Here is a 112,856-nt window from a genome sequence, read left to right as displayed (position 1 = left end):
TTGTACTGCGGATGAAGGCAGCAAAGCCTTCCTGCATCGCTTTGCCGCCGCCGGGGCCGCCATTCGCTACCACGCTGTGCATGCGGATGAGGTGGAAGATATTCTGGCGCTGGATATCGCGCTGCGCCGCAACGACGAAGACTGGTTCGAAGAGCTGCCGCCGGAGATCGGCGATAAGCTGATCCATCGCCTCTATTACGGCCATTTTATGTGCCATGTCTTCCACCAGGATTACATCGTCAAAAAAGGCGTGGACGTGCACGAGCTGAAAGGGCAGATGCTGGCGCTGTTGCACGAACGCGGAGCGCAGTACCCCGCCGAGCATAACGTCGGCCATCTCTACAAAGCACCGGAAACGCTGAAGCAGTTCTACAAGGCCAACGACCCGACCAACAGCATGAACCCAGGAATTGGCAAAACGACCCGGCGTAAAGGCTGGGCTGAGGACCACAGCGAGCAGGAGCACGGCTGACGGAGATAAGTTTCTCCTATGACGGGCAAACTATGTTTCACGCTTTTTTGGGCATAGATTAATAAAGCAGGGTGAAGGCTATCTTCACCCTTTTTCTGCCCAAGGAGTGAAAGATGTCCGCAGTAGAAACGTTGCCTTTCCCTGCCGTATTCATCAGGGAAGCCACCCCCGACGATATCCCCGCTATGACAACGATTTATGCTTGGCACGTGCTGCACGGCAAAGGATCGTTTGAAGAGATCCCGCCTGATGGAAAACAGATGACCGAGCGGCTGGCGGCGGTTCGCGCTCATGGCCTGCCGTGGCTGGTCGCGGTGATTGATAATCAAGTGGTGGGCTACTGCTACGCTACGGTGTACCGCCCTCGCCCCGGCTACCGCTACACGGTAGAAGATTCGGTGTATATCGACGCTGCTATGACCGGACGCGGCATTGGAAAAGCCCTGTTGAGCCAGCTCATCGTACTGTGTGAAAAAGGGCCGTGGCGGCAAATGATTGCGGTGATTGGCGACGGGGAAAATAATACCGGATCGTGCAAATTACACAGTCAGCACGGGTTTGAAACCGTCGGATGTTTGCGAAGCGTTGGCTTTAAACTGGGTGACTGGCGGGACACACTCATGATGCAGCGCCCCCTCAACGGTGGAGACGGGACGCTGCCGGACTGATTACTCTTCTTCCGAACCTGCGGCGGTGTTGTTCGCCATTTGCGCCGCTTTAGAGCGCTTGTAGCTTAACGCTGCCGCCGGAACCGGGGTCACTTTGCCGGTTTCCATCCAGTTTCGCAGGCGGTTAGCATCCGCGAAGTGGGTGTATTTCCCGAACGCGTCCAGCACCACCAGCGCCACAGGGCGGCCGTTGATGACCGTGCGCATTACAAGGCAGTGGCCCGCGTTATTGGTAAAACCGGTCTTCGTCAGCTGGATATTCCAGTTTTCGCGATACACCAGATGGTTGGTGTTGCGGAACGGCAGCGTGTAAGCCGGGTTGCGGAAGGTGGCCATATCTTCATGCGTGGTGCTGAGCTGGCCCAGCAGCGGGTATTTCTGCGTCGCCACCAGCAGTTTGGTCAGGTCGCTCGCGGTTGAGACGTTTTCAATCGACAGGCCGGTCGGCTCCACATAGCGGGTGTGGGTCATGCCTAGGGACTTCGCCTTCGCATTCATCGCACGAATAAACGCGTCGTAGCCACCAGGATAGTGGTGCGCCAGGCTTGCCGCCGCGCGGTTTTCTGACGACATCAGCGCCAGCAGCATCATGTTTTTGCGGCTGATTTCGCTGTTCAGGCGAACGCGAGAGTAAACGCCCTTCATTTCAGGCGTGTGGCTGATGTCCACTTTCAGCATTTCATCCATCGGCAGATGGGCGTCCAGCACCACCATCGCGGTCATCAGTTTGGTGATGGAGGCAATAGGACGAACCAGATCCGGATGGCTGGAATAGAGAATCTTGTTGGTTTGCAGATCGACAATCATGGCGCTGCCGGAGGCAATCTCCTGACCGGCGCTGGCCGCGTGGGTGGCGACCTTACTGGCCTCTGCCTGCGGGGCAAAAGGCACAGTCATCATCAGCGCAAGGCTGAACAACGATAAACGGATTTTTGTCGGCATGGTGACACTTCTGTAATGATTCCGGAAAAGTAGAGGCTCACCGCTAAGCGTCATCGGGATGACATAAACATGCGGGGCGCCGGAATCATACTCCGCCGCCCCGCTTGACTGCCAGTTAAGAATCGTAACGTTATATCAAAACTTTCTGTTAATTCGCCCCGTCAGAACAAACGGTAGCCATAACCCCACAGAATCACCGCGACGGCCAGCAACACTTCCAGTACCAGCACGCCAATGGCCAGGGTTGAGCTGGAAAAACTCATCCCCTCTTCTTTGTCGATACCGAGGAAGTCCGGCACGCCGACGTAGAGCAGATAGCCGGTGTAGACCAGCGCCAGAGCGCCCACCGCCACGCACAGCCAGACCAGCGGATAAAGCGCCACAATCCCACTTAAGAACAGCGGCGTGGCCACGTAGCCTGCGAAGACCATACAGCGGGCAAGCGACGGACGCTGCGGATAGTTACGCGCCATCCACCAGATAACCCGCCCCATCACCGCGACGCCGCCAAGCATCAGGGCGTAGAAAAGAATGCCCAGATACAGGCCGGTAAACATAGAGAGCTGAACGTAAGTGCCGTCCCCGAAGTTCCAGCCAATTTGCGTGGTGCCGATAAACGCGCAGATGACGGGAATGGCCGCCATCAACAGCACATGGTGAGTGTAGTGATGCGAGACGGACTCGTTCTCGCGCTTAATTTCCTGCATTTCCCGATTAGGATGGGAAAACAATCCCCAGACATGGCTCATACAACCTCCGGACCTGCGGCGCAAATGCTTGCGATACTCCAAGTATAATTCACCTTCAGGTTATTATTTAACCAGGTGAAAAATATCTCCGATTCTGTACAGGCCTGGCGGCGATGAGTTGTATGCTTTAGGAAAGATTTCATACCCTAAATAATTCGAGTTGCAGAAGACGGGTATACATGGAGGAGAGTCCAGCTTAATGGATATCAATGGCTTAATAGAACAGTATGGCTACGCCGCGCTGATTATCGGCAGTATGGCAGAGGGGGAAACCATTACCCTGTTAGGCGGCGTGGCCGCGCATCAGGGGCTTTTAACCTTCCCGCTGGTGGTGCTGTCTGTCGCGCTCGGCGGTATGATTGGCGATCAGGTGCTGTTCCTGGTCGGCAGGCACTTCGGCAGCGCCCTGCTGGCTCGCTTTAAGAAGCATCAAAAGAAAGTGGCCAAGGCTCAGGCGCTGATCAACCGCCACCCGTATTTGTTTGTGATTGGCAGCCGCTTTATGTACGGGTTTCGCATCGTCGGGCCGATTATCATCGGCGCCAGCAAGCTGCCGCCAAAGCTGTTTATTCCGCTGAATATCTGTGGAGCCATTTTGTGGGCCACGCTGTTTACGACGCTTGGCTATCTTGGCGGCGAAGTCGTCGGCCCGTGGCTGCACAGCCTGGATGCGCACCTGCGCCACTGGATTTGGCTTATTGTTGCCGTGGTGCTGGTCGTGGCCGTCCGCTTGTGGTTTAAGCACCGGCAAAAAGAGGATTAATCCTCGGCTGCGGGCAGCAACGCCAGCCACGCCCGCAGCAGCAGAAGCGTCTCTTCGCCGCTGCCATCGCGCTGGGCTTTAACTATCGCGCCGTCAATCACCAGCGCCAGCATTTCTGCCTGCTGCCTGCCACCTGCATTATCGGGCAAATAACCGGCCAGACATTCCACCATCGCCTGCTTGTGAGCGCGGGCAATCGGCAGCGTGTCCGGCAGCGCCTCGGCCATTTCTACCGCCGAATTAATAAACGCACAGCCGCGAAACGCCTCATCGTCAAACCAGTTTTGCAAGGTAGCCATTAACGCTTCCGCCAGCCCTTTCCCTTCGCCGGTTTGCGCTTCCAGCATGCGGCTAAACCACACCATCCAGCGCTGATGGCGATAATCCAGAAAAGCACGGATCAGGTCGTCTTTGGCCGGAAAATGCCGGTAGAAGGTCACTTTGGTGACGCTGGCTTCTTTGATGATTCTGTCTATGCCGGTGGCACGAATGCCGTCACGGTAAAACAAATCGTGCGCGGTGTGCAGAATACGATCGCGGGCGCCGGGGGTCGCAGCAGTAGGCATGATTTCTCCTGTTAAAAATCTATCATGACGCATGTAGACAAATCTGTCTACTCAGGCTAGCTTAGAGAAGTAGACAGACCTGTCTACACATTCACAGGAGCAGACCATGACAGTAAAACCCCCGGTTCCCCCATTTACGCTCAAGACGGCAAAACAAAAAGTTCGCCTGGCGGAAGACGCCTGGAACAGCCGCGATCCCGAACGCGTCTCGCAAGTTTACGCCCTGAATACCCACTGGCGTAACCGGGCTGAGTTTGTTGATGGCCGCGAAGCCGTCGTCGGCTTTTTAACCCGAAAGTGGCAGCGTGAGCTGGACTACCGGCTGATCAAAGAGATCTGGGCGCACGACGGGAACCGTATTGCGGTACGCTTCGCCTATGAATGGCACGATGATTCCGGCAACTGGTTTCGCAGCTTCGGCAACGAAAACTGGGAGTTTGACGAGCAGGGCCTGATGATTAACCGCCACGCCTGTATCAACGACACGCCGATCAAAGAGAGCGAGCGAGCCTTCTTCTGGCCGCTGGGCCGCCGCCCGGACGATCATCCTGAGCTGAGTCATTTCGGTTTTTAACGGTTTTGCCGTCGGAGCCGGTTTTCTTTCCGGCGGCGTCGCGTCTAAAATTCCTGCTGGCCAATGATGGCCACATAAACGCGGAGGATTTATGACGCAAAATATCTATGACGATCCGGCCTTTTTTGCCAGTTATGCCACGCTGGACCGCTCTGTAAAAGGTCTGGACGGCGCGCCTGAATGGGCAAAAGTTCAGGCGATGCTGCCGCCGCTGGCTGGCAAGCAGGTGCTGGATTTAGGCTGCGGCTACGGCTGGTTTTGCCGCTACGCAAGAGAAGCAGGTGCGGCAAAAACGGTCGGGCTGGATGTATCGACGCGCATGCTCGCCAAAGCCCGTGAAATGACCGAAGGTCCAGGCATCGACTACCGCCAGGAAGATCTTTCCACTCTGCAACTGCCAGCGAACAGTATCGATCTGGCCTACAGCTCTCTGGCGCTTCATTACCTGGATGACATTCGCCCGCTGTTTGCCACGCTTGAACAGGCCCTGGTGCCGGGAGGCAAGCTGGTCTTTACCGCCGAGCACCCGATCTACACCGCGCCCGCAACGCAGACGTGGCTGCAGGATCAGACCGGGCAACGCAGCTGGCCGGTGAATCATTATCAGCAGGAAGGTGAGCGCCTCAGTAACTGGTTTGCCGAAGGCGTGAAGAAACAGCATCGCAAGCTGGCCACCTGGATTAACGCCCTGATTGAAAGCGGCTTTGTGATTGAAAAGCTCGACGAATGGGGCCCGGAGGCCGAACAAATTGCCCTCAACCCCGCACTAGCAGAAGAGGCCGAACGGCCAATGATCTTCCTGCTCGCAGCAGCTAAACCCCAGCGTTAAATCTAAGTAGCATTCTTTTTCTCAATTATTCCGTCTACGGGGAGGCAACTCCCCCGTCCACTGATCCTTGCCTATACTCAACAAGAGCCAACCAAAAGGTAAGGAGCGCTAATGAAAATTATTTTATGGGCCATTCTGATTATCTTTCTCATCGGGCTGCTGGTGGTGACCGGCGTATTCAAAATGATCTTTTAAAAACGCCTGGCGCCACGTTTATGTGGCGCCTTTCGCTCTCAATCCGATCGGCTACTGTAGTTTACCGGCACCCAGCGCCAGGCTTTGCCTTCTTCTTTTACATAACCAATCCCCGGGAAAGCAATGTGCGCCGCCGCAACCCAGTCGCCTTCCTGAGCCGCCAGTTTTAACACCTTCTCACGCGTGGCAACCGCCTGCTGCTGGTTAACATCGAAATGAATCGCCACTTCCGGATCGGGCATCTGCACCGCTTTAGCATGAATAATATCGCCCCACATCAGCATATTTTGGCCGCCCCGGCTAACGCGATAAATCACGCTGCCCGGCGTGTGCCCTGCGGCAGGAATGGCTTCTATGCCAGGCAGAATTTCTGCCGGAGCATGAAAAGTGGTGAGCTTACCGGCGTCAATCACCGGGCGCAGCGAACGTTCAGATTCAGCAAAGGTATGCCGCTGCCCAGGCTCAACGTCGCTGAGGTGAGCGGGGTTGAGCCAGAAATCGACATCTTTCTGTTCCACGCGAACCGTCGCGTTGGGGAAAGCGGGCTTGCTACGATATTCCACCCCGCCGGAATGATCGGCATGAATATGAGTTAGCAGCACCAGAGAAATATCTTCAGGGGCAATACCTGCCGCCCGTAGATTCTCCAGCAGGTGCCCACCGGCAGAGCCAAATAATTCCCCGGCGCCTGTATCAACCAGAATCAATTCGCGCCCCGTATTGATAACAAAGGCATTGATCGACGTTTCTGCGGCGGGCGTCATTGCGTCCGCCGCCATACGCTGGCGCAGTTTCTGCGGCGTAATGTGCGTCAGCAATTTATCCAGCGGTACCACTACGGTGCCGTCCGACACCGCCGTAATTTGCCAGTCCCCCAGCATCATGCGGTAATATCCAGGCGATTGCTGCTGAGTTATAGCCTGCGGCGTGGCCAGGACAGAAACGGATATTGTGCCGCCTAAAAGCGTTAGCAGCATGAGCAAAGTTTTCATTTTATTCTCCAGGCAGGTGTTCAACTTGCCGCCAGTATCCCGTCGGGCGTATCATCACGCCAATTGATTGGAGAAATAATGACTATCAAAGAAAATGATTTCCGCAAAATCGATCTCAACCTGCTGATCGCTTTTGCCGTGCTGTTCCGCGAGCAAAGCGTCTCGCTGGCGGCCGACAAACTGCACCTCGGGCAGCCTGCGGTCAGCGGCGCGCTGGCAAGATTGCGGGATATGTTCGACGACCCGCTGTTTATTCGCAGCGGCCACCGCATGCAGCCTACCGCGCGCGCAAGTGAACTGCACACCGAGCTGATGCCTCTGCTGGAGCAGCTGCAAAGCGCGCTTTTCCAGCAGGCTGAGTTTTGCCCGGCCAGCGCCAAAGCGACCGTGACCATCGGCATGACCGATTGGGTGGAAATGTGGCTGATGCCAAAACTCATCCCCGCGCTGAAGCAGGACGCACCGGGGATGCGCATTAACGTTGTCGCCAGCGACCCGTTTACCGACGCCCAAAGGCTGGAAGGCGGCGAGCTGGATATGGCGATCAGCGTGGCGAACCAAAGCGCCCGCTGGCTGGAGCGTGAAGTATTGACCAGCATGAATTTTATGACGCTCTGGCACCCGCAGCACATTGAGGCCAGCGTCCCGCTGTCGCTGGAAGAGTATGTCGCCCACCAGCACGTGCTGGTCAGCTATCGCGAAGCCAACAGCAGCCAGATAGACACTCTCCTGGCGAAACTCGGGCAAACGCGCCACATTAGCTACACAACACCGCATTTTGCGGCACTACCGGGTCTGCTGATGCAGATGCCGACACTGGCTACCGTCCCGGCAGGACTGTCAGCCGGCTGGCAGAAAACCTGGGGTTTGACCGCAAGCCCGGTTCCGGTTGACGTTCCGCCGTTTGAGGTCGCTTTATTGTGGCATCAGCGCCATAACAGCGACGCCGCGCTGATGTGGCTGCGCGGGTTTATTCAGCGGCTGGTGAATGTGGTTTAACGGTGCAGAAAAGAAAGAGGGAAATGTGTTTTCCCTCTTTAGACTGATGGCAAACTGACTTTATTTCCGCGGCTTAGCGCTTCAGGCTACCGCCGTGAGTGGCAATCACCTCTTTATACCAGTGGAAGCTTTTCTTTCTTGAACGTTCCAGCGTCCCGTTCCCCTGATCATCGCGGTCAACGTAGATAAACCCGTAGCGCTTCGACAGTTCGGCTTTCGACGCACTAACCAGATCGATTGGCCCCCAACTGGTGTAGCCCATTACGTCTACGCCGTCCTCAATCGCCTCGCCCACCTGCACCAGATGATCGTTCAGGTAGCTGATGCGATAATCGTCGTTAATCGTGCCGTCAGCTTCAGGCTTATCTTTCGCTCCCAGGCCGTTTTCGACAATAAACAGCGGTTTCTGGTAGCGATCCCACAGCATATTGAGCAGGATGCGCATGCCGGTTGGGTCAATTTGCCAGCCCCACTCAGAACTTGGCAGATGCGGGTTTGGCACCATGCTGAGAATATTACTGCGCAGCTTCGCATTAAGCTGTTCATCTGCCGTCACGCAGCCGGTCATGTAACGATGTTGTCCCGACAGACTCGCAGCCATCATCATTGACGATCAAAATACGCATGGGGCGCTCGGCGGCAAAAGCGGAGCCCGCAATGAGTGTGAGCACCAGCCCGGCGATGATATTCTTTTTCATGTTCACTCCTTATTTATGACGGAATTAAAATAAATTAAACCGATATTCAACGCGTACGCTTCCCCCCACGCCTTTCGCGCGACGGAAAATATGATTTTTTTCATCAAGAGAAGGCATTCTGGCAGGTGTTAACTTCCAGCTATAACTCGGGCCAAAGCCAGCAAAGACATTCAGGCCTTTAACCTGCGGACTATGCCAGAGAAAATAGCCCCCGTACTCCCACTCTTTTAAATCCACGCCTTTATATTGCATGCCAAAACCGTAATTGCCGTATATGCCAACCAGTAATTCAGGCAAGATCTGATACTGGCTGTATAAATACAACATTTGTTCGCCGTCGTTGATGTAGTCATTACCTTCGCCATCGGCTTTGCTATTAAAGGCACCTCGTGTGTTTTTACCAAAGTGCCAATAAAAGTGGCCTAAACCGTTATCTAAAGGCGCCCGAGTGTGCGACCAGCCGAGGCCGGATTCCGCTCGCCCGTATTGATAGCCGACAAGGGCAAAAAGGTGCTGTGCTGTGCGGCTGAATCCTCGAGCCCCCTCCCAATCGCTGAGGCCACGGGCGTAGTAGTACGTGCCTCTTGCCAGGAGATTAAAATCTTTGCCAAGCGGCACCACGGTATTCGCTTCAAGCCCGTGGCGGAGAAGATAGCTATCACTCTCGGCGGCAATGTAGCTAATTTTACTGCCCTTTGCCGGTGACCAGCTCAGTTCACTGGTCGCAATGTAGTCAATTTGCATATTTGTTTTTAAGGTTCGGAATCGGCGTTTTTCCGGTTCATCGCGCTCAGAAAAGCGGTTCACGACGGCGGCCTTTGCGCCAAAGTCATCCCACGTAAATTCGGCGCTAACGCCTTCCCAGGTACTGGGGGCGGCTCGGCTGCGGGTAACGTTTAACGCGCCGAATTTATAGAGCTGACGCCAGCCGCCCCAAAGATTGAGATGCCGCCCGGCATCCCCCCATCGTGCTTTGGCGTACAGTTGCCCAAGTTTATTGAAGCCCTGTGCTTTGCCGTTTTTGTCCCTCAATAAGTCCCTGCCGTAGAAGGCATCGTTAGCGTACAGCTTCGCTACGCCATACCACGAGGCATCAACCCCCACGTGATCCCACAGCCAGCCGCTTTGCCAGTCCAGATGCAACGCCTGAGCCCAGGCATTTTGATCACCAATGCCCTGATCCGCCATTGCGTCGGTGGTATTCAGCATCCAGACATTTTTTAAGGTGGCATCGAGATGGCTGTCTGTTAGCAGGCCGCCATCAGAGTGAGAATAGCTGGCCAAAGCTTCGGGCATACCTCCCAGAGCAAATAGCAGCATCATGCCACCGGTTATTTTCGTGCGTGAGTACATGATAAACGTCCCTTGTTTTAATAAAAAAAAGCAAAAAAAAACCTAAATTCATTTCCCGGAAACCGGAGAATGAATTTAGGTTTTGCCTGTTAGACAGTAACAATCCTTTGGAATAATTTACGCAGCTATGATGTCATCATGCTGAAACCAGCTCCAGCACAAAATAAAAGAAAGATAAAAATTTGTGAACCGCATTCAGGAAAGAATGAAAGAAAAGAAATTCTTTAACAGAAAATGCCCGTTAATTAAAAGTTTAATTAACGGGTTTTAAGAAAACTATTTTAACGCACCAATAACATTAGCAATTTCACTGGACGTTTTTAATGTACGAATAACGGTAAACAGTTCCGTTGCTTCAACGTATTCTTTACGCAAATAACCAAGCCACTGTTTAATCCTTGCTACGTGATACAGCCCGGTATCACCCTGTTTTTCGAGACGGCTGTATTTTTGCAACAGCGTAACGACATCAGCCCACGGCATCCTCGCTTCATTGTATTTGATGACCCGGCTCAGGTTCGGCACATTCAGCGCCCCACGCCCAATCATCACCGAATCACATCCCGTAGTGGCCAGGCAATCCTGCGCGCTTTGCCAGTCCCAGATTTCGCCGTTAGCGATGACCGGGATCGACAGCCGCTGGCGAATTTCCCCGATAGCGCCCCAGTTGATCAGTTCGGCTTTATAGCCATCTTCTTTAGTGCGTCCGTGAACCACCAGCTCTGTCGCCCCCGCCTGCTGCACGGCATCAGCAATTTCAAACTGACGTGCACCGCTGTCCCAGCCGAGGCGAATCTTTACCGTGACAGGCAAATGCGCGGGCACAGCCTCACGCATAGCTTTCGCGCCGCGATAAATGAGTTCGGGATCTTTGAGCAAAGTCGCACCGCCGCCGCTGCCGTTGACCAGCTTTGACGGGCAGCCGCAGTTTAAGTCCACGCCCCAGGAACCGAGTTCGACCGCGCGAGCTGCGTTCTCAGCCAGCCACTGCGGGTATTGCCCAAGAAGCTGGACGCGAACCAGCGTACCGGATGGCGTGCGGCTGGCATGATCGAGTTCGGGGCAAAGTTTGAGGAAAGATTTAACCGGCAACAGCTGATCAACCACGCGAAGAAATTCGGTGATACAGAGATCGTAGTCGTTAACCTCGGTAAGAAGTTCGCGGACTAAAGAGTCGAGAACCCCTTCCATCGGGGCAAGAAGAACACGCATGACGCATCCGATAATATGTATGGTGTTGTCCCCTCACCCCGACCCTCTCCCCAGAGGGGAGAGGGGGGAACACAGAGCGTCTTTAATCCCCTCTCCCTGAAAGGGAGGGGGTTAGGGTGAGGGTATGAAACTTACTGCGCAGCCGCTGGTTTACGGGGTGGACGACGACGACGGGCATTATCCCCAGCCGGCTTCGCGGCACCTTCGCCCTGCGGTTTACCGCTGCGGCGCGGGCCATTGTTACGCTCACCGGAAGCATTTGCGTTCCCGCCGTTGCCACCGCGACGCTGGCCCTGCCCCTGGCTTTGGCCACCGCGACCACCCTGGCCGCCACGACCACCGCCGCCACCACGCTGCTGACGACCGTTGACGATTGGCTCAGCCGGAATCGACGGATCCACATCAAAGCCTGGCAATGCGATACGTGGGATCTCGCGCTTCAGCAGACGCTCGATGTCGCGCAGCAGCTTATGCTCGTCCACGCAAACCAGAGACAACGCTTCGCCGGTGGCCGCCGCACGGCCGGTACGGCCAATACGGTGCACGTAGTCTTCCGGCACGTTCGGCAACTCATAGTTAACGACGTGCGGCAGTTCTTCAATGTCCAGGCCGCGAGCCGCGATATCGGTCGCCACCAGCACACGAATGCCGCCGCTTTTGAAGTCAGCCAGCGCGCGTGTACGAGCCCCCTGGCTCTTGTTGCCGTGGATTGCCGCCGCGGTGATACCGTCTTTTTGCAGCTGCTCTGCCAGATGGTTAGCGCCGTGTTTGGTGCGGGTGAACACCAGCACCTGCTGCCAGTTGCCTTCACCAATCATTTGCGACAGCAGTTCCCGCTTGCGCTTTTTGTCCACGAAGTGAACGTGCTGCGTGACCTGTTCAGACGCCGTGTTGCGACGAGCCACTTCCACTTCTTCCGGGTTGTGCAGCAGCTTCTCAGCCAGCGCTTTAATGTCATCGGAGAAGGTAGCGGAGAACAGCAGGTTCTGGCGACGCGCAGGTAGTTTAGCCAGCACACGACGAATGTCATGAATGAAGCCCATATCCAGCATACGGTCGGCTTCGTCCAGCACCAGGATCTCGATTTGATCGAGTTTCACGGCGTTCTGATGCTCAAGATCTAGCAGACGGCCCGGCGTTGCCACCAGCACGTCCACACCGCCGCGCAGCTTCATCATCTGCGGGTTAATGCTCACGCCGCCGAAGACAACCAGCGAGCGGATATTTAAATATTTGCTGTAGTCGCGGACGTTCTCACCAATCTGCGCCGCCAGTTCACGGGTTGGGGTGAGGATCAGCGCACGCACCGGGCGACGGCCCTTCAGGTGAGGCGCGCTGTCAGTCAGACGCTGTAACAGTGGCAGGGTAAAGCCTGCGGTTTTGCCGGTGCCGGTTTGGGCACTGGCCATCAGGTCACGGCCTGATAAGACTACCGGGATTGCCTGGCGCTGGATTGGGGTAGGCTCACGATAGCCCTGCTCTTCCACCGCACGCAAAATATCGGCATTCAGGCCGAGAGAATCAAAAGACATAGGAACTCCAGAACCGCCCTGACCGCAGAAATGTGCGGTGTAGTTTCCAGGGGGAACATCACGCGCCAGCGCTAAGCTGGCGAAGAGAGGAGGCGCAAACCACGGCGCCGTTCGCGTGCAGTGTAGCAGTTTTTGTGATCTTCCGCATAAATTCTCACTTTCCGCCTCATCAGCAGAATAAAGCCTTGTGCTGGACAGGGTTGATAACTTTGCTTACTCTTAATCAATCGATTGATTAACATTTTAAGAGGTCGGTATGGCACCTTCGCCGACGCCCGTCACCAGCCGCGGAGAGCAGGCTAAAAACACGCTAATCACCGCCGCCATCGCGCAATTCGCAGAATATGGCATGCATGCCACGACGCGAGATATCGCCGCTCAAGCCGGGCAAAATATTGCCGCGATCACCTACTATTTTGGCTCCAAAGAAGCGCTGTATATGGCTTCCGCCCAGTGGATTGCCGACTTCATTAGCGGTAACTTTCACGAGCATGTTGCCCGCGCAGAAGCCCTGCTGTGCCAGCCCGAACCGGACAAAGAGAAAATACGGCATCTTATTCATACCGCCCTCGGGCAAATGATCGCCCTGCTGACCGCCGACGACACGCTCAACCTGAGCAAATTTATCTCCCGCGAACAGCTTTCCCCGACCGCCGCTTATCAGCTTATTCACCAGCAGGTTATCGACCCGATGCACACCCTGCTCACCACGCTGGTGGCGCATTACACCGGGCGAGATCACTTTGATACCGACACTATTTTGCATACCCACACGCTGCTCGGCCAGGTGCTGGCCTTCCGGCTTGGACGAGAAACGATTCTGTTGCGCACCGGCTGGCCTCAGTTTGACCAGGCCAAGGTGCAACAAATAAGCCGCGTGGTGCTGAGCCACGTTGATTTCATCCTGCAGGGATTATCTTTAAACAGAGGAAACGCTAGTGATGAACAATAAGAAGCCGGTGATTGCCGTGATTGTGATTGTAGCGCTCGTGGCTGCGGCATTTGGCGGCTGGAAATGGTATCAGAGCCGGCAAAACAGCGAGCTAACGCTCTACGGCAACGTGGATATCCGCACCGTTAATTTGAGTTTCCGCGTGGGAGGACGACTCGCGGCGCTTGAGGTTGATGAAGGTGATGCGATCAAAACCGGTGAACCGCTGGGGCTGATAGATAAAGCGCCCTTTGAAAACGCGTTGCGCCAGGCTGAAGCCAACGTTGCGGCCGCCCAGGCCAAATACGATTTGATTATTGCTGGCTACCGCGATGAAGAAATAGCCCAGGCGGCGGCACAGGTAAACCAGGCGCAGGCAGCCTATGATTACGCGCAAAACTTCTACCAGCGCCAACAAGGTCTGTGGGCAACCAAAACCATCTCAGCGAATGATTTAGCCAACGCCCGCTCATCCAGCGACCAGGCAAAAGCCACGCTGAAAGCCGCCCAGGATAAGCTCAGCCAGTACCGCAGCGGCAACCGCCCTCAGGAAATCGCTCAGGCGCAGGCCAGCCTTCAGCAAGCCAAAGCGCAGCTGGCTCAGTCGCAGCTAGATCTGCAGGATACCACGCTGATTGCGCCTTCTGACGGTACGCTGCTGACCCGTGCGGTTGAGCCAGGCAGCATGCTAAACGCGGGCAGCACGGTTCTCACCCTGTCGCTCACTCGCCCGGTATGGGTTCGCGCCTATATCGACGAAACTAATCTCGGGCAGGCCAAACCCGGCAGCGAGCTGCTGATTTATACCGATGGCCGCCCGGACAAGCCTTACCATGGCAAAGTGGGATTTGTATCTCCGACGGCGGAGTTCACCCCGAAAACCGTTGAAACCCCGGATTTGCGCACGGATTTAGTCTACCGCTTACGCATTATCGTGACCGATGCAGATGACGCGCTGCGTCAGGGCATGCCCGTTACGGTGAAATTCAACGGTGGAACTCAGCATGAGCAGCAATGACGCGGTCATTCGCCTGCAGGGGCTGGTGAAGCGTTTCCCTGGCCTTGAAAAACCGGCCGTCGCCAGCCTGGATTGCGAAATTCATGCGGGGGCTGTAACCGGCCTGGTCGGCCCGGACGGCGCGGGGAAAACCACGTTAATGAGGATGCTGGCAGGGCTACTGCAACCGAGCGAAGGCAGTGCCTCAGTGATCGGCCTGAACCCGATTAAAGACGACCGCGCTTTGCACGCAGAACTGGGCTACATGCCGCAGAAATTTGGCCTGTACGAAGATTTAACGGTAATGGAAAACCTGACGCTCTATGCCGACCTGCGCGGCGTGACCGGGGAGCAGCGTAAAAGCACCTTTGCCCGGCTGCTGGAATTCACCTCTCTCGGGCCGTTTACCGAACGGCTGGCGGGCAAACTCTCAGGTGGGATGAAGCAAAAACTTGGCCTCGCCTGCACGCTCGTCGGCCAGCCAAAAGTCCTTTTGCTGGATGAACCTGGCGTAGGCGTTGACCCCATATCCCGGCGTGAACTGTGGCAAATGGTGCACGAGCTGGCGGGCGAAGGCATGCTGATCCTCTGGAGCACATCGTATCTCGATGAGGCCGAGCAGTGCCGGGAAATTCTGCTGATGAACGAAGGCGAGCTGCTCTATCACGGCGCGCCGAAAGCGCTGACGCAGAAGATGGCCGGACGTTCACTGCTGGTCAGCCACGAGCAAGAGAATAATCGCCAGCTACTTCAGCGCGCGCTGAAGCTGCCGCAGGTCAGCGACGGCGTGATTCAAGGGCGCTCGGTGCGGCTGATCCTTGCCAAAGAGGCGAAAGTGAACGAGCTGGCAAATGCTCTGAACGTGCCCGAATCCAGCCTAAAAGAAACCGACCCGCGCTTTGAAGACGCGTTTATTGATTTACTGGGTGGCGCCGCCGCGAACGAATCTCCGCTGGGCAATATTCTTCATACCGTTGACGGCGAGTCCGGCGAGACGGTGATTCAGGCCGAAGAGTTAACCAAAAAGTTCGGCGACTTTGCCGCCACCGACCACGTTAACTTTGCCGTTAAACGCGGTGAAATCTTCGGACTGCTTGGCCCCAACGGCGCCGGCAAGTCCACCACCTTCAAGATGATGTGCGGTTTGTTAGTCCCCACTTCGGGCAAAGCGCTGGTGCTGGATATGGATTTGAAAACCAGCTCCGGCAAAGCACGTCAGCACCTGGGCTACATGGCGCAAAAATTCTCCCTCTACGGCAACCTGACGGTGGCACAAAACCTCCGTTTCTTCTCCGGCGTTTATGGCCTTCGTGGCCGAGCCCAGCAGGACAAAATTGCCCGCATGAGCGAGGCGTTTGCGCTGCAGCCTATCGCCAATAGCACGACAGATTCTCTGCCGCTGGGCTTTAAGCAGCGGCTGGCGCTTGCCTGCTCGTTGATGCACGAACCGGATATTCTGTTTCTCGACGAACCGACATCCGGCGTGGATCCCATTACCCGCCGCGAGTTCTGGCTGCATATCAACAGCATGGTAGAGAAAGGTGTGACGGTGATGGTGACCACTCACTTTATGGATGAGGCCGAATACTGCGACCGCATCGGGCTGGTATACCGGGGCAAGCTGATTGCCAGCGGCACGCCGGACGACCTGAAGCAGCAGATAGCGGATGACAACACGCCCGACCCCACCATGGAGCAGGCGTTTATCGGGCTGATTCACGAATGGGATAAGGAGCACAGCGATGAGCGAACATAGCCAAAGGATATCGTGGCGCCGCGTCCGCGCCCTGTGCGTGAAAGAAACCCGGCAAATTGTACGCGACCCCAGCAGCTGGTTAATCGCCGTAGTTATCCCACTTCTGCTGCTGTTTATCTTCGGCTACGGCATTAACCTGGACTCCAGCCGCCTTCACGTCGGCGTGCTGATTGAGCAGCAAAGCGAAGACGCGCTGGGTTTCACCCATGCCATCAGCGCCTCGCCGTTTATTGAGCCCACCATCAGCGATAACCGCGAGCAGCTGATTCAGCTGATGCAGGCCGGGAAAATTCGCGGCATGGTGACTATTCCTCCTGACTTTGCCCAGAACATGGCCCGCCCCGGCGCGACGGCCCCGATTCAGGTGATCACCGACGGCAGCGAGCCCAATACGGCTAACTTTGTTCAGGGCTATATGCAGGGGATCTGGCAGCTTTGGCAACAGCAGCGGGCGGAAGATCGCGGGGAGCATTTTGAGCCCCTAATCGACGTGCAGTTGCGCTATTGGTTTAACCCCGCGGCCATCAGCCAGCACTTTATTATTCCCGGCGCGGTGACCATCATCATGACGGTCATTGGCGCGATCCTGACCTCTCTGGTCGTGGCGCGGGAGTGGGAGCGCGGCACCATGGAGGCCCTGCTTTCCACACAGGTGACAAAGACCGAACTGCTGCTCTGCAAGCTGGTGCCCTATTATGTTTTAGGGATGTTAGCCATGCTGCTTTGTATGTTGGTGACGGTGTTTATTCTCGGCGTTCCGTGGCGCGGCTCGCTGGTGCTGCTGTTTCTGATCACCAGCCTGTTTTTACTCAGCACGCTGGGCATGGGGCTGCTGATCTCCACCATTACGCGTAACCAGTTTAACGCCGCGCAGGTCGCGCTGAACGCCGCATTTTTACCGTCCATCATGCTGTCGGGCTTTATTTTCCAGATAGACAGCATGCCAGCGATTATCCGGGCGGTGACTTACGTCATCCCGGCGCGCTACTTCGTCAGCACCCTGCAAAGCCTGTTCCTGGCGGGGAACATCACCTCGGTGTTGATCGTCAACACGCTGTTTTTGATTGCCTCGGCGGTGATGTTTATCGGCCTGACGGCGCTGAAAACCAAACGTCGGCTCGATTAAGGGAGAAAGCATGTTTTATCGTTTATGGACGTTGATTCGCAAAGAGCTGCAGTCGCTGCTGCGCGAACCGCAGACCCGCGCCATCCTGATTTTGCCGGTGCTGCTGCAGGTGCTTTTGTTCCCGTTTGCCGCCACGCTCGAGGTCACCAATGCCACCATCGCTATCTATAACGAAGACAACGGCAGCCACTCGATTGAGCTAACCCAGCGCTTTGCCCGCGCCAGCGCCTTCAGTCACGTGCTGCTGCTGAAAAGCCCGCAGGAGGTACAGCCGACAATAGACAACCAAAAAGCGCTGCTGCTGATTCGCTTCCCGGCGAATTTCTCGCGTGATATTGCCAGTCAGAATCCGGCGAAGCTGCAAATTCTGCTCGACGGGCGTAACTCAAACAGCGCGCAGATTGCGGCGAATTATCTCCAGCAAATCGTCAATAACTATCAGCAAGAGCTGATGACCGGCCAGCCCAAACCCAACAACAGCGAGCTGACTATTCGCAACTGGTATAACCCTAACCTCGATTACAAATGGTTTGTGGTACCGTCGCTGATTGCGATGATTACCACCATCGGCGTGATGATTGTGACTTCCCTTTCGGTTGCCCGCGAACGCGAGCAAGGCACGCTCGATCAGCTGTTGGTTTCTCCCCTGGCCACCTGGCAAATTTTTATTGGCAAAGCGGTTCCCGCGCAGATTGTCGCGCTGGTGCAGGCCACCATTGTGCTGGCGGTAGGGATTTGGGGGTATCACATCCCCTTCTCCGGCTCGCTGCTGCTGTTCTACTTCACGATGATTATCTACGGACTGTCGCTGGTGGGGTTCGGGCTGCTGATTTCCGCCCTTTGCTCAACCCAGCAGCAGGCGTTTATTGGCGTATTTGTCTTTATGATGCCGGCGATCCTGCTCTCTGGCTATGTCTCGCCGGTAGAAAACATGCCGGTGTGGCTGCAGGATTTAACGTGGATAAACCCGATTCGCCATTTTACCGACATTACGAAACAGATTTACCTGAAGGATGCGAGCTTTGGGATTGTCTGGCAGAGTTTGTGGCCGCTGCTGGTAATTGCGGCCACAACGGGTTCAGCGGCGTACTGGATGTTTAGGCGTAAGATTGCGTGATTTGTCTTTCGCGAGCAGAGAGAAGATAGCTGGCCCGGCGAGCATTGCCAGGCCGGCGAGCGCCAGAATCAGGTGACTCTGCACCACGCGCGACAGCAACCACAGCGCAATCATAGCGTTACCGAAATACCAGGTAGTGGTGAGCTCTTCAAGGAAGTCACCGATATCACGCAGCAGGCCAGTGTGAAAACGCTGGAAGATAAACATCATCACCACGGTGGCGACATAAAGCAGGCACAGCCCTACGCCCACGGGGATCAGGGTCGCGGTTTTCCAGCCAACGAGCAGCGCAGCGACCACCGCAAGATGCAGCATAATCTGCCAGCAACCCAGTCCGGTTCTCACTCTTACACGTTGTTGCCACTTCATGTTTTATCTCCTGGAGTATTTCTTCCTGTTAATCAGAGTACGCAAGTGTACGGAAATTTCCTCAATACGCCCCCTTTTTGTGACAGATATTGCAATATATTTCCGTTCAGGCAGGTAAAAGTCGCGCGAGGAAAAGCAAAACTGCGGGGAAACTCCCTCCCCCCGAAGGAGAGGGAATGCGAAGATTAGCGGCGGTTGCCGAAGATACGCAGCAGCATCAGGAACAGGTTGATGAAGTCCAGATACAGCGTCAGAGCACCCAGAATTGAGTACTTACGCAGCATTTGCGCGTCGCGGGTATCAATTTGTTCGCCGATATTTTTCAGTTTCTGCGTGTCGTACGCGGTCAGGCCCACAAACACCACCACGCCGATGTAGGTGATGGCCCACATGAGCGCATCGCTTTTCAGCCAGAAGTTAACCAGCGAAGCCAGCACAATCCCGATCAGCGCCATAAACAGCATGTTGCCGAAGCCGCTCAGGTCACGTTTGGTGGTATAGCCATAGAGGCTCATGGCGCCAAACATCCCGCCCGCCACTACAAACGTGCTGGCGATAGACGAATAGGTATAAACCAGGAAAATGCTCGCCATGGTCAACCCGGTCAGCGCCGAGTAAAGCATAAACAGCGAGGTTGCCACGCCGGCGCTCAGCTTGTGCACCATGCCGGAGAGCACAAATACCAGCCCCAGTTGAACGATGATCAGACCAAAGAAAGTGATTTTACTGGAGAAGACAAACTCCATCACCGCCGGGGTATTCGCCGCATACCACGCGATAAAGGCGGTTAAAAGCAGACCGCAGGTCATCCAGCCGTAAACTTGCGCCATAAAGGTCTGAAGGCCCGTATTGGCACGCTGCACGATAGTCTCATTGGGACGCGGGAATCGGTCCATGATGCTTCCTCTGTGTTGTGAATTAAGCTTCTGACGCGAGCTGTTTGGCTCACCCGCTTTAAGATTAACACATCCCGCAGACCGCGTAGCCTACCAGCGTTTAGCCGCCTGTTTATCGCTGTCCCGGGCTTCAACCCAGCGGTCGCCTTCGGCGGTCGCTTCACGTTTCCAGAACGGGGCGCGTGTTTTCAGGTAATCCATGATGAACTGGGCGGCTTCAAACGCCGAACTGCGGTGCGCGCCCGTCACGCCGACAAAGACAATTTCATCGCCTGGCCACAGTTCGCCGATGCGGTGGATCACCGTCACTCGCTGCAACGGCCAACGGCTTCTGGCCTCGGCGACAATCTCAGCCAGCGCTTTTTCGGTCATGCCCGGATAATGTTCAAGCGTCAGGGCACTCACGCTGTCACCAAGGTTATGATTGCGTACTTTGCCGGTGAAGGTCACGACTGCGCCGTCTTCATCGCACTGAGAAAGCCACTGATACTCTTCGCCGACGTTAAAATTCTCACGGCCAACAATGATACGGGTGCTGTCCATTTAACCTCCGGTCACCGGTGGGAAAAAGGCCACTTCATCACCCTTCGCCAGCGGATGATCAAAGCTCACCAGCGTTTGATTGACCGCGGCCAGCAGCTTGCCGGACTCCAGCGCCAGCGCCCAGCGGCTGCCTCTGTCGGCCAAAGCCGCACGCAGTTGCTCCACATCGCCGTAAGCTTCATCCAACGTCAGGCTATCGCAGCCGACCAGTTCGCGTACCTGGGCAAAAAACAGAACATTAAGCATCGTTTTCCACCTTAAAATCGCCGGATTTTCCGCCGCTTTTTTCCAGCAAACGTACAGGGCCGATAACCATGTCTTTTTGTACGGCCTTGCACATATCATAAATGGTCAACGCGGCGACGGAGGCCGCAGTCAATGCCTCCATTTCTACGCCGGTTTTTCCCGTAAGGCGGCACACGGACTCGATGCGGACGCGGTTTTGCTCGGTCTGAGCCTCAAGCTGCACTTCTACTTTGCTCAATAAAAGCGGATGGCAAAGCGGGATCAATTCCCAGGTGCGTTTAGCCGCCTGGATCCCCGCGATACGCGCGGTGGCAAAAACGTCACCTTTGTGGTGACTGCCGTCGACAATCATCGCCAGCGTTGCCGGCTGCATGGTAACAAACGCCTCTGCGCGGGCCTCACGACCCGTCTCAGCCTTGGCGGACACGTCCACCATATGTGCTTCCCCGGCGGCGTTAATATGGGTCAAATGCGACATAACTTACTTCTTAATATGTGGGTGGAAATTGCACGGGCGCTGACGGGCATCCAGTTGAGGCTGAATGATATTTTCCCAGGCGGTGCGGCAGGCCTTCGTTGAGCCAGGCATGGCGAAAATCAGCGTTTTGTTCGCCATGCCCGCAACGGCACGTGACTGCAGCGTAGAGGTGCCAATCTCTTCAAACGAGAGCATGCGAAACAGCTCGCCAAAGCCTTCAACTTCCCGGTCAAACAGCGGGAGAAGCGCCTCCGGCGTCTGGTCTCCGTCGGTAAACCCGGTGCCGCCGTTGATCAACACCACCTGAACCTGCTCATCGGCAATCCACTGCGAAACTGCGGCCCGGATGGCATAACGGTTTTCTTTGACGATGGCTTTGTCTACCACCTGATGCCCCGATTCCGTGGCGACCTCACTCAGATAGTGACCAGAAGTGTCGTCATCTTCACCACGACGGCTGGACACCGTCAAAATAGCAATACGTGCCGGGATAAACTCTGCGCTTACCTGACTCATCGATATTCTCCTTGTGGGCAGGCTCTAGCCGCCGATATACGACAGATTTTGGGTGATGCCGGTATTACCGTCATGCAGGAAATGCGTTTGTTTTTTTTGTGCCAGCGCGGAAGAGATACGCCCTTCCAGTTCATTTTGCTGGGCGTCATCCGCTAACAGATCGCGCAGCGCAATCCCCTGTTCGCCAAACAGGCAAAGGTGAAGATTACCGATGGACGAAACCCTCAGCCGGTTGCAGCTGGCACAGAAATCTTTCTCATACGGCATGATGAGCCCGATTTCACCTTCATAGTCGGGATGGCAGAAGACCTGAGCGGGGCCGTCGCTGCGCTGACGCAATTGGTGAACCCAGCCACGCTCAAGCAACTGGTCACGAATGGTCTGGCCGGAAATATGGTGTTTGCGGAAAAGCGTGCCGCCGTCGCCGGTTTCCATCAGCTCAATAAAGCGGAGCTGGATGGGGCGCGGTTTGATCCAGGCCAGGAAGGTCTCGAGCTGATTGTGGTTTACGTCGCGCATCAGCACGGTGTTCACTTTTACTCGCTCAAAACCCGCGCTGAAAGCCGCGTCAATGCCTTCCATCACCTGGCGAAATTTATCCTGGCCGGTAATGGCATGAAACTGACGAGCGTCCAGGCTGTCGACGCTCACGTTCAGGGCGGTCAGCCCCGCATCACGCCAGGCGTTAACATCCCGGGCCAGCCGATAGCCGTTGGTCGTCACCGCAAGCTGGCGAATAGATGCGTTTTCACGCACCGCGGCGATGATTTCGGTAAAGTCGCGGCGCAAAGAAGGTTCCCCGCCTGTCAGGCGCACCTTTTCGGTACCCAGAGCAGCGAAAGCTCGGGTAACGCGGCGGATTTCATCGACGTTGAGGAAGCTTTTATTGGCTACACCGTGCGGCTTATAGCCATCAGGCAGGCAATAGCTGCAGCGAAAGTTGCAGACGTCGGTAATTGATAAGCGCAAGTAATAGAACTTACGCGCAAAAGCATCGGTAAGCTGGGACACTGAATACACCTTTCCAAATACGGGAGATGCAGTCATTTCTTCCTGCACCCTGGCAACCTCAGGGGCTGCGGCCAGGGCACCTTATCTTGTGACTTAGGTACCAGGGCTTGAGTGTGTGTTACTGCGATAGTAGCGCGACATCTGGCTTCGCGCTATATCAGTTTTCGCTATATAAATCCATACATAACGAGATGATTGCTTAATTTCGCTACAGAGTACTTAAAAAGCTAACTTTTACTTTGATATGCATCATTATCCACAGAGCAAGAATCGTCTTTTTAGCGCTTTTACGCTACCTTAAGCGCCTGTATGCCTCTTAAGGATTATCTTTTCTATGCGTAATCGCACGCTTGCAGATCTTGATCGGGTTGTCGCGCTCGGCGGTGGACACGGCCTGGGTCGCGTCATGTCATCCCTTTCCACTCTTGGCTCACGTTTAACCGGCATCGTCACCACGACCGACAACGGCGGCTCAACCGGACGCATTCGACGCTCTGAAGGTGGAATTGCCTGGGGAGATATGCGCAACTGCCTGAACCAGCTGATCACCGAACCAAGCGTGGCATCGACAATGTTTGAGTACCGTTTTGGCGGTAACGGTGAACTTTCAGGCCATAACCTCGGAAACCTGATGTTAAAGGCCCTGGATCACCTCAGCGTGCGCCCTCTGGAGGCAATCAATTTAATTCGTAATCTGCTGAAGGTTGATGCGCAGCTGATTCCGATGTCGGAACATCCGGTTGATTTAATGGCTACCGACGACCAGGGCAACGCCGTGTATGGCGAAGTGAGTATCGACCAGCTGCTTAATCCACCGCAGGATCTGGCGGTCTACCCGAAAGTCCCGGCCACCCGAGAAGCCATAGAGAGCATCGCTGAGGCCGATTTAATTCTGATTGGCCCCGGCAGTTTTTACACCAGTCTAATGCCAATTCTGCTGCTTGAAGAGATGGATCAGGCGCTGCGCCGCACGCCAGCGCCAATGGTGTATATCGGTAATCTGGGCAAAGAGCTAAGCCCCGCTGCGGCCAGCCTTTCCCTGCGCCAAAAACTTGAGCTGATGGAGCAGCATATCGGAAAACGCGTTATTGATGCCGTGTTGGTGGGCCCGCATGTCGACGTCAGCGAAGTGGCCGACAGGTTGGTGATTCAACAGCCGCTGGAAGCGAGCGATATAAGGTATCGCCACGACCGCCAGCTGCTGCGAGCTGCCCTCGAGCAGGCCGTGCAGCAGCTCGGATAAACTTTGCTACTTATGAGGCGGCGATAAACAGTTCGCGCAGCTTGTGAAGCTGGTCGCGAATCTGCGCCGCCTCTTCAAACTCAAGATTCTGCGCGTGCTCCAGCATTTTGCTTTCAAGCTGGTGAATTTTCTGCTGCAGCGCTTTCGGCGTCAGCACAACTTCATCTTCTTCAATCACGCTGCGCGCTTTGGTTTTAACCCGTCCTTTGGTCTTCGCCATGCCTTCGCCAAGCTGCAGAACATCTACCACACGCTTGTTCAGACCCTGCGGCGTAATGCCATTCTCTTCGTTGTAGCGCTGCTGCTTCTCACGGCGGCGTTCGGTTTCACCAATCGCTTTCGCCATCGACGGCGTAATTTTATCGCCATAGAGAATCGCCTTGCCGTTAACGTTACGCGCCGCACGGCCAATGGTCTGAATCAGCGAGCGCTCAGAACGCAGGAAACCTTCTTTATCCGCATCCAGAATAGCGACCAGCGACACTTCCGGCATATCAAGGCCTTCTCGCAGTAGGTTTATCCCCACCAGCACGTCAAACTCACCGAGACGCAAATCGCGGATAATCTCCATGCGCTCTACGGTATCGATATCTGAGTGCAGGTAGCGCACGCGTTCACCGTGCTCCTCTAAATATTCAGTCAGGTCTTCCGCCATCCGCTTGGTTAACGTCGTCACCAGTACACGCTCGTTGATTGCCACCCGCTTACGAATTTCAGAGAGCAAATCGTCTACCTGCGTGGCCACCGGACGCACTTCAATCACCGGATCGAGCAGCCCCGTAGGACGAACAACCTGGTCAACGATGTCATCGCCGGATTTCTCCAGCTCGTAGTTGCCCGGCGTCGCTGAAACATAAATGGTCTGCGGGGCCAACGCTTCAAACTCTTCAAATTTTAACGGGCGGTTATCCAGCGCTGACGGCAGTCGGAAACCGTATTCCACCAGCGTTTCTTTACGGGCACGGTCACCGCGATACATGCCGCCAATTTGCGGAATGGTGACGTGGGATTCATCCACCACCAGCAGGCCATCCGCCGGTAGATAGTCAAAAAGCGTCGGAGGCGGTTCGCCAGGCCCCCGCCCGGACAGGAAGCGAGAGTAGTTTTCAATGCCCGAGCAGTAACCCAGTTCGTTCATCATTTCGAGATCAAACTGAGTACGCTGGGCAATGCGCTGCTCTTCCAGCAGTTTATTATTTTCCAGCAGGAATTTTCGGCGCTCGGCCAGTTCAACTTTGATGTCTTCCATCGCCTGCACGATACGCTCGCGTGGCGTCACGTAGTGCGATTTAGGGTAGATGGTAAAACGCTGAATAGTTTGATCGATTTGCCCGGTCAATGGATCAAACAGCGACAGCCTTTCAACTTCTTCGTCAAACAGCTCCACGCGTAGCGCAAGATCGTCTGATTCCGCCGGGAAGATATCAACCACTTCCCCTCTAACCCGGAACGTTCCACGCTGGAAAGCCTGATCGTTACGCGTATATTGCAGCTCCGTGAGACGGCGGAGGATCGCCCGCTGATCGATGATCATTCCCTTCGTCAGGTGCAGCATCATCTTCAGGTAGAGGTCCGGATCGCCCAGACCGTAGATTGCCGACACGGATGCCACCACGATAACGTCCCGGCGCTCAAGCAACGCTTTGGTCGCCGACAGACGCATCTGCTCAATGTGCTCGTTCACCGATGCATCTTTTTCAATGAAGGTGTCCGAGCTCGGCACATAGGCTTCAGGCTGGTAGTAATCGTAGTAAGAGACAAAAAACTCAACCGCATTGTCCGGAAAGAACTCTTTCATTTCACCGTACAGCTGCGCCGCCAGCGTCTTGTTTGGCGCCAGCACCATCGTTGGGCGCTGAAGGTCAGCAATCACGTTTGCTACGGTGAAGGTTTTGCCCGACCCCGTCACGCCCAGCAGCGTCTGGTGTGCCAGTCCGTTTTCAAGCCCGTCTTTCAGGCGAAGGATAGCTTCAGGCTGGTCGCCAGAAGGTTTAAATGCGGAATTCAGTTTGAACGCTTTACTCATGAACGGGCTACCTGATGAAGAAACGAGCGGGCCGGAGAGTAATTTTACCCGGCAGCGGGATTTTTGCCAGTAGAAAACTGTATAAAACACCAGTTCTCATTTTTACTAAGCCTGCTAACGGCTGCTTTGTGCCACTTTGTTTGCCCATAATTTGCCCCTTCGCCAGATAAATCTCCAGCCGCTGCCGGTTATCCCCAAATTTTTTCACCTTTTAACATTTGTCAAGGGAGGTAAGGAAACCTCTGGCCGAATGTTTGACAGTTTTATTGCAGTAGTTGATTTTATTTAACAACTTGAATTCAAATGAATATTTCACAAAGACCGGTTTCGCGACAATTTGGCCGCAGGCCGCGCCCGCTCTCGCTTTCGCCAAGTTTTCTAACTCTAATACACAAGGTTATCCACAGGAATGGTGGATAACTGCATCCAGCCCTTTTGCTTAGCCACTCGGAAAAATCCCTGATCTTTCTGTGCCAGAGGCGAAAAAAAAATTTCGCTAAATTTTTTGCTTTTATTCATTCGATTTCGCTATACCCGGCCATATTGAGCAAGATCCCGAAATTGAGATATATCCTGAGGTTAAAAGGCGTTTTCTTGCACCAAATTCGTTCTTTTTAGCACCTGTCAGGTGCAGCTAAGTTCAATCTTGCATACCGGCTCCACCCTTTCAGGGAGCCAATGCTCAGTTTTATCCTGAAGAGCACGATGCTTTCAGGCGTTATCACCAAGCTGGCAAGCTAATTGCAGCATATCCAGGGGGAAACGACTCCCCAACCAAGGAGATGAGCCATGCTTAGCTTACGCGCTGTTAATCAGTTCTACGGTGACCATCACATACTGTGGAACCTGGATCTCGAACTGACCCCGGGAGAATGCACCTGCGTGATTGGTGCTCCAGGCCAGGGAAAAACCACGCTCGTAAACTGCATTACTGGCTATTTACCAGTACAAAGCGGCAGTATGTTGTGGCAACAGGCGGGACAACCACCTGAGGATCTGGTCAATAAACCCGTTGAGCGGCGAGCTGCGCTTGGAATCGGCTATGTTCCCCAGGACAGACGCATTTTCTCTCAGCTTAGCGTTGAGGAAAACCTTCAGATAGCGATGATGGCAGGCCATCAGGCCCCCCGGGCCATTCCTGCGCTGATTGATGACCTGTTTCCCGAGCTCTATAGCCTACGGCAGGTAAAAAGCGGCGAACTTAGTGGAGATATGCAGCAACAGTTAGCGCTTGCCCGGGCACTGGTTTTAGAACCTAAGCTGCTGATACTGGATGAGCCAACTTTCGGTAGAGGCCAGAGATTCATCACGGAAATGGGCAATCTCATTCGGCGCTTAAACCACGATTTCGGCCTGACCATTTTGCTGGTCGAGCAGCGGCTGTCTTTTATTCGCCGGGTAGCAGACAAGTTTTGCCTGTTGCATAAAGGCCGGAATGTCGCACAAGGGAATGTCGCTCAGTTGGACGACAAGCTCGTTGCGGGCTGGCTAGAAACCTGAACGGAGTCTCTGCTATAAGTTTTTCAGCTTTGCCTGAAAGACTGGGTTGAGATCCGTCATCGCCCGATGCAGGTTGCACTGCCGTGTCACTTTTGCAATATCCAGCAAAGGGGAAGGTATGGACTTCACGCCAGCGCTGTTCATCCAGCACAACACCGCTTCGAGATTCCACAAAGCGGTCTTGCCATCGTGTACCGGGGCTGGAAATGCCTCCCGGGAAACCATGACCTTACGAATATATTGCCGGGACACGCCTAACAGTTCCGCGATGTCACTCAAGCCCACTAAATCAGGGGCAGCTTCAACCAATAACGCGCCAGGAATAATGCCTGAAACGTCCGTCAGCGCACTCAGCAAAGCGTCTTCTGCAGTGTCAGCCTCGCGGATGAAGTTCAAGGCGATGCGCCCCGTCACACCGATGCCAACAAGGGCATCATCACACCCTCCTGCGCCCAGCGCAGCAACCCACTTCTCTGGATCTTTTTTTCCTTCAGGTAAGGTAAAAACAAGCGTGAATGTGAATCCCGCCATGGTGCCTTCTCCTTGTTAATGCAGAACGCTGTGTGATGCCCTGTTAGCGCATCCATCCACAAGCCTGCGAATTTGTCTGGCATGGTTCTCAGCGTTACGAGGCGTGCTCCAGACGCAGCTGATGCAAAACTCCCCGCATCGACATGTTTTATCGTTCCATGGGCAATAAATCTTTCCCCAACAGTGCGAACCGCCCTCTTTTACCCGCCATCCCTGAAATTCGGCATAGCTTAAAGCTGCTTCAATTTCTTTTTGCGGGTGCCGTTTTCTGGCCATATCTCCTCCGGCTAAAAAAGCATCTCATAAAGGTTGTCTGATGACAACCAAAAGTAGGAAGTACTTTATAGAAGGTCCCGGCTGGAATGAATCTTTGTCTGTGGGGGAAATGCTAAAGCGGGAACCACCCCGAGGCTTTGCTGCGGGTGTGGCTTTTGTTACCGTCACCTTACGGCTTAGATCGTAATAACGGAGAGATCGAGGTAGTGACCAAGCGCGGTTTGATCGCTGAGATCCTCAAGCCTGGGGATCTCTCCCAGCAGCGGGGCCGGCAGCCGTTGTTTGAGCGTGGCGAGATATTCCGCGTGCCTTTTTCCTGCGGGTTGAACACCGTTTGCAATCCAGCCAGCTAACGGTAAACCGGCAGCCAGTACCGCCTGCGCCGTGAGCATCGCATGATTAATGCAGCCAAGCTTCACACCCACCACCAAAATGACAGGCAGTTGCTCACTGATGGCCCATTCGGCAAATGTCGTGGTGTCTGATAGCGGCGTGAACCAGCCTCCCGCGCCTTCAACCTGGATCCAGTCGGCTTTTCCGGTAAGATTTTCCAGGCCTGCAGACATTACGGAAAAGGTGATTGGACGCTGCTCCTCAGCACTAATGATGTGTGGAGAGGTTGGCTCAAGAAAAGCCAGCGGATTGATCTCCTCATAGGACACGTTGACCGAACTGTTGCGCTGCAGCGCTAACGCGTCGCTGTTACGAATGCCTTCAGGCGTCATTTCACTGCCAGAAGCCACAGGCTTATAGCCCACGGAGCGATACCCGGCAGTATTCGCCGCCTGGAGCAGCGCGCAGCTGGCGACTGTTTTCCCGACTTCGGTGTCGGTCCCGGTCACGAACCATTTTTTAATCACGTTCAATTACTCCAAAAATTATCTGCCAGCTAAGGGAGAACTGCCCATCTTGCCGGGGCCACGCTTCGCTCAGCCGCTGCAGTTGACCACGCGTCAGCAGAGTGTTTTTGCGACCATCGTGCAGGTGTGTTGCCCCAACGCCTTTTAGCGAACGCATGGCGCTCATGACGTCAGGAAAGCGCTGGCTTACGGTGCGGCTGGTTAATACGTAACGCCATGGCTGACACGCTTGTTCTATTTCGGCCACGGCTAAAAACTGGTTGGCATGCGCCCGTTCGTCAATCCCGCGCCAGGCCTCGTGCAGTTCAGGCAGTGAACCTGCCGCAAGCGTAGTAAATGCTACGCAGCCACCCGGTTTTGTCACGCGGTAAAGCTCGGATAAGCCTTGCTGCAGATCGCTGCACCATTGGACGGCAAGGTTGCTCCACGCCAGATCGACCTGTTCATTCGCTAACGGAACAGACTCGATATCCCCCTCAAGAAAACGATGCGCCGACTGGGTTTTCTGGCACTGCTCCAGCATCGCTTTCGAGATGTCCAACGCCAGCACTTCGCTTCCTCTTTCCTGCCAAATTCGGCTGTACCAGCCGGTGCCGCAGCCAGCATCCAGCACGCTTACGGTGCGGCGGTTTTCCAGCTCGGCCAGCAGATTATCACCACAGATACGCTGCAACTCGGCGAAACGCTCGTAGCTGCCTGCAGCCCGACTAAACGCTGCGGCGACGGCGGCTTTATCAACAAGCTGCGTCATAAAGTGCCTCCAGCAATGCGTCTATATCATCAGATGTATGGGCTGCCGTGAGGGTGATGCGCAGGCGGGCGCTGCCGGGGGGAACTGTAGGTGGGCGAATGGCGGTTAACCAGAAGCCCCGCTCTTTCAGGCGGGAGGCGAGATCCAGCGTGCGCTGATTCTCACCCACTATCAGCGGTTGTATAGCGCTGCCAGAATCCGCCAGATTCAGCGAGAGCCGGGTGGCTCCCTGACGAAAATGCTGAATATTTTCAGCCAGCCTTGCTCTGTACTCGTCGCCCTGCTGAACCACCTTTAACGCAGCCTGAAGCGAGACGGCCTGCGCCGGCGGCATAGCGGTGCTGTATATCAAGTGGCGGGCAAACTGCAGTAGGTAAGTTGCAACGTCTTCGTCGCACAATACCGCCGCGCCGCTGCCGCCAAACGCTTTGCCAAAGGTGACGACAAGAATATCCGGTTTGATTTTTTGCAGATGACAGCTGCCACGCCCTTCTTCGCCGAGGACACCAATACCGTGCGCATCGTCGACCATCAACCAGCCGCCAGCCTGTCTTGTTACCTGCGCAATTTCTGCCAGCGGCGCGCTGTCCCCGTCCATGCTGAAGATACCTTCAGTCAGGACAAGCTGTTCACCTTCATGCGGTTTACCCAGTTGCGTGGCAAGGGCCTGAACGTCGTTGTGATGAAATCGACGTAGCTGAGCCGGGCTTTGCATCGCCGCTTCCATCATTGAGGCATGGCAAAGTTTATCGGCGATAAGCGTGTCCGTTTTTTGCGCCAACGCGGAGATCACCGCCTGGTTCGCGCTGTAGCCGGAAATAAACAACAGCGCTCGCTCAAAGCCGAGCCAATCCGCCAGTTGTTCCTCAAACGCCTGATGTGCACGGCTATACCCCGTGACGTGGCCAGAGCCGCCGCTGCCAACGCCGAACTGCGTCGCGCCTTTTTGCCAGGCCTCCACAATCTGAGGGTGATGACTCAACCCCAGATAATCGTTACTGGAAAAATTTAAATATTCCCGACCGTTGGCCGAGAAGATACGCCCGTTACCGAGCGTATTGGCCTGCCGGGTGCGAAGGCTGGCGCTGGCCCGCCGTTCGCTTAAAGCCGCGGATATTCGCTGTGACCAGCTCATACCGCCGCCGCGTTGTAATAATTGTCGGTATCAGCGTTGAGAATCTGCCCGGCGAGCTGCTCCTGCTGTTCGTTGTCGCCCATTTCGGTGGTGGTTTGCTGCGGATTGAGCCCCAGCTTGCGGAACAGCTGCAGATCTTTGTCCTCTTCCGGGTTCGGCGTCGTCAGCAGTTTACAGCCGTAGAAAATGGAGTTTGCCCCGGCCATAAAGCACATCGCCTGCGTCTGCTCGCTCATCTGTTCACGGCCTGCGGAAAGGCGCACGTAGGAGGTTGGCATCATGATGCGTGCCACCGCGATGGTACGAATAAAATCAAAAGCATCCACGTCTTCGTTATCCGCCAGCGGCGTGCCTTTAACTTTCACCAGCATATTGATAGGTACGCTTTCTGGTGGCGTTGGCAAATTCGCTAATTGCAGCAGCAACCCGGCGCGGTCGGTGACGGTTTCACCCAGGCCGACAATTCCACCGGAGCAAACTTTTATGCCCGCATCACGGACTTTATCCAGCGTGTCCAGACGTTCCTGATAGGTTCGGGTCGTGATGATGTTGCCGTAGAATTCCGGGGAGGTGTCCAGATTGTGGTTGTAATAGTCCAGCCCTGCGGAGGCCAGACGCTGCGCCTGTTCATTGGTCAGCGTACCCAGCGTCATACAGGTTTCCAGTCCCATAGCGCGAACGCCCTGCACCATCTGCTCAAGGTAAGGCATATCGCGTTCATGCGGGTTCTTCCAGGCGGCCCCCATACAAAAACGGGTCGAACCCGCGTTTTTAGCCTTGCGGGCGGAGTCCAGTACCTGCTCAACTTCCATCAGGCGTTCAGCCTCCAGGCCAGTTTTATAGCGGGCGCTTTGGGGACAATACTTACAATCTTCCGGGCATGCGCCGGTTTTGATCGACAGCAAGGTACTGACCTGTACCTGACGGGGATCGAAATGCTGGCGATGTGTCTGCTGCGCTTCAAACAACAGATCCAACAAAGGTTTTTGAAATAAAGCAGTGACCTGCGACATTGTCCAGCGTGCGTGGTGAGCCATGGGGCCTCTCCAAAAGGGGTGTTATGAGAAATCGATTGACGTTATACTCGTAAACCTAAATGTTTTTCAAATGGTTTACAAGTCACCCTATGACCCCTGATGATTTAGCGTTCGACCAGCGACATATCTGGCACCCGTACACCTCTATGAGCCAGCCGCTCCCGGTTTATCCCGTTGTTGCCGGATCGGGCTGCGAGCTGCAACTGGATGACGGGCGAATGCTTGTCGACGGTATGTCTTCCTGGTGGGCGGCTATCCATGGCTACAATCACCCGCGGCTGAATCAGGCAATGAAGGCCCAGATTGATAGCATGTCGCACGTGATGTTCGGCGGGATCACTCATCCACCGGCCGTTGAGCTGTGCCGCAAGCTGGTCGCGATGACGCCTGCCCCGCTGGAATGTGTGTTTCTGGCGGACTCCGGTTCGGTCGCGGTTGAGGTCGCCATGAAAATGGCGCTGCAGTACTGGCACGCCAAGGGCCAGCCTCGTCAACGTTTTCTGACCTTCCGTAACGGCTATCACGGCGATACCTTTGGCGCGATGTCGGTCTGCGACCCCGATAACTCGATGCACAGCCTGTGGCAGGGCTATTTGCCTGAACATCTCTTTGCCCCGGCGCCGAAGTGCGGCTTTGGTGATGAGTGGGACGAGATGGATATAGTGCCGTTTGCACGCCTGATGGCCGCACATCGCGAAGAAATTGCCGCCGTTATTCTGGAGCCTGTCGTCCAGGGCGCGGGCGGAATGCGTTTTTACCACCCAGAATGGCTGCGCCGCCTCCGCCGCATGTGCGACCGGGAGGGAATTCTTCTGATTGCCGACGAGATCGCGACGGGCTTTGGCCGCACCGGGAAACTGTTTGCCTGCGACCACGCGGGTATTTCACCGGACATCATGTGTCTCGGCAAAGCCTTGACCGGGGGCACGATGACGCTCTCCGCGACGCTGGCCACCCGCCACGTTGCGGAAACCATCAGCGACGGTGAAGCCGGGTGCTTTATGCACGGCCCAACCTTTATGGGTAACCCCCTGGCCTGCGCAGTTGCCAGTGAAAGCCTGGCGCTCCTGGCGGAAGGTGACTGGCAGCAACAGGTCCCTGCGATTGAACATCAGCTTCGGGAAGGTTTGCTGCCGCTCACGGCGAACGAAAACGTAGCCGACGTGCGTGTGCTGGGGGCTATTGGCGTGGTAGAAACACGCAGGCCAGTGGATATGGCCGCTTTGCAGCGTTTCTTTGTCGAACAGGGTGTGTGGATCCGGCCGTTCGGCCGTCTGATTTACCTGATGCCGCCTTACATCATCAGCCCTGAGCAGCTGGAAAAATTAATTTTGGCCGTCACACAGGCGGTAAAAAATCCTGAGTTTTTCCGCTAGTTTCCGACTCAACCGGGCCGGTATCGCTCGCCGGCCTGGTCTCCCCTTCTCTAATCGTTTTCTGGAATGAATTTACACAAATAAATCCAGTTAAGTTATTAATCCCTTCCCGTCTCGCTGCCGATTAACCTTTCACCAGATTCACATCACAGAGAGACAGAAATGAAGAGAACCGTTGTACTCAGCTTCTGCCTGATAGCAGGCAACGCCCTGGCCGATACCGGCTCGCCCCAGCTAAAAGCGGAGTCGCAGTCAGTGATTCGCCAGGCGGGGTATCAGTGCGATACCGTGAACAGCGTGTACCCCGCCGCATTCGGGGGTTCACTTACCGTCTCCTGCGACAGTGACCACAAATATATTATTCGCAAGAAAGACGGCCAGTACACCGTAGAAAAAGATTAACCCCTCTCTTTTCATCCTCGGATAATGCCCTCTTCCCTCTTTCTGAAGCCGATTTGCACAAATCGGCTTCCCGTTTCGCTCAACTTAGTATAAAAAGCAGGTTTTGAAATAACCCTCTATTCCACCGTACAGCAAGGAGCAACCTTGAACACATTATCGGTTTCTCGTCGCGCCGCAGCCCTGGCTTTCGCCGTGGCGCTGAGTGCATGTAGCTCAACCCCACCCCAGGACAAACCGTCTACTCAGGTGGCGCCGGGAACCCAGTCCCGCCCGATCCTGGCGGCTGACGAAGCGCAGAATTTTGTGGCTGCACGCTACTTCACGTCAATGAACCCAAATGAAGCCGCGTGGACGCCGTCCTCGATTCGTACGCCTCAGCAGCCTGATTTCGTGGTTGGCCCTGCCGGTACGGCTGGCGTCACCCATACGTCAGTCCAGGCCGCGGTGGACGCTGCCATCATCAAGCACAGCAGCTCTCGCCTTTATATCGCCATTATGCCGGGTCAATATGAAGGTACGGTGTATATTCCTGCGGCTTCTGGCAGCGTGACGCTGTACGGCACCTCTGGCAACGCGGACGATGTCAAAATCGGCCTGACGCTGGACTCTGAAACCGACCCGACAACCTGGCGTCGCACCGTTAACCCAGGCGGGAAATACATGCCTGGAAAACCTGCCTGGTACATGTTTGATAACTGCCAGAGCCGCCGTGGCGCGACCGTGGGCGTGATGTGTTCCGCTGCCGTTTGGTCGCAGAATAATGGCCTGCAGCTCCAGAACCTGACCATCCAGAACACCCTGGGTGACAGCGTGGATGCCGGCAATCATCAGGCCGTGGCGCTGCGTAGCGATGGCGATAAAGTGCAGCTGAATAACGTTCACCTGCTGGGCCGCCAGAACACTTTCTTCGTCACCAACAGCGACGTTCAGAACCGCATGTTGACTAACCGTCAGCCGCGCACGCAGGTCACCAACAGCTACATTGAAGGTGATGTGGATGTGGTCGCAGGCCGCGGTGCGGTAGTGTTTGATAACACCGATTTCCGCCTGGTGAACAGCCGCACCAAAGAAGGTTACGTCTTCGCACCAGCTACTCTGCCGAACATCTACTACGGCTTCCTGGCCATCAACAGCCGCTTTACCGCAGCTGGTGACGCTCAGTTGGGCCGCTCATGGGACTTAGCCGGTGAAAACGGCCAGGCCGCGAATGGCCAGGTTGTGATCCGCGACAGCGTGATCAACGAAGGTTTCAACACGGCTAAGCCGTGGGGCGATGCGCTGGAGTCTAAGCGTCCGTTCGCTGGCAACGTTGGCACCAAAGACGATAAAGGCACGATCAAACGCGATCTGAATGACCCGAACTTCAACCGCATGTGGGAGTTCAATAACCGCGGCGTAGGCAGCCCGGTCGTCGAAGAGAAGTAATTTTTAACTCAGTAAGAAAAAACCTCGCCGCGGCGAGGTTTTTTTATGGCTGACAATCAGTGCGCGTTAATCACCACCCACATTGGGCCCTGCCCGACGGCGTAGCGGCCTTTTTCTTCCAGTAGCCCCTGTTCGCCATTAATTTTGTACACGGCGGCATGATGGGATTTCTGCCCGACGGCAACCAGGTATTTACCGCTGTGGTCAACGTTGAAACCGCGAGGCTGCTCTTCCGTCGGCTGGTAGCCTTCAATGTTCAACACGCTGCCATCTTCAGACACGCTGAAGACGGTAATAATGCTGGCGGTGCGGTCACAGGCATAAAGATGACGACCGTCCGGCGTGATATGAATATCGGCAGCCCAGCGGGTACCAGTGAAACCTGGCGGCATAAAGTCCAGCGTCTGCACACATTCAATTTTGCCGTGCGGGTCGCGCAGTTCCCAGACATCAACGCTGCTATTCAGCTCGTTCACGCAGTATGCATACTGCTGGTTCGGGTGAAACGCCATATGGCGCGGGCCTGCGCCCTCAACCGTCGTGACCTCAGCAGGCGTTTGCGCCACCAGCTTGCCGTCATCGGACAGCGTGAACAGGCAAATACGATCCTGCTTCAGCGCTGGCGTCCAGAGCGTGCGGTTATCCGGGGAGATGTTCGCCGAGTGGCAGCCGTCCAGCCCCTCAACCACATCCACGGTTTCGCCCGGCAGGCCATCGTTTTCAAGGCTAATCACCGCCACGTTTGCCGCGTTGTATGACGCGCTGAACAGGAAGCGACCTTTGCGATCGGTAGAAATATGGGTTGGGCTGCCCGGCAGAGGCGCCACGCCAGCTTCGGTCAGAGAGCCATCATCCGGCGTAATGCGGTAAGCCACTACGCGAAACTCAGGACGCACGCCAACGTACAGGAAGCGTTTATCCGGGCTGATAACCATCGGCTGAACTTGCCCTGGGGCATCAACCACCTGCACAAGGGTCATTTCACCGCTGGCGTGCAGCGTCCAGACGTGGATCTGCTGGCTTTCCGGGCTGGCGGTATAGACTGTCTGTTTCATGACTTTACTTTCCTCCTGACGTCGTAAGTAAGCATCATAAGGCCAGCTCACGGCGCGAGCGATTTTGCGCTACAGCATGAGCGGTGTACCATCGGAACGAACCTTATGAATAATGACTGGAACCCTAAATGAGTTATCGCGTAATTGCTCTCGATCTCGATGGCACCCTACTGACCCCGCAAAAAACAATTCTTCCGGAGTCCATTACGGCCCTTCAGCAAGCTCGCGAAGCGGGCGTGAAAGTGGTTATCGTAACGGGTCGCCATCATGTCGCCATACATCCTTTTTATCAGGCACTGGCTCTGGATACACCTGCAATTTGCTGCAATGGCACTTATTTGTATGATTATCATGCAAATAAGGTTCTGGCGTCCGATCCCCTTCGCCCGGAGCAGGCCACGAAAATGGTAGATTTACTGACGGCTCATCGGGTGCATGGCCTGATGTACGTCGACGATGCAATGCTCTATCTCGAAAGCTCAGAACACGTCAAAGCCCACGTCACCCGCACCCAAACCTGGGCGCAATCATTACCTGAACACCAGCGCCCGGTTTTCCGCAGCGTGCCTTCACTCAAAGAGGCTGCTCAGGACGTGGAGGCTATCTGGAAATTCGCCCTGACGGATTCAGACATTCCTAAGCTCAAGCAGTTTACCGTTGAGGTAGAGCGCGAACTGGATCTCTCCTGCGAGTGGTCATGGCACGATCAGGTTGATGTCGCCCAGCGTGGCAACAGTAAAGGGGCTCGCCTGGCTCAGTGGGTAGCGTCTCAGGGTCTGGCCATGGATCAGGTGATTGCATTCGGTGACAACTACAACGATCTGAGTATGCTGGAAACTGCCGGGATGGGCGTGGCCATGGGCAATGCCGACGACGCGATAAAATCCCGCGCGAATATGACTATCGGCACGAATCTGGAAACCGGGATCGCCGAAACGCTTTATAAGTACGTGCTGTAATCAGGTTGCGATCGACACGCTTTTCACTTGCGCATACAGCCACTGGCCAGGTTTTACCGCCAGTTCGTCCCGGGCCCAGGGGCTGATACGCGCCCACAGCGTGCGGGAACCCACTTCGAGCTGCACCTCCACCTGCCCTTCATCATCAAAGCACTGAGCCACCCTCGCCCGCAGCACATTACGAATGCTGCTGTTAACCGGCGGCTGAAGCACCAGCGAGACGTCAGAAGCCTGGATGCGAATGCGCAGTGGAGCCTGCACCGGTTTGTCGATTTTGTTCACCCACAAATGCTGATCACCAAGCGCCAGCGCCGTCATAGCGTAATGCGGATGGTGCTCCAGCACGGTAACTTTCAGCACGCTGCTTTGCTGTTCCTTAGGCAACCACGGATGCATCACGCTGCTGCCCCAAACCTCTTCAAGATTGCCAAATGCTTTAACATTTCCGGCATCCAGCACCAGCACTTTGTCCGCCAGATGTAAGATTTCCTCCAGCGAGTGGCTCACGTACAGCATGGGAATGTTGATCTCGCGGGCGAGCCGCTGGAGATAAGGCAACAATTCACGTTTACGGGGGATATCCAGCGAGGCAAGCGGCTCGTCCAGCAGCAGCAGCTCCGGCGCGGTCAGAAGAGCTCGCCCGATAGCAACGCGCTGCTTTTCACCACCGGAAAGGCTCCAGGGGAAACGCTCCAGCAACTCTTCAATGCCGAGCAATGTCACCAGCTTGTCGAACTGGCCGGCCATGCTTTTTGCCATACCGTATTTTAAATTGCCGCGCACACGGTAGTGCGGGAACAGGCGCGCATCCTGGAACACATAGCCAACCCGGCGCTTTTCCGGCGGCAGATAAAGTTGCTTTTCGGCATCGCTCAGGACGCGATCGTTCAACACGATTCGCCCCTGTTCGGGTTTAGTCAGGCCGCTTATAGCGTTGATTAAGGAAGTTTTTCCTGCACCGGAGACACCAAAAACAGCCGTAATGCCCTGGCCCGGCAGGATTTCATTGATTTCCAGCCGATGCGTACCCAGAGTTTGAACGAAGTTAAGTTCCAGCATCAGTTTGCCCCCATACGTTTACGGCTGACTCTCGCCAGCCATTCGGCCACCAGCAGTGAGGCCATCGCCAGCGCGATAGCGATCAGGCATAAACGTGCGGCGGCGCTTTCTCCGCCGGGGGTTTGAATCAGGGTATACATGGCCGAAGGCAGCGTTCGAGTTTCACCGGGAATGTTGGACACAAAAGTAATTGTTGCGCCGAACTCGCCCAGCGAGCGGGCAAAGGCCAGCACGGTACCGGCAATAATACCTGGCAGCGTTAAGGGCAAAGTAATGGTGCAAAAGACACGCCAGCGCCCTGCGCCCAGCGTTCTGGCCGCCTGTTCAAGACGGAGATCAACCCCTTCCAGCGCCAGGCGGATTGCCCTGACCATCAGCGGGAAAGACATCACCGCCGCCGCCAGCACCGCCCCTCGCCAGCTAAAGGCGAAGGTAATGCCAAACCAGTCATACAGCCAGGCACCGATAAAACCGCGGCGGCCAAAAGCCACCAAAAGCAGATAGCCCACCACCACCGGCGGCAGGACCAGGGGAAGATGAATCAGGCTGTCGAGCAAGGCTTTGCCCGGGAAACGGCAGCGAACCAGCACCCAGGCAAAGAAGATCCCGATAGGAAGACTGAACAGTACCGCAATAGATGAAACTTTTAGGCTTAGCAGTACTGCCTGCCACTCGGGATCGCTCAATATCATTGTTTCGTCGTAAATCCGTATTTTTGGAAGACTTTCGCCGCTTCCGGTCCTTTCAGATAGCTATAGAACGCGGTCACTGACGAGTTATCGTGGCCTTTCACAATCGCAATCGGGTATTCCACTTTCTTGTGAGAATCTTCCGGGAAGGTCCCCACGACTTTTACGCCTTTTCCAGCGACGGCGTCAGAACCGTAAACGATGCCCAGCGGCGCTTCGTCACGCTCAACCAATGCCAGCGCACCACGGACGTCTTCGGCCGGAGCAAGTTTACTGGATAAGCTGTCCCATGCGCCCAGCTTTTGCAGCGCCTCTTTGGCGTAAATCCCCGCAGGAACATGATCGGGATCGCCTACGGCCAGACGACCACCTTTTAGCAGCGATGCCCAGTCGGTTTTCGCATCAATGGTGATGTCGCCCTGCTTGCTGGCAGTCGGTGCAACAACGACCAGACTGTTACCTAGCAGCGTTTCGCGAGTGTCCGTTTTGATGGTGTCTTTCTCAACAGCATAATCCATCCATTTCTGATCGGCAGAAATAAACAGATCGGCTGGCGCCCCCGCTTCAATCTGGCGAGCAAGCGTGGAAGAAGAGGCAAAAGAAGAAGCGATCTCAACTTTCTTCTCTTTCTGATATTGCGTGGCAATATCCTGCATCGCATTGGTTAACGATGCCGCCGCAAAGACGGTAATTTTGCTACTTTCAGCCAGTGCCTGGCCTGCCAGAGAAACAGATAATGCCGCCCCCAGGGCGAGGCGAACCCAACGTTTATTCATGTTTTCACTCCGTTTGTTTCGTTATGTAACGTGAAATATAACGATTGCAATGCGGAAGATACAGAATTTATCGGCAGAAAGACGAAGGCCTTTAAAGTTCTTGACGGAGATCAACGGAATGACTGCGTGTGGGGCGCTAAGGCGGCAGAAAGAGAAAACCCGGCAAATGCCGGGCTTTCAGGGAATCAGTGATGCTGTTTCGGCTGTTGGTCGCGATGACCGACTTTTGAAAAGACGTTAAACACTTCACCCAATCCATAGATGAGACCGAGGATGACTGCCATCACAACCGGCACCATGACCACGGCAAACACCAGGCTTTTCAATAACTCGAACATAGTTGCCTCCGGCAAAAGCGAGAGTGATTATTCTAGCGGCAGTTGAGAAAAACGCACTCTCCTTTTGTGCCATTTGCCTGCCCAGTGTGGCTTATCCAGCTGACCAGGTATAAGGTGCCGCAACGCCAAGCGGCATTTCCAGCCCCCACCACACCAGCAGGAAGAGGCTCCAGCTCACCAAGAAGGCGATAGAATAAGGCATCATCATTGATACCAGCGTGCCCACGCCAGCGCCTTTCACATAGCGCTGGCAGTAAATCACGATCAGCGGGAAGAACACCATCATCGGCGTGATAATGTTTGTGGAAGAATCACCGATGCGGAACGCCGCCTGAGTAAGCTCTGGCGATATCCCCACGGCCATAAGCATCGGCACCATAATAGGTGACAGCAGCGCCCATTTTGCCGAAGCCGAACCAATCAGCAGATTAACCAGCGCCGTCAGCAGCACCATACCGATGATTGTCGCCTCTCCCGGCAGCGCCATGGCTTTAAGGCCGTCCGCCCCCGCCAGCGCCACCAGTGTACCAATATTCGAATCGCTGAAGGCCTTAATGAACAGCGCACAGAAAAACGCCATCACCATATAAGAGCCCATTTTGCTCATTGAGTCGTTCATCGCCCCAATGACGTCTTTCCCCGATTTAAAGGTGCCTGCCGCAAAACCATAGACAATGCCCGGCAGAATAAAAATCAGGAAGATGAGCGGGACGATAGACTTCATGACAGGCGCGCCGAAGTCGGTTAACGCGCCTGCCGGGCTGCGCAGCGTTGAGCTTTCAGGCCAGGCGGCAGCGGCAAGCCCCAGCAAACTAAGGAGCATCACCAGGCCCGCACGACGGAATGCCCGACTCTCTTCTGGCGTGACGCTGGACATATCTTCATCGTGCTTAAAGTCGCCATCAACCGCCATTTTACTGACCCGAGGCTCGACGATTTTCTCCGTCACCCACCAGCCAACGAGGGTGATCAATAGTGTTGAGCCTATCCCGAAGAACAGATTACACAGCGTGTTCACGGTATACGTTGAGTCGAGCAGCTGAGCCGCGGCCTGGGTGAAACCTTGCAGCAGCGCGTCGTTGCCGGTTGGCACCATATTGGCCGCAAAGCCACCGGATACGCCGGAGAATGCCGCCGCGATCCCCACCAAAGGATGGCGCCCGGCGGACATAAAAATAATGGCACCGAGAGGGATCACCAGCACATATCCCGCATCTGCCGCGACGTGACTAAACATTGCGACAAAAATCAGCATCGGCGTCAGCAGTTTTTTCGGCGTAACACGGAGCATTTTTTTCAGTGCAACGTTAATAAAGCCGGAGCTTTCGGCAACGCCAACGCCCAGCATAGCCACCAGAACGATGCCTAAAGGAGCAAAACTGGTAAAGGTGGTCACCATCGTAGAAAGCGTATGTGTTAACGCCTCGGCAGAAAGCAGGTTGTTGACCTGCACGGCTTGCTGAGTCACCGGGTTAACGATATCAAACTCTAACTGTGACAGCGCGGCGGATAGCCCCATCACAACCAGTAAAAAATAGAAGAAAATCAGCGCGGGTTCCGGCAGTCGGTTACCTGCTTTCTCAATGGCATTAAGAAAACCGTTCAGCAAGCGATTCTCTTTTGCCTCATTTCCTTTTGTTGTCAGCGTACTCATAGTTGCCCCTAATCCCGAGATATGTGTGTTCTGTCATCCAATGTACGGCAGGGATAATAGGGGTAATCACAAGACGAAACTATTCTTTTAATGAAATTAATCTCTGAACAAGAGCTGGTTAATAAAAATTAAAATCCAATAAAAAGACAAAATCTGGTTATTAATTCGATATAACCGAGCAGTAACCATAGTTTTAGTTCGCGTAATCAGGACGATTTGTCCCCTGGCGGCAAACTGATATAATTTTCCCCCATGATTACAAAGGGAAACGCTGAGCCGATTTGCGGCGCGGAGAAACTATGCAGGCTGAAATTTTATTAACGCTGAAACTCCAGCAACGGCTGTTCGCCGACCCGCGACGCATTGCGCTGCTTAAACAAATTCGCCACACGGGATCGATTAGCCAGGGCGCAAAACTGGCGGGCATCAGTTACAAAAGCGCATGGGATGCGATTAACGAAATGAATCAGCTGGCAGAATCAAGCCTGGTTGATCGCGCCACTGGCGGCAAAGGCGGCGGCGGTGCCGTCCTGACCCGGTACGGTGAGCGCCTGATTCAGCTCTACGATCTGCTCGCGCAAATTCAACAAAAGGCCTTTGATGTTTTGCAGGATGATGCCCTGCCCCTGGACAGCCTGCTCGCCGCCATCTCCCGTTTTTCACTGCAAACCAGCGCCCGCAATCAGCTGTTTGGTACGGTACTTAAACGCGATGACGAACAGGTTCAGCAGCACGTCGATATTCTGCTGGCTGACGGTGAATCGCGTCTGAAAGCGGCGATTACCCGTCAAAGCGCAGAGCGGCTGGGGCTGGATGAAGGCAAAGAAGTATTGGTGCTTATCAAAGCACCGTGGATAGACGTCACAACGGATGCTAATGCGGCGCGCAATGCCGATAACCAGCTGCCGGGCAAAATCAGCAGCATTGAGCAGGGTAAAGAGCAAAGTGAAGTGCTGATTCAGCTGACGGATGGACAAACGCTGTGCGCCACCCTGCCGAATATCCACGTAGAACAGCAGGCGCTGGCAGAAGGTGCTAAGGTCACAGCATATTTCAATGCAGACAGGGTCATTGTCGCCACACTCTGCTAAAAGTCCGCTTCTCATTGACATCAACGCAGACACGCCGTAAATCTGTAGCTTCATCGCTGCAAAAAATGGGATAAAACATGTCTGCGTTGCAAATTTCGCAAGGTACGTTTCACCTTAGCGACATAAAAACCCTTACCCTGAACGATCTTACCCTTCACGCCGGAGAAAGCTGGGCGTTTGTTGGGGCGAACGGCAGCGGTAAATCCGCTCTTGCCCGCGCGCTGGCCGGTAGCCTGCCTATCATGAAGGGCGAACGCCACTGCGACTTCACCCGCATTGCTCATCTCTCTTTTGAACAGTTGCAAAAGCTGGTCAGCGACGAGTGGCAGCGCAATAACACCGATATGCTAAGCGCCGACGAAGACGATACCGGCCGCACCACAGCAGAAATTATCCAGGAAGAGGTGGTCAATGAGGCCCGTTGCCGCGATCTGGCCGCGCTGTTTGGCATTGAACATCTGCTCACCCGCCGCTTTAAATATCTGTCGACGGGAGAAACACGCAAAACGCTGCTTTGCCAGGCGCTAATGTCGGAGCCAGAACTGCTGATCCTGGATGAACCGTTCGACGGGCTGGACGTGAAATCTCGCCAGCAGTTGGCAAGCCTTCTCGAACAGCTTAGCGCCCAGGGCTACACCCTGGTTCTGGTCCTGAACCGATTCGATGAAATCCCGGATTTTGTGAAGTTTGCCGGCGTGCTGGCGGACTGTACGTTGACAGAAAGCGGTAAAAAGCAGGCACTGCTTGAGCAGGCGCTCATCGCTCAGTTAGCCCACAGCGAGAAGCTGGCGGGCGTGGCGCTCCCGGAAGCCGACGATCCGTCTGCCCGCTATACGCTGCCGGAAAACCAGCCTCGTATTGTGCTTAACGATGGCGTGGTGGAATACAACGATCGCCCTATCCTGCACAAACTTAGCTGGTCAGTGAATCCCGGCGAGCACTGGCAAATTGTCGGCCCTAACGGCGCAGGAAAATCCACGTTACTCAGCCTGATCACTGGCGATCACCCCCAGGGTTATAGCAACGATCTGACGCTGTTTGGGCGCCGCCGGGGCAGCGGCGAGACAATTTGGGATATCAAAAAGCACATTGGGTACGTCAGCAGCAGCCTGCATCTGGATTACCGCGTGAGCACCACCGTGCGAAACGTTATTCTGTCAGGCTATTTCGACTCGATTGGGATCTACCAGGCCGTTTCAGATCGTCAACAGAAGCTGACCCGCGAATGGCTGAATATGCTGGGCATGGATAATGCCACCGCCGATGCGCCTTTCCACAGCCTTTCATGGGGGCAGCAGCGCCTGGCATTGATTGCCCGTGCGCTGGTTAAGCACCCAACATTGCTGATCCTGGATGAACCTTTGCAAGGGCTGGATCCGCTCAACCGCCAGCTGATACGTCGCTTTGTCGATATTTTGATTGGCGAGGGAGAAACACAGCTGCTGTTTGTGTCCCACCATGCCGAAGATGCGCCCCAGTGCATTACCCATCGGCTGACGTTTGTCCCGGACGGCGACAAATATGGCTATCAAATAGAAAATATTCTTCCCGCATAATCCTTCAAGGCGCTGCGGCGCCTTTTTCATATACAGCCGCAGTCAGACTTTCGGAATAGACGCACCCTTTCATGTTTACGCATTTGTTTTACAATGCGTTATATCCTTTTTATTCACGAGAAATAACGCAGTGTAAACGATACCACTAATCTGGTGCATATCACATTTTTCAGCCATCTGTTATGCTATGGTTATCTTAACCCATAGGCTATATGGAGCGAAAAATGAGAGTTTTGGTTACGGGTGGTAGCGGTTACATTGGAAGTCATACCTGCGTACAGTTGCTGCAAAGCGGCCACGATGTGGTGATCCTCGATAACCTGTGCAATAGCAAGCGCAGCGTATTGCCGGAAATTGAACGCCTGGGTGGCAAGCATCCGCTGTTTATCAACGGTGATATTCGCGACGAAGCCCTGCTGGCAGAAATTTTCCACGACCATCGTATCGATGCCGTAATTCATTTTGCCGGCCTGAAAGCCGTCGGTGAATCGGTGAATAAGCCGCTGGAGTATTACGACAACAACGTGACCGGCACTCTGAAGCTTATCGCCGCCATGCGAGCGGCAAACGTCACTAACTTCATCTTCAGCTCTTCCGCCACCGTTTACGGCGACCAGCCTCAAATTCCTTATGTAGAAAGTTTCCCTACCGGTAAACCCGCCAGCCCTTACGGCCAAAGCAAGCTGATGGTTGAGCAAATCCTTACCGACCTGCAAAAAGCCCAGCCAAACTGGAGCGTTGCGCTGCTGCGCTACTTTAATCCGGTCGGCGCCCATCCGTCAGGCGATATGGGCGAAGACCCTCAGGGCATCCCGAATAACCTGATGCCTTACATTGCGCAGGTTGCCGTAGGCCGCCGCGACTCGCTGGCTATCTTTGGTAACGATTACCCAACCGAAGACGGTACCGGCGTGCGTGATTACATCCACGTGATGGATCTCGCCGACGGCCACGTCGCCGCGATGCAGGCGCTGAACGGTAAACCAGGCGTTCATATTTACAACCTGGGCGCAGGTGTCGGCAGCAGCGTGCTCGACGTGGTAAACGCCTTCAGCAAAGCCTGCGGTAAACCGGTGAACTACCACTTTGCCCCTCGTCGTGATGGCGATCTGCCCGCCTACTGGGCCGACGCCACCAAAGCCGACAAAGAACTCAACTGGCGTGTCAGCCGGTCGCTGCAGGAAATGGCAGACGATACATGGCGCTGGCAGTCACGCCACCCCCAAGGTTATGAAGATTAAGGATATGTAATGGAGCAGTTTAACCCGGTCGATCATCCGCATCGCCGCTATAACCCGCTAACGGGTCAATGGATTTTGGTTTCGCCACATCGGGCGAAGCGCCCCTGGCAGGGCGCGCAGGAAACCCCTGCGCAAGAAAAACTTCCGGCACACGATCCGGACTGTTTTCTTTGCCCTGGGAATACGCGCGTTACCGGGGATAAAAACCCCGAGTACACCGGCACTTTCGTTTTTACCAACGATTTTGCGGCGCTGATGACGGACACGCCCGATGCCCCGGCAAGCCAGGATCCCTTGATGCGTTGCGAAAGCGCGCGCGGTACCAGCCGGGTTATCTGCTTCTCTCCCGACCACAGTAAAACATTACCAGAGCTCACGCTTCCCGCTCTGGAAGAAGTTGTACAAACCTGGCAACAGCAGACCGCTGAGCTGGGGCAGACATACCCGTGGGTTCAGGTATTTGAAAACAAAGGCGCAGCTATGGGCTGCTCCAACCCACATCCTCACGGACAGGTTTGGGCAAACAGTTTTTTGCCTAACGAGGTCGCCCGTGAAGATACCCTACAACGTGAATATTTCGCCCACCAGGGCACCCCAATGCTGCTGGACTACGTGCAGCGTGAGCAGGCGGACGGTAGCCGCACCGTAGTTGAAACCGAACACTGGCTGGCCGTCGTCCCTTACTGGGCAGCCTGGCCATTCGAAACGCTGCTGCTGCCCAAGGCCCACGTCCTGCGTATCACCGACCTCAGCGCAGAACAAAGTGCTGACCTGGCATTAGCGCTGAAAAAACTCACCAGCCGCTATGACAACCTCTTCCAGTGCTCCTTCCCCTACTCAATGGGCTGGCACGGCGCGCCGTTCAACGGTGAAAGCAATCAGCACTGGCAGCTTCACGCGCATTTCTACCCGCCGCTGCTGCGCAGCGCCACGGTTCGTAAGTTTATGGTTGGCTATGAAATGCTGGCCGAAACCCAGCGAGATTTAACCGCAGAGCAAGCCGCAGAACGCTTGCGTGCCGTCAGTGATATCCATTTCCGCCAGTCAGGAGCGTCATTATGAGTCTGAAAGAGAAAACCCAGCGTCTGTTCGCTGAGCAATTTGGTTACCCGGCAACACACGCTATTCAGGCCCCGGGCCGCGTAAACCTGATTGGTGAGCACACCGATTACAACGATGGTTTCGTGCTGCCGTGCGCCATTGATTATCAGACGGTGATTAGCTGTGCCAAACGTGATGACCGCATTGTCCGGGTTGTTGCCGCCGATTATGACAATCAGCAGGACAGCTTCTCCCTCGATGCCCCTATTGTCTCGCACGATACACAACAGTGGGCTAACTACGTTCGCGGCGTGGTGAAGCATCTGCAAAAGCGCGATAACAACTTTTCCGGCGTGGATATGGTGATCAGCGGCAATGTGCCGCAGGGCGCCGGGTTAAGCTCGTCCGCCTCGCTGGAAGTCGCGGTAGGCAAAGTCTTCCAGCATCTCTACCACCTGCCTCTGGATGGCGCTCAGCTGGCGCTCAATGGTCAGGAAGCGGAGAACCAGTTTGTCGGCTGCAACTGCGGCATTATGGATCAGCTGATTTCCGCCCTTGGCAAGAAAGACCACGCCCTGCTGATTGATTGCCGCTCGCTGGGAACGAAAGCCGTCTCCATGCCAAAAGGCGTTGCGGTGGTGATCATTAACAGCAATTTCAAACGCACGCTGGTGGGTAGCGAATACAACACCCGTCGCGAACAGTGTGAAACCGGCGCTCGTTTCTTTAGCCAGAAAGCCCTGCGAGATGTTGATCTGGCAAAATTCAATGCCGTCGCGCACGAGCTGGATCCGATCGTTGCCAAACGCGTTCGTCACGTGCTGACAGAAAATATCCGCACCGTGGAAGCGGCGGATGCACTTGCCAAAGGTGACCTGGTCCGTATGGGCCAGTTAATGGCCGAATCTCACGCCTCCATGCGCGATGATTTCGAAATCACCGTGCCGCAAATCGATACCCTCGTAGAGATCGTCAAAGCGACTATTGGCGAGAAAGGTGGCGTACGTATGACCGGCGGTGGTTTTGGGGGCTGTATTGTCGCGCTGGTGCCCGAAGATCTCGTCCCGGCCGTGAAACTGGCAGTGGAAGAACAGTACGAGAGCAAAACAGGAATTAAAGAAACCTTCTACGTTTGCAAAGCCTCCGAAGGAGCGGGCCAATGCTAAAAGAGACGCCGCATCTGGCGCCGGACGGCCAGCCGTTTCGCCTTACCACCCTGCGCAACAGCGCGGGGATGGTCGTCACGCTGATGGACTGGGGCGCGACCTTGCTTTCCTGTCGGGTGCCGCTAAAAGACGGCGGCGTGCGGGAGACGTTGCTGGGCTGCGCTTCGCCTGAGCATTATTTGCAGCAAAGTGCCTTTATGGGTGCGATCGTCGGGCGCTACGCTAACCGTATTGCCGGAGGGAAGCTTACCGTTGGCGGTGAAATGCTCCAGCTTGAGATTAACCAGGGCGAAAACCAGCTTCACGGCGGGCCGGAAGGTTTCGATAAACGCCGCTGGCGCATTGCCGTGCAAAATGAGCAAGCAGTGACCTACGAGCTGGATTCCTGCGACGGCGATCAGGGTTTCCCCGGTAAATTACACGCCACGGCGCGCTATGCTTTAACGGAAGATAACCGCATCAGCATCGAGCTTCGTGCTGTCGTAGATAAGCCTTGCCCGGTCAATCTCACCAACCACGCCTACTTCAATCTCGACAGCACCCAAGGCGATGTGCGGCAGCATAAGCTCCAATTGCTGGCCGACAGCTATTTGCCGGTCGACGCCAGCGGCCTGCCTTCGGGCGACCTTAAAGAAGTGGCCGGCACCAGCTTTGATTTCCGTGAGCCTAAAACGCTTGTGCAAGATTTTATGGCCGACAACGATCAGCGCCTCACCAAAGGTTACGATCACGCTTTCTTGCTGCAGGCTAAAGGCGATCTTAGTCAGCCGGTTGCACGAGTCTGGTCTGCAGACGGTGCGCTGGAAATGAAGGTGTTCACAACGGCACCGGCGCTACAGTTCTACAGCGGGAACTATCTGGCGGGTACGCCTGCGCGAGATAGCGCAAATTACAGCGACTGGAACGGTCTGGCGCTGGAGAGCGGTTTCCTGCCGGACAGTCCAAATCATCCGGAATGGCCGCAGCCGGGCTGCTGGTTAAAACCGGATGAGACCTATCTCAGCATCACGGAATACCAGTTTCTGCCTCATTGATCCCTATTGCCCTTTTCAATAAGGGCAATTTCTCACCAAATCGCTGACTTTCCCGCCAGATCGAGCCAAAAATATAACAACCTTTTACAACCACCTTACACTCCACGCGCTTTTTCGCTATGTTAAACGTTTATCATTGCCGTGACTTATGGCACGGCAATATAATGATAATTGTTATCATTAATCCCAGGCTCATTAAGGAGTAAATCATGGCTGTTACTAAGCTGGTACTGGTTCGTCACGGCGAAAGCCAGTGGAACAACGAAAACCGCTTCACTGGTTGGTATGATGTTGATCTGTCTGATAAAGGTCGTACCGAAGCTAAAGCTGCCGGTAAGCTTCTGAAGGACGAAGGCTTCACTTTCGACTTCGCTTACACCTCTGTGCTGAAACGTGCCATCCACACCCTGTGGAATATCCTCGATGAACTGGACCAGGCCTGGCTGCCGGTTGAGAAATCCTGGAAACTGAACGAGCGTCACTACGGCGCCCTGCAGGGTCTGAACAAAGCTGAAACCGCTGAAAAATACGGTGACGAGCAGGTTAAACAGTGGCGTCGCGGCTTCGCGATCACCCCGCCAGAACTGTCTAAAGACGACGAGCGTTTCCCGGGCCACGATCCACGTTACGCAAAACTGACCGACAGCGAGCTGCCAACCACCGAAAGTCTGGCGCTGACCATCGACCGCGTAACGCCGTTCTGGAATGAGTCCATTCTGCCACGCATGAAGTCCGGCGAGCGCGTTATCGTTGCGGCTCACGGTAACTCCCTGCGTGCGCTGGTTAAATACCTGGATAACCTGAGCGAAGATGAGATCCTCGAACTGAACATCCCTACCGGCGTGCCGCTGGTATATGAGTTCGATGAGAACTTCAAACCGCTGAAACGTTACTACCTGGGCAACGCTGACGAAATCGCAGCGAAAGCCGCCGCAGTAGCCAACCAGGGTAAAGCGAAGTAATTCGCCGTCCATAAAAAAAGGCGTGGTAAGCACCACGCCTTTTTTATTGCTCAAATCAGGCTGTTAGCCACGACGAGCTTTTACCGCCGCGGCAAGTTTGCGCAGCGCCACTTCGGTATCGTCCCAGCCAATGCAGGCGTCGGTAACGCTTTTGCCGTAGACCAGCGGCTCGCCGCTCTCCAGGCTTTGGTTGCCTTCTACCAGATGGCTTTCAATCATCACGCCGATGATAGCCTTTTCGCCGCCGGCAATTTGGCCGCAAACGTCGGCAGAAACGTCCATCTGCTTTTTGAACTGTTTGCTGCTGTTGGCGTGGCTGAAGTCAATCATCACCTGTGGCTCAAGACCCGCTTTCACCAGGCCCGCTTTGACCTCTTCCACATGCTTCGCGCTGTAGTTCGGCTCTTTGCCGCCACGCAGAATAATGTGGCAGTCACCGTTCCCGCTAGTGTTGACGATGGCGGAATGGCCCCACTTGGTTACGGACAGGAAGCAGTGCGGTGCACCGGCGGCGTTGATGGCATCAATCGCAACTTTGATCGTGCCGTCGGTGCCGTTTTTAAAACCAACCGGGCAAGAGAGGCCGGAAGCCAGTTCGCGGTGCACCTGTGATTCAGTGGTACGCGCGCCGATAGCGCCCCAGCTCATCAGATCCGCCAGGTACTGAGGCGTGATCATATCAAGGAATTCCCCTGCCGCTGGCAGGCCGGAATCGTTGATATCTAGCAGCAGCTTACGCGCAATGCGCAGGCCGTCGTTAATCTGGTAGCTGCTGTCCATGTGCGGATCGTTAATCAGACCTTTCCAGCCCACGGTGGTACGCGGTTTTTCAAAATAGACGCGCATTACCACTTCCAGCTCGCCCTGAAGCTCTTCACGTAACGCCAGCAGGCGCGCGCCGTACTCTTTGGCGGCTTTGGTGTCGTGAATAGAGCAAGGCCCGATCACCACCAGCAGACGGTCGTCGCTGCCTTTAAGGATTTTATGGATCGCTTTACGCGCCTGAGAGACGGTGTGGGCAGCTTTTTCAGTGGCGGGGAATTTTTCCAACAGCGCTACAGGGGGGAGAAGCTCGTTAATCTCTTTAATTCTTAAGTCGTCGTTCTGATAATTCATGATATTTCCGGGGTCATCCTGATATTTTTCTTCGTTGCAATCCTTTCAATCTAACTCGCATAACCACAAGTGTAAACGGGCTTTTACACTTCTCACAGGTTAATCCTGAAAACTCGAAAAAAACAGTGAGAACATAATGAGAATCTATGAATTCACACCCTATTTCAACGCTTACCACTGAAGGATGTTAAATTTTCAATATTGAATGCTATTTTGAAAATTAAGGTCTCATCCACATTTTTGACTCGCAGGATTTTTCAGCCTCTTTCAACCAGTTGAAACCATGGAGCGGTTATAATTAGCCCACCGGGATTTATCTTTGTGAGAGATTATGGCGCATTCACACCAACATACCCCTGCTGATAGCAACGTAAAACGCCTGCTGTTTGCCTTTCTCATCACGGCAATTTTCATGGTTGCCGAAGTTATCGGTGGCCTGCTTTCCGGCTCGCTGGCTCTGCTGGCCGATGCCGGCCATATGCTCACCGACGCTGCGGCACTGCTGTTTGCTTTGCTGGCCGTGCATTTTGCCCGTCGGCCTCCCAACGCCCGGCATACCTTTGGTTGGCTACGCCTGACTACGCTCGCAGCATTTGTAAACGCTATTGCCCTGGTGGTGATCACCATTCTTATTGTCTGGGAAGCGATTCAGCGCTTCTCAAATCCTCAGCCGATTGCGGGCTGGGCAATGCTGACCATTGCGGTCGCCGGACTGCTGGCTAACCTGGTTTCTTTCTGGATCCTGCACAGCGGCAGCGGAGAGAAAAATCTCAACGTGCGCGCGGCGGCGCTGCATGTGCTGGGTGACTTGTTGGGTTCAGTGGGGGCAATTGTGGCGGCGGTGGTGATCCTCTGGACCGGCTGGACACCGATTGACCCCATACTGTCGGTGCTGGTTTCCTGCCTGGTGCTACGCAGCGCCTGGAGCCTGCTGAAAGAGAGCGTCAACGAGCTATTAGAAGGTGCACCGGGCGCCATCGACATTGCCGCGCTGAAGCGTAATCTTTCCCGTTCAATACCGGAAGTACGTAACGTGCATCACGTCCATATCTGGCTGGTTGGCGAAAAACCGCTGATGACGCTACATGTTCAGGTTGTACCGCCCCACGATCACGACGCTTTGTTGGCGCGCATACATCACTTCCTCGAGCACGAGTATCAGATAGAACATGCCACGGTACAGATGGAGTATCAGGTTTGTCACGGCCCGGACTGCGACCTGAATGAGCATGACCACGGTGCTGGCCATGCCCATCATCATCACTGATCAGGACAAGGCGCGCGAACCGGATTGTCGCGCGCTGTTGATCCACATCCGGCTGCCATTCAACGCGATGAAAGTCAGAATGAGATATTCCAGCGACATCGCGTAAACGCCCTGCAGGGCAAAGATAACCACGCTGATGACGTTGATGATTGTCCACAGCAGCCAGTTTTCCACGTATTTCCGGGTCATGAGAATCATCGCCACAATCGACAGCACCATCATGCACGAGTCCCAGAACGGATAGGCGTCTGGCTGTAGTTCCGGCAAGGTAACGTTCAGCCCCAGACTCTGCATCACAGACACCGCAACCCGGGTCAGGAAGGCAAAGACCGGATCGATAAACACCGTCATCAACCCAATCGCTGCGACAATAATCACTAGCCAGGCAATCGCCTTAGGCAAAGGCAGCCATCGGATTTGCAGCAGTGACTGATGGTTACTACTTTGCCGCGACCAGGCATACCAGCCGTAGATGTTCGCCACAAAAAAGAACAGCTGCAAAAGAAGGCTAGCGTAGAGCTGGATCTGAAAGAATATGATGGCAAACAGGGTGACGTTGATTAACCCGAAGGCGTAGTTGCCTATCTTCTCCAGGCTGGCAAGCCAGATACAAAGCAATCCCGCCAGCGTTCCCACAGCTTCAATCCATGATAAGTCATACCCGCCCGCCCCAATGGGGATGTGGACGAGAATGTTCTGCGTGCTAAAAAAATCCATGAACTCCCCTGAGCGTAATATTGTTACGCGTTGCCTTTAATCGTACGACGCAATTCTGCCGCAAAATCGAGCATACGATTAAGCGGAACCAGCGCACCTTCTCGCAGCGCAGCATCCACTTCTATCGTGTGTGCAGCCCCACCCTGTTCCAGCCCTTCAGCAATGGCTTTAAGCCCGTTCATTGCCATCCACGGGCAATGCGCACAGCTGCGGCAGGTTGCCCCTTCCCCTGCGGTTGGCGCTTCCAGTAGCTCTTTGTCCGGACACGCCTGTTGCATTTTGTAAAATATCCCGCGATCGGTGGCGACAATAAGCTGCTGGTGAGGCAGCGTTTTAGCCGCGTTAATCAGCTGGCTGGTCGATCCTACCGCATCGGCCATATCCACCACGGCCTGCGGTGATTCAGGATGAACCAGCACCGCCGCATTCGGGTATAGCGCTTTCATCCGCGCCAGCGCCTGATTTTTAAATTCATCATGCACAATGCAGGCTCCTTGCCAGCACAGTACGTCGGCCCCGGTCTGCTTCTGAACGTAGTTGCCAAGGTGGCGATCCGGTGCCCAGATGATTTTCTCGCCCAGGCTATCCAGATGTTCAATCAGCTCTACCGCAATACTGGATGTGACGACCCAGTCTGCCCGGGCTTTTACCGCGGCAGAGGTATTAGCATAGACGACGACAGTACGATCCGGGTGCTGGTCGCAGAAAGCGTTAAATGCTTCAATCGGGCAGCCGAGATCTAATGAGCATTCGGCATTGAGGGTGGGCATTAAAATGGTCTTTTCGGGGCTGAGGATTTTCGCCGTTTCCCCCATGAAACGCACCCCCGCCACCAGTAGCGTAGATGCCGGGTGGTTAGCGCCAAAGCGAGCCATCTCCAGCGAGTCAGAGATACACCCACCGGTTTCTTCGGCAAGCGACTGGATTTCCGGGTCGGTGTAGTAATGCGCCACCATCACCGCATCCCGTTCTTTAAGCAGACGCTTAATTTTTTCACGATAAAACTGTTTTTCATCTCCGCTCAGGGGCGCAGGTTTAGGCGGGAAGGGATAAATCGCAGTTTCCGGGTCAAACATTACGCTCATCATGCAGTCTCGTTTTACTGACTTAACATTACAGGCCAAATAAAGCGTGATTCACGCCATCTTCGGCACTCATTGTTTTATATGCTAAACAAGATAGCGAAATTTAGTCGAAATGTCGTGGGTTATTGCTCGATGCGCTGAGAGAAACAGACCAGTGGAGAATGAGTGCCAGGAATGGCAGGATTTTCAAATCGCAGATAGCAAAAAGGCGCCTTTAGGGCGCCTTTCTACATTGGTGGGTCGTGCAGGATTCGAACCTGCGACCAATTGATTAAAAGTCAACTGCTCTACCAACTGAGCTAACGACCCGCTTTATGCGGTTACTGCTTTGAAGTTTTGCTTTGCCCTACTCGAACCGTTTTCGATTCACTACAACTTTCATCTTAAAAGATGGTGGGTCGTGCAGGATTCGAACCTGCGACCAATTGATTAAAAGTCAACTGCTCTACCAACTGAGCTAACGACCCGCTGTGCGGCTTACTGCAAACTTCTTTACTGCTTACTACTTTAAAGCGGTGGGTCGTGCAGGATGATTATCACCCTTCGGGCCGTTGTTATCACAACGTTCTTTCGCTTTCGCTCAACTCAAACCTGCTGCAGGTTCGAACCCTTCACGCTTTGCTACTGCTTACTACTTTAAAGTGGTGGGTCGTGCAGGATTCGAACCTGCGACCAATTGATTAAAAGTCAACTGCTCTACCAACTGAGCTAACGACCCACTTTTGCGTCACTTTGGGTTTGTTTAGTATCCCTTGGCAACGGCGGCATATATTACTGATTTAAGATTTTGACGCAACAATAATTTTGACGCAGATCGCTCAACTGCTTACGTTTCGCACGGCAAGACCAGAAAAACGACGATATCTGGTCAGGCCGCACGCATTATTGCGCATTCAGACGTTTTTGAGCCTGCTTTGCACCTTCAGTATTGGGATACTGTTTAACGACCTGCTGGTAGACGGCTTTCGCTTTTGCAGCGTCGCCTTTGTCCTGCATGATCACGCCAACCTTAAACATGGCGTCCGGTGCTTTAGGAGATTTTGGGTAGTTTTTCACCACGGAGGCAAAATAAAACGCCGCATCGTCCTTTTTGCCTTTGTTGTAATTCAACTGACCCAGCCAGTAATTGGCGTTAGGCAGATAAGTTGAATCCGGATACTTCTTCACAAAGGCCTGAAACGCGTTGATGGCATCGTCCTGACGCGATTTATCCTGCACCAGCGCGATAGCTGCGTTGTAGTCGCTATTAGCGTCACCGCCCTGCACTGGGGCAGCAGGCGCCGCGTTAGAGGCCCCTGCGTCCGGCGTGGCAGTCTGGGATGCACCGGCAGCAGGCTGTTGCCCTGCTCCCGCCGCAGCGCCGCTAAGGCTATCCATCTGCAGCAAAATTTGCTTTTGACGTTCCACAACCTGATTCAGCTGATACTGACTTTCCTGAATCTGACCGCGCAGGGAATCAATGTCATTCTGGTTATCGGAGAGTTGTTGCTGGAGTTGGGTCAAAAGCTGACTGTGAGCGTTAGAAATACGCTCGAGTTGAGTGACGCGGTCTTCGACCGAGCCTGAGCCGACACTACTGATTGGCGCCTGAGCAGTAGCGGCCCAGGGGGCCGCTATGCCAACCAGTAACGACAGACTCAACAAGTGATGTCTGAAGTTACTGCTCATGCGATTCTCTTAGTAAACCAGTACGGCACGACGGTTTTTAGCGTAAGCCGCTTCGTCATGACCCAGTACTGCAGGTTTTTCTTTACCGTAAGAAACGATGGAGATCTGGTCTGCAGAAACGCCTTTACCTTGCAGGTACATTTTAACAGCGTTAGCACGACGTTCGCCCAGTGCGATGTTGTACTCTGGGGTACCGCGCTCATCCGCATGGCCTTCTACGGTCACTTTGTAAGACGGGTTGCTACGCAGGAAGTTAGCGTGCGCATCCAGCATTGCAGCGAATTCAGAGCTAACATCGTATTTGTCCAGACCGAAGTAAACGATGTTGTTCTGCTGCAGCTGTTGCATCTGCAGACGAGCCTGCTCTTCAGAAGACATGTTGCCGTGGCCGTTAGCGTCCATACCAGTGCCGGCACCCAGCATACCTTCACCGCTCTGACCATTGTTGGCGCTCTTGTTAGAAGAACACGCCGCGATAGCCATAACCGGCAGAGCAATCATCAGCCCTTTCAGCACTTTGTTCAGTTGCATTTCTTTGATCCTTTAATAATCAATATTGTTATCACAGATACGGCGACCAGGCAGGGAATTTGACCTGTCCATCAGTTGCCGGAAGACGCGCTTTGAAACGCCCATCTGTTGAAACCAAATTCAGCACGGATCCCATCCCCTGAGAAGAGCTGTAGATTACCATAGTGCCGTTAGGTGCCAGACTTGGCGTTTCATCCAGGAACGTTGACGATAAAGTTGTTACGCCACCCGCTACCAGATCCTGTTTGGCAATGTGCTGCTGACCGCTAGCGGAGCTGACCATTACCATAATTTTACCGTCGGCACTGACATCGGCATCCTGGTTCTGAGAACCTTCCCAGGACAGACGCTGCGGAGCACCGCCACTAATACTGACTTTATAAATCTGTGGACGACCCGCCTGGTCAGAGGTATAGGCCAGGGTTTGGTTGTCCGGGAACCAGGTAGGTTCCGTGTTGTTACTGCGACCTTCTGTCACCTGACGAATCTGGCCAGAGCCAAGGTCCATCACGTACAGCTGCAGGCTGCCGGTTTTAGACAGCGCGAACGCCAGCTTAGAACCGTCCGGAGAGAACGCCGGTGCACCGTTGTGCTGCGGGAACGAAGCAATCTGACGCACTGCACCGTTAGCCAGCGTCTGCACAACCAGCGCAGAACGGCCGCTTTCGAAGGTCACATAAGCCAATTTACTGCCGTCCGGAGACCAGGCTGGAGACATCAGCGGCTGTGGAGAACGGTGAACCACAAACTGGTTGTAGCCATCGTAATCAGACACGCGCAGCTCATACGGGAACTGGCCGCCATTGGTCTGTACGACGTAAGCAATACGGGTACGGAATGCACCTTTAATCCCGGTCAGCTTCTCAAACACTTCATCGCTGGCGGTATGGCCGGCATAGCGCAGCCACTGTTTGTTCACTTTGTAGGAGTTCTGCGCCAGTACCGTGCCTGGTGCACCAGAGGTATCTACCAGTTGGTAAGCAACGGTGTAACTGCCGTCGCCGTTTGGCGTAACCTGGCCTACTACGACGGCGTCAATACCGAGCGCGGTCCATGCAGCAGGCTGAACTTCCTGAGCAGAACCCGGCTGCTGTGGCAGGCGAGATCTGTCGAGTGGGTTGAATTTACCGCTGTTACGCAGGTCAGCGGCAACAATGCCACCGATGTCTTCAGGCGCGGCGCCAGGGCCTGCCCAGGTGAACGGAACCACACCAATTGGACGAGCAGAATCCACGCCCTGGGTGATCTCGATACGAACTTCTGCGTGCAGCACCGCTGCCCACAGCATTAAGAAACTTAACGCTACACGAAATGCCTGCTTCATCATATCTCCCTTATCCGGGCGGAAAGCCCACGATAATTTAGCAGAATGTTAACAAACCCAAATACACAAAACTACCAAAACCCTGTAACTCAGCTTAGTGTGCTTTCCCCGTCGTGACGGGGAAAACCGCGTTAAGGCTTAAAGTCGATCGGTGCGTTCTTGAAGACTTCATAAACAGCTTCGCTTGGCGGCTTCGGAATCTTCGCCAGACGCGCTGCCGCAACGGCAGCCTGACAAAGTGCTGGGTCACCGCCTTCAGGCTTGATGTCAAGCAGAAGGCCGTCTGGTGCCAACTTGATCCGCAGCGAACAGGTCTTACCGGCAAACGAAGGATCGTTATAGAACTTACTCTCGATCGCTGCCTTTATCTGACCAGCATAGCCGTTGATCTCCGCGCCACTTGCGCCGTTGTTCTTATTATTCCCTTTTCCAGCGGCAGCTGCGGCATTACCTTTCGCCCCACCGCCCGTTTTCGGTGCATTCTTACCTGAGCTTAAATCACCGAATAAATCGTCGACACCCTGTGCTGCGGCCTTGTCAGAAGCAGCTTTCTCAGCAGCAGCCTTCTTCTTCGCGTCGGCGGCCGCTTTCTTATCTGCGGCGGCTTTAGCAGCTGCAGCCTTGTCAGCAGCGGCCTTCTCGGCAGCTTTTTCTGCCGCGGCCTTTTCAGCAGCAGCCTGCTTAGCAGCTTCAGCTTTTTCAGCTGCAGCTTGCTTAGCTGCCTCAGCAGCGGCTTTCTTCTCGGCGTCCTGCGCAGCCTTCTTAGCTGCAGCATCTGCGGCTTTTTTCTCAGCATCCTGCTGAGCTTTTTTCGCTGCAGCAGCAGCAGCGTCAGCAGCAGCTTTTTTCTCTGCGTCAGCTGCTTTCTTAGCCGCTTCTTCAGTGGCTTTTTTCTGAGCATCCGCAGCCGCTTTCTTCGCAGCTTCTTCCGCAGCTTTAGCCTGGGCATCAGCCTGAGCTTTGGCCTGGGCGTCAGCCTGGGCTTTCGCCTGAGCATCCGCTTTTGCCTTCGCAGCTGCAGCCGCGGCTTCGGCCTGTTTCTGCTGCTCCTGAGCCTGCTTCGCGGCCGCTTCAGCCTGTTTCTGCTGTTCGGCCTGCGCTTTTGCCTGCTCCTGAGCCGCTAAACGCTCTTTCTCCAGCTCTTTCAGACGCTGTTGCTCTGCCGCCTGTTTTTGCTGAAGCTCTTCCGCCTGCTGCTGCGCCTGTTTTTCACGCTGTTCAGCGGCACGTTTGCTGCTTGCCTGCTGCTGCTGTTGGCGATTGTAGTTTTCCACTACCGCACCCGGGTCAACCATCACCGCGTCAATAGAAGAACCACCGCCACCGCCAGCGGATGCATCAATGTGCTCATCAAACGAGCTCCAGATCAGGATGGCAATCAAAATGATGTGCAGCACCACTGAAACGATGATCGCCCGTTTTAATTTAGCGTTCTCTTCGGTTGCCTTTGACACTCTCGGTTCCCAAACGGTTTAAGCGAAATGGATCAGATTGGCTGCGTCATCAGACCAACGGACTTCACGCCCGCCTGATGCAGCAGATTCAGCGCCTTGATGATCTCGTCATACGGAACATCTTTTGCGCCGCCGATCAAAAAGACCGTTTTTGGATTCGCCTGCAGACGGCGCTGCGCTTCGGCAACAACCTGCTCTGACGGCAGCTGATCCATACGATCTTTCTCAACCACTACGCTGTACTGCCCTACCCCGGACACTTCAATAATGACCGGTGGTTCATCGTTACTGCTGACGGTCTGAGAATCGGTCGCATCCGGCAGATCCACTTCGACGCTCTGGGTGATGATCGGCGCCGTTGCCATAAAGATCAGCAACAGCACCAGCAGCACGTCCAGCAAAGGAACGATGTTAATTTCTGACTTCAGCTCACGACGACCACGTCCGCGTCTGGCCATGACTTACCCCTTGTTACTGCTTTTCGCTGCTGGTAAAAGCCTGACGGTGCAGGATAGCCGTGAACTCTTCCATGAAGTTGTCGTAATTCAATTCCAGTTTGTTCACGCGTTGGTTAAGGCGGTTGTACGCCATAACGGCCGGAATAGCAGCAAACAGACCAATCGCGGTCGCGATCAGCGCTTCGGCAATACCTGGCGCTACCATCTGCAGCGTCGCCTGCTTCACCGCACCCAGGGCGATAAACGCGTGCATGATCCCCCACACCGTACCAAACAGGCCGATATACGGACTGATGGAACCGACGGTGCCAAGGAAAGGAATATGGGTTTCCAGCGTTTCCAGCTCGCGGCTCATCGAGATACGCATCGCACGGGATGCGCCCTCAACCACGGCTTCTGGCGCGTGGGTATTGGCACGATGCAGGCGCGCAAACTCTTTGAAGCCGGAATAGAAGATCTGCTCGGAACCGCTCAAGCTGTCACGGCGGCCCTGGCTCTCCTGATACAGGCGAGACAGTTCGATACCGGACCAGAACTTGTCTTCAAACGCCTCGGCTTCACGGCCGGCGGCATTAAGGATACGCGTTCGCTGAATGATGATTGCCCATGATGCGATGGAAAAACCAATCAAAATCAACATGATAAATTTGACCAGAAGGCTTGCCTTCAGGAACAAATCAAGGATATTCATGTCAGTCACTGCTTGAACTCCGCGACAATAGACTTGGGAAGCGCACGAGGCTTCATTAGGTGTGGATCAACACAAACAATCAGCACTTCAGCTTGATTAAGTAACTGATTTTCAGCGTTGACTATTCGCTGCGTAAACACCATAGAAGTGCCGCGCATCGATGTAATTTCACTTTGGATTTCGAGTAAATCGTCGAGTCGGGCAGGCGCAAGATAATCAACCGTCATCCTGCGTACGACAAAGGCGACACGCTCCGCCAACAGGGAATGCTGGTTAAAGTTGTGCTGGCGCAGCATCTCTGTGCGTGCTCTTTCATAAAAAGCAACATAACTGGCATGGTAAACCATACCACCGGCGTCTGTGTCCTCGTAGTAAACACGAACCGGCCATCGAAACAGCGTTGTACTCACTTTACATCCCGGTAATGCAATTAAACGCTGCTTACTATACGCAAGAGAATCAGGGTTTGGAATGGATTGTTTTAAACGTTAAGTAAATTTTTATGGGCTTGTTAAAGCCCATAATTTCTGCTTCAGGCGGGGGAATGCGCACAGGCATTCAGAAGAAGAAAAACAGCAGTCCAGCGATGAGCACTAAATCGGCTATCAGCGGGCAGAAAATACCCTGCCAAAGCACTTTGGTTGGGCGGAAACCCACGCCGTGAATGATCCCGGCACAAACGCCCCACATCAGCAGGAAGCCATGCCAAATCTCCAGCTCACTCGTTTTGGCGGCAAAACGAGACGGGTCCCAGAAAATACATCCAGCCAATACCAGCGCCATCACTAAGGAAAGAGCCCGCAAGGGGCTCTTGTCCATTACCGCGTACAGTTTCGCGATAACGTATTCCATCAGTGCTCTTCTTTTCCGGCTTTGCTCGCCTCAACGTGCTCGAGAGCCAGCGCGGTAATAATCCCGAATGCACACGCGAGAAGCGTGCCCAGAATCCATGCAAAGTACCACATAATCAGCTCCTTATTAGTACAGAGAGGTGGAGTTGCTTTCGATGTGCTCTTTCGTGATACGACCGAACATTTTCCAGTAACACCAGGTGGTGTAGAGAAGAATGATTGGCACGAACACGATGGCAACATAGGTCATCACATTCAGCGTCAGCTGGCTGGACGTCGCATCCCACATGGTCAGGCTAGCGTTCATCATGGTGCTGGAAGGCATCACGAACGGGAACATCGCGATACCGGCAGTCAGGATCACACAGGCCAGCGTCAGCGAAGAGAAGATAAACGCCAGGGCGCCTTTCTCCAGACGAGACATGAGGATGGTCAGCAGCGGCAGCACAACGCCCAGAGCAGGAATCAACCACAGCGCTGGCGTATTGTTGAAGTTCACCAGCCAGGCACCAGCCTGACGCGCCACTTCTTTGGTCAGTGGGTTAGATGCCGCGTGATGATCCAGAGCAGAAGTCACCACATAGCCATCAATGCCGTAGATAACCCAGACACCGGCCAGCGCGAAGCAAACCATCATCACCAGCGCAGCAATCTGAGCAGCCGCTTTAGCACGCAGATGTAACTCACCTACGGTACGCATCTGCAGATAGGTTGCGCCCTGGGCCACGATCATCGACACGCTAACAACACCCGCCAACAGGCCAAACGGATTCAGCAGTTGGAAGAAGTTACCGGTGTAGTAAAGACGCAGGTATTCATCCACGTGGAACGGAACGCCCTGCAGCAGGTTGCCGAACGCCACGCCAATCACCAGCGGCGGTACGAAGCTACCGATGAAAATGCCCCAGTCCCACATGTTGCGCCAGCGGGTATCTTCAATCTTCGAGCGGTAGTCGAACCCTACCGGACGGAAGAACAAAGAAGCCAGCACCAGAATCATCGCGACATAGAAGCCAGAGAAAGCAGCGGCATAAACCATTGGCCAGGCAGCAAACAGAGCCCCACCCGCGGTGATCAGCCAAACCTGGTTCCCGTCCCAGTGCGGCGCAATGGAGTTAACCATGATGCGGCGTTCAACGTCAGTACGGCCAATCACGCGCGACAGCATGCCCACGCCCATATCGAAGCCGTCGGTGACGGCGAAACCAATCAGCAGAACGCCAACCAGCAGCCACCAGATAAAACGCAATACTTCATAATCGATCATTTGACGACTCCTGTCTTAGCGTGCCGGCTGAGAAGCCACGTTGGACTGCTCAAAGTGATAGCGTCCTGTTTTCAGACTGCTCGGCCCAAGGCGAGCAAATTTGAACATCAGGAACAGTTCCGCCACCATAAACAGCGTGTAAAGGCCGCAAATCAGTATCATGGAGAACAGCAGGTCGCCCACGCTCAATGACGAGTTTGCAACAGCCGTCGGCAGAACCTCACCTACCGCCCAAGGCTGACGACCGTATTCCGCAACAAACCAGCCGGATTCGATAGCGATCCAAGGCAATGGAATACCGTACAGCGCGGCGCGCAGCAGCCATTTTTTCGAACCAATGGCGTTACGGGTCACGGTCCAGAAGGACACAGCAATGATGAACAGCATCAGGAAGCCACAGGCCACCATGATACGGAACGCAAAGTACAATGGTGCTACGCGAGGAATGGAGTCTTTGGTTGCTTTCTGAATCTGCTCTTCGGTCGCGTCAGTAACGTTTTCCGTATAGCGCTTCAGCAACAGACCATAGCCCAGGTCTTTTTTCACGTGGTTGAAGCTATCACGCACGCTTTGATCGGTTGAACCACTGCGCAGTTGCTCCAGCAGGCTGTACGCCTTCATCCCGTTACGGATACGCTCTTCGTGCTGCACCATCAGCTCTTTCAGACCGGTGACAGGTTTATCCACGGAGCGGGTAGCGATGATGCCCAGCGCGTAAGGGATTTGAATAGCAAAGCGGTTTTCTTGCTTATCCTGGTCAGGAATACCAAACAGAGTAAACGCCGCCGGCGCTGGCTGAGTTTCCCATTCGGCTTCAATCGCGGCCAGTTTGGTTTTCTGCACATCCCCCATTTCGTAGCCAGATTCATCGCCCAGTACGATAACGGAGAGAATAGCGGCCATACCAAAACTCGCGGCAATCGCGAAGGAACGCTTCGCAAAAGCGACGTCGCGGCCTTTCAGCAGGTAGTAGGAGCTGATACCGAGCACGAACATCGCGCCACACACATAGCCGGACGCTACGGTGTGTACGAATTTAACCTGCGCAACCGGGTTCAGGACCAGCTCGGCAAAGCTGACCATTTCCATACGCATGGTTTCGAAGTTGAAGTCGGAAGCGATAGGGTTTTGCATCCAGCCGTTAGCGACCAGAATCCACAGCGCGGAGAGGTTGGAGCCCAATGCCACCAGCCAGGTGACGGCCATATGCTGAACTTTGCCGAGGCGATCCCAGCCAAAGAAGAACAGACCAACGAAGGTAGATTCGAGGAAGAATGCCATCAGGCCTTCGATAGCCAGCGGCGCACCGAAGATATCCCCGACATAGTGAGAATAGTAAGACCAGTTAGTCCCGAACTGGAACTCCATGGTCAAACCGGTTGCCACCCCCAGCGCAAAGTTGATTGCAAACAACTTGCCCCAGAATTTGGTCATATCTTTATAAATTTGCTTACCCGACAGCACATAGACCGTTTCCATGATGGCCAGCAAAAACGCCATACCTAGCGTCAGTGGCACAAACAGGAAGTGGTACATCGCGGTCAAGGCAAACTGTAAGCGCGACAGTTCGACAATATCAAACATCTTGACTCCTTGCTCTTCGCATGAAGACTTCGACTGTGGTTCACCGGGAGGTTTCCCACAAGCATGCCCTAATACAAATACATTCGCTTCCAGTCCCCTTTTTCTCGCCCACTTTATTCAAATGTGAAATCAAAAGGTGAAAGGTTACAAACACGTTAATTAAATCAAAAATAACCCGTAATTATATTACCCTGCAATTCCCTTACAATAAACAGGTCTTTGATTAATGTTTTTTACGTTTTACGACGGCGATCAATTTATAGCTAAAACACCGTTATTCGGCCAGTTTGATCTGCAGCAATTTTGCCCCTTTATACCCCGCAACGCCAGCTTTAAACATTGATCCAAAACAATTTACATTGGTAATGTTAATTATTTTTCAATAGAGAATTAATCGTGAATTTGTTGTTAATGATATGTTCCAACGCTTCGTTTGAGGTTAATTTCATGACGCTTATTCTCAACATAAAGCGGATATTTAAAGCTGAACCTTAAATTTCGCCAATGCACACCAGATCATCTTTACACTATTTATCCGGCACCTTTTTCCGTGGTTTTAGCTCCCTCCTTTTAATATTCACAAATAATTCACTTTTGATATAAATTAAATTAACAAATCATTATTTTTTATAAGGTTACAGAGAGAAAATATCGCAGAGAGAAATTATTCAGGAAAAGAAAAAGTGCGTGAGAATGCGCGATACAACGTAAGAAGAGGCAGGATTATCAAAGTCAAAACATAAAAAAAGGCCACCCAGGGTGGCCAACCATGTCGAACACTTATTATTACTGTCTCCCCCGCTTACGCGGGGGCATCTGCTTACTGCGGCAGAATAGCTTTCAGCGCATCGCCAATGTCGGCGAGGCTACGAACGGTTTTCACGCCAGCGGCTTCCAGAGCTGCGAATTTCTCATCCGCCGTCCCCTTCCCGCCCGCGATGATGGCACCCGCGTGGCCCATACGCTTGCCTTTAGGCGCGGTAACGCCGGCAATGTAGCCCACAACAGGTTTGGTCACGTGCTCTTTGATATAGGCCGCAGCTTCTTCTTCTGCGCTCCCACCGATTTCACCGATCATCACAATGGCTTCGGTTTTCGGGTCTGCCTGGAACATCTTCAGGATATCAATGAAGTTGGAGCCAGGGATCGGGTCACCGCCGATACCGACGCAGGTTGACTGGCCGAGACCGATGTCAGTTGTCTGCTTAACGGCTTCATAGGTCAGCGTCCCGGAGCGGGAAACGATGCCCACTTTGCCCGGCAGGTGAATGTGGCCCGGCATGATGCCGATTTTGCATTCGCCTGGGGTGATAACACCTGGGCAGTTTGGCCCGATCATGCGCACGCCAGCTTCATCCAGCGCCACTTTCACAGTCAGCATATCCAGCGTAGGGATACCTTCAGTGATGGTGATGATAAGCTTAATGCCAGCATCAATCGCTTCCAGGATAGAGTCTTTGCAGAACGGGGCTGGAACATAAATCACGGAAGCGGTCGCGCCAGTAGCGTCAACAGCTTCACGCACGGTATTGAAGACTGGCAGGCCCAGGTGTTCAGTGCCACCTTTGCCTGGCGTCACGCCGCCAACCATTTGCGTACCGTAGGCAATCGCCTGCTCGGAGTGGAAAGTCCCCTGGCTGCCGGTAAAGCCCTGGCAAATTACCTTGGTGTTTTTATCGATCAAAATGGACATTATTTCCCCTCCACGGCAGCAACAACCTGCTGTGCTGCGTCCGTCAGACTTTTCGCTGCAATGATGTTCAGGCCGCTATCCGCCAGTTTTTTCGCGCCCAGTTCGGCGTTGTTACCTTCCAGACGCACCACCACCGGCACGTTAACGCCCACTTCAGCTACCGCGCCAATGATGCCGTCGGCAATCAGATCGCAGCGTACGATACCGCCGAAGATGTTCACCAGAACGGCTTTGACTTTGTCGTCGGACAGGATGATTTTGAACGCTTCGGTGACGCGCTCTTTGGTCGCACCGCCGCCCACGTCAAGGAAGTTAGCCGGCTCGCCACCGTGCAGCTTAACGATGTCCATGGTGCCCATTGCCAGGCCCGCACCGTTAACCATGCAGCCGATGTTACCGTCCAGCGCCACGTAGTTCAGCTCCCACTGCGCAGCCTGAGCTTCACGCGGGTCTTCCTGAGACTGGTCACGCATTTCGCGCAGATCTGGCTGGCGGAACAGTGCGTTACCGTCAGCGCCCAGTTTACCGTCGAGGCAGATCAGGTCGCCCTGCTTGGTGATCACCAGCGGGTTGATTTCAATCAGCGCCAGGTCGCGCTCAAGGAAGATAGTCGCCAGACCCATAAAGATCTTAGTGAACTGCTGAACCTGTTTACCTTCCAGACCCAGTTTGAACGCCAGCTCACGGCCCTGGTAAGGCATTGGACCTGCCAGCGGATCCAGCGCAACTTTGTGGATCAGGTGTGGCGTTTCTTCCGCTACTTTTTCGATTTCCACGCCGCCTTCAGTGGAGGCCATGAAGACCACACGGCGAGAGCTACGGTCAACTACTGCGCCCAGATACAGCTCTTTGTCGATATCGGTTGCAGCTTCAACCAGAATCTGGTGTACAGGCTGGCCGTTGGCGTCCGTTTGGTAAGTCACCAGGCGTTTGCCCAGCCAGTGCTCAGCAAAAGCACGAATGTCTTCTTTACTGTTAACCACTTTCACACCGCCCGCTTTACCGCGGCCACCGGCATGAACCTGACATTTCACCACCCAAGGACCCGCGCCAATTTTAGAGGCGGCTTCTTCCGCTTCGCGCGGTGTGGTGCAGGCGTAACCGACAGGTGCCGGCAAACCATACCGAGCAAACAACTGTTTCGCCTGATATTCGTGTAAGTTCATGAGTTCTATCCATCCAGATAAAGAGCATTAATGCTCGGGGTAAGGTTAGATTTGGTTGTAGGGGCGGGTGTCATAGCACCCGCCAGAGTCTTGTTCGACTACACGTCCAGCAGCAGACGAGTTGGATCTTCCAGCAGCTCTTTAATCGCTACCAGGTAACCCACGGACTCGCGGCCATCGATCAGACGGTGATCGTAAGAAAGCGCCAGGTACATCATCGGCAGGATCTCAACTTTACCGTCCACCGCCATTGGGCGATCTTTGATGGCGTGCATGCCCAGGATCGCGCTTTGCGGTGGGTTGATGATTGGCGTAGACATCAGGGAGCCGAAGACGCCACCGTTGGTGATGGTGAAGTTACCACCGGTCAGCTCTTCCACGGTCAGTTTGCCGTCACGGCCTTTCACCGCCAGCTCTTTGATGCGTTTTTCGATGTCGGCCATGCCCAGGGTATCAACATCTTTCAGCACTGGAGTCACCAGGCCACGCGGGGTAGAAACCGCGATGCTGACATCAAAGTAGTTGTGGTAAACCACGTCTTCGCCGTCGATGGAAGCATTCACTTCCGGATAGCGTTTCAGCGCTTCAACAACCGCTTTAATGTAGAAGGACATGAAGCCCAGACGCACGCCGTGGCGTTTTTCAAACGCTTCGCCGTACTGCTTACGCAGTTCCATGATTGGCTTCATGTTCACTTCGTTGAACGTGGTGAGCATGGCGGTAGAGTTTTTCGCTTCCAGCAGACGCTCGGCTACGCGCTTGCGCAGACGGGTCATTGGTACGCGTTTTTCGCTGCGGCCAGCCAGTGGCGCAACCGGTGCCTGAGCGGCTTCAGCAGCTTTCGCCTGTGCAGGCTGTTTCGCTTTCGCTTCGCTCAGGTGTTTTTCAACATCTTCACGAGTGATACGACCACCTACGCCGCTGCCTTTGATAGCGCTGGCGTCGAGGTCGTTCTCTGCGATCAGACGGCGGATAGCCGGACTGAGGGCATCATTGCTCTGCTCTTCCAGAGAAGCCTGCTGACGCTGGGCCGGAGTAGACTCTTTGGTGTCAGCTTTTGCGGAGGACTCTTTTCCGCCGCTGTTGCCTTCACGCAGGCGACCCAGAATCTGACGAGAGGTCACAGTTGTGCCTTCATCTTCCAGGACTGCATCCAGAACGCCGTCCGCAGACGCGGGTACTTCCAGTACCACTTTGTCAGTTTCGATTTCAACCAGCACTTCGTCACGTTTGACGCTGTCGCCCGGTTTTTTATGCCAGGTTGCCACTGTCGCGTCGGCTACGGACTCAGGCAGGTCAGGAACTAGAATATCTACGCTACTCATTATTTATCCTTTAATTTATTCGACGTTCAGCGCGTCATTAACCAGATCTTGCTGTTGCTTCTGGTGAACGGACATATACCCTACCGCCGGAGAGGCGGAGGCCGGGCGACCTGCATAACGCAGAGCGGACCCAAACGGAATCACTTCGCGGAAGTGGTGCTGGCTGCAGTACCAGGCGCCCTGGTTCAGCGGCTCTTCCTGGCACCAGACGAAGTCGTGTACGTGAGCGAACGGCTTCAGCGCTTCCTGTACCGCCTGATGCGGGAACGGATAGAGCTGCTCGATACGCACAATCGCCACATCCTTCTGCTCATTCTTACGGCGCTGCTCAAGCAGGTCGTAGTAGACCTTACCGGAACACAGAACAACGCGCTTCACGCCTTTCGGATCCAGTTCGTCAATCTCACCAATTGCCGGCTGGAACGTGCCGTTGGCCAGTTCGTCGAGGCTGGAAACTGCCAGCGGATGGCGCAGCAGAGATTTCGGTGACATCACCACCAGCGGACGGCGCATCCCGCGCAGCGCCTGACGACGCAGCATGTGATAAACCTGAGCCGGCGTAGATGGCACGCAAACCTGCATGTTCTGCTCGGCACACAGCTGGAGGTAACGCTCCAGACGAGCGGAGGAGTGCTCTGGACCTTGCCCTTCATAGCCGTGCGGCAGCAGCATCACCAGGCCACACATACGGCCCCATTTCTGCTCGCCGGAGCTGATGAACTGGTCAATCACCACCTGTGCCCCGTTGGCGAAGTCACCGAACTGCGCTTCCCAAATAGTCAGGGTGCGAGGTTCTGCCGTGGCATAGCCGTATTCAAAGGCCAGAACCGCTTCTTCAGACAGCACGGAATCCCAGACTTTGAAGATACCCTGGCTGTTGTGAACGTGCGCCAGTGGTGTATAGGTAGAGCCGTTGGTCTGGTTATGGATAACAGCGTGACGGTGGAAGAAGGTCCCACGGCCAGCATCTTCACCGGACAGACGAACGGACACGCCTTCATCCACCAGTGTTGCATAAGCCAAGTTTTCCGCTGCACCCCAGTCGAACAGTTTATTGCCGTTCGCCATGTCCTGACGGTCGCTGTAGATTTTCGCCACGCGGGACTGCATCTCTACGGCTTCCGGCACGGTGCTGATGCGCTTAGCCAGTTCCTGAACGCGCTTCATCTCAACTTTATTCGGGTAGCTTTCATCCCACTCGTGGTTGAGGTACGGCGACCAGGTAAAGGAGTGCATGTTCATCGGACGCCACTCTTGCACGACACATTCGCCGGCATCCAGCGCATCGCGGTACAGATTCACCATTTCGGTGGCATCTTCCAGCGTGGCCAGTTTGTCCTGCTCCAGTTTGTCTGCGTAGATCTTGCGTGGGGTCGGATGTTTTTTGATCTTCTGGTACATCACCGGCTGCGTTGCGCTTGGCTCGTCAGCTTCGTTATGCCCGTGACGGCGATAGCAAACCAGGTCGATAAACACGTCACGTTTGAAGGTGTTACGGAAGTCCAGCGCCAGACGGGTCACGAAAGCTACGGCTTCCGGGTCATCCGCATTCACGTGGAAAATCGGCGCCATCACCATCTTACCGATATCGGTACAGTATGGCGTGGAGCGCGCATCCAGCGGGTTAGAGGTGGTGAAGCCAATCTGGTTGTTGATAACGATACGCACGGTACCGCCCACTTCATAGCCACGCGCTTTGGACATGTTCAGGGTTTCCTGAACTACGCCCTGCCCGGCTACTGCGGCATCACCATGAATGGTGATTGGCAATACCTGGTTGCTGCCTGGCTTATCCAGACGATCCAGACGCGCACGCACGGAACCGATAACCACCGGGCTAACAATTTCCAGGTGTGACGGGTTGAATGCCAGCGCCAGGTGAACCAGGCCGCCTTCGGTTTCAACATCGGAAGAGAAGCCCATGTGGTACTTCACGTCGCCGGTGCCGAGATGTTCTTTATGTTTGCCCGCAAATTCGTCGAACAGATCCTGCGGTTTTTTACCCAGTACGTTGATCAGTACGTTAAGACGACCGCGGTGCGCCATACCCAGCACCACTTCGCGCGTGCCGCTCTTGCCGGCGTGGCGAATCATCTCTTTGAGCATCGGTACCAGCGCGTCGCCGCCTTCCAGCGAGAAGCGTTTCGCGCCTGGGAATTTTGCACCCAGGTAACGTTCCAGACCTTCTGCTGCAGTCAGCTCGCTCAGGAAACGTTTTTTCTCTTCCTGAGTAAAGCTTGAACGACCAGCTACCGATTCGATGCGCTGCTGGATCCAGCGTTTTTCTTCGGTATTGGTGATGTGCATGTATTCCGCACCGATCGACCCACCGTAGGTTTGCTTCAGCGCAGCGATCAGGTCGGCAAGCTTCATGGTCTCTTTGCCGATGGCAAACGATCCCACGTTGAAGCTCTGCTGCAAATCTTCTTCGGTCAGGTTATGGAACGCCGGATCCAGATCGGCAACCGTTTCCTGCTGCCAAAGCCCAAGCGGATCGAGCTTAGCCGCCTGATGGCCGCGGAAACGCCAGGCGTTGATCAGCTGCAACACTTTTACCTGTTTGGCATCGGTGTCAGGATCGGTGATTGCGGTGGAGTAACGTGAGGCATCCTTCGCCAGACGACGGAAATAATCACGCGTTTTTGAATGGAATTGATCCGGTCTGGCTCCGGTGCCAGGTAACTGCTGGAACATGGTGCGCCAGTGCGCATCAACAGAGTCAGGATCGGTTAAGAAGTCTTCATAGAGCTGCTCTATGTAGGACTGGTTTGCGCCCGCCAGCCAGGAAGAGTCCAGCCAGGGCTTCATCGCGCCGTTCTGCATCGTGATCCCTTAAGCATTTTATGCTTATTTCGCCGTGGATAACTATAACGCACACCGTAGGGTATACAGGTATACGTTCCAGGGTTCACTTTCTTCGAGCCTGTTGCCGTGGAGGGCGGCCCGCGAAGGAACCTTTAGAAACTGTCTTAAGGGTTTCCCCTAACCCTTCCCCTTACATGAGAAAGGGAAGATCGTCGGCAGTTTTTAAAGATTTCCTGCAATTTGTACCCTCTCCCCTACGAGGAGAGGGTACTTTTCTAACTTAAGCGCTTTTTTGCAACAGCATCGACTTGATATGGCCGATAGCTTTCGTCGGGTTCAGCCCCTTAGGACAAACGCTGACGCAGTTCATAATGCTGTGGCAACGGAATACGCTGAAAGCATCGCTCAGGCCGTCCAGACGCGCGTCCGTTTCGGTGTCGCGGCTGTCGATCAGGAAGCGATACGCCGCCAGCAAACCGGCCGGGCCGATAAACTTGTCCGGGTTCCACCAGAACGACGGGCAAGAAGTCGAGCAGCAAGCGCAAAGAATACACTCGTACAGACCATCCAGTTTTTCACGCTGTTCAGGCGACTGCAAATGCTCACGAGCAGGTGGATTTTGCCCATTATTCAACAAGTAAGGCTTAATCTTCTCATATTGAGCATAGAATTGTCCCATGTCTACCACCAGATCGCGGATCACCGGCAGGCCAGGCAGAGGACGGATGACTATCTTCTGCTTACCGTTACCGAGCGCCGAGATTGGCGTGATACAGGCCAGCCCGTTTTTGCCGTTCATGTTCAGGCCGTCAGAGCCACAAACCCCTTCACGACAAGAGCGACGGAAGGACAGACTAGGATCTTTTTCTTTCAGCTGCATTAAAGCGTCAAGCAGCATCATGTCGCGACCCTCTTCCGCTTCCAGGGTGTAATCCTGCATGCGCGGAGCGTCGTCTACATCCGGGTTATAACGATAAACTGAGAATTCGAGTTTCATTGTCCTGTCTCCGCATTAATAAGTACGAATCTTCGGCGGGAACGCCGGACGCAGTTTCGGTTCCATGTTGACGCTACGACGCGTCATGGATTCCGTCTCTGGCAGATACAGGGAATGGCACAGCCAGTTTTCGTCATCACGCTCCGGGAAGTCGAAGCGGCTATGTGCGCCACGGCTCTCGGTACGGAAGTTGGCCGACACCGCAGTGGCGTAAGCGGTTTCCATCAGGTTATCCAGCTCCAGACACTCAACGCGCTGGGTGTTGAACTCGCTGGAAGTGTCGTCCAGACGGGCATTTTTCAGGCGCTCACGGATTGCTTTCAGCTGCTCAAGCCCTTTGGCCATCGCGTCACCTTCACGGAACACCGAGAAGTTGTGCTGCATACATTCCTGCAGCGCTTTGCGGATTTCCACCGGATCTTCACCGTTACGGTTGCCGTTCCAGCGGTTGAGGCGCTCAAGGGAGGCGTCGATTTCAGCGTCGGTTGCGTCAAGCAGATCGCCCTGCTCGGCAATGGATTCCTGCAGGTGCAGGCCAACAGCACGCCCGAACACCACCAGGTCAAGCAGAGAGTTGCCGCCCAGACGGTTCGCACCGTGTACGGAAACACACGCGATTTCGCCCACGGCGAACAAACCAGGGATAACCACATCTTCGCCCTGCTCGTTCACGGTCAGCGCCTGACCAGTTACTTTGGTCGGAATACCGCCCATCATATAGTGGCAGGTTGGAATTACCGGGATCGGCTCTTTCACCGGATCGACGTGGGCGAAGGTACGGGACAGTTCCAGAATACCCGGCAGGCGGGATTCCAGCACTTCTTTACCCAGGTGATCGAGTTTCAGCTTGGCGTGTGGACCCCATGGACCATCACAGCCACGGCCTTCACGGATCTCGATCATGATGGAACGCGCCACCACGTCACGACCCGCCAGGTCTTTCGCATTCGGGGCGTAACGCTCCATGAAGCGCTCGCCGTGTTTGTTCAGCAGGTAACCGCCTTCACCGCGGCAGCCTTCTGTGACCAGAACCCCTGCCCCGGCGATACCGGTTGGGTGGAACTGCCACATTTCCATATCCTGCACCGGCACGCCAGCACGGATAGCCATACCGACGCCGTCACCGGTGTTGATGTGGGCGTTGGTAGTGGACTGATAGATACGGCCCGCACCACCGGTTGCCAGCACGGTTGCGCGGGCTTTGAAGTAAACGACTTCACCGGTTTCGATGCACAGCGCGGTACAGCCAACCACCGCGCCATCGGCGTTTTTCACCAGATCAAGCGCATACCACTCGGAGAAGATGGTGGTGTGGTTTTTCAGGTTCTGCTGATACAAGGTGTGCAACAGCGCGTGGCCGGTACGGTCAGCGGCTGCTGCAGTACGTGCCGCCTGCTCGCCGCCGAAGTCTTTCGACTGGCCACCGAACGGGCGTTGATAAATGGTGCCGTTTTCCAGACGGGAGAAAGGCAGGCCCATGTGGTCCAGTTCCAGAATCGCTTCCGGGCCGGTTTTACACATATATTCGATGGCGTCCTGGTCACCGATGTAGTCGGAACCTTTTACCGTGTCGTACATGTGCCATTCCCAGTTGTCTTCATGGGTATTACCGAGCGCGACGGTGATGCCACCCTGCGCGGATACGGTATGGGAACGGGTCGGGAACACTTTAGAAAGCAGCGCACAGGTCTGGCCGCTCTGGGAAATCTGTAGCGCCGCGCGCATACCTGCGCCGCCGGCACCAATCACTACAGCATCAAATTCTCTGACTGGCAGTTTCATTACACACCCCACACCACAACGAATCCATAAATGACGTAAACCAACAGCGCGACAACAATCAGCAGCTGTAAAGGAAGGCGAATCGCCAGCGGTTTGACGTAGTCGGTCAACACCTGCCACATGCCAATCCAGGCATGGATCAAAATAGAGAACAGTGCCAGCAGGGTGAAAACTTTGGTGAAGGCAGAGGCAAAGAAGCCGTGCCAGACGTCGTAGGTCAGCTCGCCGGTGACAGCGAAGAAGCCAATCATGTAGATGATGTACAGGGTGAGTACGATGGCGGTAGCGCGAACCAGCACATAATCGTGCACGCCATTGCGACCCAATGCGGAGGCATTGCTTACCATACGAGGACTCCTGCAAGAATTGAAAGCACGACAGTAATAACAAAGGAGATATGTGCGGATCGTTTGCCCGCTACAAAGGTCTCTTCCAGATAGCCAAAGTCCATCAGCAGATGGCGGATACCGACCACCACGTGATAGGCCAGAGCCGTCAGAATGCCCCACATTATAAATTTAACGATAAAGCTGCTCATCACGGCGGACGCGGTCAGAAAACCTTCCGGGGAGGAGAGTGACAGTCCCAGCAACCAAAGCAGAATGCCGACCGCCACAAATGTGATCACGCCGGAAACGCGGTGGAGGATGGAAGCGATTGCAGTGACGGGGAACCGGATCGTTTTCAGGTCCAGATTGACAGGTCGTTGTTTTTTCACGTTTCTTATCATGAATAGCGCCCACATGCTCTTCTTATTGTTTCCTTCCTCCGGATCTGCATTCGGGGTCAGACAGCGCTAACTTTCTATAACTGTGCGTCATGCAAAAAACAGCTACATCCAGAGGCCAGAGATCTGGCTACAACGCTGGGTGGCTCCCGGTAGCAGGGTGTTCCGGAGACCTGGCGGCAGTATAGGCTCTTCACAAAATCATTACAATTAACCCACATAATGTTTGAAGGGTTTTGCTCGGAACAGTGAGCAGGATCACGATAACAACATTATTTTAAATTTTAATCATCTGATTTGACAAAAGTTAAACATTCTTGTTACAAACAGGGCCAGAAAAGCCGTATAATTCGCAAAAGTTATAGGGTCAGCCTTTCACCTGAGTAATAGTTATGTAACAGTGGATGGGTATTGACCCGAGAGATCAGGACAGTTATTAGTGATATACAGGTTTGAATGATACTGATTGCTAAGACGCTGATTTGCTGTAGTTTCGCCCTCAAAGCGAGTGTTACCTGCAAGCGCCCATCGCTCTGTACCCTGGTTGTACTCCTCTAAACAGAGCCGCGAGCCAATTAAAAAACTGGTAACCAACCATTGTGGGTTCGAATGCAAATCGGACGCCCGGCAGTCTTATGAAATAAGGCGCTAAGGAGACCGTAAATGGCTGATACTAAAGCAAACCTCACCCTTAATGGTGACGATGCTCTCGAACTTGATGTGCTAAAGGGCACGCTAGGTCAGGATGTAATTGATATCCGTAGTCTTGGTTCTAAAGGTGTATTTACTTTTGACCCAGGTTTCACCTCTACCGCATCCTGCGAATCTAAAATCACTTATATCGACGGTGACGAAGGCATTCTTTTGCACCGCGGTTTCCCGATTGACCAACTGGCCACCGAATCCAGCTACCTGGAAGTGTGCTACATCCTGCTGAACGGTGAAAAACCGACTCAGGAACAGTTCGACGAATTCAAAACCACCGTTACCCGCCACACCATGATTCACGAGCAGATCACCCGTCTGTTCCACGGCTTCCGTCGCGATTCGCATCCGATGGCCGTGCTGTGCGGCGTAACCGGTGCGCTGGCGGCGTTCTACCACGACTCCCTTGACGTAAATAACCCACGTCACCGTGAAATCGCGGCATTCCGCCTGCTCTCAAAAATGCCAACCGTAGCGGCAATGTGTTACAAGTATTCGATTGGCCAGCCGTTTGTTTACCCACGCAACGACCTCTCCTACTCGGCTAACTTCCTGAACATGATGTTCTCCACGCCGTGCGAAGAATACAAAGTTAACCCAATTCTGGAACGCGCAATGGATCGTATTTTGATCCTGCACGCTGACCATGAGCAAAACGCATCGACATCAACCGTGCGTACCGCAGGCTCTTCCGGCGCTAACCCATTTGCGTGTATCGCGGCGGGGATCGCTTCCCTGTGGGGACCGGCTCACGGCGGCGCGAACGAAGCTGCACTGAAGATGCTGGAAGAAATCAGTACTGTGGAGCACATTCCAGAATTTATCCGTCGTGCCAAAGACAAGAACGACTCGTTCCGCCTGATGGGCTTCGGCCACCGCGTGTACAAAAACTACGACCCGCGTGCCACCGTGATGCGTGAAACCTGTCACGAAGTGCTGAAAGAGCTGAACCTGAAGGATAACAACCTGCTGGAAGTGGCGATGGAGCTGGAACACATCGCGTTGAACGACCCGTACTTCATCGAGAAGAAACTCTACCCGAACGTAGACTTCTACTCCGGCATCATCCTGAAGGCGATGGGCATTCCTTCCTCCATGTTTACCGTTATCTTCGCGATGGCGCGTACCGTGGGCTGGATTGCACACTGGAACGAAATGCACGACGACGGCATCAAAATTGCCCGTCCACGTCAGCTGTACACTGGCTACGACAAACGTGATTTCAAATCCGACCTCAAAAAGTAATCTTTTCGCTTTCTGAGTAAAAAACGCGCCCTGTGGCGCGTTTTTTTATTTCTGACAGCGAGGGCACCAGTAAAAAGGCCTTGAAGAGAGATTGATTCTTTCAATAATCCCACCACACCGTTCGCACGGTTCACCCGCCCGGTGAAACACCCTAAAACTGAACACAGCCCCGTGATGTTTGTTCTCGTCTCCCTGGCCTCGCGTCCGATAAGAAAGCCGCGGAATCGCCAGTAAAGCAGTCGCTAACCGCTCAACCTGAGCTTCGCTTAAATCCTCCGCGTGGTGCTGCGGCGCAAGCTCCGCCTCCCAAAGGATTTCCACGCGCAGATAATTCCCCAGACCAGCAAGAAAAGCTTGATCGAGCAGTAACCCACTGAACTGCCGACGACGAAACTTCGGCGACAGCAAACGTGCTTTTACCTGGTCCACAGTCAGTGTCTCGTCCAATACATCCAGCCCAACGCGCTGCAAGAAAGGCTGTTGCTCAAGCTGCCCTTGATCGAGGATTTCGATGTCCGAGGCGCTGTACAGTAAAATGGCTTTTTTAGCTGTTTGCAGCCTGACACGCAGCACGCGGTTCGTTTCTGCTACTTTACCTGCGTCAGCCACTCGCCATACGCCGTAGAGCTGGTTATGGCTATACAACGTTAAACCGTTGGAAAAATGCGTCAGCATCGCTTTCCCCCGGGTCTCGATACGATCGATGGTTTTCCCCACCAGCATCGCCTCAAACGGCTTTAGCTCTTCAAAAGCAAACCAGGCTTCGGTTAACGGTTCCCCGCCCACGGCAGCTTCCAACTTATCCGCCGCACGGCGAATCTCCGGTCCTTCCGGCATACTAAACTCCCTGAAACGTTACGCTTCCTGTGCCAGTTGCCAGGCGATTTGCTCGAGATAAATCGCCTGTTCACGGCGCGCTTTTAGCGCCTCCGCCAGCGTACACGGCACAAAATGAATGGGTTCCCCCAGTCTGACTTGAGCCAGGTGATAAAGGTCGGCCTCAATCACGCAGGCAATGCGAGGATAGCCGCCGGTTGTCTGGGCATCGTTCATGAGCACAATCGGCTGGCCGTTATGCGGCACCTGAATCACGCCCGGCAGCAGGCCATGGGACAGCATTTCACGCTGGGTCGTCCGCGCCAGTTCCGGTCCCTGAAGCCGATAGCCCATCCGATTACTCTGCGGACTAATTTGCCAGGCCAGACGCCAGAAACACTCCTGCGACGCCTGGCTGAACTCCTGATACTCCGGCCCGGTCACGGCACGAATACGATTTCCCCAAAGCAGTTGCTTAACGCCGCGAGGATGCTGAAATTTACGCTGAGGTTTACGCAGAGATAAACGGTCACCATCCCGCAGCAAACGGCCATGATGGCCGCCGATGCCGGCTTTAAGATCGGTGCTGTATGACCCCATCACTTCTGGAACATCCAGGCCACCGTCGACGGCAAGGTAGCTGCGCATACCGTGCGCAGGTTTTTTCAGCGTCAACCTTTGACCTTTTTTGACCGGTAATCGCCAGCCCGTCCAAACGGCGTTGCCATCCAGTTCCGCATGGCAGCCAGCTCCGGTAAGCGCAAACCAACCGCTACGCCCGAATTCAATCACGCACTGCCCTAGCGTGATTTCCAGTGCGGGGGCGTCAGGCGCATTCCCGACCAGTAAATTGGCGACTGAGAGAGCGGGTGTATCGAGCGCGCCGCAGCGGCTCACGCCCAAATGGCGATGCCCTTCACGGCCCGTATCCTGCACGCTGGTTTGTATCCCGGCGCGAATAATATTCAGCATATGCCCCCCTGTTGCGGGACGAAACGCACAGAGTCACCCGGCAACAATAAAGTGGGTGATGAGCCGTTGGGGTTGAACAAATGGAGTGAAGTGCGGCCGATGATTTGCCAGCCTCCCGGCGTCACCAGCGGATAAATACCGGTTTGACTGCCGCCAATGCCTACAGAGCCGGCAGCAACCTGCAGTCGAGGCTCTGCACGGCGCGGCGTGGCAAGGACATCAGGCATCCCCCCCAGATAAGCAAACCCCGGCTGGAAACCAAGGAAGTAGACGATGTACTCCGCGCCGGAATGCAGGGCGACGACCTGCTCAGGCGTTAAGTTATTGTGCCGAGCTACGGCATCAAGATCGGGCCCCACCTCACCGCCGTAAACTACCGGAATCTCTATCTGACGAGGCGTGGGGACGACAGCCTCGCTTTCTTCCCACCAGCGCTGGAGCCATTCAATGCCATCCAGCGCTAACCGCTGGGGATCTTTCAGCACCACGGTGATGTTATTCATGCCAGGAATGGCCTCGCTCACCTCGTCAGAGGCATTCAGGCGCTGCAACAGCCCCCAAATGCGCTGCTGGCTGGTAAGTCTGACGGGCGGCTCCAGTTCAAGAACCACCGCTTTTTCACCCAATAAATAACAGCGAGCTCGTTGCACAGGCCCTCCGGTATCAGGCTGGATTAGGGATGTCGATAAAGATAACGTCGAGATCGGTTTCGCTGTTTAGCCAGTCGCTAAGCGCCTGGATCCCGCCCCGCTCGGTGGCATGGTGACCCGCTGCATAGAAATGCAGCCCCTGCTCGCGGGCGGAGTGAATCGTCTGTTCGGAAACCTCGCCGGTAATAAACGCATCCACACCAAAGCGTGCCGCGCTATCGATAAAGCCTTGCCCACCGCCGGTACACCACGCCACTCGGCGAATCTGATCCGGGCCGGTGTCTCCACACCACAGCGGCGTGCGGCCTAAGCGCATTTCAATCCAGGAAGCCAGCTCCACGCCGGAAAGCGGCGTCGGGAACTCGCCCCACGGCACCAGCGGCTCAACTTCCCCTTTCGTTTCAATCCCCAGCAGCGCGCCAAGCTGGGCGTTATTCCCCAACCGTGGATGGGCATCAAGCGGTAAATGCCAGCCGTAAAGGTTAATGTCGTTCGTCAGTAGCGTTTTCAGGCGGTTGCGCTTCATGCCGCGGATCACCGGCGATTCGTTTTTCCAGAAATAACCGTGGTGGACGATCACCGCGTCGGCCTGCTGGCGCACGGCCTCGTCCAGCAGCGCCTGGCTGGCGGTAACGCCGGTGACAATCTTGCGGATCTCTTCCCGGCCTTCAACCTGCAGGCCATTCGGGGCGTAATCGCTGATTGCCGCGCTGTTCAGCTTGTCATTAATCAGGCGTTCCAGTTCACTGTTTTTCATCATTATTCTCTTCGGTTATTTTCTTGCTGCTTCATAAGCGGCAAGCGTATTCAGTCGGGCCTGCTTATGGTCAACAATCGGGCGCGGGTAGTCCAGCGTTTGCTTTTGTTTATCGGCCCAGGCCCACGGCGAATGAATCTGTTTCCCAGGCACAGTTTTCAGTTCAGGTAGCCAGTGGCGAATAAAATCCCCTTCAGCATCAAAGCGTTCGCCCTGAGTTGTCGGGTTAAAAATGCGAAAATAAGGCGCGGCGTCGGTGCCCGTAGAGGCCGCCCACTGCCAGCCACCGTTGTTCGCCGCCAGATCGCCATCAATCAGTTGAGACATAAAATAGCGCTCGCCCTGGCGCCAGTCGATCAGTAAATCCTTCACCAGGAAGCTCGCCACGACCATGCGTAAACGGTTATGCATCCAGCCCGTTTGGTTCAGTTGCCGCATCGCCGCATCGACAATCGGGTAACCCGTTTTACCCTGCTGCCAGGCTTCAAGCCACGCCTCATTCCCGCTCCAGCGAACTTTATCAGTCCAGGCGATAAACGGCCGGTGACGGCAAAGCTTCGGGTACGCAACCATCAGATGGCGGTAAAATTCACGCCAGATGAGTTCGTTGAGCCAGGTCGCTCCGGCCTCGCCCTCCAGCGCTTTAGGGTGTTCTTTTAGCAGGCGATGCAGGCACTGGCGCGGAGACAAAACGCCGGTGGCCAGATAAGGCGACAGCCGGCTGGTACCTTCTATCGCCGGGAAATCACGTTGTTCCGGGTAATCGGCCGCGGGCTGCAGGCAAAACTTACGTAGCATGCCGATAGCCTCCGGCTCACCCACCGGGAAGAGTTCACGGTCAAACGCCTCACGGGGCATATCAAACGCAAAGCGTTCTTTGAAGTCACACTCTCCACGTGCTTTTGGCGCAGGCACGCATTCAGGCAACCCCTCCTGCAAACGCCGAATAAACGCCTTGCTGAACGGGGTAAAGACTTTATACATCTCGTGGTTACCGGTAGTGACGCTGCCCGGCGCAAGCAGCAGGCTGTCATCAAATCCCTGCACGGTAACGTCCACGTCCAGGGCTTTTTCCAGCGCGGCGTCACGGGCATGCTCGTTGACTTCATACTGGTAGTTGTAAAAAAGCGCGTCGACCTTTTGTTCAGCGCAAAACGCTTTTATACAGTCTACCGATGCGGCGAAATCCGCAGCCTGTTGGATATGAAGTTCAATCCCACGCCCGGCCAGGGCATGGCCCAATGCCCGTAAATGCTCAAAGATGAACTCGGCCTGTTTTGGTGCCATGACGTGCTGCCGCCACTGTTCGGGCGTCACGACAAAAACTCCGATGACTTTTGCATCGGGATTACGGCAGGCGGCGTGTAAGGCGTAGTTATCGTGAATGCGTAGATCGTTGCGGAACCAGACCAGATGGGTGGGCATAACTCTCCCTGGATTAATTGCCTGACCGTCTCCAGTACGCTTAGATGACGGTTCAACATTGCGAAATTATTCCGGGCAGAAGAATGCCAATGCCAGACTAAGCGACATCTCTGACTGCCCGCGTCTAAGTTGTTAACTAAGTGTAGCAAGACGCAGGCAACAAAAAAGCTACCCGGAGGTAGCTTTCGTCAAATCGATTCAGCTTTTAGTAAAAATCGAAGGCACCAGCTTCGGATTGCGCCATCCATACCGGCTTGTCGCTGGTTTTGGACCACACGCGGTGCAGGTAGCTGTAAAAACGCGCACGATCTTTCCAGAACAGCATCACAGGCAGCGCCAACACACCGGCAGCGACGGCTAAGGTGCGACGCAGGATGACCTGATGCGCAGGGTATTCTTTGTATAAAGACATAGGCTTCTCCTCATAATGTGTGACCGACACCGCATGTCGGAAAATCGAAACTTGTTATCTGGTCAAAATACTATCTCATTGTTTGAAAGTTTACTACTCCTCCGACCAGATAAATGCGCTTTTTTGTGCGCTATTTATCTTTTCACCTGTAATTAAGTTACAAAATGGTTAAATAAATACTAACCATTAGTTAACTAATGGCTTTTGCCATTTTTATACTTTTTTTACACCCCGCCCCCGGACTTTTACGACATCTTTTCACCCGAAATCCTATTCTGCCGCGAAATGCTTAACGCACCGTTGGAGGTGGATTGTGAGTGCAGGCGTCATAACCGGCATCGTGCTGGTCTTCTTGCTGTTGGGTTACCTGGTTTATGCCCTGATTAAAGCGGAGGCGTTTTAATGGCTGCGTCCGGATTTTTACTGATCGCCAGCTTCCTGCTGGTGCTCTTTGCCCTTGCGAAACCGCTGGGCGCCGTGCTGGCACGACTGATTGACGGCGAACCGCTGCCGATTGTGGGCCGCATTGAGCCGTTTTTGTGGTCCCTGATGGGCAGCAAAGGTGAAGAAATGGGCTGGAAACGCTATCTGATGGCGATTCTGGCATTTAACGTTTTCGGGCTGATCCTGCTGTTCGCGATGCTGCTGTTCCAGGACAGCTTGCCGCTTAACCCGCAGCATCTGCCGGGCCTCTCCTGGCACCTGGCGCTGAACACTGCCGTCAGTTTTGTCTCCAACACCAACTGGCAGTCTTACGGCGGCGAAACCACGCTGAGCTACTTCAGCCAGATGGTGGGTCTGACGGTACAAAACTTCGTTTCCGCCGCAACCGGCATTGCCGTGGTGTTTGCGCTGATTCGTGGTTTTTCTCGCCATTCCACCAGCACGCTGGGCAACGCATGGGTCGATTTAACCCGCATCACGCTGTACATCCTGCTGCCGATCTCGCTGGTGATGGCGCTGTTCTTTATCAGCCAGGGCTCGCTGCAGAACTTCTCTGCTTACCAGCCTTACACCACTATCGAAGGCGTTCAGCACCTGTTGCCGATGGGGCCAGTGGCTTCTCAGGAAGCGATAAAAATGCTGGGTACCAACGGCGGTGGCTTCTTCAACGCTAACTCCTCTCACCCGTTTGAGAACCCAACTGCGCTGACCAACTTCGTGCAGATGGTTTCCATCTTCCTAATCCCGGCCGCGCTCTGCTTCGCCTTTGGTGAAGCCGTGGGCGACCGCCGTCAGGGACGCGCGCTGCTTTGGGCAATGACCATCATCTTCGTGGTCTGCGTGGTGGTGGTAATGTGGGCCGAGCTGCAGGGCAACCCGCACTTTATCCAGTTGGGTGCGAACAGCAGCATCAACATGGAAGGTAAAGAGAGCCGCTTCGGCATTCTGAACAGCAGCCTGTTTGCGGTCATTACTACCGCCGCATCCTGCGGGGCAGTCAACGCCATGCATGACTCCTTTACGGCGCTGGGCGGCATGGTGCCAATGTGGTTGATGCAGATTGGCGAAGTGGTCTTCGGCGGCGTAGGCGCTGGCCTGTACGGCATGCTGTTGTTCGTGCTGCTGGCCGTATTTATCGCCGGGCTGATGATTGGGCGTACCCCGGAATACCTGGGTAAGAAAATCGACGTGCCGGAAATGAAGATGACCTCTCTGGCCATTCTTATCACCCCAGCCCTAGTGCTACTCGGCACCGCGCTGGCGATGATGACGGAAGCTGGCCGCAGCGGCATGGCAAACCCTGGGATTCACGGCTTCAGCGAAGTGCTGTATGCGGTTTCTTCCGCCGCGAACAATAACGGCAGCGCCTTCGCAGGGCTGAGCACCAACACGCCGTTCTGGAACATGCTGCTGGCCGTGTGCATGTGGATTGGGCGCTTCGGGGTGATTATCCCGGTAATGGCGATTGCCGGTTCCCTCGCTGCGAAAAAATCCCAGGCCGTCAGCATCGGTACGCTGCCAACGCACGGCCCGCTGTTTATCGGTTTACTGATTGGGACAGTGCTGCTGGTTGGCGCCCTGACCTTTATCCCCGCCCTCGCTTTAGGCCCGGTTGCGGAACACCTTTCTCTGGTTAATTTCTGATTACGAGGCTTCCATGAGTCGCAAGCAACAGGCGCTGTTTGAACCTGGTCTGATCCGTCAGGCGCTAATTGATTCTTTTAAAAAGCTCGCCCCGCAAGTGCAGTGGCGTAACCCGGTGATGTTCATCGTCTGGGTGGGGAGCATCATCACTACCCTGCTTGGGATAGCGATGTTCACTGGCCTGCAGCAGGGGGATGCCCTCTTCACACTAGCCATCAGCCTGTGGCTGTGGTTTACCGTGCTGTTCGCCAACTTTGCTGAAGCGCTGGCAGAAGGTCGCAGTAAGGCCCAAGCGAACAGCCTGAAAGGGGTGAAAAAAACCAGTTGGGCACGCAAACTGCGCAGCCCGCAGCATGATGCTCAGGTGGACCACGTTCCGGCCGCCGATCTGCGTAAAGGCGACGTCGTGCTGGTGGAAGCCGGGGACATCATCCCTTGCGATGGCGAAGTCCTTGAAGGTGGCGCATCAGTAGATGAAAGCGCTATCACCGGGGAATCCGCCCCGGTTATCCGTGAATCCGGCGGCGACTTTGCCTCGGTGACCGGCGGGACGCGCATTCTGTCTGACTGGCTGGTCATCCAGTGCAGCGTTAACCCAGGGGAAACCTTCCTCGACCGCATGATTGCCATGGTGGAAAGCGCCCAGCGTCGTAAAACGCCGAACGAAATCGCCCTGACTATCCTGCTGGTAGCGCTGACAATTGTCCTGCTGCTGGCGACCGCAACCCTGTGGCCGTTCTCTGCCTACGGCGGCCAGGCGGCTAGCGTCACCGTGCTGGTAGCCCTGCTCGTCTGCCTGATTCCAACCACTATCGGCGGCCTGCTTTCCGCCATCGGCGTGGCCGGGATGAGCCGTATGCTGGGTGCGAACGTGATCGCCACCAGCGGCCGTGCGGTAGAAGCCGCCGGGGATATCGACGTCCTGCTGCTGGATAAAACCGGCACCATCACGCTCGGTAACCGCCAGGCCTCAGCCTTCCTCCCTGCCCCTGGCGTGGATGAAAAAGAGCTGGCCGATGCTGCACAACTGGCCTCACTGGCGGATGAAACGCCAGAAGGCCGCAGCATCGTGGTGCTGGCAAAACAGCGCTTTAACCTGCGCGAACGCGACGTACAGAACCTGCAGGCAACGTTTGTGCCGTTTACCGCGCAAACCCGTATGAGCGGCATCAACATTCAGGATCGCATGATCCGTAAAGGTTCCGTGGATGCCATTCGCCGCCACGTAGAAGTGAACAACGGCCACTTCCCGGCTCAGGTCGACACGCTTGTTGAAGGCGTGGCCCGCCAGGGCGGTACGCCGCTGGTGGTTGCCGAAGGCGCTAATGTTCTGGGCGTGATTGCGCTGAAAGATATCGTGAAAGGCGGCATTAAAGAGCGCTTTGCACAGCTGCGCCAGATGGGCATCAAAACGGTAATGATCACCGGGGATAACCGTCTGACCGCCGCGGCGATCGCCGCCGAAGCCGGGGTGGATGACTTCCTTTCCGAAGCCACGCCGGAAGCCAAACTGGCGCTGATTCGCCAGTATCAGGCCGAAGGGCGTCTGGTGGCGATGACCGGCGACGGTACCAACGACGCTCCTGCCCTGGCACAGGCCGACGTAGCGGTAGCCATGAACTCCGGGACTCAGGCAGCGAAAGAAGCCGGGAACATGGTTGACCTGGACTCTAACCCGACCAAGCTGATTGAAGTGGTTCACATCGGGAAGCAAATGCTGATGACTCGCGGGTCACTGACCACCTTCAGTATTGCTAACGACGTGGCGAAATACTTCGCCATTATCCCGGCGGCGTTTGCGGTGACTTACCCGCAGCTCAACGCGCTGAACGTGATGCACCTGCACTCCCCTGCTTCGGCCATTTTGAGCGCGGTGATCTTCAATGCGCTGATCATCATCTGCCTCATCCCGCTGGCGCTAAAAGGCATTAGCTACAAGCCGCTGAGCGCTGCCGCGATGCTGCGCCGCAACCTGTGGATCTATGGCCTGGGCGGTATCGTCGTGCCGTTTATTGGTATCAAAGTGATTGACGTGATCCTGACCGTGCTCGGTCTGGTCTAAGAGGAAAAGAACATGGCTACGTTACGCCCCGCTTTATTACTGCTGATTATCCTGACGCTGATTACCGGAGGGGTTTACCCCCTCCTCGCCACGCTGCTGGGGCAATGGTGGTTCCCGGCTCAGGCCAACGGCTCATTGATCGTTGAAGACGGCAAGGTTCGCGGTTCAGAACTGATTGGTCAGGACTTCACTAACGCAAAATATTTCCAGGGCCGCCCTTCTGCCACCTCGGATAGCCCCTATAATCCAATGGCATCCGGCGGCAGCAACCTTGCGGCCAGCAACCCGGAGCTGGACAAAGAGGTTAAGGCTCGCATTAGCGCGCTGCGTGCGGCTAACCCGGAGGCTAATCCAGCGGTACCCGTTGACTTAGTCACCACCTCCGCCAGCGGCCTGGACGGGCAGCTTTCTCCTGAAGCGACCGCGTGGCAAATCCCACGGGTGGCTAAAGCCAGAAACCTGCCGGTGGAGCAAATCGCTCGCCTGGTGGCGGAAAACACCACCACGCCGCTGGTGAATTTTATCGGCATGCCGGTAGTGAATATCGTTAAGCTGAACCTGGCGCTGGACCATCTCCAGGCGAAGTAAAAAGGACGCGTTATGACCGAGGAGCCGCTGCGCCCCAACCCCGATAAGCTGCTGGAGAAAGTCAATCGCCAGCCGCGTGGGAAACTGAAAATCTTCTTCGGCGCCTGTGCAGGCGTCGGGAAAACCTACGCGATGCTTCAGGAGGCGCAGCGCCTGCGGGCGCAGGGCCTCGATGTGCTGGTGGGCGTGGTGGAAACCCACGGCCGCAAGGAAACCGCCGAACTGTTGAAGGGGCTGACGATTCAGCCCCCTCGTCGTATTCATCACCGGGGGCGTCTGGTTCAGGAATTTGACCTGGACGCCGCTCTGGCCCGCAGCCCTGCGCTGATCCTGATGGACGAACTGGCGCACACCAACGCGCCGGGGTCGCGCCATCCGAAACGCTGGCAGGACGTAGAAGAGCTGCTCGAAGCCGGGATCGACGTTCTAACCTCCGTTAACGTTCAACACCTGGAAAGCCTGAATGACGTGGTAGGCGGGGTGACCGGAATTCAGGTACGCGAAACCGTCCCCGATCCTATTTTCGACGCTGCCGACGAAGTTGTGCTGGTTGACTTACCGCCGGACGATCTCCGCCAGCGCCTGCACGAAGGCAAAGTTTATATCTCCGGCCAGGCCGAACGCGCCATCGAGCACTTCTTCCGCAAAGGCAACCTGATAGCGCTGCGCGAGCTGGCCTTGCGACGCACAGCCGACCGAGTTGACGATCAGATGCGTGCCTGGCGGGACAATCAGGGCCAGGAGAAAGTCTGGCACACGCGGGACGCCATTCTGCTATGCATCGGCCACAGCAACGGCAATGAAAAACTGGTTCGCACAGCCGCTCGCCTTGCCGCCAAGCTCGGCAGCATCTGGCACGCCGTCTACGTCGAAACGCCGCAGCTTCACCGCCTGCCGGAACATCAGCGCCGGACTATTTTAAGCGCTCTGCGTCTCGCCCAAGAGCTTGGAGCCGAAACTGCCACACTTGCCGACCCTAATGAAGAAAAAGCGGTGCTGCGCTACGCCCGCGAACACAATCTCGGCAAAATCATTATTGGCCGTCACACCACGCGGCGCTGGTGGCACCGTACTTCTTTCGCCGACCGGTTAGCCAAACGTGCCCCGGATCTCGACCTGCTGATTGTTGCACTGGATGAAAAACCGCTCCCCTCCCCGGCCAGAGCACCGGATACCAGAACGCTAAGCGAGAAATGGCGCATTCAACTGCGCGGCTGCGCCGTGGCGGTGGTGCTCTGTGCGTTTATTACCTTTATCGCCAACCAGTGGCTGGTGGCCTTTGATGCCGCCAACCTGGTGATGATCTACCTGCTTGGCGTGGTCATGGTCGCGCTGTTTTATGGCCGCTGGCCGTCCGTCCTCGCGACGGTCATCAACGTGATTAGCTTCGACCTGTTCTTTATTGCGCCGCGGGGCACGCTCGCCGTGTCGGATGTTCAGTATCTACTGACCTTCGGCGTGATGCTCACCGTAGGGCTGGTGATCGGTAATCTGACCGCCGGAGTTCGTTATCAGGCGCGCATCGCCCGCTACCGGGAACAGCGCACTCGTCATCTGTATGAGATGTCCAAAGCGTTGGCCGATGACCGCACGCCGCAGGACGTTGCCGCCACCAGCGTGCAGTTTATTAATAACACCTTCCAGGCCCGTAGCCTGCTGCTGCTCCCGGACGATCACGGGAAACTCAGCCGTATCGCGGCCGAAGGGGAACCCGCTCAGTGGGACGAAGCAATTGCCCGCTGGAGCTTTGATAAAGGCCAGCCCGCCGGTGCCGGAACAGATACGCTGCCGGGCGTGCCTTACCGCATCCTGCCGCTCAGTACCACGGAAAGAACCCTGGGCCTGCTGGTCGTTGAGCCGGAGAACCTGCGCCAGCTGATGATCCCTGAACAGCAGCGCCTGCTGGAAACCTTTACCCTGCTGGTGGCCACTGCGCTCGACAGGCTGCTGCTCACCGCCAGCGAAGAACAGGCCCGGCTTTCCAGCGAGCGAGAGCAAATCCGAAACTCGCTGCTGGCCGCGCTTTCGCACGACCTGCGCACGCCGCTGACCGTGCTGTTCGGCCAGGCGGAAATCCTCACGCTGGATCTCGCCAGCGAAGGGTCAAAACATGCCCCGCAGGCCAACGAAATTCGTCAGCACGTGCTGAACACCACCCGGCTGGTGAATAATCTGCTGGATATGGCCCGTATTCAGTCCGGTGGTTTTAACCTTCGCAAAGAGTGGCTGACGCTGGAGGAAGTCGTCGGCAGCGCGCTGAAGATGCTTGAACCGGGTCTCGGCGGCCGCCATATCGCCCTTAATTTGCCTGACCCGCTGATGCTGATTGAAGTCGACGGCCCACTGTTCGAACGCGTGCTGATCAACCTGCTGGAGAATGCGGTGAAATATGCCGGTTATAAAGCCAACATCGGTATAAAATCGACCTCGACGGCAGACAAGCTTGACCTGGAAGTTTGGGACAGCGGCCCTGGCGTTCCGGCTGGTAAAGAGCTGCTGATTTTTGATAAATTTGCCCGTGGTAACAAAGAGTCAGCGATTCCTGGCGTTGGGCTGGGGCTGGCTATCTGCCGGGCGATTGTTGAAGTTCACGGCGGCACAATTTATGCGCTTAACCGCCCGGAAGGCGGTGCCAGCTTCCACGTTGTGCTACCTTTATCGCCTCCCCCCGAACTCCCTGAAATGATTGAGGTGCTGTGACAACGGTTCTGATAATTGAGGATGAAAAAGAGATCCGCCGCTTTCTGCGCACCGCGCTGGAAGATGAATCGTTACGCGTGTTTGATGCCGAAACCCTGCAGCGTGGCCTGATTGAAGCCGCTACACGCAAGCCGGATCTGGTGATTCTGGATCTCGGCCTGCCGGACGGCGACGGCATCGATTTTATTCGTGACTTCCGCCAGTGGAGCCAGACGCCGGTCATCGTCCTGTCGGCCCGGAGTGACGAGCAGGCGAAGATTGCCGCCCTGGATGCTGGCGCAGATGATTTTCTCAGCAAGCCGTTTGGCATCGGTGAACTGCAGGCCAGGCTTCGCGTCGCCCTGCGCCGCCACGCCAGCACCGTTCAGCCCGATCCGGTTTATCAGTTTTCGGAAATTCGGGTCGACCTCGCTTCGCGTCGCATTACCCGCGGCGAAGAGGAAATTCACCTCACCCCGATTGAGTTTCGCCTGCTGGCCACCCTGCTGAATAACCACGGCAAAGTCCTGACCCAGCGCCAGTTGCTTAACCAGGTTTGGGGCCCGAATGCCGTGGAGCACAGCCACTATCTGCGGATTTATATGGGCCACCTGCGCCAGAAGCTGGAAAGCGATCCTGCCCGTCCTCGCCACCTGCTCACCGAAACCGGGATCGGCTACCGTTTTATGCTCTGAAAGAGTAACCTCTTGTCGGTTCAAGAGGAGTCTTTTATGAGCGCATGGTTAGTCTACGCCCTGTTGTCTGCCGCTACGGCAGCGCTGGTCGCTATTTTTGGTAAGGTTGGTTTGCAGCATCTGGATGCCAATACCGCCACGGCCGTTCGCGCCGTGGTCATGGCGTTATTTTTAGTTGGGGTGGTCGTCGTTCAGGGAAAACTGAATCTTGTAAGTACGGTGTTTGCCGATAAAAAAGCGCTGCTGTTTATTTTATTAAGCGGCGTGGCCGGGGCGCTGTCCTGGCTGTTCTATTTTATGGCGATCAAAAGCGGCGAAGTGTCGAAGGTCGCCCCTATCGATAAGCTGAGCGTGGTGTTCGCGGTGATTCTGGCGGTGATTCTGTTTGGTGAGAAAGTGTCGCTGATTGCCGGGATAGGCGTGGCGCTTATCACCTGCGGCGCACTGATGGTGGCTTTGGGTTAAAAGAGAAAGGCTCCCGAAGGAGCCTTTTTACCTATTACTTCGCGCTTTTCAGCACTTCGCTGACAATCTCTACCGCTTCTTTCTCAATCTGCTCGCGGTGCTCTGCGCCCAGGAAGCTTTCACAGTAAATTTTGTAGGCGTCTTCTGTGCCGGACGGACGAGCGGCAAACCAGCCGTTCTTCGTCATCACCTTCAGGCCGCCAATAGAAGCGCCGTTGCCCGGTGCTGCCGTCAGACGCGCGGTGATCGGGTCACCTGCCAGTGTGTCTGCGCTCACCATTTCAGGCGAGAGCTTGGACAGCGCGGCTTTCTGTGCGGAAGTGGCTGGGGCCTGAATACGGTTGTAGCTCGGTGCGCCAAAGCGCGCGGCTAACTCGTCGTAATGCTGCTGCGGGTTTTTGCCCGTAACGGCGGTGATTTCTGCCGCCAGCAGGCACATGATGATACCGTCTTTGTCGGTCGACCACGGAGTGCCGTTGAAGCGCAGGAACGATGCCCCGGCGCTCTCCTCACCACCGAAGCCGAAGCTGCCGTCGAACAGACCGTCAACAAACCACTTAAAGCCCACCGGGACTTCCACCAGCTTGCGGCCCAAATCTTCCACCACGCGGTCAATCATCGCGGAGGAAACCAGGGTTTTACCCACGGCCACATCTTTGCCCCACTGCGGGCGGTGCTGGAACAGATAGTTGATAGCCACGGCCAGGTAATGGTTCGGATTCATCAGGCCAGCCGGCGTGACGATGCCATGGCGGTCGTAATCCGGGTCGTTGGCAAACGCCAGATCGAATTTGTCGCGCAGCGCCAGCAGGCCCGCCATCGCGCATTCGGAGGAGCAGTCCATACGGATTGCGCCGTCTTTATCCAGGTGCATAAAGCGGAAGGTCTGGTCGACCTGATCGTTCACGATGGTCAGATCAAGGTTGTAGTGCTTCGCAATACGGTGCCAGTATTCAATCCCGGAACCGCCGAGGGGATCAACGCCCAGCTTCAGGCCCGCTTTTTGAATAGCGGCCATATCGACGATATCCACCAGCCCTTCGATGAACGGCTGAACCAGATCCTGCGCCTGAACGTGACCGCTTTCCCAGGCTTTATCCAGTGAGATACGCTTCACGCCTTTCAGGCCGTCGGCCAGCAGCGCGTTAGCGCGATCTTCAACAACTTTGGTAACGTTGGTATCAGCCGGGCCACCGTTTGGCGGGTTGTACTTGATGCCGCCGTCGTCCGGTGGGTTGTGGGATGGCGTGATCACAATCCCGTCCGCCTGAGCGCCGCCCTTTTGGTTATGCACCAGGATGGCATTAGAAATCGCAGGCGTCGGCGTGTAGCCATTATCCTGCTGCACAATGACATCCACGCCGTTGGCGGCCAGCACTTCCAGCACGGAGATAAACGCAGGTTCGGACAGCGCATGGGTATCTTTGCCCACATAGCACGGACCGGTGATCCCATTCTTCGCGCGTTCTTCAGCGATAGCTTGCGCAATCGCCAGAATATGAGGTTCGTTAAAGCTATGACGTGCGGCACTACCACGGTGGCCGGAGGTCCCGAATTTCACCGCGTGTTCGCTGTTCCCCACCACTGGCTTAAGCACGTAATACTGCGCCGTAAGCTGGGCTACGTTAATCAAGTCGCTCTGTTGTGCAGGTTGGCCCGCACGATCGTGGTTAGCCATTGGCTCTTCCTTACTGACGCCAGGTTTTTAAATAGTGCCGCAAACCTTTTCAATCAGCTCCGCAGGGAACTGCATTGACTGCATGATGTGTTCGATCATGCTGCATTTACGACCAGTATTCGTATTGGTAATCACCCAGTATGGGGTGCCCGGAACATGTTTCGGCTTGGTTTGATTGCCGTTTGCCAGCAACGTTTGCTCATCGCCAGCAAAATAGACGCGGGTGCGGCCGTGCAGTGATTCAGTGGCTTCGCCGAAGGTTTTTGCATCCAGCTGATACAGCGTGGACAGCACCATCATAAAGCGGTTTACGGCTTTATTCTGGGCAGCATACTCGTCGGAAAGCAGCAGCTCACGAACGGCACGCACGCGGTTACGAGCGGTATTCGCAGGTTTTTCTTCAACAACGGGAGCCGCAGCGCGCTCAGGCGCGGCTGGCGTAGAAGTGGCTGCTGGTGTTTGCCCGGCGGTAAATTTAAGCATACGCCGTAAAATGTCTGACGCGCTCTCGCCGATGTGTTTAGTCTGGCTGGCAATATAGCGGTAAAGCTCGTCATCAACTTCGATTGTTTTCATCTTAATCCAGTGCGATATCTTTTCTGAATACAAGTCGTTGGGATTATAGGGTCAAATCCCAACAGCGAACAGGAGAGGCAGCTCAAAGTCAGAGTAAACTGAATATTTGCCGCACGCCCGCGGGAATGCCAACATGATACCCTAACCAAACGAACCAAAATAAAGAACTTTGCCATGAAATTAAATGCTCGCCTGCAAACTGCGCAACAATCGAATAGCAATTCCCCTATTGTACTGATCCACGGCCTGTTCGGCAGCCTGGATAACCTCGGCGTTCTGGCTCGGGATCTGGGTAAAGATCACGCGGTGCTGCAGATCGATCTGCGCAATCATGGACTGTCACCGCGCAGCGATGACATGAGCTATGCCGCAATGGCCGGGGACGTTCTGGATACCCTGGACGAATACGGCATCGAAAAAGCCACGTTTATTGGTCATTCCATGGGCGGCAAAGTGGTGATGGCCCTTACCGCAATCGCACCTCAGCGTATTGATAAGCTAGTGATGATCGATATTGCGCCGGTTAACTATCAGGTTCGCCGTCATGACGAAATTTTCGCGGCTATTCGCGCGGTCAGCGAAGCGTGCGTAAAAACTCGCCAGCAGGCGGCGCAAATCATGCGCGACCACGTTACTGAGGAAGGCGTTATTCAGTTTCTGCTGAAATCCTTTGCTGACGGCGAGTGGAAGTTCAACGTGCCCGTGCTTTGGCAGCAATATGAAAATATCGTTGGCTGGCAGCCTGTCCCGGCCTGGCCACATCCAGCGTTGTTTATCCGCGGCGGGAATTCTCCGTATGTTGATGAAAGCCACCGCGAGGCGCTGTTAAGTCAGTTCCCACAGGCCCGCGCTCACGTCATCGCTGGAGCAGGTCATTGGGTTCATGCGGAAAAACCGGACGCCGTTTTGCGGGCGATTCACCGATTTATCGACGCTGAGTAGAAAAACTGATTAAAAACAGACCGACCGGGCAGCAGAAGTCGCTAACGCGTTGGCGGGAATGGCGCGCTGATGTATGATGGCGCGCTTAATTGCACCGGCACCCTGCCCCTGCAGCCAGAATTTCCTGTCAGTATTCTAATCATGGCAAAAGAACAAACGGACCGTACTACATTAGATCTGTTCGCGGACGAGCGTCGCCCCGGGCGGCCGAAAACCAATCCGCTCTCGCGTGATGAGCAATTGCGTATCAATAAGCGCAATCAGCTGAAGCGCGATAAAGTGCGTGGTTTGAAGCGGGTTGAGCTAAAACTGAACAATGATGCGGTCGATGCCCTCAACCAGCTGGCTGACGCCCGCAACATCAGCCGCAGCGAACTGATCGAAGAGATGCTGCTCGAGCAGCTTAAAAATCTCGGGTAACGCCTTCAGCCGCCCTGCGGGTTATCTGAAATCTCAAAAGGGTGAGCTAAACCATGTTGCAGACTGTGCACCCGGGTGTGATAGCTGTTTCCGCTGCCGGAGCTGTTCTGCTATGATTGCCCTATACGTGGGCATTTGACGGCCAGCATACTATTAAGTTTCAAGAGGTTATTTTACTCATGGCAATCGTAGGCATTTTTTTCGGCAGCGACACTGGTAACACCGAAAATATCGCGAAAATGATTCAAAAACAGCTCGGTAAAGACGTTGCTGAGGTGCATGACATTGCTAAAAGCAGCAAAGAAGATCTCGAAGGTTTCGACATTCTGTTGCTCGGCATCCCGACCTGGTACTACGGTGAAGCCCAGTGCGACTGGGATGATTTCTTCCCTACTCTTGAAGAAGTCGATTTCAACGGCAAACTGGTGGCGCTGTTCGGCTGCGGCGACCAGGAAGATTACGCAGAATACTTCTGTGATGCACTGGGCACCATCCGCGACATTATCGAACCGCGCGGCGCGGCGATTGTGGGCCACTGGCCAACCGCCGGTTACCACTTTGAAGCCTCCAAGGGCCTGGCGGATGACGACAACTTTGTCGGCCTGGCCATTGACGAAGACCGTCAGCCAGAACTGACCGCAGAACGCGTTGAGAAGTGGGTTAAGCAAGTTTCTGAAGAACTGAATCTGGCCGATATCATTAACGCCTGATTTCTCTGGCGCAAATACAGCATTTGCGCCATTTTGATAGCTTGTAGCAATGAAAATAATTGCTACAAGTTTGTAACTTTCTCGTACATCCCTGTACAATGTCTTCCTGACAGCTTGGCTGATAATTACTGTAAATGGCGACGCCGCCACGATTTTTCAGCCTTATTTTGCACCATACTTGCGGTTCCCATTTAGAAGTAGCAGTTCTATAATGAGACGCATTACTCTTAACGCTCACTGCAGTTTGAGCGAATCGTTAAGCAACAGGACAATTTCCGCATGACTGACAACAATACCGCATTAAAGAAGGCCGGCTTGAAAGTCACGCTTCCGCGATTAAAAATCCTCGAAGTGCTGCAAGAGCCGGTAAATCATCACGTCAGCGCGGAAGACTTATATAAACGTCTGATCGACATGGGCGAAGAAATTGGCCTGGCGACGGTCTACCGCGTACTGAACCAGTTTGATGATGCCGGGATCGTGACCCGCCACAACTTTGAAGGCGGCAAGTCCGTTTTCGAGCTGACCCAGCAGCATCACCACGATCACCTGATCTGCCTCGACTGCGGAAAAGTCATCGAGTTCAGCGACGATTCTATCGAATCTCGCCAGCGTGAAATTGCCGCGCGCCACGGTATTCGCCTGACTAACCACAGTTTGTATCTGTACGGACACTGTGCCGAAGGCGACTGCCGTGAAGACGACACGGCCCACGATCCGAAATAAGTAATCCGCATTAACAAACGCTGCTTCGGTGGCGTTTAAAAGCAAAAACCGGCAGGTTTCCCTTGCCGGTTTTTTTATTGACTGAAAGGATTATCAGCTGTTATTGGCGCGAATCTCCTGCCAAATCTTATCGCAGCGCACCTTCGCGGCTTCATCATTGCCGCTCTTTCTTGCCTGGATGCATTTCTGATAATCCAACACGTTCACAGTCTCTTTTTCAACAAACGCTTTATGCTGTTTTTCCTGACGCAGTACGTTCAGCACGCTCTGGCAGGCTTCAATTTTATCCGGATTGCCCTCCGCCGTGTTGATACAGGCGCTATAGGCCTGCTTCAGGCGTGAATCTTCCGGAGGTGCCGGAGGCTGAACGCAGGCAGACAGCGTGAAAACAGCCGCAGTGACCAGTAGAATCTTTTTCATGTGCGGTTCCTTATAAAAAACGGGCGCTTACGCGCCCGGTTTCACATCAGAAGATGGTGAACGGAGCAATCACGATGAACTTCACGTCACGCTCATCCTGGAACATGTTGCCGTAACCACCGCCCCAGCTTGGGATGTCGGAGTGGTTGTCGTACTGTGTGAAGTGCAGTTTGAACAGCGTGCCTTTCGCACGGCCTTCCTGCACGGTATACATTGCATCGAGGCTGTAAGAAGACTCTTTGATCTTGTTGGAAGCGAGATCCTGGCGGTTACCGGAAGCATCAAGCGCCCAGGTGGATGGTTTTGCATCCCATGCATAAACGTAAGAAGCACCGACTGCCCAACCCGGCAGATTCCAGTTGCTCAGGTCATACATTGCGCCGAAGAACACGGCTTTTTCACCGTTGGCGTTGAAGTCAGAGCGGTTATCCCACCACACATCCAGACGACCGTTGGAAGAAGCGTAGGTTGGCGTCATACGCTGCAGGAAGTAACCCTGCTGCCCTTCTGCCTTCACCATGGTCCCTTCGAGACGAAGGTCAACCTGGCCAATTTTATAACCAAAGGTCAACGCCTGGAGCCATGCGGTGCCATCGTAGATATCGTTGATAGTGTTGTTCGCGGCTTTATCACGGGTGCCGTAGAACTGGTAGCTGGTGCTCAGCGGGCTACCTGCAACGTCAAATTTGTAGCTGGCTTTAGCGAAGTACTGATCAACAAAGCCCTGCGCCTGGCCAAATGCGGCTTCGAGAATCAGGTCGTTTTTGAAGTCATACTTCGCGCCGATGGAGTGCAGGTAATCAACTTTGGTTTTTTTGTCGTTCTGGTAGAACTTGTCGGTTTCAAGGTGCCACGGCGCCTTGTACTCGTTGGTCCACATATAGGAGAAGCTCAGCGCACCGGCATCACCGTAGTCAAATGCGGCCCCTGCTTCAGCACCCTGATAAGTACCAGGCATGAAGCTCCAGTGTGGTGCTAGCAGCGTTTGGCCGGTTGGCTGAATGTAACCTGCACGTGCCCATACCGGGCCGTATTTGAATTTAGCAGCCGCTTTATAAAGGCTAATGCCGCCTTTATCACCGGAGTAGTCTTCGTCGTAGGTTTTATTTTTAGAGGAGAATGCGATTTCGTTCGGGTGGCCACTGGCGCTGTCTTCGGCCATTTCAATGGCGGTGAAGGCGGCAATATCGAAACCAAACATATCGGCCGCATAGCCGGACTGGAAGTCGAGGTTGGCGTTCCAGGTTGAGTGCGACAGGTTAGTTTTGTACTTACCGTCGGACACATCTTTACGGTCACGCTCACGCTGCCAGTAATAGATGCCGCCGGTCAGCGTGGAGTCATCAACAAAACCCGCAGCACTAACCTGCGGAGCCACTACAAAGCCAGAAAGAGCGGTAACGCTTGCAATAGCAAGAGCAAGCGCACTACGTTTGCCACTAAACGTACGCATAGTTAAATTCCTCTTTGACGTAAAAATCATCGTCTGACGTGAAAAGCGCCATTGACGAAAAAAGTAAAATTGCCTGACGGCTAAAAGCGGTTTTTGCTTAACACACCCGCATTACTGCTGCTCATAGACTATTTTTCGCGACGCGAATTATCAATGACTTTGTATCAGAGATTTCCTGGAGTATGACAGAGAGCACATAATCTATGTGCATTTGTAACAAAATTGCGCAGCAGATGATTAACCCTGATTACGATTTATTTTAAGAATAAAATCTCTTTGAGAGCGCTTTCATTATAAGCATCAGGAGATTACGGGGAAGAGATGACATTGTGTAAGGAGATTCCCCCAAAAATGGAAATGAGAATTAATTCGCACCGCGAATGTGCGTAAAAGGTTAACAAAAGGTAAGCAGAAAGAAAAAACGCCGCATTGCGCGGCGCTTTCATCAGGCTGTTAGTGGCAATTACTCACCGATTTTAGCCCAGGTATCACGCAGGCCAACGGTGCGGTTAAACACCAGTTTTTCTGCGGTCGCATAGCGGCTGTCGAGGCAGAAGTAACCTTCACGCTCGAACTGATATGCCTTACTTTTTTCCGCGTTCTGCAGGCTAGGCTCAACGAAGCCCTGACGAATAACCAGGGAATCCGCGTTAATGGTAGACAGGAAGTCTTCCGCAGCCCCTGGATTCGCGACGCTAAACAAGCGATCGTACAGGCGAATCTCCACCGGCAGCGCGTGTGCTGCGCTGACCCAGTGAATCACACCCTTAACCTTGCGGCCGTCAGCCGGATCCTTGCTCAGGGTTTCCGGATCATAGGTGCAATACAGTTCGGTGATATTACCTTCAGCGTCTTTTTCTACACGCTCGGCTTTGATCACATAGGCATTACGCAAGCGAACTTCTTTACCCATCACCAGACGCTTGTATTGCTTGTTTGCCTCTTCACGGAAGTCAGCGCGATCGATATAGATCTCACGACTGAACGGCACTTCACGGCTACCCATTTCAGGTTTATTTGGGTGATTCGGCATGGTGACCGTCTCTTCATCACCTTCAGGGTAGTTAGTGATAATAACTTTTACCGGATCCAGTACGGCCATGGCACGCGGTGCATTCTCGTTGAGATCGTCACGGATACAGGATTCCAGAGAAGCCATTTCAACGGTGTTGTCCTGCTTGGTTACGCCAATGCGCTTACAGAACTCGCGAATGGAGGCTGCGGTATAGCCGCGGCGACGCAGGCCGGAGATGGTCGGCATACGCGGGTCGTCCCAGCCTTCCACAATCTTCTCGGTCACCAGCAAGTTCAACTTACGCTTGGACATGATGGCGTATTCGAGATTCAGGCGAGAAAACTCGTACTGACGCGGGTGTGCAGGAATGGTGATGTTATCCAGCACCCAATCATACAGGCGGCGGTTGTCCTGGAACTCCAGGGTACACAGCGAGTGCGTAATGCCTTCCAGCGCATCGGAAATACAGTGGGTGAAGTCGTACATCGGGTAGATGCACCACTTGTTGCCGGTCTGGTGGTGATCGGCAAATTTAATGCGGTACAGCACCGGGTCGCGCATAACGATGAACGGCGAGGCCATATCGATTTTGGCACGCAGGCAGGCGGTACCTTCGGCGAACTCACCGTTGCGCATTTTCTCGAACAGCGCGAGGTTTTCCTCAACGCTACGATCGCGGAACGGGCTGTTTTTCCCGGGCGCAGTCAGCGAGCCACGGTATTCACGAATTTGTTCCGGGCTCAGCTCATCAACATACGCCAGCCCTTTATTAATCAGCTCAACGGCATAATTAAACAGCTGGTCAAAATAGTCAGACGAATAACGCACATTGCCAGACCAGTGGAAGCCCAGCCATTCAACGTCGTGCTTGATGGACTCGACGTATTCGATGTCTTCTTTTACCGGGTTTGTGTCGTCGAAGCGCAGGTTGCACTGCCCCTGATAATCCTGAGCAATGCCAAAGTTCAGGCAAATAGACTTGGCGTGGCCAATGTGCAGATAGCCATTTGGCTCAGGCGGAAAACGGGTGCAAATACTGGTGTGCTTACCGTTCGCCAGGTCTTCATCAATAATCTGACGAATAAAGTTAGTTGGGCGGGCTTCAGCCTCACTCATCGCGGGTTCCTCAAAGCGTGTACCTTAGTTAACGGCGTATGATCTAATAAGCGGCCTCGGGAAACAACCTTTAGTTGCATAAATTAGGGTTATCCATGCTGGCTAGCGGCAGGTAATAAAAAAGCGGCTGACGATATACGCCAGCCGCTTAAGGCACAAATGCTTACTCAGGAGCGATTACTTGCCTTTAATCTCATACAGTGGTGTTTGACCTGCAACCACCTGACCTTTCGCCTGGATAACCAGACCGCTGAAGTCGTCGATGTTGCTGCAAACTACCGGGCTAATCATGGAGCGAGCGTTGGCGTTCAGGAAATCGAGATCCATTTCCAGAATCGGCTGGCCGGCAACCACTTCGGCTCCTTCTTCCACCAGACGCGTGAAGCCTTTACCACCCAGAGCAACGGTATCGATGCCCATGTGAACCACAATCTCTGCGCCTTTTTCTGTCTCAAGGCAGAACGCGTGGTTGGTGTTGAAGATTTTCACGATAGTCCCGGCGGCAGGAGAAACGACAGTTTTCTCCGTCGGCTTAACCGCTATGCCATCACCTACAGCTTTGCTGGCGAAAGCTTCGTCAGGCACCTGGTCCAGCTCAACAACATCGCCGGTTACCGGAGAAACCAGAGCGGCAATAGTTGTGCTGGCCGCGTTTGGAACAGCCTGTGGTTTAGCCGCAGGAGCAGGTGCTGCACCCGCAACAGGTGCGGCGGCTTCGACAGTGCCTGCGGTTTTCATTGCATTAGCAATTTTTTCTGCAGCAAAGCCAACGATGATTTGCACGCTGGTTTTGTTCAGGCGAATAACGCCCGTCGCACCCAGACGCTTAGCCAGCGCTTCGTTCACAACGGAAGAGTCTTTAACGCTCAGACGCAGACGAGTGATACACGCATCAATGCCGGTCAGGTTTGCAGAGCCGCCTACCGCAGAGATGTACTGACGAGCGAGACCAGAAACGTCCTGATTCGCGTCACCGCTCACGTTCACGTCCTGACCGTCAGCCTCGTCACCGGCTACAGCCAGTTCACGGCCCGGCGTCAGCAGGTTGAATTTGGTGATAGTGAAACGGAACACCACGTAGTAGAGAACGAAGAACACCAGACCCTGAGGGATCAGCATCCACCAGTGGGTTGCCAGCGGGTTACGGGAAGAAAGCACCATATCCACCAGGCCCGCAGAGAAGCCAAAGCCCGCAATCCAGTGCATGCTTGCCGCGATAAATACGGAGATACCGGTCAGCACTGCGTGAATCACGTACAGTACCGGCGCAACGAACATGAAGGAGAACTCCAGCGGTTCGGTGATCCCGGTGAAGAACGCAGCGAAAGCAGCGGCCATCATGATACCGGCAACTTTTGCTTTGTTTTCAGGACGTGCACAGTGATAGATTGCCAGCGCTGCACCTGGCAGACCGAACATCATTATCGGGAAGAAGCCCGCCTGGTAACGACCGGTGATACCGACAACCGCTTTACCTGCTTCGATGGACTGAGCGCCACCCAGGAAGTTAGGAATGTCGTTAATACCCGCAACGTCAAACCAGAACACGGAGTTCAGGGCGTGGTGCAGACCAACCGGGATCAGCAAACGGTTGAAGAAGGCGTAGATACCGGCGCCTGCAGAACCCAGTTTCTGAATGTGTTCACCGAAGTTCACCAGACCGTCGAAGATCATCGGCCAGACGTACATCATAATGAAAGCAACGGCAATCATCACGAAGGAGGTCAGGATTGGCACCAGACGACGGCCGCTGAAGAAGGAGAGCGCTTTCGGCAGCTCAACACCGCTGAAGCGGTTATAGAGTTCTGCAGAAATAATACCGACCAGAATACCGACGAACTGGTTACTGATTTTACCAAACGCCGCCGGAACCTGATCCGCCGGAATTTTCTGGATCATGGCAACCGCTGCCGGTGAGCAGAGGGTGGTCAGAACCAGGAAGCCGACAAAGCCGGTCAGTGCAGCTGCACCGTCTTTGTCTTTGGACATGCCGTAAGCGACGCCGATGGCGAACAACACGGACATGTTATCGATAATGGCGGAACCGGATTTAATGAAGAGCGCGGCTAACGCGTTGTCTCCACCCCAGCTAACTGGGTCAATCCAGTAACCAACCCCCATTAATATTGCTGCTGCTGGCAGTGTAGCCACCGGCACCATAAGTGCCCGGCCCACGCGCTGTAGATAACCTAGAATACTCACTTTATTCCCCCTATGAGACCCCGTTAAGGCTCGCTCAAGCAGTGTTTTTATTGTCTTACTTACATTGAATACACGGCGACGATTCACATCACACGGTGAAGTGTGAAAAAAATTAATTCGTACCGCAAATTAAACGCACCTTTTTTGTGATATTTATCACCAAATATCGCTTCAACCCTCCCCCTTCACTGGCTATCTCCGAAAACTTATTTTATGATTCAAAAAATCAAGGCGGATTGATCCCTGTCGGTTCAGTATAAAAGTGGTTTACCCTTATGCTTATCGAGATCGATTCAGCTAACCCTATTTTTACTCTTAAACTACGAGGTGAATGATGAGACTGATTCCCCTGGCTACCCCGGCACAAGTCGGCAAATGGGCAGCTCGCCATATTGTAAATCGCATCAATGCATTCAAACCAACCGCGGACCGTCCTTTTGTTCTGGGTCTGCCAACCGGCGGCACGCCGCTGGAAGCTTACAAAGCTCTGGTTGAGATGCATAAAGCAGGCCAGGTTAGCTTTAAGAACGTCGTCACGTTCAACATGGATGAATACGTCGGTCTGCCGAAAGAACACCCGGAAAGCTATTATACTTTCATGCACCGCAACTTCTTTGATCACGTTGATATCCCAGCGGAAAACATCAATCTGCTGAACGGCAACGCAGAAGATGTTGATGCAGAATGCCGCCGCTACGAAGAGAAAATTCGCTCCTATGGCAAAATTCACCTGTTCATGGGCGGCGTGGGCAACGACGGCCACATCGCGTTCAACGAACCAGCGTCTTCCCTGGCTTCCCGCACCCGTATTAAAACCCTGACCCATGACACCCGCGTGGCAAACTCTCGTTTCTTCGGCGGCGACGTGACTCAGGTACCTAAATACGCGCTGACCGTTGGCGTGGGTACCCTGCTGGATGCAGAAGAAGTGATGATCCTGGTGCTGGGCGGTGTCAAAGCTCTGGCGCTGCAGGCGGCCGTGGAAGGCAACGTTAACCACATGTGGACTATCACCTGCCTGCAGCTGCATCCAAAGGCGGTGATCGTGTGTGATGAGCCGTCCACCATGGAGCTGAAAGTGAAAACGTTGAAATATTTCAACGAGCTGGAAGCAGAAAACATTAAAGGCCTTTAAGGCACGATAGACAACTGACGCGTCGTAAAAGCGTCAGTTGTCCAGGAAAATCAATGTATTGGTTTTCTACAGTCAGTCATAAAGAGGAAGGTGTTTCGGCTTTTCCTCTTTATTAGCGATCTTACAGTCTTAAAGCACGACGTTATTCCCGGGGGTAGGATATGTATGCATTAATCCACGGTCGGATTTATACCGGCCACGAAATTCTGGATGACCACGCGGTAGTCATTGCCGATGGCCTGATTGAGCGAGTTTGCCCTGTAGAAGCACTGCCAGCAGGTATCGAAACGCGCGATGTGGGCGGTGCCGTCATTGCCCCCGGTTTTATTGACGTACAGCTGAACGGCTGCGGCGGCGTGCAGTTTAACGACACCGCAGAAGCCGTTTCCGTTGAAACGCTGGAAATCATGCAGAAAGCGAACGAACGCTCAGGCTGCACCAGCTACCTGCCTACGCTTATCACCACCAGCGACGAGCTGATGATGCAGGGTGTGAACGTCATGCGCGACTATCTGGCGAAATACAGCCATCAGGCGCTGGGTTTACACCTTGAAGGGCCGTGGCTTAACATCGTGAAAAAAGGAACGCACAACCCGGGCTTCGTGCGCAAGCCGGATGCGAAGCTGGTTGATTTCCTCTGCCAGAATGCCGATGTGATCACCAAAATCACCCTCGCACCTGAAATGGTTGAGCCAGAAGTCATTCAGAAGCTGGTCGCCGCGGGCATCATCGTTTCTGCCGGTCATTCCAATGCAACAATTAAAGAAGCCAAAATTGGCTTCCGCGCCGGGATCACCTTCGCAACCCACCTTTTCAACGCGATGCCTTATATTACCGGCCGTGAACCAGGCCTTGCTGGCGCAATTTTTGATGAAGCTGACGTCTACTGTGGCATCATTGCTGATGGTTTACATGTGGATTATGCGAACATTCGCACCGCAAAACGCGTGAAGGGCGATAAACTGTGCCTGGTGACTGACGCAACCGCACCGGCAGGTGCAAACATCGATCAGTTCATTTTTGCTGGCAAAACAATATACTACCGTGACGGTCTGTGCGTTGATGAGAACGGCACGCTGAGCGGGTCTGCACTGACAATGATTCAAGGTGTTCGCAATTTGGTGGAACACGCGGCCATCGCGCTGGATGAAGTCCTGCGTATGGCAACCCTCTACCCTGCTCGCGCCATGGGCGTGGATAAACATCTGGGCGCAATCGAAGCCGGTAAAGTGGCTAACCTGACCGTGTTTACCCGCGACTATAAAATTATCAAGACCATCGTTAATGGTAACGAGGTCGTAACTGAGTAAATAGCATGACGACTGGCGGACAAGCCCAAATTGGTAACGTTGACCTGGTAAAACAGCTGAATAGCGCGGCGGTCTACCGCCTGATTGATCAGCACGGTCCCATCTCGCGCATCCAGATTGCCGAACAAAGCCAGCTTGCGCCCGCCAGCGTCACAAAAATTACTCGCCAGCTTATTGAGCGCGGCCTGATAAAAGAAGTCGATCAGCAGGCCTCCACCGGCGGCCGCCGCGCTATCTCCATTACTACCGAAACACGTAACTTTCACGCTATTGGCGTGCGCCTTGGGCGCCATGACGCCACTATCACCCTGTTCGACCTGAGCGCGAAATCCATCGCCGAAGAGCACTACCCGCTGCCTGAACGCACCCAGGAAACGCTCGAGCATGCGTTGCTCAACGCCATCAGTCACTTTATCGAAACCTGGCAGCGTAAAACCCGCGAACTTATCGCTATTTCCGTCATCCTGCCAGGGCTGGTTGACCCCGAAAGCGGCGTGATCCGCTACATGCCGCACATCGCCGTCAACAACTGGGCGCTGGTCGACAGCCTGGAAAAACGTTTCAAAGTGACCTGTTTTGTCGGCCATGATATTCGCAGCCTGGCGCTGGCCGAGCACTACTTCGGTGCAACTCACGACTGCGAAGACTCTATTTTGGTGCGCGTTCACCGCGGCACCGGGGCGGGCATTCTGTCAAACGGGCGGATTTTTATCGGCCGTAATGGGAACGTCGGTGAGATTGGCCACATTCAGGTAGACCCATTAGGCGAGCGCTGCCACTGCGGTAACTTTGGCTGCCTGGAAACTATCGCCGCGAACGCCGCCATTGAAAAACGCGTCCGCCATTTGCTGGAACAAGGCTATAACAGCCGTCTGACGTTGGAAGATTGTAGTATTCAGGCTATCTGCAAAGCGGCCAATAAAGGCGATGCGTTGGCCTGTGAAGTGCTGGAACACGTTGGCCGCCACCTGGGGAAAGCTATTTCCATCGCCATTAACCTGTTTAACCCGCAAAAAGTCGTGCTTGCCGGTGAGATAATCGAAGCTGAAAAAGTGCTGCTGCCGGCCATTGAAGGCTGCATTAATACTCAGGTATTGAATGCCTTCCGTAAAAATTTGCCTATCGTCTGCTCAAAGCTGGACGACCGCTCGGCCATCGGAGCCTTTGCGCTGGTTAAGCGCTCGATGCTAAACGGCGTCTTGCTTCAGCATTTGCTGGAAAGTTAATGCTGCCCAGGCAGCATTTTACGCTATAGTTACCGACTTCATTCCGTGAGCCAGAGTTGTTAATGACCACCATCCAGAGCGTAATTTGTGATATCGACGGCGTGCTGATGCACGACAACGTCGCCGTGCCGGGCGCTAATGAATTTCTGGCACGTATTCTTGAAAAAGAAATGCCGCTGGTGCTGCTGACCAACTACCCTTCCCAGACCAGCCAGGATCTTGCCAACCGCTTTGCCTCCGCGGGTATCGACGTGCCGGAGAGCGTGTTTTACACCTCGGCCATGGCCACGGCCGATTTCCTCCGTCGTCAGGAAGGTAAGAAAGCCTACGTCGTCGGTGAAGGGGCGCTGATTCACGAACTCTACAAAGCTGGATTTACCATTACCGACATCAATCCTGACTTTGTTATCGTCGGTGAAACTCGCTCCTTTAACTGGGAGATGATGCATAAAGCGGCCTACTTCGTGGCAAACGGTGCACGTTTCATTGCGACCAATCCTGACAGCCACGGCCACGGCTTTAGCCCGGCCTGCGGCGCGCTTTGTGCGGGTATTGAGAAAATCTCCGGTCGTGAACCGTTTTATGTCGGCAAACCAAGCCCGTGGATTATCCGCGCGGCGCTCAATAAAATGCAGGCGCATTCCGAGCAAACCGTTATCGTCGGCGATAACCTGCGGACGGATATTCTCGCGGGCTTCCAGGCGGGTCTTGAAACTATCCTGGTTCTGTCTGGTGTCTCCAGCCTGAACAACGTCGATGATATGCCGTTCCGGCCGAGTTGGATTTACCCCTCTGTGGCTGAAATCGATATTTTCTAATTCAGAATGCCGGCCCAGAGCCGGCATTTTTATATCGATAAAAAATCGCCGCCCAGGCGAATCAAACTTCAGTACAAATTGTTAAAAATTGACGATCCGTTAATTTTCACGCCGAAAACATCATCATTTTTCATAAATCAGCAATCCTCACTGCACTATTTATTAGCTGAAAGATAAAAGCCTTGCATTCCCTTCAACGATTGAGCATTTTCATTACTAAGCAACGCCGCAAAGCCACAGCAAAAGCAAAAAAATCGGCAACGCAGCACCACAACTCAAATCGCTCAGGCAAGTGTACGGAGAAGTTATATGTGTTCTATCTTTGGCGTTCTGGATATCAAAACTGATGCAGTTGAATTGCGCAAAAAAGCGCTGGAATTATCACGCCTGATGCGCCACCGCGGCCCGGACTGGTCAGGGGTATATGCCAGCGATAAAGCAATTCTTGTTCACGAACGTCTGTCAATTGTTGACGTCAACGCGGGTGCTCAGCCGCTGTACAACACCGAAAAAACTCACGCCCTTGCGGTTAACGGCGAAATCTACAACCACCAGGCTCTGCGCGCCGAATACGGCGACCGCTATACCTTCCAGACCGGTTCAGACTGTGAAGTTATCCTGGCGCTGTATCAGGAAAAAGGCCCTGACTTCCTTGATGATCTGCAGGGGATGTTTGCCTTCGCGCTTTACGACAGCGAACAAGACGCCTACCTGATTGGCCGTGACCACATCGGCATCATCCCGCTTTATATGGGCCATGATGAACACGGTAACCTGTATGTCGCTTCAGAAATGAAAGCCCTTGTGCCTGTTTGTCGCACCATCAAAGAGTTCCCGGCGGGCAGCTACCTGTGGAGCAAAGACGGCGAAATTCGCAGCTACTATCAGCGAGACTGGTTCAGTTACGAAGAAGTAAAAGACAACGTCACGGACAAAAATGCGCTGCGTCAGGCGCTGGAAGATTCCGTGAAGAGCCATCTGATGTCCGACGTACCTTATGGCGTTCTGCTGTCCGGCGGGCTGGACTCTTCCGTGATTTCCGCGATCACCAAGAAATTTGCCGCGCGCCGCGTAGAAGATGAAGAGCGTAGCGAAGCCTGGTGGCCGCAGCTTCACTCCTTCGCAGTGGGTCTGGAAGGTTCTCCTGACCTGAAAGCCGCACAGGAAGTCGCTAACCATCTGGGCACGGTTCACCATGAGATCCACTTCACCGTGCAGGAAGGCCTGGATGCGATCCGCGATGTTATCTATCACATCGAAACTTACGATGTGACAACGATCCGCGCCTCAACACCGATGTACCTGATGTCGCGTAAAATCAAAGCGATGGGCATCAAAATGGTGTTGTCCGGGGAAGGCTCTGATGAGGTGTTCGGCGGTTACCTGTACTTCCACAAAGCGCCAAACGCCAAAGAGCTGCATGAAGAAACCGTGCGCAAATTACAGGCCCTGCACATGTTTGACTGCGCCCGCGCCAACAAGGCGATGTCCGCCTGGGGCGTTGAAGCCCGCGTGCCGTTCCTGGATAAAAAATTCCTCGACGTGGCAATGCGCATTAACCCGCAGGATAAAATGTGCGGCAACGGCAAAATGGAAAAGCATGTTCTGCGTGAGTGCTTCGAATCGTACCTGCCGGCAAGCGTGGCGTGGCGCCAGAAAGAGCAGTTCTCTGACGGCGTAGGCTACAGCTGGATTGATACGCTGAAAGAAGTGGCCGCTGAGCAGATTAGCGACCAGCAGTTGGCCACCGCTGCCTACCGTTTCCCGTACAACACGCCAGGCTCGAAAGAAGCCTATTTGTACCGCGAAATCTTTGAAGAGCTGTTCCCGCTGCAAAGCGCGGCGGAATGCGTACCTGGCGGCCCGTCAGTGGCCTGTTCTTCCGCAAAAGCGATCGAATGGGATGAGTCGTTCAAAACCATGAACGATCCATCAGGGCGCGCGGTGGGTGTGCACCAGGCCGCCTATTAATCGCTAATTTAGCTTAAAACAACGGGCCTTATGGCCCGTTGTCGTTTCTGTATTCCTGTCGCGGCTTTATCCCTGTTTTTAAGCGGAATTAAAAACAAAAACGTGCGTTATTGTCGATATTTCAAGCAAGCTGTTCGCAAGTCATTCAAACGAGCATTCTGAGCGGGTTTTCGGGAAAAAACTAGTTGACGCTGTAGAGTCAACTCAGCATAATGCGCCCCGCAACGCCGATAAGGTAGCGCGTAAAAAGATGGCTACGTAGCTCAGCTGGTTAGAGCACATCACTCATAATGATGGGGTCACAGGTTCGAATCCCGTCGTAGCCACCATCTTTTTTATGCGGGAGTGGCGAAATTGGTAGACGCACCAGATTTAGGTTCTGGCGCCGCAAGGTGTGCGAGTTCAAGTCTCGCCTCCCGCACCATTTATCTTTCGCGTTGCACGGATGGGGTATCGCCAAGCGGTAAGGCACCGGTTTTTGATACCGGCATTCCCTGGTTCGAATCCAGGTACCCCAGCCATTATTTTTTCGATACATGCGGTTCACCGCGACGGTTATTGGGGTATCGCCAAGCGGTAAGGCACCGGTTTTTGATACCGGCATTCCCTGGTTCGAATCCAGGTACCCCAGCCATCGAAAAATATGATAAGGTCTGGCTACGTAGCTCAGCTGGTTAGAGCACATCACTCATAATGATGGGGTCACAGGTTCGAATCCCGTCGTAGCCACCATACAAAGGAATTATTGATTAATTTCGATAAATCCAAAAAAATTGTTGGGGTATCGCCAAGCGGTAAGGCTCTGGTTTCTGATACCAGCATTCCGAGGTTCGAATCCTCGTACCCCAGCCAATTTTAAAGTCGTTAAGCGGTTCGTTTAACGCAATTGGGGTGTCGCCAAGCGGTAAGGCTCTGGTTTCTGATACCAGCATTCCGGGGTTCGAATCCCTGCACCCCAGCCACACAATGAAAAGCCCGCGCAAGCGGGCTTTTTGCTATCTGACATTTAGCCAGCATAAGCAGAGCGGTAAATCGCCCTGCGCGTCTTAACTATAATCCCAGGGCGTATTTCAGCGCTTTACGCTTCAGGCCACCGGCTCTTTCCGCCGCCATCAGCCCAATATTTCGCACCACACGCAGTGGCCCCAGATTATTACTGAACCCCGCATAGAACAGATCCATTCCGCTCTGCATCAGGAAGTTATCCGCCTGACGGCGTCTCTGATAACGTTTCAGGATAGCCTCGCTCGCCCAGGCTTCTGCGTGGCTACGGGCACCGATCAGCACATCAAGCAAAGCATCAACGTCGCGATACCCCAGGTTAACACCCTGCCCGGCCAAAGGATGAATCGTATGCGCCGCGTCACCTATCAGCGCCAGCCCCGGCTGGACATACTGCAAAGCGTGTCGACGAGTCAGTGGAAATGCCCCGCTGGCAACCGGCGTAACCGCCCCGAGTCGCTGAGGAAAAGCGGCCGAAATCGCTTTTTGCAACTGGGGCATGTTCATTCCCTGCAGTTGCCGAATACGTGTCGGCGTGTCATACCAAACCAGCGAGGCCCAGTTATCGAACAGCGGCAGGAAAGCATGTGGCCCTGTCGGTGTGAAATGCTGCCAGGTGCTGTCTCCCGGCTCAAACTCGCATTTAACGGTAATCAGCATGCAGGCTTGACGGTACTGCCAGGCATGCACGCCAATCCCCGCCCATTTTCTGATCTGGGAATTCGCGCCATCCGCGCCAATCACCATTTCAGCATTGAGTGAGCCGCCGTCTTCAAACTCAAGCGCCCAACCTGCTGCCTGGCGATGGATTTGCCGTAGCCTCGCCGGGCAACGTAAAGTGATATTCTGATGTGCCTCAAGCGCTTCCCAAAGCACGCGCTGCAGCACGTTATTTTCCACCATGAAACCGAGCTCAGGTAAGCCCAGTTCTTCGGCATCAAAACCGACGTGCGCGCTTTCCCATTCCCAGGTTTCCAGGCGGCGATAAGGGTGCGCCCGCATCGCTAAAACGCTGCCCCAGACGCCAAGAGACTTGAGCAGGCCAACCGATGCACTGCTGATGGCCGAAATACGGACATCCGGCTGGCTACCTGGAACAAAAGCCTCAGGAGCATGATGTTCAATCACCGCCACACGAAAACCGTGCTGCGCCAGCCCCAGCGCAGCGGCCGCACCGACCATGCCGCCGCCAATAACGGCTACTTCAATTGGTTGATTTGCCATAAATCTCTTTCCTTAATTCATCTTTGCTAATTCTACTGGCTTTTCCCAGGCTGGTCACATCCATAGCAAAGCATTACACTATCCGGCTTAATTCCTGACTTCACCTTGAGCAATGGCAAGTCGATGACAAAAAAACTCCATATAAAAACCTGGGGCTGCCAGATGAACGAATACGATTCATCGAAGATGGCCGACCTGCTGGACAGCACCCACGGCTTTACGCTGACCGATAACGCGAATGAAGCGGACGTTCTGCTGCTGAACACTTGTTCTATTCGCGAAAAAGCACAGGAAAAGGTGTTTCACCTGCTGGGGCGCTGGAAGCATATCAAAGCCAAACGTCCGGACGTGATCATTGGCGTCGGCGGCTGCGTTGCCTCTCAGGAAGGAAAGAAAATTCGCCAGCGGGCACACTATGTAGACATCGTCTTTGGGCCGCAAACCCTGCACCGCCTGCCGGAAATGATCAACCAGGTTCGCGGTACCCGCAGCCCGGTGGTAGACGTCAGCTTCCCGGAAATCGAAAAATTTGACCGCCTGCCTGAACCGAAAGCCGAAGGCCCGACCGCCTACGTTTCCATCATGGAAGGCTGCAACAAATATTGTACCTATTGCGTGGTGCCTTATACCCGTGGCGAAGAAGTAAGCCGCCCTTGCGACGATATTCTGTTTGAAATCGCTCAACTGGCGGAACAGGGCGTGCGTGAAGTTAACCTGCTGGGTCAAAACGTTAACGCATACCGTGGCGCGGCTTACGACGGCGGCATCTGCTCGTTTGCTGAACTCCTGCGCCTGGTTGCCGCAATTGACGGTATCGACCGTATTCGCTTCACCACCAGCCACCCTATCGAATTTACCGATGACATTATCGAAGTGTACCGCGACACGCCCGAGCTGGTGAGCTTCCTGCACCTGCCGATTCAAAGCGGTGCTGACCGCGTGCTGAATATGATGGGCCGCACGCATACCGCGCTGGAGTATAAATCGACGATTCGCAAGCTGCGCGCTGCGCGCCCGGATATCCAGATCAGCTCAGACTTTATCGTGGGCTTCCCGGGCGAAACCAGCCAGGACTTCGAGCAGACCATGAAACTGATTGCTGACGTCAACTTTGACACCAGCTTTAGTTTTATTTTCTCCGCTCGCCCGGGCACCCCGGCGGCCGACATGGTTGATGACGTACCGGAAGAAGAGAAAAAACAGCGCCTTTATATCCTGCAGGATCGTATTAACCAGCAGGTAATGGAGTGGAGCCGCAAAATGCTGGGCACGGTGCAGCGCATTCTGGTGGAAGGTACTTCACGTAAAAGCATTATGCAGCTGTCCGGCCGTACCGAGAATAACCGCGTGGTTAACTTCGAAGGGACACCGGATATGGTCGGGAAATTCGTGGATGTTGAAATCACCGAAGTCCTGACTAACTCCCTGCGCGCGAAGCTGGTACGCACAGAAAGCGAAATGGGCCTGCGTATTGCTGAAACCCCGGCTTCCGTTATTGCTCGTACCCGCAAAGAGAATGAAATTGGCGTTGGGACTTACCAGCCTTAATTCTCTCCACAGCCTGCCAGAACGCGAATTCCACGCCCTGACAGGCTGTCTCATTGTTTGCACTTGCATTCTGAAGACATCACCCAAATATCAATTGTGACGCTTGCGCCATCACGCTGCGGGATAAATAATTTCCCTGTAGCCGAACCGTATTTTCGGCTACGCGAGACCGTTTTACTCTAACTGGCCCCGAGTGACCCAGAGGATAAGTTTGAATATCGAAACACGTGAATTAACGCTGGAACCGGCGGATAACGCCCGTCTGCTTAGTCTGTGCGGCCCTTTTGATGACAACATCAAACAGCTGGAGCGCCGGCTGGGGATTGAAATCAACCGCCGTGACAATCACTTCAGGCTCACCGGTCGTGAGCTTTCCGTTAACGCCGCTGCGGATATTCTGCGCCATCTGTATGTAGACACCGCGCCAATGCGCGGCCAAAGCCAGGATATCGACCCTGAGCAAATTCATCTGGCGATTAAAGAAAGTCGGGTGCTGGAGCAAACGGCCGACAGCGTGCCGGATTACGGTAAAGCTATCCATATAAAAACTAAGCGTGGCGTCATTAAGCCGCGTACGCCTAACCAGGCGCAGTACATCGCGAATATTCTTGACCACGACATCACATTCGGCATTGGACCGGCAGGGACAGGGAAAACCTATCTTGCCGTTGCCGCCGCGGTTGATGCGCTGGAGCGCCAGGAAATTCGCCGCATTCTGCTGACCCGTCCGGCGGTTGAAGCGGGTGAAAAACTGGGCTTCCTTCCCGGCGATTTAAGCCAGAAGGTTGACCCGTACCTGCGCCCTCTGTACGACGCGCTGTTTGAAATGCTGGGCTTCGAGAAAGTCGAAAAGCTGATTGAGCGCAACGTTATCGAAGTCGCTCCACTAGCCTACATGCGTGGCCGTACCCTGAACGATGCTTTTGTCATTCTTGATGAAAGCCAGAACACCACCACCGAACAGATGAAAATGTTCCTGACCCGCATTGGCTTCAACTCCAAAGCTGTGATTACCGGCGACGTGACGCAAATTGACCTGCCGCGTAACCTGAAATCAGGCTTACGTCATGCTATCGACGTTCTGTCCGAGGTGGATGAAATCAGCTTCAACTTCCTTAACAGCGAAGACGTGGTGCGCCACCCCGTTGTGGCCCGCATCGTTAACGCCTATGAAGCCTGGGAAGCCGCCGATCAAAAACGCAAAGACGAGCTTGCCGCCGAGCGTAAACGTGAAGCCCTTGCCCTGCAGGCTACCGCTCAGGAGAGCAAATGAGTCAGGTTATTTTAGATTTACAGGTTGCCTGCGAAGCAGAAAGCGGCCTGCCGGATGAAGCACAAATCCAGCGCTGGCTGGATGCGGTTATTCCTCAGTTTCAGCCAGAGTCAGAGGTCACCGTTCGTCTGGTAGACGAAGCAGAAAGCCACGACCTGAACCTGACCTATCGCGGGAAAGATAAGCCCACCAACGTGCTCTCTTTTCCGTTTGAAGCCCCGCCGGGGATTGAGCTTCCCTTACTGGGCGATCTGATCATCTGCCGTCAGGTGGTTGAGCAGGAAGCCAAAGAACAAGAGAAGCCGCTGGAT

At 54.5% G+C, this 112,856-nt stretch carries 109 protein-coding genes, 10 tRNA genes, 1 other RNA gene, 1 pseudogene and 1 riboswitch (2 of these 122 running past the window's edge); of the genes and pseudogenes, 53 read left to right on the top strand and 68 right to left on the bottom strand.

Annotation, left to right across the window (positions count from 1 at the left end; all coding sequences use genetic code 11):
* Together dld and B9Y90_RS11115 are read left to right on the top strand one after the other, a co-directional pair.
* A protein-coding gene (dld, locus tag B9Y90_RS11120; RefSeq protein ID WP_085541254.1) for a D-lactate dehydrogenase crosses the window boundary here: on the top strand, positions 1-472 show its end. 1,262 nt of this gene lie to the left of the window's left edge; 472 of the gene's 1,734 nt are visible here — the last part of the coding sequence; its start codon lies beyond the left edge, outside the window; it ends in the stop codon at positions 470-472.
* A 113-nt stretch (positions 473-585) separates the two neighbouring features.
* Positions 586-1,140, top strand: a complete 555-nt coding sequence (locus B9Y90_RS11115) for a GNAT family N-acetyltransferase (RefSeq protein WP_085541253.1) — start codon at positions 586-588, stop codon at positions 1,138-1,140.
* Here B9Y90_RS11115 and pbpG read toward each other — a convergent pair whose 3' ends face one another.
* The gene (gene pbpG, locus B9Y90_RS11110) at positions 1,141-2,082 is read right to left on the bottom strand and encodes a D-alanyl-D-alanine endopeptidase (RefSeq protein ID WP_085541252.1); all 942 of its coding nucleotides are present in this window, start codon (positions 2,080-2,082) and stop codon (positions 1,141-1,143) included. It lies immediately after the preceding gene.
* 161 nt (positions 2,083-2,243) lie between these two features.
* A complete protein-coding gene (locus B9Y90_RS11105) occupies positions 2,244-2,831 on the bottom strand; it encodes a Yip1 family protein (protein WP_008456316.1) in 588 nt (195 codons plus the stop codon).
* Between the two features lie 199 nt (positions 2,832-3,030).
* Here B9Y90_RS11105 and B9Y90_RS11100 point away from each other — a divergent pair, with 199 nt between their 5' ends.
* Positions 3,031-3,594 (top strand): DedA family protein, encoded by a 564-nt coding sequence (locus tag B9Y90_RS11100; RefSeq protein ID WP_085541251.1) that lies wholly within the window; start codon positions 3,031-3,033, stop codon positions 3,592-3,594.
* Here B9Y90_RS11100 and B9Y90_RS11095 read toward each other — a convergent pair.
* Positions 3,591-4,160, bottom strand: a complete 570-nt coding sequence (locus tag B9Y90_RS11095) for a TetR/AcrR family transcriptional regulator (protein ID WP_085541250.1) — start codon at positions 4,158-4,160, stop codon at positions 3,591-3,593. The two genes, B9Y90_RS11100 and B9Y90_RS11095, sit on opposite strands and share 4 nt — an antisense overlap.
* A gap of 106 nt (positions 4,161-4,266) precedes the next feature.
* Here B9Y90_RS11095 and B9Y90_RS11090 point away from each other — a divergent pair, with 106 nt between their 5' ends.
* The 3 genes from B9Y90_RS11090 (at position 4,267) to yohP (ending at position 5,758) form a co-directional block, all read left to right on the top strand.
* The gene (locus tag B9Y90_RS11090; RefSeq protein WP_085541249.1) at positions 4,267-4,734 is read left to right on the top strand and encodes a nuclear transport factor 2 family protein; all 468 of its coding nucleotides are present in this window, start codon (positions 4,267-4,269) and stop codon (positions 4,732-4,734) included.
* 91 nt (positions 4,735-4,825) lie between these two features.
* Entirely contained in the window at positions 4,826-5,563 is a 738-nt protein-coding gene (locus B9Y90_RS11085) for a class I SAM-dependent methyltransferase (protein WP_085541248.1), read from the top strand.
* 111 nt (positions 5,564-5,674) lie between these two features.
* Positions 5,675-5,758 (top strand): small membrane protein YohP, encoded by an 84-nt coding sequence (gene yohP, locus B9Y90_RS11080; protein WP_008456306.1) that lies wholly within the window; start codon positions 5,675-5,677, stop codon positions 5,756-5,758.
* A gap of 38 nt (positions 5,759-5,796) precedes the next feature.
* Here yohP and B9Y90_RS11075 read toward each other — a convergent pair whose 3' ends face one another.
* On the bottom strand, positions 5,797-6,750 hold the full coding sequence (locus B9Y90_RS11075) for an MBL fold metallo-hydrolase (protein WP_085541247.1): 954 nt from the start codon (positions 6,748-6,750) through the stop codon (positions 5,797-5,799).
* Between the two features lie 78 nt (positions 6,751-6,828).
* Here B9Y90_RS11075 and B9Y90_RS11070 point away from each other — a divergent pair, with 78 nt between their 5' ends.
* Positions 6,829-7,749, top strand: coding sequence for a LysR family transcriptional regulator (locus B9Y90_RS11070; protein WP_085541246.1), 921 nt, complete (start codon positions 6,829-6,831; stop codon positions 7,747-7,749).
* A gap of 73 nt (positions 7,750-7,822) precedes the next feature.
* On the opposite strand, the pseudogene B9Y90_RS11065 reads toward B9Y90_RS11070, so the two are convergent.
* The 5 genes and pseudogenes from B9Y90_RS11065 to rhlE form a co-directional block, all read right to left on the bottom strand.
* Positions 7,823-8,320: pseudogene (locus B9Y90_RS11065) on the bottom strand (family 1 glycosylhydrolase); the annotation flags it as partial.
* Positions 8,292-8,447: a hypothetical protein gene (locus tag B9Y90_RS26440; protein WP_176227861.1), complete on the bottom strand. Its 156-nt coding sequence runs from the start codon at positions 8,445-8,447 to the stop codon at positions 8,292-8,294. The gene B9Y90_RS26440 and the pseudogene B9Y90_RS11065, both read right to left, overlap by 29 nt.
* 24 nt (positions 8,448-8,471) lie before the next feature.
* On the bottom strand, positions 8,472-9,800 hold the full coding sequence (locus tag B9Y90_RS11060; protein WP_085541245.1) for an OprD family outer membrane porin: 1,329 nt from the start codon (positions 9,798-9,800) through the stop codon (positions 8,472-8,474).
* 276 nt (positions 9,801-10,076) lie between these two features.
* Positions 10,077-11,012 (bottom strand): tRNA dihydrouridine(16) synthase DusC, encoded by a 936-nt coding sequence (gene dusC, locus B9Y90_RS11055; RefSeq protein WP_039291305.1) that lies wholly within the window; start codon positions 11,010-11,012, stop codon positions 10,077-10,079.
* A gap of 131 nt (positions 11,013-11,143) precedes the next feature.
* A complete protein-coding gene (gene rhlE, locus B9Y90_RS11050) occupies positions 11,144-12,544 on the bottom strand; it encodes an ATP-dependent RNA helicase RhlE (protein WP_085541244.1) in 1,401 nt (466 codons plus the stop codon).
* Positions 12,545-12,800: 256 nt separating this feature from the next.
* Here rhlE and cecR point away from each other — a divergent pair, with 256 nt between their 5' ends.
* The 5 genes from cecR to B9Y90_RS11025 are packed head-to-tail and all read left to right on the top strand — an operon-like array spanning position 12,801 to position 18,471.
* The gene (cecR, locus tag B9Y90_RS11045; protein WP_085541243.1) at positions 12,801-13,496 is read left to right on the top strand and encodes a transcriptional regulator CecR; all 696 of its coding nucleotides are present in this window, start codon (positions 12,801-12,803) and stop codon (positions 13,494-13,496) included.
* Positions 13,486-14,493: a secretion protein HlyD gene (gene hlyD, locus B9Y90_RS11040; protein ID WP_085541242.1), complete on the top strand. Its 1,008-nt coding sequence runs from the start codon at positions 13,486-13,488 to the stop codon at positions 14,491-14,493. The genes cecR and hlyD overlap by 11 nt, the downstream gene beginning before the upstream one ends.
* Entirely contained in the window at positions 14,480-16,228 is a 1,749-nt protein-coding gene (locus B9Y90_RS11035; protein WP_085541241.1) for an ATP-binding cassette domain-containing protein, read from the top strand. Before hlyD ends, B9Y90_RS11035 begins: the two co-directional genes overlap by 14 nt.
* Positions 16,215-17,354: an ABC transporter permease gene (locus B9Y90_RS11030; protein WP_085541240.1), complete on the top strand. Its 1,140-nt coding sequence runs from the start codon at positions 16,215-16,217 to the stop codon at positions 17,352-17,354. Before B9Y90_RS11035 ends, B9Y90_RS11030 begins: the two co-directional genes overlap by 14 nt.
* Before the next feature lie 10 nt (positions 17,355-17,364).
* Positions 17,365-18,471 (top strand): ABC transporter permease, encoded by a 1,107-nt coding sequence (locus B9Y90_RS11025; RefSeq protein ID WP_039291298.1) that lies wholly within the window; start codon positions 17,365-17,367, stop codon positions 18,469-18,471.
* Here the strand turns inward: B9Y90_RS11025 and B9Y90_RS11020 are convergent.
* The 7 genes from B9Y90_RS11020 to moaA form a co-directional block, all read right to left on the bottom strand.
* Entirely contained in the window at positions 18,433-18,840 is a 408-nt protein-coding gene (locus tag B9Y90_RS11020; protein WP_039291296.1) for a YbhQ family protein, read from the bottom strand. The two genes, B9Y90_RS11025 and B9Y90_RS11020, sit on opposite strands and share 39 nt — an antisense overlap.
* Before the next feature lie 185 nt (positions 18,841-19,025).
* Positions 19,026-19,736 (bottom strand): Bax inhibitor-1/YccA family protein, encoded by a 711-nt coding sequence (locus B9Y90_RS11015; protein WP_008456273.1) that lies wholly within the window; start codon positions 19,734-19,736, stop codon positions 19,026-19,028.
* Between the two features lie 90 nt (positions 19,737-19,826).
* Entirely contained in the window at positions 19,827-20,279 is a 453-nt protein-coding gene (moaE, locus tag B9Y90_RS11010; protein ID WP_008456271.1) for a molybdopterin synthase catalytic subunit MoaE, read from the bottom strand.
* The gene (gene moaD / locus B9Y90_RS11005) at positions 20,280-20,525 is read right to left on the bottom strand and encodes a molybdopterin synthase sulfur carrier subunit (protein ID WP_061276801.1); all 246 of its coding nucleotides are present in this window, start codon (positions 20,523-20,525) and stop codon (positions 20,280-20,282) included.
* Positions 20,518-21,003 carry a cyclic pyranopterin monophosphate synthase MoaC gene (gene moaC, locus B9Y90_RS11000; protein WP_085541239.1) on the bottom strand — a complete coding sequence of 162 codons (486 nt, stop codon included), beginning with the start codon at positions 21,001-21,003 and terminating at the stop codon, positions 20,518-20,520. The genes moaD and moaC overlap by 8 nt, the downstream gene beginning before the upstream one ends.
* Positions 21,004-21,006: 3 nt before the next feature.
* Positions 21,007-21,519, bottom strand: coding sequence for a molybdenum cofactor biosynthesis protein B (gene moaB / locus B9Y90_RS10995; RefSeq protein ID WP_085541238.1), 513 nt, complete (start codon positions 21,517-21,519; stop codon positions 21,007-21,009).
* 24 nt (positions 21,520-21,543) lie between these two features.
* Positions 21,544-22,566 (bottom strand): GTP 3',8-cyclase MoaA, encoded by a 1,023-nt coding sequence (moaA, locus tag B9Y90_RS10990; RefSeq protein ID WP_039291290.1) that lies wholly within the window; start codon positions 22,564-22,566, stop codon positions 21,544-21,546.
* Positions 22,522-22,656, bottom strand: a riboswitch (molybdenum cofactor riboswitch). It overlaps the preceding gene by 45 nt.
* A gap of 208 nt (positions 22,657-22,864) precedes the next feature.
* On the opposite strand from moaA, the gene yvcK reads away from it, so the two are divergent.
* Positions 22,865-23,773: a uridine diphosphate-N-acetylglucosamine-binding protein YvcK gene (yvcK, locus tag B9Y90_RS10985; protein WP_085541237.1), complete on the top strand. Its 909-nt coding sequence runs from the start codon at positions 22,865-22,867 to the stop codon at positions 23,771-23,773.
* Between the two features lie 10 nt (positions 23,774-23,783).
* On the opposite strand, the gene uvrB is transcribed toward yvcK, so the two are convergent.
* Positions 23,784-25,799 (bottom strand): excinuclease ABC subunit UvrB, encoded by a 2,016-nt coding sequence (gene uvrB, locus B9Y90_RS10980; protein WP_085541236.1) that lies wholly within the window; start codon positions 25,797-25,799, stop codon positions 23,784-23,786.
* Between the two features lie 789 nt (positions 25,800-26,588).
* On the opposite strand from uvrB, the gene B9Y90_RS10970 reads away from it, so the two are divergent.
* A complete protein-coding gene (locus B9Y90_RS10970) occupies positions 26,589-27,299 on the top strand; it encodes an ABC transporter ATP-binding protein (RefSeq protein WP_039291286.1) in 711 nt (236 codons plus the stop codon).
* Positions 27,300-27,311: 12 nt separating this feature from the next.
* Here the strand turns inward: B9Y90_RS10970 and B9Y90_RS10965 are convergent, their stop codons facing one another.
* The 6 genes from B9Y90_RS10965 to bioB form a co-directional block, all read right to left on the bottom strand.
* On the bottom strand, positions 27,312-27,830 hold the full coding sequence (locus tag B9Y90_RS10965; protein ID WP_085541235.1) for a helix-turn-helix transcriptional regulator: 519 nt from the start codon (positions 27,828-27,830) through the stop codon (positions 27,312-27,314).
* A gap of 15 nt (positions 27,831-27,845) precedes the next feature.
* The gene (locus B9Y90_RS27305) at positions 27,846-28,106 is read right to left on the bottom strand and encodes a hypothetical protein (RefSeq protein ID WP_071842715.1); all 261 of its coding nucleotides are present in this window, start codon (positions 28,104-28,106) and stop codon (positions 27,846-27,848) included.
* Between the two features lie 176 nt (positions 28,107-28,282).
* Entirely contained in the window at positions 28,283-28,966 is a 684-nt protein-coding gene (gene bioD, locus B9Y90_RS10955; RefSeq protein WP_085541234.1) for a dethiobiotin synthase, read from the bottom strand.
* Positions 28,959-29,717, bottom strand: a complete 759-nt coding sequence (bioC, locus tag B9Y90_RS10950) for a malonyl-ACP O-methyltransferase BioC (RefSeq protein WP_085541233.1) — start codon at positions 29,715-29,717, stop codon at positions 28,959-28,961. Before bioC ends, bioD begins: the two co-directional genes overlap by 8 nt.
* On the bottom strand, positions 29,701-30,852 hold the full coding sequence (bioF, locus tag B9Y90_RS10945; RefSeq protein WP_085541232.1) for an 8-amino-7-oxononanoate synthase: 1,152 nt from the start codon (positions 30,850-30,852) through the stop codon (positions 29,701-29,703). The genes bioC and bioF overlap by 17 nt, the downstream gene beginning before the upstream one ends.
* Positions 30,849-31,889 carry a biotin synthase BioB gene (gene bioB, locus B9Y90_RS10940; protein ID WP_039291276.1) on the bottom strand — a complete coding sequence of 347 codons (1,041 nt, stop codon included), beginning with the start codon at positions 31,887-31,889 and terminating at the stop codon, positions 30,849-30,851. The genes bioF and bioB overlap by 4 nt, the downstream gene beginning before the upstream one ends.
* Positions 31,890-31,978: 89 nt before the next feature.
* On the opposite strand from bioB, the gene bioA reads away from it, so the two are divergent.
* The 3 genes from bioA (at position 31,979) to B9Y90_RS10925 (ending at position 35,092) form a co-directional block, all read left to right on the top strand.
* Positions 31,979-33,265, top strand: a complete 1,287-nt coding sequence (bioA, locus tag B9Y90_RS10935) for an adenosylmethionine--8-amino-7-oxononanoate transaminase (RefSeq protein ID WP_139827385.1) — start codon at positions 31,979-31,981, stop codon at positions 33,263-33,265.
* Between the two features lie 162 nt (positions 33,266-33,427).
* Positions 33,428-33,667, top strand: a complete 240-nt coding sequence (locus B9Y90_RS10930; RefSeq protein WP_039291273.1) for a hypothetical protein — start codon at positions 33,428-33,430, stop codon at positions 33,665-33,667.
* A gap of 144 nt (positions 33,668-33,811) precedes the next feature.
* On the top strand, positions 33,812-35,092 hold the full coding sequence (locus B9Y90_RS10925) for a putative acyl-CoA thioester hydrolase (protein ID WP_085541230.1): 1,281 nt from the start codon (positions 33,812-33,814) through the stop codon (positions 35,090-35,092).
* 56 nt (positions 35,093-35,148) lie between these two features.
* Here B9Y90_RS10925 and pgl read toward each other — a convergent pair whose 3' ends face one another.
* On the bottom strand, positions 35,149-36,147 hold the full coding sequence (pgl, locus tag B9Y90_RS10920; protein WP_039291268.1) for a 6-phosphogluconolactonase: 999 nt from the start codon (positions 36,145-36,147) through the stop codon (positions 35,149-35,151).
* Between the two features lie 128 nt (positions 36,148-36,275).
* Here pgl and B9Y90_RS10915 point away from each other — a divergent pair, with 128 nt between their 5' ends.
* Entirely contained in the window at positions 36,276-37,106 is an 831-nt protein-coding gene (locus B9Y90_RS10915) for a pyridoxal phosphatase (protein ID WP_085541229.1), read from the top strand.
* Here the strand turns inward: B9Y90_RS10915 and modC are convergent, their stop codons facing one another.
* The 5 genes from modC to B9Y90_RS10890 form a co-directional block, all read right to left on the bottom strand.
* Positions 37,107-38,165 (bottom strand): molybdenum ABC transporter ATP-binding protein ModC, encoded by a 1,059-nt coding sequence (gene modC, locus B9Y90_RS10910; protein ID WP_085541228.1) that lies wholly within the window; start codon positions 38,163-38,165, stop codon positions 37,107-37,109.
* Complete coding sequence (gene modB, locus B9Y90_RS10905; protein ID WP_039291263.1) at positions 38,165-38,857, bottom strand: molybdate ABC transporter permease subunit; 693 nt, start codon at positions 38,855-38,857, stop codon at positions 38,165-38,167. The genes modC and modB overlap by 1 nt, the downstream gene beginning before the upstream one ends.
* Positions 38,854-39,630 (bottom strand): molybdate ABC transporter substrate-binding protein, encoded by a 777-nt coding sequence (gene modA / locus B9Y90_RS10900; RefSeq protein ID WP_085541227.1) that lies wholly within the window; start codon positions 39,628-39,630, stop codon positions 38,854-38,856. Before modA ends, modB begins: the two co-directional genes overlap by 4 nt.
* A gap of 185 nt (positions 39,631-39,815) precedes the next feature.
* Complete coding sequence (locus tag B9Y90_RS10895) at positions 39,816-39,968, bottom strand: AcrZ family multidrug efflux pump-associated protein (protein ID WP_008456213.1); 153 nt, start codon at positions 39,966-39,968, stop codon at positions 39,816-39,818.
* Between the two features lie 91 nt (positions 39,969-40,059).
* Positions 40,060-41,622: an AbgT family transporter gene (locus tag B9Y90_RS10890; RefSeq protein ID WP_085541226.1), complete on the bottom strand. Its 1,563-nt coding sequence runs from the start codon at positions 41,620-41,622 to the stop codon at positions 40,060-40,062.
* Between the two features lie 299 nt (positions 41,623-41,921).
* Between B9Y90_RS10890 and modE the strand changes: the two genes are divergently transcribed.
* From modE to gpmA, 7 genes are all read left to right on the top strand, one after another.
* The gene (gene modE / locus B9Y90_RS10885) at positions 41,922-42,713 is read left to right on the top strand and encodes a molybdenum-dependent transcriptional regulator (protein WP_039291258.1); all 792 of its coding nucleotides are present in this window, start codon (positions 41,922-41,924) and stop codon (positions 42,711-42,713) included.
* A 77-nt stretch (positions 42,714-42,790) separates the two neighbouring features.
* Positions 42,791-44,269, top strand: coding sequence for a molybdate ABC transporter ATP-binding protein ModF (gene modF, locus B9Y90_RS10880; RefSeq protein ID WP_085541225.1), 1,479 nt, complete (start codon positions 42,791-42,793; stop codon positions 44,267-44,269).
* Between the two features lie 224 nt (positions 44,270-44,493).
* Complete coding sequence (gene galE / locus B9Y90_RS10875) at positions 44,494-45,510, top strand: UDP-glucose 4-epimerase GalE (protein ID WP_039291255.1); 1,017 nt, start codon at positions 44,494-44,496, stop codon at positions 45,508-45,510.
* Positions 45,511-45,519: 9 nt separating this feature from the next.
* Positions 45,520-46,572 (top strand): galactose-1-phosphate uridylyltransferase, encoded by a 1,053-nt coding sequence (gene galT, locus B9Y90_RS10870; protein ID WP_039291253.1) that lies wholly within the window; start codon positions 45,520-45,522, stop codon positions 46,570-46,572.
* Positions 46,569-47,717: a galactokinase gene (galK, locus tag B9Y90_RS10865; RefSeq protein ID WP_085541224.1), complete on the top strand. Its 1,149-nt coding sequence runs from the start codon at positions 46,569-46,571 to the stop codon at positions 47,715-47,717. The genes galT and galK overlap by 4 nt, the downstream gene beginning before the upstream one ends.
* Positions 47,711-48,751 (top strand): galactose-1-epimerase, encoded by a 1,041-nt coding sequence (gene galM / locus B9Y90_RS10860; RefSeq protein ID WP_085541223.1) that lies wholly within the window; start codon positions 47,711-47,713, stop codon positions 48,749-48,751. Before galK ends, galM begins: the two co-directional genes overlap by 7 nt.
* Positions 48,752-48,960: 209 nt before the next feature.
* Positions 48,961-49,713, top strand: coding sequence for a 2,3-diphosphoglycerate-dependent phosphoglycerate mutase (gene gpmA / locus B9Y90_RS10855; protein WP_008456186.1), 753 nt, complete (start codon positions 48,961-48,963; stop codon positions 49,711-49,713).
* Positions 49,714-49,776: 63 nt separating this feature from the next.
* Here gpmA and aroG read toward each other — a convergent pair whose 3' ends face one another.
* Positions 49,777-50,829 carry a 3-deoxy-7-phosphoheptulonate synthase AroG gene (aroG, locus tag B9Y90_RS10850; RefSeq protein ID WP_039291247.1) on the bottom strand — a complete coding sequence of 351 codons (1,053 nt, stop codon included), beginning with the start codon at positions 50,827-50,829 and terminating at the stop codon, positions 49,777-49,779.
* A gap of 331 nt (positions 50,830-51,160) precedes the next feature.
* Here aroG and zitB point away from each other — a divergent pair, with 331 nt between their 5' ends.
* Complete coding sequence (gene zitB, locus B9Y90_RS10845; RefSeq protein WP_085541222.1) at positions 51,161-52,096, top strand: CDF family zinc transporter ZitB; 936 nt, start codon at positions 51,161-51,163, stop codon at positions 52,094-52,096.
* On the opposite strand, the gene pnuC is transcribed toward zitB, so the two are convergent.
* The 25 genes from pnuC to sdhC form a co-directional block, all read right to left on the bottom strand.
* Positions 52,097-52,813, bottom strand: a complete 717-nt coding sequence (gene pnuC, locus B9Y90_RS10840) for a nicotinamide riboside transporter PnuC (protein ID WP_085541221.1) — start codon at positions 52,811-52,813, stop codon at positions 52,097-52,099.
* Between the two features lie 23 nt (positions 52,814-52,836).
* Positions 52,837-53,898: a quinolinate synthase NadA gene (nadA, locus tag B9Y90_RS10835; RefSeq protein ID WP_085541220.1), complete on the bottom strand. Its 1,062-nt coding sequence runs from the start codon at positions 53,896-53,898 to the stop codon at positions 52,837-52,839.
* 233 nt (positions 53,899-54,131) lie between these two features.
* A tRNA-Lys gene (locus tag B9Y90_RS10830) sits at positions 54,132-54,207 on the bottom strand.
* Positions 54,208-54,289: 82 nt separating this feature from the next.
* Positions 54,290-54,365 (bottom strand) — tRNA-Lys (locus tag B9Y90_RS10825).
* A 46-nt stretch (positions 54,366-54,411) separates the two neighbouring features.
* Positions 54,412-54,527: non-coding RNA, RtT sRNA (locus B9Y90_RS10820), on the bottom strand.
* A gap of 13 nt (positions 54,528-54,540) precedes the next feature.
* A tRNA-Lys gene (locus B9Y90_RS10815) sits at positions 54,541-54,616 on the bottom strand.
* A 164-nt stretch (positions 54,617-54,780) separates the two neighbouring features.
* Positions 54,781-55,566: a cell division protein CpoB gene (cpoB, locus tag B9Y90_RS10810; RefSeq protein WP_085541219.1), complete on the bottom strand. Its 786-nt coding sequence runs from the start codon at positions 55,564-55,566 to the stop codon at positions 54,781-54,783.
* 9 nt (positions 55,567-55,575) lie between these two features.
* Positions 55,576-56,097, bottom strand: coding sequence for a peptidoglycan-associated lipoprotein Pal (gene pal / locus B9Y90_RS10805; RefSeq protein ID WP_008456172.1), 522 nt, complete (start codon positions 56,095-56,097; stop codon positions 55,576-55,578).
* A gap of 31 nt (positions 56,098-56,128) precedes the next feature.
* A complete protein-coding gene (gene tolB / locus B9Y90_RS10800) occupies positions 56,129-57,421 on the bottom strand; it encodes a Tol-Pal system beta propeller repeat protein TolB (RefSeq protein ID WP_008456170.1) in 1,293 nt (430 codons plus the stop codon).
* A 131-nt stretch (positions 57,422-57,552) separates the two neighbouring features.
* Positions 57,553-58,875, bottom strand: coding sequence for a cell envelope integrity protein TolA (tolA, locus tag B9Y90_RS10795; protein ID WP_085541218.1), 1,323 nt, complete (start codon positions 58,873-58,875; stop codon positions 57,553-57,555).
* A 32-nt stretch (positions 58,876-58,907) separates the two neighbouring features.
* Complete coding sequence (gene tolR / locus B9Y90_RS10790) at positions 58,908-59,333, bottom strand: colicin uptake protein TolR (protein ID WP_008456166.1); 426 nt, start codon at positions 59,331-59,333, stop codon at positions 58,908-58,910.
* 13 nt (positions 59,334-59,346) lie between these two features.
* Entirely contained in the window at positions 59,347-60,033 is a 687-nt protein-coding gene (gene tolQ, locus B9Y90_RS10785; protein WP_071704076.1) for a Tol-Pal system protein TolQ, read from the bottom strand.
* Entirely contained in the window at positions 60,030-60,434 is a 405-nt protein-coding gene (gene ybgC, locus B9Y90_RS10780; protein ID WP_008456156.1) for a tol-pal system-associated acyl-CoA thioesterase, read from the bottom strand. Before ybgC ends, tolQ begins: the two co-directional genes overlap by 4 nt.
* A gap of 148 nt (positions 60,435-60,582) precedes the next feature.
* Entirely contained in the window at positions 60,583-60,876 is a 294-nt protein-coding gene (gene ybgE / locus B9Y90_RS10775; RefSeq protein ID WP_039291236.1) for a cyd operon protein YbgE, read from the bottom strand.
* Positions 60,876-60,989: a cytochrome bd-I oxidase subunit CydX gene (gene cydX, locus B9Y90_RS10770; protein ID WP_008456153.1), complete on the bottom strand. Its 114-nt coding sequence runs from the start codon at positions 60,987-60,989 to the stop codon at positions 60,876-60,878. The genes ybgE and cydX overlap by 1 nt, the downstream gene beginning before the upstream one ends.
* Positions 60,990-61,002: 13 nt before the next feature.
* Positions 61,003-62,142, bottom strand: coding sequence for a cytochrome d ubiquinol oxidase subunit II (cydB, locus tag B9Y90_RS10765; RefSeq protein ID WP_039291234.1), 1,140 nt, complete (start codon positions 62,140-62,142; stop codon positions 61,003-61,005).
* A 15-nt stretch (positions 62,143-62,157) separates the two neighbouring features.
* Entirely contained in the window at positions 62,158-63,726 is a 1,569-nt protein-coding gene (gene cydA / locus B9Y90_RS10760) for a cytochrome ubiquinol oxidase subunit I (RefSeq protein ID WP_039291231.1), read from the bottom strand.
* Positions 63,727-64,546: 820 nt separating this feature from the next.
* A complete protein-coding gene (sucD, locus tag B9Y90_RS10755) occupies positions 64,547-65,419 on the bottom strand; it encodes a succinate--CoA ligase subunit alpha (protein ID WP_039291229.1) in 873 nt (290 codons plus the stop codon).
* The gene (gene sucC, locus B9Y90_RS10750) at positions 65,419-66,585 is read right to left on the bottom strand and encodes an ADP-forming succinate--CoA ligase subunit beta (protein ID WP_039291227.1); all 1,167 of its coding nucleotides are present in this window, start codon (positions 66,583-66,585) and stop codon (positions 65,419-65,421) included. Before sucC ends, sucD begins: the two co-directional genes overlap by 1 nt.
* Positions 66,586-66,683: 98 nt before the next feature.
* On the bottom strand, positions 66,684-67,910 hold the full coding sequence (gene odhB / locus B9Y90_RS10745) for a 2-oxoglutarate dehydrogenase complex dihydrolipoyllysine-residue succinyltransferase (protein ID WP_085541217.1): 1,227 nt from the start codon (positions 67,908-67,910) through the stop codon (positions 66,684-66,686).
* Between the two features lie 15 nt (positions 67,911-67,925).
* Positions 67,926-70,733, bottom strand: coding sequence for a 2-oxoglutarate dehydrogenase E1 component (gene sucA / locus B9Y90_RS10740; RefSeq protein ID WP_039291224.1), 2,808 nt, complete (start codon positions 70,731-70,733; stop codon positions 67,926-67,928).
* A 262-nt stretch (positions 70,734-70,995) separates the two neighbouring features.
* Complete coding sequence (gene sdhB, locus B9Y90_RS10735) at positions 70,996-71,712, bottom strand: succinate dehydrogenase iron-sulfur subunit SdhB (protein ID WP_085541216.1); 717 nt, start codon at positions 71,710-71,712, stop codon at positions 70,996-70,998.
* A gap of 15 nt (positions 71,713-71,727) precedes the next feature.
* Entirely contained in the window at positions 71,728-73,494 is a 1,767-nt protein-coding gene (gene sdhA, locus B9Y90_RS10730) for a succinate dehydrogenase flavoprotein subunit (protein WP_008456142.1), read from the bottom strand.
* Positions 73,494-73,841 carry a succinate dehydrogenase membrane anchor subunit gene (gene sdhD / locus B9Y90_RS10725; protein WP_008456141.1) on the bottom strand — a complete coding sequence of 116 codons (348 nt, stop codon included), beginning with the start codon at positions 73,839-73,841 and terminating at the stop codon, positions 73,494-73,496. The genes sdhA and sdhD overlap by 1 nt, the downstream gene beginning before the upstream one ends.
* Positions 73,835-74,239, bottom strand: coding sequence for a succinate dehydrogenase cytochrome b556 subunit (gene sdhC, locus B9Y90_RS10720; protein WP_039291221.1), 405 nt, complete (start codon positions 74,237-74,239; stop codon positions 73,835-73,837). Before sdhC ends, sdhD begins: the two co-directional genes overlap by 7 nt.
* Before the next feature lie 645 nt (positions 74,240-74,884).
* Between sdhC and B9Y90_RS10705 the strand changes: the two genes are divergently transcribed.
* A complete protein-coding gene (locus B9Y90_RS10705; RefSeq protein ID WP_008456139.1) occupies positions 74,885-76,171 on the top strand; it encodes a citrate synthase in 1,287 nt (428 codons plus the stop codon).
* A 45-nt stretch (positions 76,172-76,216) separates the two neighbouring features.
* Here the strand turns inward: B9Y90_RS10705 and nei are convergent, their stop codons facing one another.
* From nei to B9Y90_RS10675, 6 genes are all read right to left on the bottom strand, one after another.
* Positions 76,217-77,008: an endonuclease VIII gene (gene nei / locus B9Y90_RS10700; protein ID WP_085541215.1), complete on the bottom strand. Its 792-nt coding sequence runs from the start codon at positions 77,006-77,008 to the stop codon at positions 76,217-76,219.
* Positions 77,009-77,026: 18 nt separating this feature from the next.
* The gene (gene pxpC, locus B9Y90_RS10695; protein ID WP_039291218.1) at positions 77,027-77,959 is read right to left on the bottom strand and encodes a 5-oxoprolinase subunit PxpC; all 933 of its coding nucleotides are present in this window, start codon (positions 77,957-77,959) and stop codon (positions 77,027-77,029) included.
* Positions 77,953-78,609, bottom strand: coding sequence for a 5-oxoprolinase subunit PxpB (gene pxpB, locus B9Y90_RS10690; RefSeq protein ID WP_085541214.1), 657 nt, complete (start codon positions 78,607-78,609; stop codon positions 77,953-77,955). The genes pxpC and pxpB overlap by 7 nt, the downstream gene beginning before the upstream one ends.
* Positions 78,610-78,622: 13 nt before the next feature.
* A complete protein-coding gene (locus B9Y90_RS10685) occupies positions 78,623-79,366 on the bottom strand; it encodes a type 2 GTP cyclohydrolase I (protein WP_085541258.1) in 744 nt (247 codons plus the stop codon).
* Positions 79,367-79,381: 15 nt separating this feature from the next.
* Positions 79,382-80,791 carry a deoxyribodipyrimidine photo-lyase gene (gene phrB, locus B9Y90_RS10680; protein WP_085541213.1) on the bottom strand — a complete coding sequence of 470 codons (1,410 nt, stop codon included), beginning with the start codon at positions 80,789-80,791 and terminating at the stop codon, positions 79,382-79,384.
* 205 nt (positions 80,792-80,996) lie between these two features.
* The gene (locus tag B9Y90_RS10675) at positions 80,997-81,203 is read right to left on the bottom strand and encodes a YbfA family protein (protein ID WP_039291213.1); all 207 of its coding nucleotides are present in this window, start codon (positions 81,201-81,203) and stop codon (positions 80,997-80,999) included.
* 313 nt (positions 81,204-81,516) lie between these two features.
* Here B9Y90_RS10675 and kdpF point away from each other — a divergent pair, with 313 nt between their 5' ends.
* The 7 genes from kdpF to B9Y90_RS10640 are packed head-to-tail and all read left to right on the top strand — an operon-like array spanning position 81,517 to position 89,780.
* Positions 81,517-81,606 (top strand): K(+)-transporting ATPase subunit F, encoded by a 90-nt coding sequence (gene kdpF, locus B9Y90_RS10670; protein ID WP_008456132.1) that lies wholly within the window; start codon positions 81,517-81,519, stop codon positions 81,604-81,606.
* Positions 81,606-83,291, top strand: a complete 1,686-nt coding sequence (gene kdpA, locus B9Y90_RS10665) for a potassium-transporting ATPase subunit KdpA (protein WP_085541212.1) — start codon at positions 81,606-81,608, stop codon at positions 83,289-83,291. Before kdpF ends, kdpA begins: the two co-directional genes overlap by 1 nt.
* Before the next feature lie 13 nt (positions 83,292-83,304).
* A complete protein-coding gene (kdpB, locus tag B9Y90_RS10660) occupies positions 83,305-85,353 on the top strand; it encodes a potassium-transporting ATPase subunit KdpB (RefSeq protein WP_039291210.1) in 2,049 nt (682 codons plus the stop codon).
* Positions 85,354-85,365: 12 nt separating this feature from the next.
* On the top strand, positions 85,366-85,941 hold the full coding sequence (gene kdpC / locus B9Y90_RS10655) for a potassium-transporting ATPase subunit KdpC (RefSeq protein ID WP_039301145.1): 576 nt from the start codon (positions 85,366-85,368) through the stop codon (positions 85,939-85,941).
* A 12-nt stretch (positions 85,942-85,953) separates the two neighbouring features.
* On the top strand, positions 85,954-88,641 hold the full coding sequence (gene kdpD / locus B9Y90_RS10650) for a two-component system sensor histidine kinase KdpD (protein ID WP_085541211.1): 2,688 nt from the start codon (positions 85,954-85,956) through the stop codon (positions 88,639-88,641).
* The gene (gene kdpE, locus B9Y90_RS10645; RefSeq protein ID WP_008456119.1) at positions 88,638-89,315 is read left to right on the top strand and encodes a two-component system response regulator KdpE; all 678 of its coding nucleotides are present in this window, start codon (positions 88,638-88,640) and stop codon (positions 89,313-89,315) included. The genes kdpD and kdpE overlap by 4 nt, the downstream gene beginning before the upstream one ends.
* A gap of 36 nt (positions 89,316-89,351) precedes the next feature.
* The gene (locus B9Y90_RS10640) at positions 89,352-89,780 is read left to right on the top strand and encodes an EamA family transporter (protein ID WP_039291206.1); all 429 of its coding nucleotides are present in this window, start codon (positions 89,352-89,354) and stop codon (positions 89,778-89,780) included.
* Positions 89,781-89,814: 34 nt separating this feature from the next.
* Here B9Y90_RS10640 and pgm read toward each other — a convergent pair whose 3' ends face one another.
* Both pgm and seqA read right to left on the bottom strand, forming a co-directional pair.
* Complete coding sequence (gene pgm, locus B9Y90_RS10635; protein WP_039291204.1) at positions 89,815-91,458, bottom strand: phosphoglucomutase (alpha-D-glucose-1,6-bisphosphate-dependent); 1,644 nt, start codon at positions 91,456-91,458, stop codon at positions 89,815-89,817.
* A 27-nt stretch (positions 91,459-91,485) separates the two neighbouring features.
* Positions 91,486-92,034, bottom strand: coding sequence for a replication initiation negative regulator SeqA (gene seqA / locus B9Y90_RS10630; RefSeq protein ID WP_039291202.1), 549 nt, complete (start codon positions 92,032-92,034; stop codon positions 91,486-91,488).
* A 174-nt stretch (positions 92,035-92,208) separates the two neighbouring features.
* Between seqA and ybfF the strand changes: the two genes are divergently transcribed.
* From ybfF to fur, 4 genes are all read left to right on the top strand, one after another.
* Positions 92,209-92,976 carry an esterase gene (gene ybfF / locus B9Y90_RS10625; RefSeq protein ID WP_085541210.1) on the top strand — a complete coding sequence of 256 codons (768 nt, stop codon included), beginning with the start codon at positions 92,209-92,211 and terminating at the stop codon, positions 92,974-92,976.
* 141 nt (positions 92,977-93,117) lie between these two features.
* Complete coding sequence (gene ybfE, locus B9Y90_RS10620) at positions 93,118-93,396, top strand: LexA regulated protein (RefSeq protein ID WP_039296598.1); 279 nt, start codon at positions 93,118-93,120, stop codon at positions 93,394-93,396.
* A 179-nt stretch (positions 93,397-93,575) separates the two neighbouring features.
* Complete coding sequence (gene fldA, locus B9Y90_RS10615) at positions 93,576-94,106, top strand: flavodoxin FldA (RefSeq protein WP_039291198.1); 531 nt, start codon at positions 93,576-93,578, stop codon at positions 94,104-94,106.
* Positions 94,107-94,385: 279 nt separating this feature from the next.
* Positions 94,386-94,832 carry a ferric iron uptake transcriptional regulator gene (gene fur / locus B9Y90_RS10610; RefSeq protein WP_039291196.1) on the top strand — a complete coding sequence of 149 codons (447 nt, stop codon included), beginning with the start codon at positions 94,386-94,388 and terminating at the stop codon, positions 94,830-94,832.
* A 93-nt stretch (positions 94,833-94,925) separates the two neighbouring features.
* Here the strand turns inward: fur and chiQ are convergent, their stop codons facing one another.
* From chiQ to nagE, 4 genes are all read right to left on the bottom strand, one after another.
* Positions 94,926-95,252 (bottom strand): ChiQ/YbfN family lipoprotein, encoded by a 327-nt coding sequence (chiQ, locus tag B9Y90_RS10605; protein ID WP_085541209.1) that lies wholly within the window; start codon positions 95,250-95,252, stop codon positions 94,926-94,928.
* 46 nt (positions 95,253-95,298) lie between these two features.
* Complete coding sequence (gene chiP / locus B9Y90_RS10600; RefSeq protein WP_039291192.1) at positions 95,299-96,705, bottom strand: chitoporin ChiP; 1,407 nt, start codon at positions 96,703-96,705, stop codon at positions 95,299-95,301.
* A 463-nt stretch (positions 96,706-97,168) separates the two neighbouring features.
* On the bottom strand, positions 97,169-98,836 hold the full coding sequence (glnS, locus tag B9Y90_RS10595) for a glutamine--tRNA ligase (RefSeq protein WP_039291189.1): 1,668 nt from the start codon (positions 98,834-98,836) through the stop codon (positions 97,169-97,171).
* Positions 98,837-99,013: 177 nt separating this feature from the next.
* Positions 99,014-101,038 carry an N-acetylglucosamine-specific PTS transporter subunit IIBC gene (nagE, locus tag B9Y90_RS10590; RefSeq protein WP_085541208.1) on the bottom strand — a complete coding sequence of 675 codons (2,025 nt, stop codon included), beginning with the start codon at positions 101,036-101,038 and terminating at the stop codon, positions 99,014-99,016.
* A 334-nt stretch (positions 101,039-101,372) separates the two neighbouring features.
* Here nagE and nagB point away from each other — a divergent pair, with 334 nt between their 5' ends.
* The 12 genes from nagB (at position 101,373) to B9Y90_RS10530 (ending at position 108,460) form a co-directional block, all read left to right on the top strand.
* The gene (gene nagB, locus B9Y90_RS10585; protein ID WP_008456097.1) at positions 101,373-102,173 is read left to right on the top strand and encodes a glucosamine-6-phosphate deaminase; all 801 of its coding nucleotides are present in this window, start codon (positions 101,373-101,375) and stop codon (positions 102,171-102,173) included.
* A gap of 161 nt (positions 102,174-102,334) precedes the next feature.
* Positions 102,335-103,483, top strand: coding sequence for an N-acetylglucosamine-6-phosphate deacetylase (gene nagA / locus B9Y90_RS10580; protein ID WP_039291184.1), 1,149 nt, complete (start codon positions 102,335-102,337; stop codon positions 103,481-103,483).
* 5 nt (positions 103,484-103,488) lie between these two features.
* Positions 103,489-104,709, top strand: coding sequence for a DNA-binding transcriptional regulator NagC (gene nagC, locus B9Y90_RS10575; RefSeq protein WP_039291182.1), 1,221 nt, complete (start codon positions 103,489-103,491; stop codon positions 104,707-104,709).
* A 62-nt stretch (positions 104,710-104,771) separates the two neighbouring features.
* Positions 104,772-105,527, top strand: a complete 756-nt coding sequence (locus tag B9Y90_RS10570) for an HAD-IIA family hydrolase (protein WP_085541207.1) — start codon at positions 104,772-104,774, stop codon at positions 105,525-105,527.
* Between the two features lie 309 nt (positions 105,528-105,836).
* Entirely contained in the window at positions 105,837-107,498 is a 1,662-nt protein-coding gene (gene asnB / locus B9Y90_RS10565) for an asparagine synthase B (RefSeq protein WP_085541206.1), read from the top strand.
* 252 nt (positions 107,499-107,750) lie between these two features.
* A tRNA-Met gene (locus B9Y90_RS10560) sits at positions 107,751-107,827 on the top strand.
* A 10-nt stretch (positions 107,828-107,837) separates the two neighbouring features.
* A tRNA-Leu gene (locus B9Y90_RS10555) sits at positions 107,838-107,922 on the top strand.
* A gap of 22 nt (positions 107,923-107,944) precedes the next feature.
* Positions 107,945-108,019: transfer RNA gene (locus B9Y90_RS10550), tRNA-Gln, on the top strand.
* A gap of 38 nt (positions 108,020-108,057) precedes the next feature.
* Positions 108,058-108,132 (top strand) — tRNA-Gln (locus tag B9Y90_RS10545).
* 21 nt (positions 108,133-108,153) lie between these two features.
* Positions 108,154-108,230, top strand: a tRNA-Met gene (locus tag B9Y90_RS10540).
* A gap of 45 nt (positions 108,231-108,275) precedes the next feature.
* Positions 108,276-108,350 (top strand) — tRNA-Gln (locus B9Y90_RS10535).
* A gap of 35 nt (positions 108,351-108,385) precedes the next feature.
* Positions 108,386-108,460: transfer RNA gene (locus B9Y90_RS10530), tRNA-Gln, on the top strand.
* 88 nt (positions 108,461-108,548) lie between these two features.
* Here the strand turns inward: B9Y90_RS10530 and ubiF are convergent.
* On the bottom strand, positions 108,549-109,724 hold the full coding sequence (gene ubiF, locus B9Y90_RS10525) for a 3-demethoxyubiquinol 3-hydroxylase (RefSeq protein WP_085541205.1): 1,176 nt from the start codon (positions 109,722-109,724) through the stop codon (positions 108,549-108,551).
* Between the two features lie 123 nt (positions 109,725-109,847).
* Between ubiF and miaB the strand changes: the two genes are divergently transcribed.
* From miaB to ybeY, 3 genes are all read left to right on the top strand, one after another.
* Positions 109,848-111,272 (top strand): tRNA (N6-isopentenyl adenosine(37)-C2)-methylthiotransferase MiaB, encoded by a 1,425-nt coding sequence (gene miaB, locus B9Y90_RS10520; protein ID WP_039291175.1) that lies wholly within the window; start codon positions 109,848-109,850, stop codon positions 111,270-111,272.
* A gap of 211 nt (positions 111,273-111,483) precedes the next feature.
* Positions 111,484-112,545: a PhoH family protein gene (locus B9Y90_RS10515; protein WP_008456082.1), complete on the top strand. Its 1,062-nt coding sequence runs from the start codon at positions 111,484-111,486 to the stop codon at positions 112,543-112,545.
* Positions 112,542-112,856: the 5' portion of an rRNA maturation RNase YbeY gene (gene ybeY / locus B9Y90_RS10510; protein ID WP_085541204.1), read on the top strand. Its footprint extends 153 nt past the window's final position; the window shows 315 of its 468 coding nt (coding positions 1-315); the start codon lies at positions 112,542-112,544; the stop codon falls past the right edge of the window. The genes B9Y90_RS10515 and ybeY overlap by 4 nt, the downstream gene beginning before the upstream one ends.

This window comes from Cedecea sp. NFIX57 (assembly GCF_900177785.1).
GTDB lineage: Bacteria > Pseudomonadota > Gammaproteobacteria > Enterobacterales > Enterobacteriaceae > Cedecea > Cedecea neteri_C.
The sequence above is the reverse complement of the archived record's forward strand: the minus strand, read 5'-3'. Positions and strand labels throughout refer to the sequence as shown.

Excerpts from the sequence above, each read along its gene's own strand:
- B9Y90_RS11115 (WP_085541253.1), top strand. The coding sequence starts at position 586 with ATGTCCGCAGTAGAAACGTTGCCTTTCCCTGCCGTATTCATCAGGGAA.
- pbpG (WP_085541252.1), bottom strand. The coding sequence starts at position 2,082 with ATGCCGACAAAAATCCGTTTATCGTTGTTCAGCCTTGCGCTGATGATG.
- B9Y90_RS11105 (WP_008456316.1), bottom strand. The coding sequence starts at position 2,831 with ATGAGCCATGTCTGGGGATTGTTTTCCCATCCTAATCGGGAAATGCAG.
- B9Y90_RS11100 (WP_085541251.1), top strand. The coding sequence starts at position 3,031 with ATGGATATCAATGGCTTAATAGAACAGTATGGCTACGCCGCGCTGATT.
- B9Y90_RS11095 (WP_085541250.1), bottom strand. The coding sequence starts at position 4,160 with ATGCCTACTGCTGCGACCCCCGGCGCCCGCGATCGTATTCTGCACACC.
- B9Y90_RS11090 (WP_085541249.1), top strand. The coding sequence starts at position 4,267 with ATGACAGTAAAACCCCCGGTTCCCCCATTTACGCTCAAGACGGCAAAA.
- B9Y90_RS11085 (WP_085541248.1), top strand. The coding sequence starts at position 4,826 with ATGACGCAAAATATCTATGACGATCCGGCCTTTTTTGCCAGTTATGCC.
- yohP (WP_008456306.1), top strand. The coding sequence starts at position 5,675 with ATGAAAATTATTTTATGGGCCATTCTGATTATCTTTCTCATCGGGCTG.
- B9Y90_RS11075 (WP_085541247.1), bottom strand. The coding sequence starts at position 6,750 with ATGAAAACTTTGCTCATGCTGCTAACGCTTTTAGGCGGCACAATATCC.
- B9Y90_RS11070 (WP_085541246.1), top strand. The coding sequence starts at position 6,829 with ATGACTATCAAAGAAAATGATTTCCGCAAAATCGATCTCAACCTGCTG.
- B9Y90_RS26440 (WP_176227861.1), bottom strand. The coding sequence starts at position 8,447 with ATGAAAAAGAATATCATCGCCGGGCTGGTGCTCACACTCATTGCGGGC.
- B9Y90_RS11060 (WP_085541245.1), bottom strand. The coding sequence starts at position 9,800 with ATGTACTCACGCACGAAAATAACCGGTGGCATGATGCTGCTATTTGCT.
- dusC (WP_039291305.1), bottom strand. The coding sequence starts at position 11,012 with ATGCGTGTTCTTCTTGCCCCGATGGAAGGGGTTCTCGACTCTTTAGTC.
- rhlE (WP_085541244.1), bottom strand. The coding sequence starts at position 12,544 with ATGTCTTTTGATTCTCTCGGCCTGAATGCCGATATTTTGCGTGCGGTG.
- cecR (WP_085541243.1), top strand. The coding sequence starts at position 12,801 with ATGGCACCTTCGCCGACGCCCGTCACCAGCCGCGGAGAGCAGGCTAAA.
- hlyD (WP_085541242.1), top strand. The coding sequence starts at position 13,486 with ATGAACAATAAGAAGCCGGTGATTGCCGTGATTGTGATTGTAGCGCTC.
- B9Y90_RS11035 (WP_085541241.1), top strand. The coding sequence starts at position 14,480 with ATGAGCAGCAATGACGCGGTCATTCGCCTGCAGGGGCTGGTGAAGCGT.
- B9Y90_RS11030 (WP_085541240.1), top strand. The coding sequence starts at position 16,215 with ATGAGCGAACATAGCCAAAGGATATCGTGGCGCCGCGTCCGCGCCCTG.
- B9Y90_RS11025 (WP_039291298.1), top strand. The coding sequence starts at position 17,365 with ATGTTTTATCGTTTATGGACGTTGATTCGCAAAGAGCTGCAGTCGCTG.
- B9Y90_RS11020 (WP_039291296.1), bottom strand. The coding sequence starts at position 18,840 with ATGAAGTGGCAACAACGTGTAAGAGTGAGAACCGGACTGGGTTGCTGG.
- B9Y90_RS11015 (WP_008456273.1), bottom strand. The coding sequence starts at position 19,736 with ATGGACCGATTCCCGCGTCCCAATGAGACTATCGTGCAGCGTGCCAAT.
- moaE (WP_008456271.1), bottom strand. The coding sequence starts at position 20,279 with ATGGACAGCACCCGTATCATTGTTGGCCGTGAGAATTTTAACGTCGGC.
- moaD (WP_061276801.1), bottom strand. The coding sequence starts at position 20,525 with ATGCTTAATGTTCTGTTTTTTGCCCAGGTACGCGAACTGGTCGGCTGC.
- moaC (WP_085541239.1), bottom strand. The coding sequence starts at position 21,003 with ATGTCGCATTTGACCCATATTAACGCCGCCGGGGAAGCACATATGGTG.
- moaB (WP_085541238.1), bottom strand. The coding sequence starts at position 21,519 with ATGAGTCAGGTAAGCGCAGAGTTTATCCCGGCACGTATTGCTATTTTG.
- moaA (WP_039291290.1), bottom strand. The coding sequence starts at position 22,566 with ATGACTGCATCTCCCGTATTTGGAAAGGTGTATTCAGTGTCCCAGCTT.
- yvcK (WP_085541237.1), top strand. The coding sequence starts at position 22,865 with ATGCGTAATCGCACGCTTGCAGATCTTGATCGGGTTGTCGCGCTCGGC.
- uvrB (WP_085541236.1), bottom strand. The coding sequence starts at position 25,799 with ATGAGTAAAGCGTTCAAACTGAATTCCGCATTTAAACCTTCTGGCGAC.
- B9Y90_RS10970 (WP_039291286.1), top strand. The coding sequence starts at position 26,589 with ATGCTTAGCTTACGCGCTGTTAATCAGTTCTACGGTGACCATCACATA.
- B9Y90_RS10965 (WP_085541235.1), bottom strand. The coding sequence starts at position 27,830 with ATGGCGGGATTCACATTCACGCTTGTTTTTACCTTACCTGAAGGAAAA.
- B9Y90_RS27305 (WP_071842715.1), bottom strand. The coding sequence starts at position 28,106 with ATGGCCAGAAAACGGCACCCGCAAAAAGAAATTGAAGCAGCTTTAAGC.
- bioC (WP_085541233.1), bottom strand. The coding sequence starts at position 29,717 with ATGACGCAGCTTGTTGATAAAGCCGCCGTCGCCGCAGCGTTTAGTCGG.
- bioF (WP_085541232.1), bottom strand. The coding sequence starts at position 30,852 with ATGAGCTGGTCACAGCGAATATCCGCGGCTTTAAGCGAACGGCGGGCC.
- bioB (WP_039291276.1), bottom strand. The coding sequence starts at position 31,889 with ATGGCTCACCACGCACGCTGGACAATGTCGCAGGTCACTGCTTTATTT.
- bioA (WP_139827385.1), top strand. The coding sequence starts at position 31,979 with ATGACCCCTGATGATTTAGCGTTCGACCAGCGACATATCTGGCACCCG.
- B9Y90_RS10930 (WP_039291273.1), top strand. The coding sequence starts at position 33,428 with ATGAAGAGAACCGTTGTACTCAGCTTCTGCCTGATAGCAGGCAACGCC.
- pgl (WP_039291268.1), bottom strand. The coding sequence starts at position 36,147 with ATGAAACAGACAGTCTATACCGCCAGCCCGGAAAGCCAGCAGATCCAC.
- B9Y90_RS10915 (WP_085541229.1), top strand. The coding sequence starts at position 36,276 with ATGAGTTATCGCGTAATTGCTCTCGATCTCGATGGCACCCTACTGACC.
- modC (WP_085541228.1), bottom strand. The coding sequence starts at position 38,165 with ATGCTGGAACTTAACTTCGTTCAAACTCTGGGTACGCATCGGCTGGAA.
- modB (WP_039291263.1), bottom strand. The coding sequence starts at position 38,857 with ATGATATTGAGCGATCCCGAGTGGCAGGCAGTACTGCTAAGCCTAAAA.
- modA (WP_085541227.1), bottom strand. The coding sequence starts at position 39,630 with ATGAATAAACGTTGGGTTCGCCTCGCCCTGGGGGCGGCATTATCTGTT.
- B9Y90_RS10895 (WP_008456213.1), bottom strand. The coding sequence starts at position 39,968 with ATGTTCGAGTTATTGAAAAGCCTGGTGTTTGCCGTGGTCATGGTGCCG.
- B9Y90_RS10890 (WP_085541226.1), bottom strand. The coding sequence starts at position 41,622 with ATGAGTACGCTGACAACAAAAGGAAATGAGGCAAAAGAGAATCGCTTG.
- modE (WP_039291258.1), top strand. The coding sequence starts at position 41,922 with ATGCAGGCTGAAATTTTATTAACGCTGAAACTCCAGCAACGGCTGTTC.
- modF (WP_085541225.1), top strand. The coding sequence starts at position 42,791 with ATGTCTGCGTTGCAAATTTCGCAAGGTACGTTTCACCTTAGCGACATA.
- galE (WP_039291255.1), top strand. The coding sequence starts at position 44,494 with ATGAGAGTTTTGGTTACGGGTGGTAGCGGTTACATTGGAAGTCATACC.
- galT (WP_039291253.1), top strand. The coding sequence starts at position 45,520 with ATGGAGCAGTTTAACCCGGTCGATCATCCGCATCGCCGCTATAACCCG.
- galK (WP_085541224.1), top strand. The coding sequence starts at position 46,569 with ATGAGTCTGAAAGAGAAAACCCAGCGTCTGTTCGCTGAGCAATTTGGT.
- galM (WP_085541223.1), top strand. The coding sequence starts at position 47,711 with ATGCTAAAAGAGACGCCGCATCTGGCGCCGGACGGCCAGCCGTTTCGC.
- gpmA (WP_008456186.1), top strand. The coding sequence starts at position 48,961 with ATGGCTGTTACTAAGCTGGTACTGGTTCGTCACGGCGAAAGCCAGTGG.
- aroG (WP_039291247.1), bottom strand. The coding sequence starts at position 50,829 with ATGAATTATCAGAACGACGACTTAAGAATTAAAGAGATTAACGAGCTT.
- zitB (WP_085541222.1), top strand. The coding sequence starts at position 51,161 with ATGGCGCATTCACACCAACATACCCCTGCTGATAGCAACGTAAAACGC.
- pnuC (WP_085541221.1), bottom strand. The coding sequence starts at position 52,813 with ATGGATTTTTTTAGCACGCAGAACATTCTCGTCCACATCCCCATTGGG.
- nadA (WP_085541220.1), bottom strand. The coding sequence starts at position 53,898 with ATGAGCGTAATGTTTGACCCGGAAACTGCGATTTATCCCTTCCCGCCT.
- cpoB (WP_085541219.1), bottom strand. The coding sequence starts at position 55,566 with ATGAGCAGTAACTTCAGACATCACTTGTTGAGTCTGTCGTTACTGGTT.
- pal (WP_008456172.1), bottom strand. The coding sequence starts at position 56,097 with ATGCAACTGAACAAAGTGCTGAAAGGGCTGATGATTGCTCTGCCGGTT.
- tolB (WP_008456170.1), bottom strand. The coding sequence starts at position 57,421 with ATGAAGCAGGCATTTCGTGTAGCGTTAAGTTTCTTAATGCTGTGGGCA.
- tolR (WP_008456166.1), bottom strand. The coding sequence starts at position 59,333 with ATGGCCAGACGCGGACGTGGTCGTCGTGAGCTGAAGTCAGAAATTAAC.
- ybgE (WP_039291236.1), bottom strand. The coding sequence starts at position 60,876 with ATGGAATACGTTATCGCGAAACTGTACGCGGTAATGGACAAGAGCCCC.
- cydX (WP_008456153.1), bottom strand. The coding sequence starts at position 60,989 with ATGTGGTACTTTGCATGGATTCTGGGCACGCTTCTCGCGTGTGCATTC.
- cydB (WP_039291234.1), bottom strand. The coding sequence starts at position 62,142 with ATGATCGATTATGAAGTATTGCGTTTTATCTGGTGGCTGCTGGTTGGC.
- cydA (WP_039291231.1), bottom strand. The coding sequence starts at position 63,726 with ATGTTTGATATTGTCGAACTGTCGCGCTTACAGTTTGCCTTGACCGCG.
- sucD (WP_039291229.1), bottom strand. The coding sequence starts at position 65,419 with ATGTCCATTTTGATCGATAAAAACACCAAGGTAATTTGCCAGGGCTTT.
- sucC (WP_039291227.1), bottom strand. The coding sequence starts at position 66,585 with ATGAACTTACACGAATATCAGGCGAAACAGTTGTTTGCTCGGTATGGT.
- odhB (WP_085541217.1), bottom strand. The coding sequence starts at position 67,910 with ATGAGTAGCGTAGATATTCTAGTTCCTGACCTGCCTGAGTCCGTAGCC.
- sucA (WP_039291224.1), bottom strand. The coding sequence starts at position 70,733 with ATGCAGAACGGCGCGATGAAGCCCTGGCTGGACTCTTCCTGGCTGGCG.
- sdhB (WP_085541216.1), bottom strand. The coding sequence starts at position 71,712 with ATGAAACTCGAATTCTCAGTTTATCGTTATAACCCGGATGTAGACGAC.
- sdhA (WP_008456142.1), bottom strand. The coding sequence starts at position 73,494 with ATGAAACTGCCAGTCAGAGAATTTGATGCTGTAGTGATTGGTGCCGGC.
- sdhD (WP_008456141.1), bottom strand. The coding sequence starts at position 73,841 with ATGGTAAGCAATGCCTCCGCATTGGGTCGCAATGGCGTGCACGATTAT.
- sdhC (WP_039291221.1), bottom strand. The coding sequence starts at position 74,239 with ATGTGGGCGCTATTCATGATAAGAAACGTGAAAAAACAACGACCTGTC.
- B9Y90_RS10705 (WP_008456139.1), top strand. The coding sequence starts at position 74,885 with ATGGCTGATACTAAAGCAAACCTCACCCTTAATGGTGACGATGCTCTC.
- nei (WP_085541215.1), bottom strand. The coding sequence starts at position 77,008 with ATGCCGGAAGGACCGGAGATTCGCCGTGCGGCGGATAAGTTGGAAGCT.
- pxpC (WP_039291218.1), bottom strand. The coding sequence starts at position 77,959 with ATGCTGAATATTATTCGCGCCGGGATACAAACCAGCGTGCAGGATACG.
- B9Y90_RS10685 (WP_085541258.1), bottom strand. The coding sequence starts at position 79,366 with ATGAAAAACAGTGAACTGGAACGCCTGATTAATGACAAGCTGAACAGC.
- phrB (WP_085541213.1), bottom strand. The coding sequence starts at position 80,791 with ATGCCCACCCATCTGGTCTGGTTCCGCAACGATCTACGCATTCACGAT.
- B9Y90_RS10675 (WP_039291213.1), bottom strand. The coding sequence starts at position 81,203 with ATGTCTTTATACAAAGAATACCCTGCGCATCAGGTCATCCTGCGTCGC.
- kdpA (WP_085541212.1), top strand. The coding sequence starts at position 81,606 with ATGGCTGCGTCCGGATTTTTACTGATCGCCAGCTTCCTGCTGGTGCTC.
- kdpB (WP_039291210.1), top strand. The coding sequence starts at position 83,305 with ATGAGTCGCAAGCAACAGGCGCTGTTTGAACCTGGTCTGATCCGTCAG.
- kdpC (WP_039301145.1), top strand. The coding sequence starts at position 85,366 with ATGGCTACGTTACGCCCCGCTTTATTACTGCTGATTATCCTGACGCTG.
- kdpD (WP_085541211.1), top strand. The coding sequence starts at position 85,954 with ATGACCGAGGAGCCGCTGCGCCCCAACCCCGATAAGCTGCTGGAGAAA.
- B9Y90_RS10640 (WP_039291206.1), top strand. The coding sequence starts at position 89,352 with ATGAGCGCATGGTTAGTCTACGCCCTGTTGTCTGCCGCTACGGCAGCG.
- pgm (WP_039291204.1), bottom strand. The coding sequence starts at position 91,458 with ATGGCTAACCACGATCGTGCGGGCCAACCTGCACAACAGAGCGACTTG.
- seqA (WP_039291202.1), bottom strand. The coding sequence starts at position 92,034 with ATGAAAACAATCGAAGTTGATGACGAGCTTTACCGCTATATTGCCAGC.
- ybfF (WP_085541210.1), top strand. The coding sequence starts at position 92,209 with ATGAAATTAAATGCTCGCCTGCAAACTGCGCAACAATCGAATAGCAAT.
- ybfE (WP_039296598.1), top strand. The coding sequence starts at position 93,118 with ATGGCAAAAGAACAAACGGACCGTACTACATTAGATCTGTTCGCGGAC.
- fldA (WP_039291198.1), top strand. The coding sequence starts at position 93,576 with ATGGCAATCGTAGGCATTTTTTTCGGCAGCGACACTGGTAACACCGAA.
- fur (WP_039291196.1), top strand. The coding sequence starts at position 94,386 with ATGACTGACAACAATACCGCATTAAAGAAGGCCGGCTTGAAAGTCACG.
- chiQ (WP_085541209.1), bottom strand. The coding sequence starts at position 95,252 with ATGAAAAAGATTCTACTGGTCACTGCGGCTGTTTTCACGCTGTCTGCC.
- chiP (WP_039291192.1), bottom strand. The coding sequence starts at position 96,705 with ATGCGTACGTTTAGTGGCAAACGTAGTGCGCTTGCTCTTGCTATTGCA.
- glnS (WP_039291189.1), bottom strand. The coding sequence starts at position 98,836 with ATGAGTGAGGCTGAAGCCCGCCCAACTAACTTTATTCGTCAGATTATT.
- nagB (WP_008456097.1), top strand. The coding sequence starts at position 101,373 with ATGAGACTGATTCCCCTGGCTACCCCGGCACAAGTCGGCAAATGGGCA.
- nagA (WP_039291184.1), top strand. The coding sequence starts at position 102,335 with ATGTATGCATTAATCCACGGTCGGATTTATACCGGCCACGAAATTCTG.
- nagC (WP_039291182.1), top strand. The coding sequence starts at position 103,489 with ATGACGACTGGCGGACAAGCCCAAATTGGTAACGTTGACCTGGTAAAA.
- B9Y90_RS10570 (WP_085541207.1), top strand. The coding sequence starts at position 104,772 with ATGACCACCATCCAGAGCGTAATTTGTGATATCGACGGCGTGCTGATG.
- asnB (WP_085541206.1), top strand. The coding sequence starts at position 105,837 with ATGTGTTCTATCTTTGGCGTTCTGGATATCAAAACTGATGCAGTTGAA.
- ubiF (WP_085541205.1), bottom strand. The coding sequence starts at position 109,724 with ATGGCAAATCAACCAATTGAAGTAGCCGTTATTGGCGGCGGCATGGTC.
- miaB (WP_039291175.1), top strand. The coding sequence starts at position 109,848 with ATGACAAAAAAACTCCATATAAAAACCTGGGGCTGCCAGATGAACGAA.